92 protein-coding genes (1 of these 92 running past the window's edge) are annotated in these 115343 nt (G+C 71.7%); 40 read left to right on the top strand and 52 right to left on the bottom strand.

Annotated features, from left to right (window positions below):
* The 4 genes in view from ABD213_RS00460 to pgl are tightly spaced (each overlapping or abutting the next) and all read left to right on the top strand, a layout consistent with a single transcriptional unit that may run on beyond the window.
* Nucleotides 1-299 carry the 3' end of a glucose-6-phosphate isomerase gene (locus ABD213_RS00460; RefSeq protein ID WP_344323006.1) on the top strand. It extends 1294 nt beyond the left edge of the window, so the window shows 299 of its 1593 coding nt (coding positions 1295-1593); its start codon lies off the left edge, out of view; it ends in the stop codon at nucleotides 297-299.
* On the top strand, nucleotides 296-1816 hold the full coding sequence (gene zwf, locus ABD213_RS00455; RefSeq protein ID WP_344323004.1) for a glucose-6-phosphate dehydrogenase: 1521 nt from the start codon (nucleotides 296-298) through the stop codon (nucleotides 1814-1816). Before ABD213_RS00460 ends, zwf begins: the two co-directional genes overlap by 4 nt.
* Nucleotides 1816-2718, top strand: a complete 903-nt coding sequence (locus ABD213_RS00450) for a glucose-6-phosphate dehydrogenase assembly protein OpcA (RefSeq protein WP_344323002.1) — start codon at nucleotides 1816-1818, stop codon at nucleotides 2716-2718. Before zwf ends, ABD213_RS00450 begins: the two co-directional genes overlap by 1 nt.
* The gene (gene pgl / locus ABD213_RS00445; RefSeq protein ID WP_344323000.1) at nucleotides 2715-3461 is read left to right on the top strand and encodes a 6-phosphogluconolactonase; all 747 of its coding nucleotides are present in this window, start codon (nucleotides 2715-2717) and stop codon (nucleotides 3459-3461) included. The genes ABD213_RS00450 and pgl overlap by 4 nt, the downstream gene beginning before the upstream one ends.
* Nucleotides 3462-3483: 22 nt before the next feature.
* On the opposite strand, the gene ABD213_RS00440 is transcribed toward pgl, so the two are convergent.
* From ABD213_RS00440 to uvrC, 9 genes are all read right to left on the bottom strand, one after another.
* Entirely contained in the window at nucleotides 3484-3840 is a 357-nt protein-coding gene (locus ABD213_RS00440; protein WP_425546014.1) for an RNA polymerase-binding protein RbpA, read from the bottom strand.
* Nucleotides 3837-4073 (bottom strand): preprotein translocase subunit SecG, encoded by a 237-nt coding sequence (gene secG / locus ABD213_RS00435; protein WP_344322994.1) that lies wholly within the window; start codon nucleotides 4071-4073, stop codon nucleotides 3837-3839. The genes ABD213_RS00440 and secG overlap by 4 nt, the downstream gene beginning before the upstream one ends.
* A 10-nt stretch (nucleotides 4074-4083) precedes the next feature.
* Nucleotides 4084-4878, bottom strand: coding sequence for a triose-phosphate isomerase (gene tpiA, locus ABD213_RS00430; RefSeq protein ID WP_344322992.1), 795 nt, complete (start codon nucleotides 4876-4878; stop codon nucleotides 4084-4086).
* Complete coding sequence (locus ABD213_RS00425) at nucleotides 4878-6095, bottom strand: phosphoglycerate kinase (RefSeq protein ID WP_344322990.1); 1218 nt, start codon at nucleotides 6093-6095, stop codon at nucleotides 4878-4880. Before ABD213_RS00425 ends, tpiA begins: the two co-directional genes overlap by 1 nt.
* A gap of 7 nt (nucleotides 6096-6102) precedes the next feature.
* Nucleotides 6103-7107 carry a type I glyceraldehyde-3-phosphate dehydrogenase gene (gene gap, locus ABD213_RS00420; RefSeq protein WP_344322988.1) on the bottom strand — a complete coding sequence of 335 codons (1005 nt, stop codon included), beginning with the start codon at nucleotides 7105-7107 and terminating at the stop codon, nucleotides 6103-6105.
* 105 nt (nucleotides 7108-7212) lie between these two features.
* Nucleotides 7213-8196 (bottom strand): DNA-binding protein WhiA, encoded by a 984-nt coding sequence (gene whiA, locus ABD213_RS00415; RefSeq protein ID WP_344322985.1) that lies wholly within the window; start codon nucleotides 8194-8196, stop codon nucleotides 7213-7215.
* Nucleotides 8197-8230: 34 nt separating this feature from the next.
* Nucleotides 8231-9175, bottom strand: coding sequence for a gluconeogenesis factor YvcK family protein (locus tag ABD213_RS00410; RefSeq protein ID WP_344322983.1), 945 nt, complete (start codon nucleotides 9173-9175; stop codon nucleotides 8231-8233).
* A complete protein-coding gene (rapZ, locus tag ABD213_RS00405) occupies nucleotides 9172-10032 on the bottom strand; it encodes an RNase adapter RapZ (protein ID WP_344322981.1) in 861 nt (286 codons plus the stop codon). The genes ABD213_RS00410 and rapZ overlap by 4 nt, the downstream gene beginning before the upstream one ends.
* Nucleotides 10029-11996: an excinuclease ABC subunit UvrC gene (gene uvrC, locus ABD213_RS00400; protein ID WP_344322979.1), complete on the bottom strand. Its 1968-nt coding sequence runs from the start codon at nucleotides 11994-11996 to the stop codon at nucleotides 10029-10031. Before uvrC ends, rapZ begins: the two co-directional genes overlap by 4 nt.
* A 409-nt stretch (nucleotides 11997-12405) precedes the next feature.
* Here uvrC and ABD213_RS00395 point away from each other — a divergent pair, with 409 nt between their 5' ends.
* Nucleotides 12406-13239, top strand: a complete 834-nt coding sequence (locus ABD213_RS00395) for a hypothetical protein (RefSeq protein WP_344322977.1) — start codon at nucleotides 12406-12408, stop codon at nucleotides 13237-13239.
* Between the two features lie 124 nt (nucleotides 13240-13363).
* On the opposite strand, the gene uvrA is transcribed toward ABD213_RS00395, so the two are convergent.
* Both uvrA and ABD213_RS00385 read right to left on the bottom strand, forming a co-directional pair.
* A complete protein-coding gene (uvrA, locus tag ABD213_RS00390) occupies nucleotides 13364-16258 on the bottom strand; it encodes an excinuclease ABC subunit UvrA (protein WP_344322974.1) in 2895 nt (964 codons plus the stop codon).
* 147 nt (nucleotides 16259-16405) lie between these two features.
* The gene (locus tag ABD213_RS00385; protein WP_344322972.1) at nucleotides 16406-16609 is read right to left on the bottom strand and encodes a hypothetical protein; all 204 of its coding nucleotides are present in this window, start codon (nucleotides 16607-16609) and stop codon (nucleotides 16406-16408) included.
* A 41-nt stretch (nucleotides 16610-16650) separates the two neighbouring features.
* On the opposite strand from ABD213_RS00385, the gene ABD213_RS00380 reads away from it, so the two are divergent.
* The gene (locus tag ABD213_RS00380; RefSeq protein ID WP_344322970.1) at nucleotides 16651-17304 is read left to right on the top strand and encodes an MBL fold metallo-hydrolase; all 654 of its coding nucleotides are present in this window, start codon (nucleotides 16651-16653) and stop codon (nucleotides 17302-17304) included.
* Between the two features lie 204 nt (nucleotides 17305-17508).
* Nucleotides 17509-18522 (top strand): TerC family protein, encoded by a 1014-nt coding sequence (locus tag ABD213_RS00375; protein WP_344322968.1) that lies wholly within the window; start codon nucleotides 17509-17511, stop codon nucleotides 18520-18522.
* A gap of 57 nt (nucleotides 18523-18579) precedes the next feature.
* On the opposite strand, the gene ABD213_RS00370 is transcribed toward ABD213_RS00375, so the two are convergent.
* Both ABD213_RS00370 and uvrB read right to left on the bottom strand, forming a co-directional pair.
* Nucleotides 18580-19359 carry an aldose 1-epimerase gene (locus ABD213_RS00370; RefSeq protein ID WP_344322965.1) on the bottom strand — a complete coding sequence of 260 codons (780 nt, stop codon included), beginning with the start codon at nucleotides 19357-19359 and terminating at the stop codon, nucleotides 18580-18582.
* Nucleotides 19356-21440 (bottom strand): excinuclease ABC subunit UvrB, encoded by a 2085-nt coding sequence (gene uvrB / locus ABD213_RS00365; protein WP_344322962.1) that lies wholly within the window; start codon nucleotides 21438-21440, stop codon nucleotides 19356-19358. Before uvrB ends, ABD213_RS00370 begins: the two co-directional genes overlap by 4 nt.
* A 115-nt stretch (nucleotides 21441-21555) precedes the next feature.
* Here uvrB and ABD213_RS00360 point away from each other — a divergent pair, with 115 nt between their 5' ends.
* Nucleotides 21556-22230 carry a TetR/AcrR family transcriptional regulator gene (locus ABD213_RS00360; RefSeq protein WP_344322960.1) on the top strand — a complete coding sequence of 225 codons (675 nt, stop codon included), beginning with the start codon at nucleotides 21556-21558 and terminating at the stop codon, nucleotides 22228-22230.
* A 117-nt stretch (nucleotides 22231-22347) separates the two neighbouring features.
* Here ABD213_RS00360 and ABD213_RS00355 read toward each other — a convergent pair whose 3' ends face one another.
* The gene (locus ABD213_RS00355; RefSeq protein ID WP_344322958.1) at nucleotides 22348-23844 is read right to left on the bottom strand and encodes an acetyl-CoA C-acetyltransferase; all 1497 of its coding nucleotides are present in this window, start codon (nucleotides 23842-23844) and stop codon (nucleotides 22348-22350) included.
* 206 nt (nucleotides 23845-24050) lie between these two features.
* Here ABD213_RS00355 and ABD213_RS00350 point away from each other — a divergent pair, with 206 nt between their 5' ends.
* From ABD213_RS00350 to ABD213_RS00340, 3 genes are all read left to right on the top strand, one after another.
* Nucleotides 24051-25397, top strand: a complete 1347-nt coding sequence (locus ABD213_RS00350) for a 3-oxoacyl-ACP reductase (protein ID WP_344322956.1) — start codon at nucleotides 24051-24053, stop codon at nucleotides 25395-25397.
* The gene (locus ABD213_RS00345; protein WP_344322954.1) at nucleotides 25394-26272 is read left to right on the top strand and encodes a MaoC family dehydratase; all 879 of its coding nucleotides are present in this window, start codon (nucleotides 25394-25396) and stop codon (nucleotides 26270-26272) included. The genes ABD213_RS00350 and ABD213_RS00345 overlap by 4 nt, the downstream gene beginning before the upstream one ends.
* A 124-nt stretch (nucleotides 26273-26396) precedes the next feature.
* Nucleotides 26397-28418 (top strand): CocE/NonD family hydrolase, encoded by a 2022-nt coding sequence (locus ABD213_RS00340; protein WP_344322951.1) that lies wholly within the window; start codon nucleotides 26397-26399, stop codon nucleotides 28416-28418.
* Nucleotides 28419-28424: 6 nt separating this feature from the next.
* Here the strand turns inward: ABD213_RS00340 and ABD213_RS00335 are convergent, their stop codons facing one another.
* The 4 genes from ABD213_RS00335 to ABD213_RS00320 all read right to left on the bottom strand — a co-directional run bounded on the left by ABD213_RS00335 (nucleotide 28425) and on the right by ABD213_RS00320 (nucleotide 32751).
* Complete coding sequence (locus ABD213_RS00335) at nucleotides 28425-29300, bottom strand: acyl-CoA thioesterase (RefSeq protein WP_344322949.1); 876 nt, start codon at nucleotides 29298-29300, stop codon at nucleotides 28425-28427.
* Between the two features lie 38 nt (nucleotides 29301-29338).
* A complete protein-coding gene (locus tag ABD213_RS00330; protein WP_344322946.1) occupies nucleotides 29339-30178 on the bottom strand; it encodes a PAC2 family protein in 840 nt (279 codons plus the stop codon).
* A 71-nt stretch (nucleotides 30179-30249) separates the two neighbouring features.
* A complete protein-coding gene (gene dxs / locus ABD213_RS00325; RefSeq protein ID WP_344322944.1) occupies nucleotides 30250-32157 on the bottom strand; it encodes a 1-deoxy-D-xylulose-5-phosphate synthase in 1908 nt (635 codons plus the stop codon).
* 90 nt (nucleotides 32158-32247) lie between these two features.
* Nucleotides 32248-32751, bottom strand: a complete 504-nt coding sequence (locus tag ABD213_RS00320) for a flavin reductase family protein (RefSeq protein ID WP_344322941.1) — start codon at nucleotides 32749-32751, stop codon at nucleotides 32248-32250.
* A gap of 89 nt (nucleotides 32752-32840) precedes the next feature.
* Between ABD213_RS00320 and xylB the strand changes: the two genes are divergently transcribed.
* Genes xylB through ABD213_RS00305 form a run of 3 tightly spaced genes read left to right on the top strand, consistent with a single transcriptional unit; the run spans nucleotide 32841 to nucleotide 36585 of the window.
* Entirely contained in the window at nucleotides 32841-34226 is a 1386-nt protein-coding gene (gene xylB, locus ABD213_RS00315) for a xylulokinase (RefSeq protein ID WP_344322939.1), read from the top strand.
* 14 nt (nucleotides 34227-34240) lie between these two features.
* Entirely contained in the window at nucleotides 34241-35401 is a 1161-nt protein-coding gene (gene xylA, locus ABD213_RS00310) for a xylose isomerase (protein ID WP_344322937.1), read from the top strand.
* A complete protein-coding gene (locus tag ABD213_RS00305; RefSeq protein ID WP_344322935.1) occupies nucleotides 35398-36585 on the top strand; it encodes an ROK family protein in 1188 nt (395 codons plus the stop codon). Before xylA ends, ABD213_RS00305 begins: the two co-directional genes overlap by 4 nt.
* 25 nt (nucleotides 36586-36610) lie before the next feature.
* Here ABD213_RS00305 and ABD213_RS00300 read toward each other — a convergent pair whose 3' ends face one another.
* The 11 genes from ABD213_RS00300 to dut form a co-directional block, all read right to left on the bottom strand.
* Entirely contained in the window at nucleotides 36611-37828 is a 1218-nt protein-coding gene (locus ABD213_RS00300) for an ROK family transcriptional regulator (RefSeq protein WP_344322933.1), read from the bottom strand.
* 5 nt (nucleotides 37829-37833) lie between these two features.
* Nucleotides 37834-39108, bottom strand: a complete 1275-nt coding sequence (locus tag ABD213_RS00295; RefSeq protein WP_344322931.1) for a sugar ABC transporter permease — start codon at nucleotides 39106-39108, stop codon at nucleotides 37834-37836.
* Nucleotides 39109-39121: 13 nt separating this feature from the next.
* Nucleotides 39122-39907, bottom strand: coding sequence for an ATP-binding cassette domain-containing protein (locus ABD213_RS00290; protein ID WP_344322929.1), 786 nt, complete (start codon nucleotides 39905-39907; stop codon nucleotides 39122-39124).
* A gap of 83 nt (nucleotides 39908-39990) precedes the next feature.
* Entirely contained in the window at nucleotides 39991-41070 is a 1080-nt protein-coding gene (locus ABD213_RS00285; RefSeq protein WP_344322927.1) for a sugar ABC transporter substrate-binding protein, read from the bottom strand.
* 239 nt (nucleotides 41071-41309) lie between these two features.
* Entirely contained in the window at nucleotides 41310-44117 is a 2808-nt protein-coding gene (locus ABD213_RS00280) for an aconitate hydratase (RefSeq protein WP_344322925.1), read from the bottom strand.
* 143 nt (nucleotides 44118-44260) lie between these two features.
* Nucleotides 44261-44971 carry a hypothetical protein gene (locus tag ABD213_RS00275; protein WP_344322923.1) on the bottom strand — a complete coding sequence of 237 codons (711 nt, stop codon included), beginning with the start codon at nucleotides 44969-44971 and terminating at the stop codon, nucleotides 44261-44263.
* Nucleotides 44968-49104 (bottom strand): SCO7613 C-terminal domain-containing membrane protein, encoded by a 4137-nt coding sequence (locus ABD213_RS00270; protein WP_344322920.1) that lies wholly within the window; start codon nucleotides 49102-49104, stop codon nucleotides 44968-44970. Before ABD213_RS00270 ends, ABD213_RS00275 begins: the two co-directional genes overlap by 4 nt.
* Before the next feature lie 69 nt (nucleotides 49105-49173).
* Nucleotides 49174-50367: a class I SAM-dependent RNA methyltransferase gene (locus tag ABD213_RS00265; protein WP_344322918.1), complete on the bottom strand. Its 1194-nt coding sequence runs from the start codon at nucleotides 50365-50367 to the stop codon at nucleotides 49174-49176.
* A gap of 72 nt (nucleotides 50368-50439) precedes the next feature.
* Nucleotides 50440-51159: a DUF3159 domain-containing protein gene (locus tag ABD213_RS00260; RefSeq protein WP_344322916.1), complete on the bottom strand. Its 720-nt coding sequence runs from the start codon at nucleotides 51157-51159 to the stop codon at nucleotides 50440-50442.
* Nucleotides 51156-51833 (bottom strand): DUF3710 domain-containing protein, encoded by a 678-nt coding sequence (locus ABD213_RS00255; protein WP_344322914.1) that lies wholly within the window; start codon nucleotides 51831-51833, stop codon nucleotides 51156-51158. The genes ABD213_RS00260 and ABD213_RS00255 overlap by 4 nt, the downstream gene beginning before the upstream one ends.
* 1 nt (nucleotide 51834) lies before the next feature.
* On the bottom strand, nucleotides 51835-52293 hold the full coding sequence (gene dut, locus ABD213_RS00250) for a dUTP diphosphatase (RefSeq protein WP_344322912.1): 459 nt from the start codon (nucleotides 52291-52293) through the stop codon (nucleotides 51835-51837).
* Nucleotides 52294-52344: 51 nt separating this feature from the next.
* Between dut and ABD213_RS00245 the strand changes: the two genes are divergently transcribed.
* Complete coding sequence (locus tag ABD213_RS00245) at nucleotides 52345-52836, top strand: DUF3093 domain-containing protein (protein ID WP_344322909.1); 492 nt, start codon at nucleotides 52345-52347, stop codon at nucleotides 52834-52836.
* Nucleotides 52823-53251: a DUF4235 domain-containing protein gene (locus ABD213_RS00240; RefSeq protein WP_344322907.1), complete on the top strand. Its 429-nt coding sequence runs from the start codon at nucleotides 52823-52825 to the stop codon at nucleotides 53249-53251. The genes ABD213_RS00245 and ABD213_RS00240 overlap by 14 nt, the downstream gene beginning before the upstream one ends.
* A 49-nt stretch (nucleotides 53252-53300) precedes the next feature.
* Here ABD213_RS00240 and ABD213_RS00235 read toward each other — a convergent pair whose 3' ends face one another.
* The 3 genes from ABD213_RS00235 to ABD213_RS00225 all read right to left on the bottom strand — a co-directional run bounded on the left by ABD213_RS00235 (nucleotide 53301) and on the right by ABD213_RS00225 (nucleotide 55535).
* Nucleotides 53301-53600, bottom strand: a complete 300-nt coding sequence (locus ABD213_RS00235) for a DUF4193 domain-containing protein (protein WP_344322905.1) — start codon at nucleotides 53598-53600, stop codon at nucleotides 53301-53303.
* A 61-nt stretch (nucleotides 53601-53661) separates the two neighbouring features.
* Nucleotides 53662-54498, bottom strand: a complete 837-nt coding sequence (locus ABD213_RS00230) for an inositol monophosphatase family protein (protein ID WP_344322903.1) — start codon at nucleotides 54496-54498, stop codon at nucleotides 53662-53664.
* Nucleotides 54495-55535, bottom strand: a complete 1041-nt coding sequence (locus ABD213_RS00225; protein WP_344322901.1) for a ferrochelatase — start codon at nucleotides 55533-55535, stop codon at nucleotides 54495-54497. Before ABD213_RS00225 ends, ABD213_RS00230 begins: the two co-directional genes overlap by 4 nt.
* Nucleotides 55536-55623: 88 nt before the next feature.
* Here ABD213_RS00225 and ABD213_RS00220 point away from each other — a divergent pair, with 88 nt between their 5' ends.
* Both ABD213_RS00220 and ABD213_RS00215 read left to right on the top strand, forming a co-directional pair.
* Nucleotides 55624-56832 carry an MFS transporter gene (locus ABD213_RS00220; RefSeq protein WP_344322898.1) on the top strand — a complete coding sequence of 403 codons (1209 nt, stop codon included), beginning with the start codon at nucleotides 55624-55626 and terminating at the stop codon, nucleotides 56830-56832.
* A gap of 12 nt (nucleotides 56833-56844) precedes the next feature.
* Nucleotides 56845-60237 (top strand): bifunctional proline dehydrogenase/L-glutamate gamma-semialdehyde dehydrogenase, encoded by a 3393-nt coding sequence (locus ABD213_RS00215; RefSeq protein ID WP_344322896.1) that lies wholly within the window; start codon nucleotides 56845-56847, stop codon nucleotides 60235-60237.
* A 44-nt stretch (nucleotides 60238-60281) separates the two neighbouring features.
* Here the strand turns inward: ABD213_RS00215 and ABD213_RS00210 are convergent, their stop codons facing one another.
* The gene (locus ABD213_RS00210) at nucleotides 60282-60902 is read right to left on the bottom strand and encodes a trimeric intracellular cation channel family protein (protein WP_344322894.1); all 621 of its coding nucleotides are present in this window, start codon (nucleotides 60900-60902) and stop codon (nucleotides 60282-60284) included.
* Between the two features lie 110 nt (nucleotides 60903-61012).
* Between ABD213_RS00210 and sepH the strand changes: the two genes are divergently transcribed.
* Entirely contained in the window at nucleotides 61013-61954 is a 942-nt protein-coding gene (gene sepH, locus ABD213_RS00205) for a septation protein SepH (RefSeq protein WP_344322892.1), read from the top strand.
* Nucleotides 61955-61972: 18 nt separating this feature from the next.
* Here the strand turns inward: sepH and ABD213_RS00200 are convergent, their stop codons facing one another.
* The 4 genes from ABD213_RS00200 to ABD213_RS00185 all read right to left on the bottom strand — a co-directional run bounded on the left by ABD213_RS00200 (nucleotide 61973) and on the right by ABD213_RS00185 (nucleotide 67070).
* Nucleotides 61973-62626 (bottom strand): thymidine kinase, encoded by a 654-nt coding sequence (locus tag ABD213_RS00200; protein WP_344322888.1) that lies wholly within the window; start codon nucleotides 62624-62626, stop codon nucleotides 61973-61975.
* Nucleotides 62627-62698: 72 nt separating this feature from the next.
* Nucleotides 62699-63778, bottom strand: a complete 1080-nt coding sequence (locus tag ABD213_RS00195) for an alkaline phosphatase family protein (protein ID WP_344322886.1) — start codon at nucleotides 63776-63778, stop codon at nucleotides 62699-62701.
* Complete coding sequence (locus tag ABD213_RS00190; RefSeq protein ID WP_344322884.1) at nucleotides 63778-64368, bottom strand: DUF5998 family protein; 591 nt, start codon at nucleotides 64366-64368, stop codon at nucleotides 63778-63780. The genes ABD213_RS00195 and ABD213_RS00190 overlap by 1 nt, the downstream gene beginning before the upstream one ends.
* Entirely contained in the window at nucleotides 64368-67070 is a 2703-nt protein-coding gene (locus ABD213_RS00185; protein ID WP_344322882.1) for a bifunctional acetate--CoA ligase family protein/GNAT family N-acetyltransferase, read from the bottom strand. The genes ABD213_RS00190 and ABD213_RS00185 overlap by 1 nt, the downstream gene beginning before the upstream one ends.
* 107 nt (nucleotides 67071-67177) lie before the next feature.
* Between ABD213_RS00185 and ABD213_RS00180 the strand changes: the two genes are divergently transcribed.
* Genes ABD213_RS00180 through ABD213_RS00165 form a run of 4 tightly spaced genes read left to right on the top strand, consistent with a single transcriptional unit; the run spans nucleotide 67178 to nucleotide 72680 of the window.
* A complete protein-coding gene (locus ABD213_RS00180; protein WP_344322880.1) occupies nucleotides 67178-69667 on the top strand; it encodes a DNA gyrase/topoisomerase IV subunit A in 2490 nt (829 codons plus the stop codon).
* A gap of 41 nt (nucleotides 69668-69708) precedes the next feature.
* Complete coding sequence (locus ABD213_RS00175; protein ID WP_344322877.1) at nucleotides 69709-70416, top strand: LppX_LprAFG lipoprotein; 708 nt, start codon at nucleotides 69709-69711, stop codon at nucleotides 70414-70416.
* Nucleotides 70417-70418: 2 nt separating this feature from the next.
* The gene (locus tag ABD213_RS00170) at nucleotides 70419-72170 is read left to right on the top strand and encodes an MFS transporter (protein WP_344322874.1); all 1752 of its coding nucleotides are present in this window, start codon (nucleotides 70419-70421) and stop codon (nucleotides 72168-72170) included.
* A gap of 9 nt (nucleotides 72171-72179) precedes the next feature.
* Complete coding sequence (locus ABD213_RS00165; RefSeq protein WP_344322872.1) at nucleotides 72180-72680, top strand: beta-class carbonic anhydrase; 501 nt, start codon at nucleotides 72180-72182, stop codon at nucleotides 72678-72680.
* Nucleotides 72681-72696: 16 nt separating this feature from the next.
* On the opposite strand, the gene ABD213_RS00160 is transcribed toward ABD213_RS00165, so the two are convergent.
* Nucleotides 72697-74751 (bottom strand): DNA gyrase/topoisomerase IV subunit B, encoded by a 2055-nt coding sequence (locus ABD213_RS00160; protein WP_344322870.1) that lies wholly within the window; start codon nucleotides 74749-74751, stop codon nucleotides 72697-72699.
* Nucleotides 74752-74976: 225 nt separating this feature from the next.
* Between ABD213_RS00160 and ABD213_RS00155 the strand changes: the two genes are divergently transcribed.
* Nucleotides 74977-75183 carry a DUF7455 domain-containing protein gene (locus tag ABD213_RS00155; RefSeq protein ID WP_344322868.1) on the top strand — a complete coding sequence of 69 codons (207 nt, stop codon included), beginning with the start codon at nucleotides 74977-74979 and terminating at the stop codon, nucleotides 75181-75183.
* Nucleotides 75184-75274: 91 nt separating this feature from the next.
* Here the strand turns inward: ABD213_RS00155 and ABD213_RS00150 are convergent, their stop codons facing one another.
* From ABD213_RS00150 to ABD213_RS00130, 5 genes are all read right to left on the bottom strand, one after another.
* Complete coding sequence (locus ABD213_RS00150; RefSeq protein WP_344322865.1) at nucleotides 75275-76228, bottom strand: GmrSD restriction endonuclease domain-containing protein; 954 nt, start codon at nucleotides 76226-76228, stop codon at nucleotides 75275-75277.
* A 381-nt stretch (nucleotides 76229-76609) separates the two neighbouring features.
* A complete protein-coding gene (locus ABD213_RS00145; protein ID WP_344322863.1) occupies nucleotides 76610-76828 on the bottom strand; it encodes a hypothetical protein in 219 nt (72 codons plus the stop codon).
* Nucleotides 76829-76867: 39 nt separating this feature from the next.
* Complete coding sequence (locus ABD213_RS00140) at nucleotides 76868-78157, bottom strand: RNA polymerase sigma factor (protein WP_425546002.1); 1290 nt, start codon at nucleotides 78155-78157, stop codon at nucleotides 76868-76870.
* Between the two features lie 307 nt (nucleotides 78158-78464).
* Nucleotides 78465-79940 carry a glutamate-cysteine ligase family protein gene (locus ABD213_RS00135; RefSeq protein ID WP_344322861.1) on the bottom strand — a complete coding sequence of 492 codons (1476 nt, stop codon included), beginning with the start codon at nucleotides 79938-79940 and terminating at the stop codon, nucleotides 78465-78467.
* An 88-nt stretch (nucleotides 79941-80028) separates the two neighbouring features.
* On the bottom strand, nucleotides 80029-81003 hold the full coding sequence (locus tag ABD213_RS00130; protein ID WP_344322859.1) for a DUF4192 domain-containing protein: 975 nt from the start codon (nucleotides 81001-81003) through the stop codon (nucleotides 80029-80031).
* Nucleotides 81004-81136: 133 nt separating this feature from the next.
* On the opposite strand from ABD213_RS00130, the gene ABD213_RS00125 reads away from it, so the two are divergent.
* The 4 genes from ABD213_RS00125 (at nucleotide 81137) to ABD213_RS00110 (ending at nucleotide 85765) form a co-directional block, all read left to right on the top strand.
* Entirely contained in the window at nucleotides 81137-82528 is a 1392-nt protein-coding gene (locus ABD213_RS00125) for a DNA polymerase IV (protein ID WP_344322856.1), read from the top strand.
* A complete protein-coding gene (locus ABD213_RS00120; protein WP_344322853.1) occupies nucleotides 82525-84642 on the top strand; it encodes a S9 family peptidase in 2118 nt (705 codons plus the stop codon). Before ABD213_RS00125 ends, ABD213_RS00120 begins: the two co-directional genes overlap by 4 nt.
* 29 nt (nucleotides 84643-84671) lie before the next feature.
* A complete protein-coding gene (locus ABD213_RS00115) occupies nucleotides 84672-85469 on the top strand; it encodes an exodeoxyribonuclease III (protein WP_344322851.1) in 798 nt (265 codons plus the stop codon).
* 122 nt (nucleotides 85470-85591) lie between these two features.
* On the top strand, nucleotides 85592-85765 hold the full coding sequence (locus ABD213_RS00110) for a CsbD family protein (protein ID WP_344322849.1): 174 nt from the start codon (nucleotides 85592-85594) through the stop codon (nucleotides 85763-85765).
* A gap of 108 nt (nucleotides 85766-85873) precedes the next feature.
* On the opposite strand, the gene ABD213_RS00105 is transcribed toward ABD213_RS00110, so the two are convergent.
* Nucleotides 85874-86038: a hypothetical protein gene (locus ABD213_RS00105; protein WP_344322847.1), complete on the bottom strand. Its 165-nt coding sequence runs from the start codon at nucleotides 86036-86038 to the stop codon at nucleotides 85874-85876.
* 174 nt (nucleotides 86039-86212) lie between these two features.
* Here ABD213_RS00105 and trxA point away from each other — a divergent pair, with 174 nt between their 5' ends.
* Genes trxA through ABD213_RS00090 form a run of 3 tightly spaced genes read left to right on the top strand, consistent with a single transcriptional unit; the run spans nucleotide 86213 to nucleotide 89660 of the window.
* Nucleotides 86213-86599, top strand: coding sequence for a thioredoxin (gene trxA / locus ABD213_RS00100; RefSeq protein ID WP_344322845.1), 387 nt, complete (start codon nucleotides 86213-86215; stop codon nucleotides 86597-86599).
* A 51-nt stretch (nucleotides 86600-86650) separates the two neighbouring features.
* Nucleotides 86651-86971 (top strand): putative quinol monooxygenase, encoded by a 321-nt coding sequence (locus tag ABD213_RS00095; protein ID WP_344322842.1) that lies wholly within the window; start codon nucleotides 86651-86653, stop codon nucleotides 86969-86971.
* Nucleotides 86972-87014: 43 nt separating this feature from the next.
* Nucleotides 87015-89660, top strand: coding sequence for a DEAD/DEAH box helicase (locus tag ABD213_RS00090; RefSeq protein WP_344322840.1), 2646 nt, complete (start codon nucleotides 87015-87017; stop codon nucleotides 89658-89660).
* Between the two features lie 21 nt (nucleotides 89661-89681).
* Here ABD213_RS00090 and ABD213_RS00085 read toward each other — a convergent pair whose 3' ends face one another.
* A complete protein-coding gene (locus ABD213_RS00085; protein WP_344322838.1) occupies nucleotides 89682-90119 on the bottom strand; it encodes a hypothetical protein in 438 nt (145 codons plus the stop codon).
* 129 nt (nucleotides 90120-90248) lie between these two features.
* Here ABD213_RS00085 and ABD213_RS00080 point away from each other — a divergent pair, with 129 nt between their 5' ends.
* From ABD213_RS00080 to ABD213_RS00045, 8 genes are all read left to right on the top strand, one after another.
* A complete protein-coding gene (locus ABD213_RS00080; RefSeq protein WP_344322836.1) occupies nucleotides 90249-91649 on the top strand; it encodes a GntP family permease in 1401 nt (466 codons plus the stop codon).
* Between the two features lie 26 nt (nucleotides 91650-91675).
* Nucleotides 91676-92218: a gluconokinase gene (locus tag ABD213_RS00075; RefSeq protein WP_344322834.1), complete on the top strand. Its 543-nt coding sequence runs from the start codon at nucleotides 91676-91678 to the stop codon at nucleotides 92216-92218.
* 95 nt (nucleotides 92219-92313) lie between these two features.
* Complete coding sequence (locus ABD213_RS00070) at nucleotides 92314-93831, top strand: aldehyde dehydrogenase family protein (RefSeq protein WP_344322831.1); 1518 nt, start codon at nucleotides 92314-92316, stop codon at nucleotides 93829-93831.
* 55 nt (nucleotides 93832-93886) lie between these two features.
* On the top strand, nucleotides 93887-95593 hold the full coding sequence (betA, locus tag ABD213_RS00065) for a choline dehydrogenase (protein WP_344322829.1): 1707 nt from the start codon (nucleotides 93887-93889) through the stop codon (nucleotides 95591-95593).
* Nucleotides 95593-96822: a hypothetical protein gene (locus tag ABD213_RS00060; protein ID WP_344322827.1), complete on the top strand. Its 1230-nt coding sequence runs from the start codon at nucleotides 95593-95595 to the stop codon at nucleotides 96820-96822. The genes betA and ABD213_RS00060 overlap by 1 nt, the downstream gene beginning before the upstream one ends.
* Before the next feature lie 103 nt (nucleotides 96823-96925).
* Complete coding sequence (betT, locus tag ABD213_RS00055) at nucleotides 96926-98983, top strand: choline BCCT transporter BetT (RefSeq protein WP_344322825.1); 2058 nt, start codon at nucleotides 96926-96928, stop codon at nucleotides 98981-98983.
* Nucleotides 98984-99068: 85 nt separating this feature from the next.
* A complete protein-coding gene (locus tag ABD213_RS00050) occupies nucleotides 99069-100628 on the top strand; it encodes an alkaline phosphatase D family protein (RefSeq protein WP_344322823.1) in 1560 nt (519 codons plus the stop codon).
* Nucleotides 100625-101875, top strand: a complete 1251-nt coding sequence (locus ABD213_RS00045; protein ID WP_344322820.1) for an alkaline phosphatase family protein — start codon at nucleotides 100625-100627, stop codon at nucleotides 101873-101875. Before ABD213_RS00050 ends, ABD213_RS00045 begins: the two co-directional genes overlap by 4 nt.
* A 3-nt stretch (nucleotides 101876-101878) precedes the next feature.
* On the opposite strand, the gene ABD213_RS00040 is transcribed toward ABD213_RS00045, so the two are convergent.
* Together ABD213_RS00040 and ABD213_RS00035 are read right to left on the bottom strand one after the other, a co-directional pair.
* Complete coding sequence (locus ABD213_RS00040; protein WP_344322818.1) at nucleotides 101879-103594, bottom strand: serine/threonine-protein kinase; 1716 nt, start codon at nucleotides 103592-103594, stop codon at nucleotides 101879-101881.
* A 64-nt stretch (nucleotides 103595-103658) separates the two neighbouring features.
* Nucleotides 103659-104732 (bottom strand): FhaA domain-containing protein, encoded by a 1074-nt coding sequence (locus ABD213_RS00035; protein WP_344322816.1) that lies wholly within the window; start codon nucleotides 104730-104732, stop codon nucleotides 103659-103661.
* 67 nt (nucleotides 104733-104799) lie between these two features.
* On the opposite strand from ABD213_RS00035, the gene ABD213_RS00030 reads away from it, so the two are divergent.
* Nucleotides 104800-105543 carry a hypothetical protein gene (locus ABD213_RS00030; RefSeq protein WP_344322814.1) on the top strand — a complete coding sequence of 248 codons (744 nt, stop codon included), beginning with the start codon at nucleotides 104800-104802 and terminating at the stop codon, nucleotides 105541-105543.
* A gap of 89 nt (nucleotides 105544-105632) precedes the next feature.
* On the opposite strand, the gene ABD213_RS00025 is transcribed toward ABD213_RS00030, so the two are convergent.
* The 5 genes from ABD213_RS00025 to recC form a co-directional block, all read right to left on the bottom strand.
* Nucleotides 105633-106055, bottom strand: coding sequence for an organic hydroperoxide resistance protein (locus ABD213_RS00025; protein ID WP_344322812.1), 423 nt, complete (start codon nucleotides 106053-106055; stop codon nucleotides 105633-105635).
* A 59-nt stretch (nucleotides 106056-106114) separates the two neighbouring features.
* Nucleotides 106115-106549, bottom strand: coding sequence for a MarR family winged helix-turn-helix transcriptional regulator (locus tag ABD213_RS00020; RefSeq protein ID WP_344322809.1), 435 nt, complete (start codon nucleotides 106547-106549; stop codon nucleotides 106115-106117).
* Nucleotides 106550-106624: 75 nt separating this feature from the next.
* The gene (gene recD, locus ABD213_RS00015; protein WP_344322807.1) at nucleotides 106625-108445 is read right to left on the bottom strand and encodes an exodeoxyribonuclease V subunit alpha; all 1821 of its coding nucleotides are present in this window, start codon (nucleotides 108443-108445) and stop codon (nucleotides 106625-106627) included.
* The gene (locus tag ABD213_RS00010) at nucleotides 108442-111837 is read right to left on the bottom strand and encodes a UvrD-helicase domain-containing protein (protein WP_344322805.1); all 3396 of its coding nucleotides are present in this window, start codon (nucleotides 111835-111837) and stop codon (nucleotides 108442-108444) included. The genes recD and ABD213_RS00010 overlap by 4 nt, the downstream gene beginning before the upstream one ends.
* Nucleotides 111834-115214: an exodeoxyribonuclease V subunit gamma gene (recC, locus tag ABD213_RS00005; protein WP_344322804.1), complete on the bottom strand. Its 3381-nt coding sequence runs from the start codon at nucleotides 115212-115214 to the stop codon at nucleotides 111834-111836. The genes ABD213_RS00010 and recC overlap by 4 nt, the downstream gene beginning before the upstream one ends.
* Between the last annotated feature and the right edge of the window lie 129 nt (nucleotides 115215-115343).

Here is a 115343-nt window from a genome sequence, read left to right as displayed (position 1 = left end):
GCGAGCTCCTCGCGGAGCGGACCGGTCGACCGGTCACCTTCGGCTGGGGTCCTCGGTTCCTGCACTCCACGGGTCAGTACCACAAGGGCGGACCCGCTACGGGCTTGTTCCTGCAGCTCACCTCCGAACCCGCGCAGGACCTCGCGATCCCCGGTCGGGAGTTCACCTTCGGGGAGTTCATCGGCTCCCAGGCCGCGGGCGACGCCCAGGTACTGCGCGACAAGGGCCGCCCGGTGCTGCGCCTGCACCTGCACGACGTGCCGAGCGACCTCACCCGCTTGGCCGAGCTTCTCGCGTGAGTCGTCGCAACCCGCTGCGCGACCCCCGCGACCGCAGGCTGCCGCGGATCGCCGGCCCGTGCAGCATCGTGCTGTTCGGCATCACCGGTGATCTCGCACGCAAGAAGCTGATCCCGGCGATCTACGACCTCGCCAACCGCGGTCTGCTCCCCCCGGGCTTCGCCCTCGTCGGCTTCGCCCGCGAGGACCCGGGCGGCCGGTCCTTCGACGACCTCGTCGAGCAGGCGGCGCGTGACGGTGCCCGCACGCCGTGGCGCGAGACCGTCTGGCGCCGGCTGTCCGCAGGGATCCGGTTCGTCCCCGGCGACTTCGACGACGACGCCGCCTGGCACCGGCTCACCGCGACGCTCGCCGAGCTGGACCGGACACAGGGCACCGGCGGAAACCACGCCTTCTACCTCTCGATCCCGCCGGGCCTCTTCCCGGTGGTCGTCGACCAGATCCAGCGGCACGGTCTTGCCTCGGAGGACGAGGGATGGCGCCGCGTCGTCATCGAGAAGCCGTTCGGCCACGACCTCGCCTCGGCGCGCGCCCTGAACGCCGCCGTCGAGCCGGTCTTCGACCGGCACAACGTCTTCCGGATCGACCACTACCTCGGCAAGGAGACCGTCCAGAACATCCTGGCCTTTCGGTTCGCGAACCAGCTGTTCGAGCCGATGTGGAACAGCCACTACGTCGACCACGTGCAGATCACGATGGCCGAGGACATCGGGATCGGCACCCGCGCGGGCTACTACGACCAGATCGGTGCGGCCCGCGACGTCATCCAGAACCACCTGCTCCAGCTCATGGCCCTCGTCGCCATGGAGGAACCCGTCTCCTTCAACGCCGAGAGCCTCAGGATCGAGAAGCAGAAGATCCTGGCCAACGCCCGGCCTGCGCCCCGCCTCGACCTGCACACGGCCCGTGGACAGTACGTCGGCGGGTGGGCCGGCGGCACCCAGGTCCGCGGGTACCTCCAGGAGGAGGGCATCGCCTCCACGTCGACGACCGAGACGTACGCGGCCGTGCGCATCGACGTCGCCACGCGCCGCTGGGCCGGCGTGCCCTTCTACCTGCGGGCCGGCAAGCGACTGGGTCGTCGGGTGACGGAGGTCGCCGTGGTCTTCAAGCGTGCACCCCATCAGCCGTTCAGCAGCCACGACGTGGAGGAGCTCGGGCAGAACGTCGTCGTCATGCGGATCCAGCCGGACGAGGGACTGACCCTGCGCCTCGGCAGCAAGGTCCCGGGCAGCGCGATGGAGATCCGCGACGTGTCGATGGACTTCGCCTACGGCGGCGCGTTCGTGGAGAGCAGTCCCGAGGCCTACGAGCGGCTCATCCTCGACGTCCTCCTCGGTGACCCTCCCCTCTTCCCGCAGGTCGAGGAGGTCGAGCTCTCCTGGAAGATCCTCGACCCCGTCATCGCCCACTGGACCAAGCAGAAGACGATCGACACCTACACCGCAGGCACGTGGGGCCCGGCCTCGGCCGACGCGATGCTGCGGCGTGACGGTCGTTCCTGGAGGCGGCCCTGATGCGCCTGTCCCTGCCTGCCACCACGTCCTCGGAGATCGCCAAGGCGATGGTCCGCGCCCGGATCGGGGCCGGCTCGCCCGCGATGGACATGGCCCTGACGCTCGTGGTCGTCACCGACGACGAGAGCGTGGGCGAGGCGCTCAAGACCGCCGCGGTCCTCTCGCGCGAGCACCCCTCGCGCATCATCGGCGTCGTGCTCGGCGACGGACGTCGCTCGCCACGGCTGGACGCCACCGTGCGGGTCGGCGAGGACACCGCCGGCGAGTCGATCCTGCTCAGGCTCTCCGGTCCGCTCACGCGTCACGCCGAGACCGTGCTGCTGCCGCTGCTGCTGCCGGACTCCCCCGTGGTCGTGTGGTGGCCGGGCAAGCCTCCCACCCACCCGTCGGAGGATCCCATCGGCCGCCTCGGGCTGCGCCGGCTGACCGACGCCGAGGCCACGGACTCGCCCGTCCGGACGCTCAAGGCGATCGGCCGCCGCTACGCCCCCGGTGACACGGACCTCTCGTGGACCCGGCTCACGCCGTGGCGGGCCCTGCTGGCCGCTGCGCTCGACCAGGCGGGCGGCCGCGTCACCGGCGGGTTCGTCGAGGCGGGGGCAGGCAACCCCGCCGCGACGTTGCTCGTCGCCTGGCTCGAGGACCGACTCGCGGTCCCCATCGCTCGACGCCGCAGCGAGACCGACCAGATCGGGGAGGTCGTGCTGCACACCGACGACGGCGACGTGCGCATCGTGCGCCGCGACGCCTCGTCCTGCGAGTTCAGCGTCCCCGGTGCCGCGGCCCGCACCGTCCCGCTGGGCGCGCGAACGCTCGCCGAGCTGCTCGCCGAAGATCTTCGCCGGCTCGACGCCGACGACATCTACGCCGCCACCTTGACCCATCTCCTGGAGGACTCGTGACCGCCAACGGACCGAACCCCGCCGGATCGACCCCGCCCCCCACCGTGGAGCGCCTCGCGGACGAGGACGAGCTCGCGAGCACCGTCGCCGCCCGCCTGGGCGAGCGCATCGCCCAGGTGCAGGCCGAGGGCCGCCGCCCGAGGGTGGTGCTGACCGGCGGCAGCATCGCCATCGCCATCTACGAGCGGCTCGAGGCCTCCGCCGCCGACTGGACCGACGTCGAGCTCTGGTTCGGTGACGAACGCTTCGTCCCCGCGGGTCACGAGGACCGCAACGACCGGCAGGCCGACGACGCGTTCCTGACGCGCCTCTCCGTGCCCGCCGAGAACGTCCACCGGATGCCTGCGCACGGCTGCGACCTCGCCATGGCCGCCGCGGCCGACGCCTACGCCGAGACCCTGCCCGACGGTCCGTTCGACGTCGTGCTGCTGGGGCTCGGCCCCGACGGGCACATCGCGTCCTTGTTCCCCGGACTCCCCCAGGTGCACGAGAGCGAGCGTGACTGCGTCGAGGTGTTCGGCTCCCCCAAGCCACCGCCGGAGCGACTGAGCCTCACGGTGCCGGTGCTGCGGCGCGGCGAGGCCGTCTGGTTCCTGGTCAGCGGCGAGGGCAAGGCCGACGCCGTCTCCCGATCCCTCGCGGACGAGGGTTCGATCGACGAGACCCCGGCCCGTTCCGTGCAGGGTCGCAGCGAGACCACGTGGTTCGTCGACGAGGCCGCCGCGTCGGGTCTTCCGGGCTGAGCACCCGGAAGACCCGACGGGGTCAGAAGATGACCTCGCCGGACTTGCGCTTCGAGCGCAGCGACTCCAGCGCCTCGGTGAGGATCGTCGCGGCCTCGTCGTCGGAACGGCGTTCCTTCACGTAGGCCAGGTGCGTCTTGTACGGCTCGGTCTTGGGCGCGTCGGGACGGTTGCCCTCGTCGTTGCTGGCCGGCAGGCCGCAGCGCGGGCAGTCCCACGACGCCGGGGCCTCGGCCTCGACCGAGAAGTTCAGGACCGTCTGGTGGTCCTTCGCGCAGTAGTAGGTGACGGCACGGCGGGGCGCGGCCTCGCCACGCTCGGCCTCGCCCATCGGGCCCGAGCCGATGCGGCTGCCACGGATGGCGCCGGCGGCCATCAGGCGCTCACCTTCATGAGCAGGCCCAGGGCCACGACGCTGACCGCCCAGACCGCTGCGACACCGACGGTGATCCGGTCGAGGTTGCGCTCGGCCACCGAGGACCCACCGAGGGAGCTCGAGACGCCACCGCCGAACATGTCGGACAGTCCGCCGCCACGGCCCTTGTGCATGAGGATGAGGACGATCATCATCACGCTCGCGAGCGTGAGGATGACGGAGAAGAAGAGGATCACGGGTTTCCTTTCACACCGACAGGTTCGGCATGTCGTAGAACCGGGCGATGGCGGCGAACTCCTCCGCCTGGAGGCTGGCGCCTCCGACCAGGGCGCCGTCCACGTCGGGCTTCGCCATGATCGCGGCGATGTTGGCCGCCTTGACCGATCCGCCGTACAGGATACGCGTCGAGGCCGCAGCCTCGGACGAGAACCGGTCGGCGAGCTCGCCGCGGATGGCCGCGCAGACCTCCTGGGCGTCCTCGGGCGTGGCGACCTCGCCCGTCCCGATCGCCCAGACCGGTTCGTACGCGACGACGACGTCGGCCACCTGCTCGGCCGTCAGTCCGTCCAGCGAGCCGCGCAGCTGCTCCAGGGTGTAGGTGACGTGGTCACCGGCCTGACGCACCTCGAGACCCTCACCGACACAGACGATCGGCGACATGTCCGCCGCGAGGGTGGCGTGCGCCTTGGCGTTCACGATCGCGTCGCTCTCCGCGTGGTACTCGCGGCGCTCGGAGTGCCCGACCACCACGTAGGAGCAGCCGAGCTTCGCGAGCATCGCTGCGGAGATCTCGCCGGTGTAGGCGCCGCCGTCGTGCTGGGAGACGTCCTGCGCGCCGTAGCGCAGGTCGAGGCGGTCGCCGTCGACGAGCGTCTGGACGCTGCGGATGTCGGTGAACGGCGGGATGACGACGACCTCTGCCTTGGCGGGGTCGTGCTTCTTGTCCTGCAGCGTCCAGGCCAGCTTCTGGACCAGGACGACCGCCTCCTGGTGGTTCAGGTTGGACTTCCAGTTGCCCGCCATCAACGGGGTGCGGCTCATCAGCTCTCCTCCAGCACGGCCAGCCCGGGCAGGGTGGCACCTTCCAGGTACTCCAGGCTCGCCCCACCGCCGGTGGAGATGTGCCCGAACGCGTCGTCGTCGAACCCGAGGGCCCGCACGGCAGCGGCGGAGTCCCCACCGCCGACGACCGAGAGGCCGTCGCCGCCGCCGACCTGTGTGAGGGCCTCGGCCACGGTCGTGGTGCCTGCGGCGAAGGCGTCGAACTCGAAGACCCCCATCGGACCGTTCCAGAAGACCGTCTGCGCGCCGCGGACGACCTCGGCGAACCGCTCGGCCGAGTCCGGACCGATGTCCAGACCCATCTGGTCGTCCGGGATGGCGTCGGCGGACACGGTGGTGGCCGGGGCGTCGGCGGAGAACTCGGGGGCGACCACGATGTCCGTGGGGAGCACGATCTCGACGCCCTTGGCCTCGGCCTGCTCGATGTAGCGGGCCGCGACCTCGACCTGGTCCTGCTCGAGCAGGGACGAGCCGACCGAGTGACCCTGCGCGGCGAGGAACGTGAAGACCATGCCGCCGCCGATCAGCAGGCTGTCGGCCTTGTCGATCAGGTGGTCGATGACGCCGAGCTTGTCGGAGACCTTCGAACCGCCCAGCACGACGGCGTACGGACGGGCCGGGTCCTCGGTCAGGCGTCGAAGCACCTCGACCTCCGCCTCGACCAGGCCGCCGACGTACGCCGGCAGGCGGGTGGCGACGTCGTAGACCGACGCCTGCTTGCGGTGCACGACCCCGAACCCGTCGGAGACGAAGACGTCGGCCAGGGCGGCCAGGCGGTCCGCGAACGCGCCACGCTCCTCGTCGTCCTTGCTCGTCTCGCCGGCCTCGAACCGGACGTTCTCCAGCAGCGCCACCTGACCGGGCTCGAGGGCCGACGCGATGCGCGAGGCCTCGTCGCCGACCGTGTCGCCCGCGAAGAGCACGGGCGTGCCGAGCAGCTCGCCCAGTCGCTCGGCCACCGGGAGCAGGGTGAAGGAGGGGTCGGGGACGCCCTTGGGGCGACCCAGGTGCGCGGTGACGAGCACCCGGGCGCCCGCGCTCGCGAGCCGCTCGATGGTGGGCACACTCGCGCGCACCCGACCGTCGTCGGTGATCGTCCGACCGTCGAGCGGGACGTTGAGGTCGCTGCGCACCAGCACGCGCACGCCGTCGAGCGAGCCGTCGTGCTTGGACAGCAGGTCGTCGATCGTCTTCACGCGGACCTCAGAGCGAGGCGCCGACGTGGGTGACCAGGTCGACCAGCCGGTTGGAGTAGCCCCACTCGTTGTCGTACCAGGAGACGACCTTGACCTGGTCGCCGATGACCTTGGTCAGTCCGGAGTCGAAGATGCTCGACGCGGGGTCGGTGACGATGTCGGTGGAGACGATGGGGTCCTCGGTGTACGTGAGGTAGCCCTTGAGCGCGCCCTCGGAGGCGTCCTTGACGATCTGGTTGATCTCGTCGACGCTCGTCTCGCGACCGGCGGTGAAGGTCAGGTCGGTGGCCGAACCGGTGGGCACGGGCACACGCAGCGCGTAGCCGTCGAGCTTGCCCTTGAGCTCGGGCAGGACGAGCGAGACCGCCTTGGCGGCGCCGGTCGAGGTGGGGACGATGTTGAGCGCAGCAGCACGGGCGCGACGCAGGTCGCCGTGCGGGGCGTCCTGGAGGTTCTGGTCCTGGGTGTAGGCGTGGATCGTCGTCATGAGACCGCGCTGGATGCCGATGGAGTCGTTGAGCGCCTTGGCCAGCGGGGCGAGGCAGTTCGTGGTGCACGAGGCGTTCGAGATGACGGTGTGCTTCTCACCGTCGTAGAGGTCGTGGTTGACGCCCATGACGATCGTGATGTCCTCGTTCTTCGCCGGAGCGGAGATGATCACCTTCTTGGCACCGCCGTCGACGTGCGCCTTCGCCTTGGTCGCGTCGGTGAAGAATCCGGTGGACTCCACGACGACGTCGACGCCGACGGAGGCCCAGTCCAGCTGGGCCGGGTCGCGCTCTGCGAACGCGGCGATGCGCGAGCCACCCACGGTGATCGACTCCTCGTCGAAGGTGACGTCGGCGTCGAGGCGGCCGAGGATCGAGTCGTACTTCAGGAGGGTCGCGAGCGTCTTGTTGTCGGTGAGGTCGTTGACGGCGACGATCTCGATGTCGGCGCCGGCGGCGCGCACCGCGCGGAAGAAGTTGCGGCCGATGCGGCCAAAGCCATTGATGCCAACGCGAACGGTCACGGCAGGGTGCTCCTGAGTCTGGGGTGCTGGTCGCCACCAGCCTATCGACTCCGCGTCCCGGCTCCTATTCGCGGTCGACCACGGGCCCGGCCCGCACGCACCGGGTCACTCCTCGGGCAGCAGGTCCTCGGAGATGCTGGCCTCGGTGTCGGGGACGCCGAGCTCCTCGGCACGCTTGTCGGCCATCGCCAGGAGCCGTCGGATGCGTCCGGCGATGGCGTCCTTGGTCAGCGGCGGTTCGTGCAGCTGGCCGAGCTCCTCGAGGCTGGCCTGGCGGTGGGTGACCCGCAGGTCGCCGGCCAGCCTGAGGTGGTCGGGCACCTCGTCACCGAGGATGTCCAGGGCCCGTTCGGCGCGCGCCCCGGCCGCCACCGCGGCACGAGCGGAGCGGCGCAGGTTGGCGTCGTCGAAGTTCGCGAGCCGGTTGGCGGTGGCCCGGACCTCACGGCGCATGCGCCGCTCCTCCCACGCCAGCAGCGACTCGTGCGCGCCGAGGCGGGTCAGGAGTGCCCCGATCGCCTCACCGTCGCGGATGACGACGCGGTCGCCCCCGCGCACCTCGCGGGCCTTGGCCTGGATGCCGAGACGCCGGGCGGCGCCGACGAGGGCCAGCGCGGCCTCCGGTCCCGGGCAGCTGACCTCCAGCGACGAGGAACGGCCCGGCTCGGTGAGCGACCCGTGGGCCAGGAACGTGCCGCGCCACGCGGCGACGGCGTCGCACGTCGTGCCGGAGACGACCTGCGGCGGCAGGCCACGAACGGGTCGGCCTCCGGAGTCGACGAGACCTGTCTGGCGGGCCAGGGAGTCGCCGTCGCGAGCGACCCGCACGACGTAGTGGGTGCCCTTGCGCAGGTTGGTGCCCTGGACGACCATGACCTCGCTCTGGTGGTTGTAGATCTCGAGCAGGTTGGTCCGCAGGCGGCGAGCGGCCGCGCCGGTGTCGAGTTCGGCCTCGACCACGATCGAGCCGGCGACGATGTGCAGGCCGCCGGCGAAGCGCAGCATGGAGGCGACCTCCGCCTTGCGGCAGCAGGCCTTCGAGACCACCGTGCTGGAGAGCTCGGACTTGACCTGTGCCGTCATGGCCATTCGTGCATCCTCCCGCTGGTGCGACCGATCAGCGTCACTCTATGCCCGGGCCCACAACGCTGGCGAACGCCGTGGCGAGCCGGGCCGGGTCGTGCTGGTCGCGGGCCTCGTCGCGCGCGACGGGACCCGTGTGCAGGCTCGCGCCGAACCGGGCCGCGGCGGAGCGGAGGACCTGCTCGTCGCCCATCATCGAGTCGTCGACGAGGACCGCGTCGAGGCGCAGCTCGGGGGCGTGCGCCGCCAGCACCTCGAGATGGTCGGCAGGCGAGAGTCCCTCGGTCTCGCCGGGCTGCTCCTGCAGGTTCAGCACGAGGATGCGTCGAGCCGACGTCTCGACCAGCGCGCGCCGCAGCTGCGGTACCAGCAGGGTCGGCATGACGCTCGTGAACCAGGACCCCGGCCCGACGACGACCCAGTCGGCGTCCTGCACGGCCTGCACCGCCTGGGGGCACGCCGGGGGGTCGTGCGGGTCGAGGCGGACGCTGACCACCTGACCCTCGACCGTCGCCACCTCGGCCTGGCCACGCACCACCGTGAGCTGGTCGGGGCTGTCGTCGAGGTGGACGTCGGCCTCGATGTCGAGCGGCACCGCGGACATCGGCAGGACCCTCCCCCGTGCGCCGAGGAGCTGGCCGACGAGGTCGAGACCGTCGACGGGGTCGCCGAGGATCTCCCAGATCCCGGCGATCAGCAGGTTGCCGACCGCGTGACCGTGGAGCGCGCCGTCGCCCTCGAAGCGGTGCTGCAGGACGTCGGCCCACCGGCGCCCCCACTCGTCGTCGCCGCACAGCGCCGACAACGCCATGCGCAGATCGCCCGGTGGGAGGATGCCGAGCTCCTCGCGCAGGCGTCCCGACGAGCCTCCGTTGTCGGCGACGGTGACGATCCCCGTGATGCGGGTCTCGAGCAGTCGCAACGCCGACAGCGTCGCCGCCAGACCGTGCCCGCCTCCGAGGGCGACGACGCGTACGGGGCTCACTCGCGCCCCAGGTCGCGATGGACGACGAGGGTGCGGACCCCGTGCGAGCGCAGCCGGACCGCGAAGGCTTCCGACATCGCGACGCTGCGGTGCCGTCCACCGGTGCAGCCGATCGCGATCGTCAGGAACCGCTTGTCCTCGTGCAGGAAGCCGTCGGTCAGCAGGGAGACGAGCGCCTCGTAGGTGTCGAGGAACTCCTCGGCCCGCGGCTGGCTGCGCACGTACTCCGCGACCGGTGCGTCGAGTCCGCTCATGGGCTTGAGCTCGGGCACCCAGAAGGGATTCGGCAGGAACCTCATGTCGGCGACCATGTCGGCGTCGATCGGGATGCCGTACTTGAACCCGAACGAGACGACCGAGGCGCGCAGACCGTCCTCGCCCTCCTCGAAGGCCGCGCGGATGCGCTGGGCGAGCTGGTGGACGTTGAGACGGGAGGTGTCGACGACGAGGTCGGCCCGCCCGCGCAGCCTGCGCAGCAGCTCGCGCTCCCGGTCGAACCCGTCGAGCAGGCGACCCTCGATGCTCAACGGGTGCGGGCGCCGGGCCGCCTCCTGGCGTCGGACCAGGACCTCGTCGGCCGCCTCGAGGTAGAGGATCTTGGCGCGCAGTCCCCGCTCGCGCAGCTGCTCCAACGCGTCGATGGTGCCGTTGAAGAAGGTGCCGGAACGGGAGTCGATGACCACGGCGAGACGGGAGATCTCCCCTCCCTGCTCGACCGTGGAGACCGCGTCGTGCAACAGCTGGGCCGGCAGGTTGTCGATGACGTAGTAGCCGAGCTTCTCCAGCGCCTTCGCCGCGGTCCCACGTCCGGCTCCCGTCATGCCGGTGACGAGCACGAACGACGAGAGCTGGGTCATCGGTCCTCCACGATCTCCCCCGTCGCGGTGTCGACGGTCGGTGCACTGGGTTCGGCAGCGAGCGCCGCCACGATGGATTCTGCCGTAGACCGGCCGATCCCGGGCACCTGCGCCACCTCGTCGACCGACGCGGCGCGGACCGCCCGCACGGAGCCGAAGTGCTTCATGAGCGCCTTGCGCCGGCCGGGGCCGAGACCCTCGATGTCGTCGAGCGCGCTGCCGGTCATCGCCTTGGCACGGCGCTGGCGGTGGTGGGCGATGGCGAAGCGGTGCGCCTCGTCGCGGACCCGCTGCAGCAGGTACAGCCCCTCGCTGGTGCGCGGGAGGATGACGGGGTCGTCGTCCCCCGGCACCCAGACCTCCTCCAACCGCTTGGCGAGCCCGCACAGGGCGACGTCGGTGATGCCGAGTCGGTCCATGGCGGCCCGGGCGGCGGCGACCTGGGGCGGACCACCGTCGACCACCACGAGGGAGGGGGCGTAGGCGAACTTGCGGGGTCGCCCGGTGTCGGGATCGATGGCCTCTTCGACACCGGAGGACTCACCGGCGCCATCGGCCTGCTCCTGCTCGCGCGCCTTGAGCAGGCGTCGGAAGCGGCGGGTGATGACCTCGTCCATCGCGGCGACGTCGCTCTGGCCCTCGTGGCGGATCGTGAAGCGTCGGTACTCGCTCTTGCGCGGGAGGCCGTCCTCGAAGACGACCATGGAGGCGACGATCTCGCTGCCCTGGAGGTTGGAGATGTCGTAGCACTCGATCCGCAGCGGCACCTCGGGCAGCTCGAGGGCGTCGTGCAGCTCCTCCAGGGCGATGCTGCGGGCGGTGAGGTCACCGGCGCGCTTGAGCTTGTGCCTGGCCATGGACTGCTGCGCGTTCTGCTGGACGGTCTCCATGAGGCGCTTCTTGTCACCGCGCTGCGGGACGCGGATGGTGACGGGTCCGCCGCGCAGCTCGCGCAGCAGCTCACCGACCACCTCGGGGTCGCTCGGCAGGGCGGGGACGAGCACCTGGCGCGGCACTGCCTCGGCGGAGGCGTCCTCGTAGAGGGTGACGATGGCACGCTGCACGAGCTCGGCGAAGGGCGCCTCGTCGGCCTTGTCGGCGATCCACCCCCGCTGGCCGCGGATCCGTCCGCCGCGGACGGAGAAGATCTGCACTGCGACCTCGAGGGGGTCGTCGACGAACCCGAGCACGTCGGCGTCCGTGCCGTCGCCCAGGACGACCGTCTGCTTCTCCAGGGCGCGCTTGAGCGCGCCGAGGTCGTCGCGGTACTTGGCGGCGAGCTCGTACTCCTGCTCCGCCGCGGCAGCGGCCATCTTCTGCTCCAGCGACTTGGTGAACCCGCTGGTGCTGCCGGCCATGAAGGCCATGAAGTCGTCGACGATCTCGCGGTGCTCGTCGGGGGTGACCCGTCCGACGCACGGTGCGGCACACTTGCCGATGTCGCCGAGCAGGCAGGGGCGTCCGATGGCCGCGGCCCGCCGGTAGACGCCGGCCGAGCACGAGCGCATGGGAAAGACGCGCAGGAGCGTGTCGACGGTGTCGCGGATGGCCCAGGCGTGGCCGTAGGGGCCGAAGTACCGCACGCCCTTGCGCTGCTTGCCGCGCATGACCTGGACCCTCGGGACCTCCTCGCCCACGGTGACCGCGAGCCACGGGTAGCTCTTGTCGTCGCGGTACTTGACGTTGAAGCGCGGGTCGAACTCCTTGATCCAGGTGTACTCCAGCTGCAGCGCCTCGACCTCGGTGTCGACGACCGTCCAGTCGACCGACGCCGCGGACGTGACCATGCGGGCGGTGCGCTCGTGCAGGCCCGCGACATCCTGGAAGTAGGAGTTCAGCCGCGCCCGCAGCGACTTGGCCTTGCCGACGTAGATCACCCGGCCCCGCTCGTCGCGGAAGCGGTAGACACCCGGCGCGGTGGGGATCTCCCCCGGCCTCGGTCGGTACGTCGCGGGATCGGCCACGTCCCCACTCTACGAGCGCCTCCCGACATCCCCTCCTCCGATCGATGATTCCCAAGAATTCATGGGAATCGTCGACTAGGTCTTGGCTTCCCGCGCCTTGCACGGATCGCATCACCCACGAAGTGGGAGGAATCCATGCAGAGCTCGACACGACATGCGGGAGGCGTCGTCCACAGTCACGTTGTCAGCGGACGGCTGTGCACAGGGGCGAATACCTCGCCTGGAGCGAGGCTCTGCACACGACCATCCTGCCTGCATGGACGAGCATCTTCTGCTGATGGCCGAGCACAATGGGGGTTACCTCCACAGGGCTGACATCCTCGACAACGCAGGGACCGACCGACAGATCCGCGGACTCGTACGCGCCGGTCTGATCCGACGCATCAGGGTGGGCACCTACGCGCCGTCGGTGACCTGGGACGTCCTCGACCCGACCGAACGCCACATCGTGCTGGCACGGTCGGTGATCGACAAGTTCCCGTCGGGGGCAGTGGCGCTCTCGCACCACAGCGCCCTGGCCTGCCACGGAGTGGCACTGCACGGCGTCGACCTGTCGACGGTCCATGTCGTCAGACTCGATGCGGGCGGCGGACGTCAGGAATCCGGGGTGGTGCATCACCGAGCGGAACCCAGCCCGGAGTCGGTGACGGTCGTCGACGGGCGTCACTGCGTCGACGCTCCGCGGGCGGTCTGGGAGCTCGCCAGCATCTCCTCCCGGCGGACCGGTCTGGTCTCGATGGACTCGGCCGTGAATCTCGCAATGGCCACGCAGGAACAGATCATCGCGGAGGGCGAACACTGCCGACGATGGCCGGGTTCGCGCGTCGCCCGGATGACGGCACGACTCGTCGACGGCGGTGCTGAGAGTGCCGGAGAGACCTTGGCTCGACTCACCTGCCTCGATGCGCGCCTGCCGCGACCGCAGACCCAGGTGGAGATCCGCGACGCCGATGGCGCCTTCATCGCTCGTAACGATCTCGGATGGATCGAGTTGTGCCACCTTGGCGAGTTCGACGGGTTCCGCAAGTATCTTCGCGACCTGCGTCCCAACGAGGACCCGAGCGGCGTCCTCGTACGCGAGAAGCTGCGAGAGGATCGTCTGCGTTCGCTGGGCTATGGGGTGAGCCGCATGGTGTGGTCGGAGGTGCAGGTAGACACCTCCGCCGCCACCGGAAGGCGGCTGGCCCATGAACTCGCAGTCTCGGCGGACCGTCTCACGCGCGGACGGCGTCATGTCGTGTGATGGACAGCCAACTCGTGACTCGGCACGGCTTTCGTGCACTCGGCACACGGTGCAACGCCACACAGGTCCGTGGAAGCCATGACCAGACGCTGATTCCCAGGAATTCTTGGGAATCAGCGCGACGTCAGGAGAGCAAGGGGGCGAGGAAGCGGCCGGTGTGGCTGGTGGGGTGCTGGGCGAGGTCCTCGGGCGTTCCCTCGGCGATGAGCTGACCGCCGCCGCTGCCGCCCTCGGGACCCATGTCGAGGACCCAGTCGGCGGTCTTGATGACGTCGAGGTTGTGCTCGATCACGATGACGGTGTTGCCGGCGTCGACGAGACGGCCGAGGACCGCGAGGAGCTTGCGGATGTCCTCGAAGTGCAGGCCGGTCGTCGGCTCGTCGAGGACGTACAGCGCCCGGCCCGAGGTGCGCTTCTGCAGCTCGGCGGCCAGCTTGACGCGCTGGGCCTCGCCGCCGGAGAGCGTCGTGGCCGGCTGCCCCAGCCGGACGTAGCCGAGGCCCACCTCCACGAGCGTGCGCAGGTGCCGGGCGATGACCGGGATGGCCTCGAAGAACTCGACGGCCTCCTCGATCGGCATGTCCAGCACCTCGGCGATGCTCTTGCCCTTGTAGTGCACCTCGAGCGTCTCGCGGTTGTAGCGGGCGCCGTGACAGACCTCGCACGGGACGTAGACGTCCGGCAGGAAGTTCATCTCGATCTTGATCGTCCCGTCACCCGAGCAGGCCTCGCAGCGCCCCCCCTTGACGTTGAAGGAGAAGCGCCCCTGCAGGTAGCCGCGCATCTTGGCCTCGGGGGTCTGCGCGAACAGCTTGCGGACGTGGTCGAAGACCCCGGTGTAGGTAGCCGGGTTGGAGCGTGGGGTCCGCCCGATGGGTGACTGGTCGACGTGGATCACCTTGTCGATGTTCTCCACGCCGGTGACGGTGCGGTGCCGGCCTGGGATCGTGCGCGCGCCGTGCAGCTGGCGTGCCAGCGACGTGTAGAGGATGTCGTTGACGACCGTGGACTTTCCCGAGCCCGAGACGCCGGTGACGGCGACGAACTGGCCCAGCGGGAAGGTGACGTCGACGTCGCGCAGGTTGTTCTCGCGAGCGCCCAGGACGGTGATCTCCCTCTCCGGGTCGCGGGGCCTGCGCACCGCCGGCACCTCGATGCGCTCGCGCCCGGACAGGAACCGGCCCGTGGCCGAGTCCTTGCTCGCGAGGAGCTCCTCGACGGGACCGGAGACCATGACCTGACCCCCGTGCTCCCCCGCCCCGGGCCCGATGTCGACGGCCCAGTCGGCGGCGCGGATGGTGTCCTCGTCGTGCTCGACGACGATCAGCGTGTTGCCGAGGTCGCGTAGACGCTCCAGCGTCTCGATGAGGCGGTGGTTGTCGCGCTGGTGCAGTCCGATGGACGGCTCGTCGAGGACGTAGAGGACGCCGACGAGACCTGCGCCGATCTGCGTCGCGAGCCGGATGCGCTGCGCCTCGCCACCGGAGAGCGAACCGGCGGCTCGGTCGAGGCTGAGGTAGTCGAGCCCCACGTCGAGCAGGAACCGCAGACGTTCGTGGATCTCCTTCAGGACGCGCTCGCCGATGTGGCGCTCACGCTCGGTCATGGCGAGGTCGGAGAGGTAGTCCGCCGCCTCGGCGATCGACATGGCCGAGACCTCGGCGATGTTCTTGGACCCGTGCTCGACGCTCTCGATGAAGACCGAGCGGATCACCGGCTTGAGGCGCGTGCCGTCGCACTCACCACACGGCACCTGACGCATGAAGCCCTCGAGGCGCTCGCGATTGGTCTCGGACTCGGTCTCCTCGTGGCGACGCTCGATGAACGAGACCGCTCCCTCGAACGCCGTGTAGTAGGAGCGTTGCCGGCCGTAGCGGTTCTTGTAGCGGACGTGCACCTTGTCGGGGTGGCCGTGCAGCAGCACCTTCTGCACGTCCGAGCCCAGCTCCTCGAACGGGGTGGCGGTGGAGAAGCCGAGCTCCTCGGCGAGGGACTGGGTGATGCGCTGGAAGTACTCCGAGACCTGGTTGTAGCTCCACGGTGCGATGGCACCCTCGTCGAGGGACTTCGACGGATCGGGCACGACGAGCTCGGGGTCGACCTCCATGCGGGTCCCGAGTCCGTGGCACTCCGGGCACGCGCCGAAGGGGGCGTTGAAGGAGAAGGACCGCGGCTCGAGCTCGTCGATCGCGAGGGGGTGGTCGTTGGGGCACGCGAGCTTCTCGGAGAAGCGGCGCAGCCGCTGCGGGTCGTCCTCGGGCAGGTCGACGAAGTCGGCCAGCACCAGGCCGTCGGCCAGGCCGAGAGCGGTCTCGATGGACTCCGTCAGCCGCTGCTGCATGGACGTCTTGACCTGCAGGCGGTCGACGACGACGTCGATCGTGTGCTTCTTCTGCTTGGCGAGCTTGGGTGGCTCGTCGGCGAGGTTGTGCATCGAGCCGTCGACGACCGTGCGGCTGAACCCCTGCTGCTGGAGCTGGCGGAAGAGCTCGGCGTACTCGCCCTTGCGTCCGCGGATGACCGGCGCGAGCACCTGGAAGCGCGAGCCCTCGGGCATCTCGAGGATGCGGTCGACGATCTGCTGGGGCGTCTGGCGGGTGATGGGCTCGCCGCACTCGGGGCAGTGCGGGCGCCCGGCGCGGGCGTACAGCAGGCGGAGGTAGTCGTGGACCTCGGTGATGGTGCCGACGGTGGAGCGGGGGTTGCGCGACGTGGACTTCTGGTCGATCGAGACCGCCGGGGACAAGCCCTCGATGAAGTCGACGTCGGGCTTGTCCATCTGCCCGAGGAACTGGCGGGCGTATGCCGACAACGACTCGACGTACCGTCGCTGTCCCTCCGCGAAGATGGTGTCGAACGCCAGGGAGGACTTGCCCGAGCCGGACAGTCCCGTGAACACGATGAGCGCGTCCCTCGGCAGGTCGAGGGAGATGTCCTTGAGGTTGTGCTCACGGGCACCGCGCACGACGATCGTGTCGGTGCTTCCGCGACCGGTGGGGCGGGTGACCTGCTTGCTCACTGGACTCCTGTCGGATGGCTCCTACGGGCACCGCAGACGACCCGAGGACGGCCCCGCACACGGCACTTCCAGCCTAGTGGAGCGCACCGACACAAACATCTCGGCGAGCGACCGGGCACCTCGTCCGGCCCGCCTGAAGGGACCGGCTCAGCCGCCGGCGCCCAGCCGGGCCAGGTTGCCGAGCGCCCCGAGCGTGAACAGGACGGTCAGGACCGCCCCCACCACGACGAGCACCGTGCCGCCCCGGCCCGCACGCCGGCGCCGCAGGCCCAGGACGAGCACGAGCACGCCCACTCCGACGATCAGGAGGGTGCCCACCACGGCACCGAGTGCAGCTGCCGGCTCGTTCACGCTCGACTCCTTGGATCGGTTCGGTGCCCTAGCATCGCACCATGAGCTACTCGGGAGCGGTCGAGGTCGGTGGACCCGTGGACGTCCAGGACGCCGGTGACCTGCGCATCACGAAGGTCGCCCTCGGTCCGATGAGCAACAACGCCTACCTGCTGCGGTGCGGGCTCACCGGGGAGCAGGTCCTCGTCGACGCCGCGAACGAGGCCGATCGCCTGCTCGAGCTCGTCGGCGACGACGGGTTGGCGCGCGTGGTCACCACCCACCGGCACGGCGACCACTGGCAGGCGCTCGAGGAGGTCGTCGCCGCGACCGGCGCGCGCACCGTCGCCGGCGAGCTCGATGCCGACGAGCTGCCTCTCACCGTCGACGAGCGGGTCGAGGCCGGCTCCCGGGTGCGCGTCGGCTCGTGCGAGCTGGAGGTCGTCCACCTGCGCGGCCACACCCCGGGCTCCATCGCCCTGGCCTACGACGACCCCGACGGCGTCGTCCACCTCTTCACCGGCGACTCGTTGTTTCCCGGCGGCGTCGGGAAGACGTGGTCCGAGGCGGACTTCGCCCAGCTGATCGACGACGTCGAGCAGCGGATCTTCGACCGGTTCCCCGACGACACCCACGTCTACCCGGGCCATGGCGACGACACGACGCTCGGCGCCGAGCGACCTCACCTGCAGGAGTGGCGCGAGCGCGGGTGGTGATCATCGCGACACGGCGCGGGTGATGCCATCTCGCGGCGTGCGTGGTTGAATGGCCGAGCCCTGGAGGGGAGTATCCCCGCCCCGTTGCCGCCTCGTCATCACGTACATCCCCGTTCCGGGACGGCAGTCCGACCGCACAGCGATCGGACGGGAGAGACCTCCGGCGAGTGTCGCCGTACCTACTCGTTCCGGAGGAACCCCTGCATGGACGTCACCCTGACCACCTGGCTGATCACGATCGCCGTCATCGCCGGGTTCTTCGTCTTCGACTTCTACGCCCACGTGCGCACGCCGCACGCGCCGAGCCTGAAGGAGTCGGGATTCTGGTCGGCCTTCTACATCGCGATCTCGATCGTCTTCGGCTTCATCGTGTGGTGGATATGGGGGCAGACGTTCAGCGGCGAGTTCTTCGCCGGCTACGTCACCGAGAAGGCGCTGTCGGTCGACAACCTCTTCATCTTCGTCATCATCATGGCCAGCTTCCAGGTGCCGAAGGAGTTCCAGCAGAAGGTGCTCCTGATCGGCATCGCCATGGCCCTCGTCATGCGCGGCCTGTTCATCTGGGCCGGAGCCGCAGCGATCAACAACTTCAGCTGGGTCTTCTACCTGTTCGGCATCTTCCTGCTGTACACCGCGACCAAGCTGATCATCGATCACGCCAGGAGCAGCGACCACGAGGACGAGGACCGCAGCGACAGCTTCATCATCCGTCAGGTGAAGCGCGTGCTGCCGACCACCGACGAGTACGACGGTGACAAGCTGATCACCAAGATCGACGGCAAGCGGTTCGCGACGCCGATGCTGCTGACTCTCGTGGCGATCGGCCTCACGGACCTGCTGTTCGCGCTGGACTCGATCCCGGCGATCTACGGCCTGACCCAGGAGCCGTACCTGGTCTTCACGGCGAACGCCTTCGCCCTGCTCGGGCTTCGCCAGCTCTTCTTCCTCATCGGCGGCCTGCTGGAGCGACTGGTGTTCCTTTCCTACGGACTCTCGCTCATCCTGGCCTTCATCGGCGTGAAGCTCGTCTTCCACGCCCTGCACGAGAACGAGCTGGCGTTCATCAACGGCGGCGAGCACGTCGAGTCGGTGCCCGACATCAGCACGGGCTTCTCGTTGACCGTCATCCTCGGGGTCCTGGTCGTGACCACTGTCGCCAGCCTGGTGAAGACCCGGGGTCAGCGCACGAGCGACGAGGCGCGGCACGACGCCTTGTGAGTCCAGACGTGATCTGAGTCCGCTCTCGGCGGTCGGCGGCCCGGCGTCGCCCGCCGATCAGCGCAGTGACTCCGCGACGATCGTGAACCGCAGCTCGCGCGCGTGCAGGGATGACTGCCATCGCGGGTGGGAGAAGGCGTCCGGCGGCGCCGTCTGCGGCTCGACGCACAGCGCGTGGTCGGGCTCGGTGAAGATCACCCAGAAGTCGGTGTCGGCGTAGAGCGTCAGCGCGAGCACGTCGGGCCAGACGATGCGCGGTGGCGACGCGAGGGTGAAGCAGTCGTCCCACGGCGGCGCCGACGGCGGGACGACACGTCCCGTGGGCAGACCGTCGGACCCACGCTGGAGCTGGTCGAGCGGCTCGACCTCGAGTCGCGCCCGGGCTCCGTCGATCTCACGGCGGAACCAGGGGTGGAAGCCGAGCGATGCGCCCGGTCCCCCGGCGTCCCAGCGCAGCCGAGCGTGGAGCCGGTCCTCGCCGAGGGCGTAGTCCAGCCGCGCGGTGCCACTGACCGGCCACGGCTCACCGATGTCGACGCTGAACGCGAGCGGCCCGTCCTGGGCCCAGACACGGTCGCGACCCAGGCCGTGCATCGCGTGGCCGTCGAGCTCGGTGGGCAGCTCCCACACCCGACCGTTGCGCTCCAGTCGGCCGTGCCCGATGCGACCGGCCCACGGCACCATCGGGTAGCTGCCGCGCGTGATCGACTCCGGGACGTCGTCGAGCGACTCGGTGCTCAGCACCTCGTGCCCGAAGAATCGCAACGACGTGAGCCGGGCACCGGCGTCGGGATCGACCTCGACCGCGACGTCACCGTCACCGGCGGGGACCGTCACACCCCTGCCTCGAGCATGCCGCGCAGCTCCTTCTTGAGCTCGCCGATCTCGTCGCGCAGACGCGCGGCGACCTCGAACTGCAGGTCGGCGGCGGCGGCGTGCATCTGGTCGCTGAGCTGCTGGATCAGGGCCGCGAGGTCGCCGGAGGGCATGTCCGCCAGCGACGCCGTGTGCTGGCCGAGCGGGACGGGCGCACCCTTGCGCTTGCCGTCCCCGGTCGCGGCCAGCAGCCTCGTGGTGTCGGCGTCCTCGCGCGCGAGCATGTCGGTGATGTCGCCGATCTTCTTGCGCAGGGGCTGGGGGTCGACGCCCTTCTCCAGGTTGTAGGCGATCTGCTTCTCACGGCGACGGTTGGTCTCCTCGATCGCCTGCTCCATGGAGTCGGTGATGCGGTCGGCGTACATGATCACCTGGCCGGAGACGTTGCGCGCCGCGCGTCCGATGGTCTGGATGAGCGAGCGGCCCGAGCGCAGGAACCCCTCCTTGTCGGCGTCGAGGATCGCCACGAGGCTGACCTCCGGCAGGTCGAGTCCCTCGCGCAGGAGGTTGATGCCGACCAGGACGTCGTACTCGCCCATGCGCAGCTCGCGCAGCAGCTCGACGCGCCGCAGGGTGTCGACCTCACTGTGCAGGTACCGCGTGCGGATGCCGTTCTCGAGCAGGTAGTCGGTGAGGTCCTCGGACATCTTCTTGGTCAGCGTCGTCACGAGGACCCGGTCGCCGCGCTCGGTGCGGTCGCGGATCTGCGCGATGAGGTCGTCGACCTGGCCCTTGGTCGGCTTGACGAGGACCTCGGGATCGACGAGACCGGTGGGGCGGATGATCTGCTCGACCACCTCGCCGCCGGTCTTCTCCATCTCGTAGGAGCCCGGCGTGGCCGAGAGGTAGACGGTCTGGCCGATGCGGTCGAGGAACTCCCCCCACATCAGCGGTCGGTTGTCCATCGCGCTCGGCAGACGGAAGCCGTGCTCGACCAAGGTCCGCTTGCGGCTCATGTCGCCCTCGTACATGGCACCGATCTGCGGGATCGTGACGTGCGACTCGTCGACCACCAGGACGAAGTCCTCAGGGAAGTAGTCGAGCAGGCAGTTGGGCGCAGAGCCCGGTGGGCGACCGTCCATGTGGACGGAGTAGTTCTCGATGCCCGAGCAGGTGCCGACCTGCTGCATCATCTCGATGTCGTAGGTGGTGCGCATGCGCAGCCGCTGGGCCTCGAGGAGCTTGTTCTGGGACTCCAGTTCGGCGAGCCGGTCCTTGAGCTCGACCTCGATGCGCTCGATTGCCTTGGTCATGACGTCCGGGCCCACGGCGTAGTGGGTGGCCGCGCCGACGGACAGCTCGGTGTCCTCGCTGAGCACCTCTCCGGTGAGCGGGTGCAACGTCATGAGCCGTTCGATCTCGTCGCCGAAGAACTCCACCCGGACCGCCATCTCCTGGTAGACCGGGAAGATCTCCAGGGTGTCGCCCTTGACGCGGAAGGTGCCGCGCGTGGACGTGACGTCGTTGCGCACGTACTGGGCCTGCACCAGGGTGCGGAGGATCTCCTCGCGTGGCCTCTCCTCTCCCACGCGGAAGGTGATCATGCGCTCGAGGTACTCCTGGGCCGAACCGAGACCGTAGATGCAGGAGACGGTGGCCACCACGATGGTGTCCCGCCGTGAGAGGAGCGACCACGTGGCGGAGTGGCGCAGCCGCTCGACCTCCTCGTTGATGGAGGAGTCCTTCTCGATGTAGGTGTCGGACTGCGGGACGTACGCCTCCGGCTGGTAGTAGTCGTAGTAGGAGACGAAGTACTCGATGGCGTTGTGCGGCATGAGCTCGCGCAGCTCGTTGGCGAACTGGGCAGCGAGGGTCTTGTTGGGCAGCATCACCAGCATGGGCCGCTGCAGCCGCTCGGCCAACCAGGCGGTGGTGGCGGTCTTGCCGGTGCCGGTGGCACCCATGAGCACGACGTCCTGGGTGCCGCCGGAGATGCGGCGCTCGATCTCGGCGATCGCGGCCGGCTGGTCACCGGCCGGTTCGTACTCCGAGACGACCTCGAAGGGCGCGACCTGACGCTGGAGCTCCGACCGTGGTCTCATGCGATCCAGCCTACGACCGTCCTCCGACAGCGTGGTCCCCGAGCGGTCGGCGGACCCGAGGAGAGCGGTGCACCACCGGGACGGTGCACCCGGCTCCAGGACTAGACTCTCGGGCATGTCCGCGTCCGAGCGTCGGGCGGCGAGGACTCGCGAGATCCTGGCCGCCACCCGTGCCCTGTTCGACGCGCGCGGTGTGCGCGACGCCCAGATCGAGGACATCGCCCGTGCCGTGGGCATCAACCGGGCCATCATCTACCGGCACTTCAACGGCAAGGAGGAGCTCTTCGCGCTGACCCTCGTGGGATACCTCGAGGAGCTGGCCGAGGAGCTGCGGTCCCACGACAGCCCCGAGGCGGCGCCGGAACGTCGCCTCGAGGCCATCACGGAGGCCTTCTTCGACTTCGGCGAGCGCTACCCGGCGTTCGTGGACTGCGCCCAGACGCTGCTGCGTCGAAGCGGCGACGAGCTCATGGAGGAGGTCAGCGCGGACGCCATGGTCGCGCTCGGGCGCGGCATGAACGCCGCGCTGGGCCGTCTGGTCGCCATCCTCCAGGCCGGCCGCGAGAGCGGCGCGTTCACCGTCCAGGACCCCGTCCTGCTGGCCAACATCTTCTACGCGCAGGCGCTCGGCCTGCTCAACCTGCTCACCCTGCAGCTCGCGGTCCACGGGCACGAGTCCGGCATGCCGATGGTCGACACCGTCTCTCGCGACGAGGTGCGTCGGTACGCACGGCTGCTGAGCGTCTCGATGGCCCGCGGCGACCTCCCGGCATCGCCCGCGGAGTCCTGACGGCCCACACCGGGGCGCCCGCGCAGGAGCGCTGACAAGCTCTCGGAACGACGAGGCCCCGGTGGCGACGTCCGTGGGGACGTCGCCGACCGGGGCCGAGTCGTGGCCGTCCCTGGGTCAGGGCGCTTCGAGGATCGCGACGACACCCTGGCCGCCGGCGGCGCACACCGAGATCAGGCCACGCCCCGAGCCCTTCTCGTGCAGCAGCTTGGCGAGGTTCGCGACGATGCGCGCACCCGTGGCCGCGAACGGGTGGGCCGCTGCCAGAGAGGACCCCTTCACATTGAGCTTGCTGCGGTCGATCGAACCGAGGGGGACGTCGAGGCCGAGACGCTCGGAGCAGAACTCCGGGCTCTCCCATGCGGCGAGCGTCGAGAGCACCTGGCCGGCGAACGCCTCGTGGATTTCGTAGAAGTCGAAGTCCTGCAGCGTCAGGCCGTTGCGGGCGAGCATGCGCGGCACGGCGTAGGCCGGCGCGAGCAGCAGGCCCTCGTTGCCGCTGACGTAGTCCACCGCAGCCGTCTCGTAGTCGGTGAAGTAGGCCTGGACCTCCCAGCCGCGACGCACTGCCTCCTCCTCGGAGGCGAGCAACGCCACCGAGGCGCCGTCGGACAGCGGCGTCGAGTTGCCGGCCGTCATGGTCGCCTCGTCGCCGAGCTGCTTGCCGAATACCGGCTTGAGGCGCGCCAGCTTCTCGACCGTGGAGTCGGGCCGCAGGTGGGTGTCCCTCTCGACGCCGTTGAACGGTGTGACCAGGTCGTCCTGCCAGCCCTCGTCCCAGGCGGCGGCGAGGTTCTGGTGGCTCGCGGCGGCGAGCTCGTCCTGGGCCTCGCGGGTGATGCCCCACTGGTGGGTGGTGATCGCCTGGTGGTCGCCCATGGACAGACCCGTGCGCGGCTCGGCGTTGCGGGGCTGGTCGGGGGCGAGGTAGGACGGACGCACCTTGGTGAGCAGCTTGACGAGGCCCTTGCGGTCGCCCTTGGCCATCATCTGGTTGGCCTCGATGAGGATGGCGCGCAGCTTGTCGTTGACGGCCAGGGGCGCGTCGGAGGTCGTGTCCGTGCCGCCGGCGATGCCCGTCTCGATCTTGCCGAGGGCGATCTTGTTGGCCACCTGGATCGCGGCCTGCAGGCCGGTGCCGCACGCCTGCTGGATGTCGGTGGCCGGGGTCTCCGGCGACAGCGCCGACCCGAGCACCGCCTCGCGGGCGAGGTTGAAGTCACGGCTGTGCTTGAGCACGGCTCCGGCGACGAACTCGCCGGCACGCTCGCCCTCGAGTCCGTACCGCTGGACCAGCCCGTCGAGCGCGGCGGTCAGCATGTCCTGGTTGGAGACCCCGGTGTAGACGGTGTTGGACCGCGCGAAGGGGATGCGGTTGCCGCCGATGACGGCGACGCGACGGACGGACGGCTGCTGCGCACCACCCTCGACGGGGTCCTTGGTCGCGGCGGTCCTCGCCGCGGGTGCCTTCTTGGCGGGCGAGGTCTTCTTGGCCGCGGTCTTCTTGGCCGGGCTCTTCTTCGCGGCGCCCTTCTTCGCCGGCGCCTTCGGGGCCGCCGCGGCCGTCTCGGCCGACGCGGCGGTCTGGTTCTCGGGGGGCGTGGTGTCCGCCATGAGGAGCTCCTCGGTCCTGGGGTGTCGAGCACGGGGATCGTGCGCGACGATGGTGCCAGCCCATCATGTCCGGTGTCGGCGCTGCTCGCGACCGGGTCGTGACCCACGCCTCGTCGGTCGTGATGGACTCGAACTGTCACACCAAGTTACAGTTTCGCGAAAGCCTCAGATACCAGCGGTATACGAGAGATAGGACACATTCGGCGATGAGCGACCGTTACCAGGACCTGGCCCACAACCCCATCGGCAAGTTCGTGGTGAAGAACCTCGGCCTGCCGAACCCGCCCTACCTCGAGCGTTACGAGGGCGGTCCACTCGTCTCCGGGACGGTCCTGACCGGCTCCGCCACGAACGGTCCGGTCGCCAAGGCCGTCACGGCCGCCCTGAAGTCCGCCAAGATCGACGCGACCGGGGTCCGCGCCGACGGGAAGCGCTACAAGGGCCTCGTCTTCGACGCCACGGGCATCTCCGGCGCCGCCGGGCTCGTCGCGCTCCAGGAGTTCTTCACCCCCGTCCTGCGCCAGCTGCAGTCGAGCGGACGCGTCGTCGTCATCGGGCTCGCGCCGGAGTCTCTGTCGAGCGAGGACGACGTCATCGCCCAGCGGGCGCTGGAGGGCTTCACCCGCTCCCTGGCCAAGGAGGTCGGTGGCGGCTCGAGCGTCAACCTGGTCTACCTCGTCAAGGGCGCCGAGAAGGCGATCGGGTCCACCCTCGGCTTCTTCCTGTCCCCCAAGTCGGCCTACGTCTCCGGCCAGGTCGTACGCATCGGCAGCACCGGCATCACCAAGGCGCCCGCGGTCTCGAGCATCGACAAGCCGCTGGCCGGCAAGGTCGCTCTGGTCACCGGCGCCTCCCGCGGCCTCGGCGAGGCCGACATGCGGACCCTCGCCCGCGACGGCGCCACCGTGATCGGGCTCGACGTCCCGCCGCTCGAGGCCGACCTCAAGGCGCTCGCCGAGGAGCTCGGCGGCGGCTACATCGTGGGCGACATCACGGCGCCCGAGGCCCCCGCGACGATCGCCGAGTACGTCAGGACCCACCACGGGGGTGTCGACGTCGTCGTGCACAACGCCGGCATCACCCGCGACAAGCGCCTGCGCAACATGACGGCGGAGAACTGGCAGCTGGTGGTCGACATCAGCGTCGGCGCTCCGCAGCGCATCACCGACGAGCTGCTGGCCCAGAACCTGATCAACGAGGGCGGCACGGTGATCGGCATCGCCTCCATCGCCGGGATCGCCGGCAACAACGGCCAGACCAACTACGCCTCGGCCAAGGCCGGCGTCATCGGCTGGATCCAGTCCCTCGCCCAGCGGGTGGCCGAGGACGGCATCACCGCCAACGTGGTCGCTCCGGGATTCATGGAGACCGAGATGGTCAAGACCATACCGCTCGGCATCCGTGAGGCCGGTCGGCGCATGAACTCCATGTCGCAGGGCGGCCAGCCCGTCGACGTCGCCGAGGCCATCGCCTGGTTCGCGAACCCGGGCTCGGCCGGCGTCAGCGGCAACGTGCTCGGCGTCAACGGCCAGATGCTGCTGGGTGCCTCGTGACCACGAAGACCTTCGACGGCGCGCCGTCGACCCTCCCGCTGATGCTCAAGGCGGCGCTGCCCGCCGTCCCCGTGGTCGGGTCGTTGCCCGGCGTCCGGCACGCGTCCGCGAGCGTCCCGGACCTCACGCTCGAGCGGCGCGGTGTCGCGACCGATCGCGAGCACCTGGAGTCCTACCTCGAGGTCTGCGGATTCGGCCGCGCGGACCACCTGCCGGCGACGTACCCGCACATGGCGGCGTTCGGGCTGCACATGGCGCTCATGACGGACACGTCGTTCCCGTTCGCGCCGATGGGCCTGGTGCACCTGCGCAACAGCATCACGCAGCACCGGCCGATCGGCCTCGAGGAGACCTTCGACGTGTCGGTGCGGGCCGCGGACCTGCGTCCGCACCCCAAGGGCCGGCTCGTCGACCTCCTGACGACCGTCACCGTGGATGGAACGACCGTCTGGGAGGAGGTCACGACGCTGTTCTCCCGCGGCTCCGGTCGTGGGGAGGAGACCACCCCGGCGCCGCTGGCCGACGTCGACGCCCCGCACGGCGTGGTGCACTGGCGCCTCGGCGGCGACCTCGGTCGGCGCTACGGCGCGGTGTCCGGAGATCGCAACCCGATCCACCTGCACCCCCTCACGGCCAAGGCGTTCGGCTTCCCGCGCAACATCGCCCACGGCATGTGGACCAAGGCCCGCAGCCTCGCCGCCCTGCAGAACCGGCTGCCGGACTCCTTCGTCGTCGACGTCGAGTTCATGAAGCCCATCCTGCTGCCCGGCACCGTGGTGTTCGGGTACGACCGCAGCGGCGACGGCACGACCTTCGGCGTCCGCGCGCAGAAGAAGCCGTCGGTCCACCTGGTGGGTCGCGTCAGCGCACTCTGACAGGAACCGGGGGTGTCCCGGCGGTCCGTCCGGCGCGATACCGGCGAGTAACCTTCTGCGTCCCGTGTCGTTGGTCACAGCGAGCGAGGGAGCGTGCAAGAGGGTCGTCGTTGTTCGTCTTGCCGTGGTCGTCCTGGTGGCCGCCGGACTGCTGGTGCCCGCCGGTGCGGTCGCCGAGGAGGCACCGACCGGTACCGGCTGGCAACCGAGGGGTGAGGACTTCCCCGGCGTCGTCACGACCTCGGACCTTCGCGTGCCGGTCTCCGACGGCCTCGAGCTGCTCGCCGACGTCCGTCGTCCCGTCGACGCCGAGGGACGCGTGGTCGAGGAGCCGCTGCCCGTCCTGCTGACGATCACGGCGTACAACAAGTCGATCCTCACGACGCCGTTCGGGTCGGTCCTGGCCGGTTCGGACCCCGACTACCTGGTCAAGCGCGGCTACGTGCAGGTCACCGTCGACGCTCGCGGCACCGGCACCTCGCCCGGCGTCTGGGACGTGTTCGGGGCCCGGGAGCAGCTCGATGCCAAGGAGATCGTCGAGTGGGCGGCGCAGCAGCCCTGGAGCGACGGCCGCGTGGGCATGCGCGGTCCGTCGTACATGGGCATCAGCCAGCTCTTCGCCGCGGGACAGCGGCCCGAGGGCCTCCGGGCGATCTTCCCGCAGGTCCCGACCGCCGAGGTCTACCGCGACGTCGTGGCCTCCGGAGGACAGCTCGACGCCGGCTTCATGCCGCTGTGGCTGGGTCTGGTCAACCTCACCGGCCTCTACCCGGCCACGAGCGGCGCAGTGACCCCCGAGGAGATGTTCCGCACCTTCACGAGCCGCCTCACCGAGGGCGCTCCCGGGTCGCTGTCGCTGCTCGCGTCGGCGGTCACGGGCGGGGAGAACGCCTACGACGGGCCGTTCTACGAGGAGCGCTCCCCCATGCTGCGGTCGGTGCCGACGATCGACGTGCCCACCTTCCTCGTCGGCGGTCACGACGACCTCTTCCAGCGCGGCACGCCCGAGGTCTTCCAGGCCCTCGACGACCGAGGCGTCGACGTCAAGATGATCCTGGGTCCGTGGAACCACCTCCAGGCCTCCGCCGGCGAGGGCATCGAGGCGGCCGGCTACGGCTCGCTGGGTGAGCTGCAGCTGCGCTGGTTCGACAAGCACGTGAAGCAGCTGCCCGATCCCGCCCTGGACGCCGACATCGCCGACTTCACCCTGATCGAGCTCGGCAGCGAGCAGGTCGTCCGTCGAGAGACCTACCTCGGCGGGCAGCGGGCGCGGTCCTTCTCCCTGTCCGGCACGTCGTTGCCCGTCCTCGGTGGCGGTCGCCTCACGGAGAGTCCGGCCGGCACCGGCAGCTCGACCATCCTCCCGGTGCCGGTCGCCGGGTTGTGCTCACGCTCGACCTCGCAGTGGACCGCCGGCCTGCCGGCGGCACTGCCGATCACGAACCCGTGCGACGTCGACAACCGCGTCAACGACCTGACCGGCGCCGTCTACGACAGCGATCCTCTGACCGAGGAGCTCGCGGTCCTCGGGCCGATCAACGCACGACTGCACGTCTCCAGCACCACCGGGGACGGTCTGCTGTCGGTGCACGTCTCCCGGGTCACGCCCGACGGTCGGGTCCGGCGCCTCACCGGCGGGTGGCAGGTCATCAGCCTCGCCGATCTCGACGAGAGTCGCTCGATCACCGTCGACGGCGAGATCGTCCGGCCGTGGCACCCCTTCACCCAGGAGTCGCGACGCGTCCGCGCCCCCGGGGAGATCACCCCCGTCGACGTCGAGGTCTTCCCGACCGGCGCGAGGCTCTTCCCCGGGGACCGGCTCCGGATCTCGGTGCAGTCCTTCGACATCCCCCACCTCCTGCCCCCGTTGCCGCAGGCCCTCGGCTCCCTGGGCGTGACGACCATCCACCACGGACCGGAGCACGACTCGCGTCTGATCCTGCCGGTCGTCGGCAGCGGCAGCGACGACGCGATCGTCGACGCCGTGCGCGACGCGCTGGGGGGCGAGGTCCCCGACCAGGGCGAGCAGACCTCGGCCGAACCGACCGGGACGACGCCGCCGGCACCTCCGGCGACCGCGGTGCCCAACTCCCCGCTCGCGTCGTTGCTGCGGCTCCTCGGGCTCGGCTCGTTGCTGCGGCTCTGAGGCAGGTCAGTCCTCGCGCGGCGCGACGGGGCGGATGAGTCCCTCCTGGGCGACGGTCGCGACGAGCGTGCCGTCCTCGGCGAACACCCGTGCCGTCGACAGCCCGCGCGCCCCGGACGCGGACGGCGAGGTCTGGTCGTACAGCAGCCACTGGTCTGCCTTGATCGGGCGGTGGAACCAGATCACGTGGTCCAGCGAGGCGGGCTGGACCTTCGGGCTGCCGATGATGATGCCGTGCGGCAGCAGCGAGACACCGAGGAGGCTGAAGTCGGAGATGTAGGTGAACGCGGCGTTGTGCACGTCCTGGTCGTCGGGCAGCGTGCCGTCGGCGCGGAACCACAGCCGTTGCACCGCCGGCACCGCACCGCGGGTCGTGTCACCCTCGGGACGGTTGTCGCCGACGTAGCGCAGGTCGAAGGAGGACCACTCACGCTTCCAGTCCGGCAGCCGCTCGGGACTCACCGACTCGACGATCTTCAGCAGCGGCATCGTCTCGTCCGGAGGCGTCACCTCCGGCATCGCGTCCTGGTGGTCCCAGCCGTCCTCGTGCTTCTGGAACGAGGCCGTCATGTAGAAGATGATCTGACCGTGCTGGCGGGCGGCGACACGCCGCGTCGTGAACGAACCTCCGTCGCGGACGTTCTCGACGTCGTACACGATGGGGATGGACGGGTCGCCACCCAGGATGAAGTAGACGTGCAACGAGTGGATCTGCCGGCCCTCCGGCACCGTGCGCTGCGCGGCCATCACGGCCTGGGCCGCCACCTGACCCCCGAACACGCGCGTGAGCGACGACTCGGCGGGTTGGCGACCGCGGAACAGACCGACCTCCAGCTCCTCGAGGTCCAGCAGGTCGACGACTTCGTCCAGGGATGCGGGCACGGACCGATGCTATCGGTCCGCGGCCGCGGACCGATGGGTCAGTCCCCGTCGTCCTTGCGCTCCCGGGCGAGGAACTGCTCGAACTCCTGCGCGAGCTCCTCGCCGCTCGGGATCTCGGAGTCGTCGGCCAGCAGCGACTGCGCAGCACCGCGGGTGAAGGCGTCATACTGCGCCTCGAGGCCGTTCAGGACGTCCTCGCCGTCCTGGGCCGCGATCTGCTCCTCGATCTGCGCGATCGCCTCCGCCTGCAGGGCCCGGAGCTCCTCCAGGTCGAGCCGGAGCCCGAGCCGGTCGGTGACGGCCTCGAGCAGAGCCAAGGCCGCCTGCGGGAACTCCATCTGCGCCAGGTAGTGCGGCACGTGCACCACGTAGCCCGCTCCGTCGAGACCCTGCTCGGCGAGCCGCCACTCCAGCAGCGACTGCATCGACGACGGGACGCGGACCTCGGCCTTCCAGAGGTTGGTGCGGTCGACCAGCTCCGGTCGGGTGCCGTGGGCGGTGATCATGGGCGGGCGGGTGTGCGGCACACCCATGGGCACGGCGCCGAGGCCCAGCGTGAGCGAGACGTCCTGGTCCTCCACGACCTCCAGCAGCTCCTCGACGAACGCCTCCCAGCGGAAGTCGGGCTCCGGACCGGACAGCAGGAGATAGTCCTGTCCGTCGAGGTCGGTGTGACGGACGACCTCGAGGCGGGGGTCCTCGTAGTCGGTGTAGTGATCCTCGCGGAACGTGATGAACGGTCGTCGCGCACGGTAGTCGTAGAAGTCGTCGAGCTCGAAGCGGTGCACGACCTCGCCGGTGCCCTGCGCCAGCTGGTCCGCCGCGATGCGCGGGGCGCCTCCGGCGTTCAGGAAGCCGTCGAGGGCGTGGATGAGCACCGGACCCGTCCGGGGCCGGTCAACGGGGTCAGGGCGACTGTTTCGTGAAGGCCACACGCAGCGTCAGCGCCTCACGTGCCGCTAGTATTCCGGGCCCAGGCCGCGAGCGTGTCCTGGGCGATCGCGTCCGGGGTCAGGCCGAGTCGTTCGAGGATCACGGGTCGCTTGGCGTGGTCGAGGAACTCCTGCTCGATGCCGTGCACGCGCACCGGCACGTCGCTCTCGACGTCGCGCAGCGCCTGGGTGAACGCCGCCCCGACGCCTCCAGCGCGGCCGTTGTCCTCGATCGACACGACGAGCCGGTGCTCGGCCGCGAGGGCGACCACGGCAGGGTCGAACGGCTTGACCCAGCGGGGGTCGACGACGGTGGCGTGCACCCCGTGGACGGCGAGCCTCTCGGCGAGCAGGAGACCGCACCCGGCCATCGAGCCGACGGCGAGGACGAGGACGTCGTCACGCTCGCCCCGCGCCAGGACGTCGGCCGTGCCGACGGCCCCGACCGCGGGGATGTCGGCTGGGACGGCCCCCTTGGCGAACCGCACCACCGTGGGCGCGTCGTCGACCTCGACGGCCTCGCGCAGGAGCTCGCGCAGCCGGCTGCCGTCGCGTGGCGCGGCGAGCCGCAGCCGAGGCACGAGCTGCAGCATCGACATGTCCCACATGCCGTTGTGGCTGGCGCCGTCGTCGCCGGTGACGCCGGCCCGGTCGAGCACGAAGGTGACGCCGCACTCGTGCAGGGCGACGTCGAGCAGGACCTGGTCGAACGCGCGGTTGAGGAAGGTGGCGTAGACCGCCACGACGGGATGGAGTCCGGCCATCGCCATGCCGGCGGCGCTGGTGACGGCGTGCTGCTCGGCGATGCCGACGTCGATGACGCGGTCGGGGAACTTCTCGGCCATCGCGTCGAGTCCGACGGGGTAGAGCATGGCGGCGGTGATGCCGACCACGTCCTCGCGCGCATCGGCGATCCGGACGATCTCGTCGCGGAAGACCGACGTCCAGCCGGCCGGCGCCACACTCACGGCGTCGCCGGTAGCACGGTCGAAGACCGGGGCCTGGTGCATCTGGTCGAACTCGTTCTCGACCGCGATGTCGTACCCCTGGCCCTTGGTGGTGAGGGCGTGGACCAGCACCGGTCCGCCGAAGCGCTTGGCGGCGGTCAGGGCCTGCTCGAGCGCCTCGAGGTCGTGACCGTCGACCGGACCGATGTACTTGATGCCGAGGTCCTCGAACATCCCCTGCGGCGCGAGCACGTCCTTGAGGCCCTTCTTGATGGCGTGCAGAGCGTCGTACGCGGCCGGTCCCACGGCGCGGGTCCGGTTGAGGCGGTCGCGGATGGCGTTGAGGGTGGGTTCGTACCTCGGGCTCGTGCGGATCTCGGTGAGCCGGTTCGCCAGGCCGCCGACGGTCGGCTGGTAGGAGCGTCCGTTGTCGTTGACGACCACGACGAGCGGACGGTCCTGGCCGGCGGCGATGTTGTTGAGGGCCTCCCAGGCCATGCCACCGGTGAGGGCGCCGTCACCGATGACGGCCACGACGTGGTCGTCACGTCCCAGGGTCTGGTTGGCCCGGGCCATGCCGTCGGCGTAGGACAGGCTGGTGGAGGCGTGGGAGTTCTCGACCCAGTCGTGCTCGGACTCGGCGCGGCACGGGTAGCCCGACAGGCCACCCTCCTGACGCAGCCGGTCGAACGCGGTGGCGCGGCCGGTGACCATCTTGTGGACGTAGGCCTGGTGCCCGGTGTCCCAGACGATGCGGTCACGCGGGGAGTCGAAGACGCGGTGGATGGCCAGCGTGAGCTCGACGACGCCGAGGTTCGGTCCGAGGTGGCCGGCGTTCGCTGCCACCGCGTCGATCGTGCGCTCGCGGATCTCGTGCGCGAGAACCTCCAGCTGCTCGGCGTCGAGACCCTTGAGGTCGGCGGGACCCTTCAGGGAGTCCAGGACTCCGGTCAGGTCTCGTTCGCTGCGTCCGGCCATTGGGTCAGTCTAGCGAGCAGGAGCGAGGAGCGACGGGGACCTACCGACCTGCCGTCCGCGTCGGGCGCACGAGCGAAGCGGTGGTCGCGCCTAGTGCTGGAAGCGCCCCCGGACGTGGGCGAGTGCGTCGCCGCCACCGACGTGGACGTGCTCCACGTCCCCGGCCAGCACGGGGAACCACCCGGCGCGCGCGGGGGCCGCGTCGACGACGCGGATCCCGATCCAGCCTGCGGCGTCCGCGAGCACCGGGCCCCATCGGGAATCCGTCCACTCCCCCTGCGTGAAGGGGCCGCCGGGCGCAGGAGCCGTTCCCGCGAAGACCTCGGCCAACCAGGCGTGCGTGGGTCCGAGCACGTTCACGACGATCCGCTCCGGTTCCGCGGCCCAGACCTCGGACTCCTCGTCCAGCAGCGCGAGCACCTGGGCCGGCTCTCCCTCGGCCAGGAGCACCGAGGAGACGGTGTGGCCGACCCGACCGCGTCCGCTCCCGGCGGTGAGCACGGTGACGGGAGCCGCCATCCTGCCGCGCAGGCGGCGCAACGGGTCCCGCTCGTCGTCCGCATGCCAGAAGGGGTGCTCGGAGTGGATGGTCACGCCGTCCAGCCTAGACACCGGGCGATGCCGTCGGCACTCTCGACGATGCGATCCTTGACTTCATTCAGATCTCGTATTAAATACATCACATGCCCCTCGTCCTCGGAGTCGACTCCTCCACCCAGTCGACGAAGGCGGTCCTCGTCGACGCCGACGACGGGACCGTCGTCGACCAGGCGACCGCCCGCCACCCCGAGGGCACCTCGGTCGACCCCCGGGCCTGGCTCGCCGCCTTCGACGAGGCAGCCGGCCCGCTGCTGCCGCGCGCGTCCGCCGTCTCGGTCGCCGGTCAGCAGCACGGCATGGTCGCCCTCGACGAGGCGGGCCATCCGGTCCACGACGCACTGCTCTGGAACGACACGCGATCGGCCGACGCCGCGACGCAGCTCGTCGAGGAGATGGGCGGTGCGGCCGCGTGCGCGAAGGACGTCGGGAGCGTCCTCGTCGCCTCGTTCACCGTGACCAAGCTGCGGTGGCTCCGCGACCACCAGCCGCGGGCCGCTCACGCGGTGCGCAGGGTCCTCCTGCCGCACGACTACGTGTCGTGGCACCTCACGGGTCGACCCGCCGAGCCGTTCACCGACCACGGCGACGCGTCCGGCACCGGCTACTACTCGCCCGCGGCCCGCAGCTGGCGCCCCGACCTCGCGGCCGCCGCCCTGGGGCACGACGTCGGCCTCCCGCGCATCGTCGAGCCGGGCGAGGAGGCAGGACGGACCCCCGACGGCGTGCTCGTCGCCGCGGGCACGGGCGACAACATGGCCGCTGCGCTCGGACTCGGTCTCGCCGATGGCGACCTCGCGCTCTCGATCGGGACCTCCGGTGTCGCCTCCGGCGTGAGCGTCGCCGCGCCGAACGACGCCACGGGAGCGGTCACCGGCTTCGCCGACGCCACCGGGAACTTCCTGCCGATGGCCACGACGCTCAACGCGGCGCGCATCCTCGACCTGCAGTGCCGCCTGCTCGACGTCGACCACGCCGAGCTGGCCCGCCTCGCCCTGAGCGCCGACCCCGGTGCCGGTGGTCTCACCCTGCTGCCGTACTACGGCGGTGAGCGGACGCCCAACCGGCCCGGTGCCAGCGGCACCTGGCACGGGCTGCGTCCGGAGACCACACGGGCCGACCTCGCCCGGGCCGCCGTCGAGGCCCTGCTGTGCTCGCTCGCCGACGCCCTCGACGCCGTCGTCGCACAGACCGGCAGTGCCGTCGAGCGTGTCCTGCTGACCGGCGGCGGCGCCCGCAGCGACGCCGTCCGTGCCCTGGCGGCGAGCATCGTCGGCCACCCGCTGACCCGGCTGGGCGACGGCGAGTACGTCGCGCTCGGCGCCGCGCGCCAGGCCGCCTGGACGCTCGCCGGCAGCGCCTCGCCCCCCGTCTGGCCCCTCGACGTCCGCGAGACCCTCACGGACTCCCCCGACACCTCCGTGCGTGAGGCCTACGCACAGCTGCGCGACCGCACCCGGTCGTGGTCATGACGAAAGGCAGTGCCATGGGTGTGCCCACCCGCTCCCCCGCCGACAAGTTCTCCTTCGGTCTGTGGACCGTCGCCTACGCCGGTCGCGACCCCTTCGGCGACCCGACCCGCCAGCCGATGGACCCGGTCCACGCGCTGGAGAAGCTCGCCGAGATCGGCGCCTACGGCGTCAACTTCCACGACGACGACCTCATCCCGTTCGGCAGCTCGCCCGCCGAGCGCGACGCGATCGTCGAGCGCTGGCGCAAGGGCCTGGCCGACACTGGTCTCGTGGTGACCACCGCCACGACGAACCTCTTCGGTCACCCCGTCTTCAAGGACGGCGGCTTCACCTCCAACGACCGCGACGTGCGCCGCTTCGCCCTGCGCAAGGTGATGCGCAACCTCGACCTCGCCGCCGAGCTGGGCGCGGAGACCTACGTCTGCTGGGGCGGGCGCGAAGGTGCCGAGTCCGGTGCCGCCAAGGACGTCCAGGCCGCCCTCGACCGCTACAAGGAGGGCTTCGACCTGCTGACGCAGTACGTCGTCGACCAGGGCTACGACATCCGCTTCGCGATCGAGCCGAAGCCCAACGAGCCGCGCGGCGACATCCTCCTGCCGACGATCGGCCATGCGCTCGCCTTCATCGAGACGCTGGAGCGCCCCGACCTCGTCGGCGTCAACCCCGAGGTCGGTCACGAGGAGATGGCAGGTATCAACGCCGCTCACGGCTACGCCCAGGCCATGTGGCAGGGCAAGCTGTTCCACATCGACCTCAACGGACAGACCGGGCCGCGCTACGACCAGGACTTCCGCTTCGGCGCGGGCAACGCGCGCGGTGCCTTCTGGGTCGTCGACACCCTGGAGCAGGGCGGCTACGACGGACCGGTGCACTTCGACTTCAAGACCCCCCGCACCGAGGACGAGGACGGCGTGTGGGTCAGCGCGGCCGCCTGCATGACGAACTACCTCGTCCTGCGGGACAAGTCCCGCGCGTTCCGTGCCGACCCCGAGGTCGTCGAGGCGCTCGCCGCGGCACGTCTGGACGAGCTGGCCCGACCGACCCTCGCCGACGGCGAGACGTGGCGCGAGCTGCTGGCCGAGAGCGACCCCGACGTCGAGGCCCTCGGCGCCCGGGGAGCGGCCTTCGAGCACCTCGACCAGCTCGCCCTGGAGCACCTCTACGGCGTGCGATGAGCCTGGCTCCCGTCGGCACCGAGACCCTCCGCCGTCAGAACACCGCCCGGGTGCTCCGGTCGCTGCGCGAGGAGGGTCCCGCCGGGCGTGCCCGGTTGGCGGAGCTGACGGGACTGTCCAGGGCGACGGTGGGGGCCATCGTGGCCGACCTGACCGAACGCACCATCGCGACCGAGGGCAGCTCGCGGGCGCAGGGACGGGGGCGACCGGTGCGTCCGGTCGCCCTGCGGCCCGGCGCCGTGCTGGGTCTCGGGATGGAGGTCAACGTCGACTACGTCGCGGCGGCGGCCGTCGATCTCGCAGGACGGGTGGTCGCCACCCGGACTCGCCCGTCGGATGTCGACGGCGCCGTGGACGGGGTCGGTCGCCTGGGAGCCGAGCTCGTCGAGGAGCTCGGGGAGGACCGCTTCGTCGGCGCATGCCTCGCGGTGCCGGGCCTCATCGAGCGGGACCACCGCACCGTCGCCTGGGCGCCGAACCTGCGGTGGGAGGGCGTCCGGCCGAGCGAGTCCCTCCGCCGCCACCTCGGTCCGGACCTCGGGCAGGACGTCGTGGTCGAGAACGACGCGAACCTCGCCGCGCTCGCCGAGGCCCACCACGGTGCAGCGCTGGACCACCAGCACGCGCTGTACCTCACCGGCACGATCGGTCTGGGTGGTGGGATCCTGGAGAGCGGCCGGCTCGTCCGCGGCGGTGGAGGGTTCGCCGGGGAGATCGGGCACCTGCCCTTCGGCGACCGCGACGCCGAGTGCGGGTGCGGCCGCCGTGGCTGCTGGGAGGCGTCGGTCGGTCTGGAGGCCATGCTCGAGCTGACCGGCGAGCCGGCCCACGACGACCCGGTCGCGGCCGCGGCGAGCGTCGCGGCCCGTTCCGACGAGGCGTCGGTGCGAAGGGCCCTCGAGGAGCTGGGTCGTCGAGTCGGTCTCGGCATCGCCTCGCTGGCCTCGATCCTCGACCCGGACGTGGTCGTCCTCGGCGGCTACTTCGCCCCGCTGTCCCCCTGGCTGCTGCCGTCAGCGGACGCCGCCCTCCTCGAGCGTCTTCCCACGGCCGGGCGACGACGTCCGACCCTGCGGGCCGGTGCCCTCGGGATCGACGCCGCCGCCCTCGGCGCGGCCGAGCACGCCCTCGGAGCCGTGCTCGACGGCACGGCGGCACTGCCCGACCCGTCCGTCGTCGCCTGAGCCACGCCGGTCGTCGCCGGCACGCTCAGGCGACGAGGGCCGCCTCGACGTCGCGCAGCGACCGCGCCAGACCCGCCACCGGGTCGGCGAGCAACCCCGCGAACGCCACCTCCGCCGCGCCGACGAGGACACTGTCCGCGCCGAGGGACGGCAGGGCGAGCCGCACGTGCTCGTTCGGCGCCACGAGGGCGCGCGACCGCACGGTCTCGTCGACCTCCGCACGCACGAGCGGGTAGAGGGACCGGAAGTACCCCCCGAGCACGACGACCTGCGGGTTCAACAGGTTGACGGCACTGGCGATGCCCGCGCCGAGGTCACGGCCGACTGCGCGCAGCGCGTCACCGGCGTCCTGCTGGGTGTCCAGCACCTCCCCCAACGCGGCGACCCGGTCGTCGGGGCACCCGATCGCCTCGGCGATGGCCGGTGCGCCGACCTGCGTCTCCCAGCACCCGCGGTTGCCGCAGTGGCACAGTCGACCGGCGGGGTCCATCTGCAGGTGACCGATCTCGCCGGCGTAGCCGCCTCCCCCACCGACCGGCCGGCCGTCGACCACCAGCCCGGCACCGACGCCGACCTCCCCCGAGAGGTAGATCAGGTCGGCGTCGTCCGTGCCGGCACCACGCAGGTGCTCCGCGAGGGCCCCGAGGTCGGCGTCGTTGCCGACGGTCACGTCGACGTCGAGACCGAGCCGTCCGGCGAGGATGGTGCCGATCGGGACGTCGACCCATCCGAGGTTCGGGGCGAGCCGCACGAGGTGGTCGGCACTGCGCACGAGGCCCGGCACGGAGATCCCGAGCCCGACCAGTGGTGAGCCCGACGGTGACTCCCTCACGACCAGGCGCAGCAGCTCGACCACGGCCTCGCACGTGCTCTCGGGTGTCCGCGAGGTCGGGATGGACGCCGTCGCGCGCGACAGCACCCTGCCGGCGAGACCGACGCGTGCCACCGCCAGACCGGCGACACCGATGTCGACGGCCAGGACGTAGGCACCGTCGGTGGCAGGGACCACGTCGGGGGACGGACGACCGGCCCCGGTCCTCGCCCCGGTCGGAGCAGCCTGCTCGGTCAGCCCGAGCACCTCGAGCTCGGCGACCAGGCCGCCGATCGTGCTGCGGTTCAGACCCATGGCGCTCGTCAGCTCGGCTCGTGAGATCCGTCCGGCCCGGTGCACGTGGGCGAGCACCGTGCCGAGGTTGTGCCGCCGGACCGCCTCCTGGTTGGTGCCGGCGCCTGCCCTGACCACGGGGGTCAGCCCAGCCCGGAGGCGGAGCGACGACGTCGCGAGACCGCGTCGACGCCGGCCGCGAGCAGGAGCACCGCACCCGTCACGAGGAAGTTGATGTAGCTGGCCTGGTTGAGCAGTCCGAGCCCGTTGGCGATGGTCGCGATGACGACGCCGCCGATGACGGCGTCCCGTGCCTGGCCCTTGCCGCCGAAGAGGCTGGTTCCGCCGATGACGGCAGCGCCGACGGCGTAGAGCAGGGTGTTGCCGGCGCCCGAGGACGGCGAGACGCTGCCGGCGTTGGACGCGGCGATGATGCCGCTGATGGCGGCCATCGAGGAGCCGATCACGAAGACCGAGATGCGGATCCGGTCGACGTTGATGCCGGCACGTCGGGCCGCCTCGCGGTTCCCACCCACGGCGTAGACGTGACGTCCGTAGCGGGTCCGCGTCAGGACGAAGGTCCAGAAGATCAGCAGCAGGGCGACGAGCGGGAGGACGTACGGGACGCCCTCGATCGGGAAGTTGGGGTTGCGGCTGCGGTTGACGCTCAGCACCGCGGTGACGCCGAGGACGATCACGGCCATGCCGGCGATCTTCAGCGCGATGACGCCGAGGGGTTGGTGCTGGAGGTCGCGGGCGACCTGGCTGCGGTAGCGCAGCAGCGTGAGCGCGGCGAACCCGACGACGATCACCACGGCGACGACCCACCCGGCGAGGACGGGGACGTTGGTGATCGTCAGGCCACGGATCACCGGGTCGTCGACGCGCACCGACCCACCCTGGCCGATAAGTCGCAGGGTGACGCCCTGCAGCGCGAGGAAGAACGCCAGGGTCACGACGAAGGACGGGATGCCGACCTTGGCCACGAGCAGGCCGATGGCCAAGCCGATGACCATCCCAGCGACGACGGCCGCGAGCACGGCCACGTACCAGGGCAGGCCCTGGTCCCTGATGGCGAGCGCCGCGATGGCGGCGGCGACGGCACCGGCGACCCCGGCCGAGAGGTCGATGTCGCCCATGAGGAGCACGGGGACCAGGCCCATGGCGAGGACGCAGATGGCGCCCGCCTGGGTGATGAGGTTGGCCATGTTGAGCGCGGTGAGGAAGGAGCTGCTCGCCAGGCTGAAGACGACGAAGAGGACGATGAGTCCGAGGACGGCCGGCAGTGCGCCCATGTCGCCGCCGCGGATCCGGTTGCCGTAGGCGGTGAACGCCTGGCCGACGGTCGCGACCTGACGCGAGTCGACGGCGAAGTCGGTCTCGGCGAGGGAGCTGCTGGAGGTTTCCGTGGAGGTCATGTGGCTGCTCCGATCAGGCGGTCGTGCCGCTGGTGGTGAGGCCGAGGTCGCCCGAGCGACCGGCCGTGATGAGCTCGACGACCTGGCTGTGGGTCACGTCGGCCGTGGCGACGTCGGCAGCGACCCGGCCGAGGTAGAGCGCGGTGATGCGGTCGGCGACCTCGAAGACGTCGACCATGTTGTGGGAGATCAGCACGACGCCGAGACCCTGGTCGGCGAGGCGTCGCACGAGATCGAGCACCTGGCGGGTCTGGGCGACGCCGAGAGCCGCGGTGGGCTCGTCGAGCAGGACGACCTTGGAGTTCCAGAGGACCGACTTGGCGATGGCGACCGTCTGGCGCTGACCACCGGACAGGCTCGAGACGCTCTGGCGCACGGACTTCACGGTGCGGACCGACAGCGACGCGAGGGTCTCGCGGGCACGCGCCTCCATGGTGTTCTCATCGAGCACGACGCCGCGCATCTGCTCACGGCCGAGGAACATGTTCTGGACGATGTCGAGGTTGTCGCACAGCGCGAGGTCCTGGTAGACGACCTCGATGCCGAGGTCCGCGGCGTCGCGGGGACCGTTGATGGTGACCGGCAACCCGGCGAAGTACCGCTCGCCGGACTCGGCGGAGTAGATGCCCGCGATCGTCTTGACCAGGGTGGACTTGCCGGCGCCGTTGTCGCCGACGAGTGCCGTGACCTGGCCGGGGTACACGGCGAAGTCGACGTCGTGCAGGACGTGCACGGCACCGAAGCTCTTGTTGATGCCGCTGAGCCGCAGCAGTGGTTCGGGCAGGCCGGTGGTGGTCATCGTCGGTGCTCCTGGTCGGCGGGTGTGGAGAAGGGGGCCCGGGAGCAGCGGCCACGGTGTGCCACTGCTCCCGGGACGGGACCTCAGGAGATCCCGGCGTCCTCGCACAGGGCGGCGAAGTCGCCCTGGCACAGGTCGTCGGCGCTCACGCCGCCGTCGTCGACGACGTCCTTGACGTTGTCGGCGGTGATCGACTGCGGGTCCAGGAGGATGGACGGGACCTCGCGGCCACCGTCGGCGTCCTCCGTCGTGCCGTTGGTCTCGGCGTCGTCACCGTTGACCAGCGCGATGGCCGTCTCGGCGAGGGCGCCGGCCTCGAGCTTGGCGGACTTGTAGACCGTCATGCACTGGTCGCCCGCGAGGATCCGCTGCAGGCCCTCGACCGTGGCGTCCTGACCGGTGACCGGCACCTCCCCGGCGCGACCGTTCTTCTCCAGGATGGAGACGACCGACCCGGCGAGACCGTCGTTGGCCGCGTACACGCCGTCGACCTCGCCGTCGGCCTGGGTGTAGAGCTGCTCGAAGATCGTCACGGCCTGCTCGTTGTCCCAGTCCGGGACGGCCTGCTCGCCGACGTTGGTGTAGGTGTCGACGGCGTCCAGCACGCTGTGTGCGCCCTCGGAGAAGAGGGTGGCGTTGTTGTCGGTCGGCGAGCCGTTGAGGAAGATCAGGTTCGCCTCCTCGTCACCGAGGCACTGCGCGAGGCCCTCGCCCTGCAGCTCGCCGACGCGCGTGTTGTCGAAGGAGACGTAGTAGTCCGCCGAGCCACCGAGGGTCAGCCGGTCGTAGTCGATGGTGCGCACGCCCTGCTGAGCTGCCTTCTCCTGGATGGCGGCACCGGAGTCCGAGTCGAGGTTGACGATCGCCAGGACGGTCACGCCGTCGGCGATCATGCCGTCGGCGATGGTGGCCATCGTGTCGGCGTTGCCCTCGGCGTTCTGGATCTCGTACTCGACGCCGGCGTCCTCGAACGCCTGCTGCAGAGCGGGACGGTCCGCCGCTTCCCATCGGACGGAGGACTTGGTGTCGGGCAGGATCACACCGATCTTGCCCTCGGCACCGTCGCCGCTTCCGCCGTCGTTCCCCGAGTCGCTGCCACATCCGGTCAGGATGAGGGCGGTGCTCGTCGCTGCTGCCAGCACCAGATTGCGCGTCCGCTTCACGCGAACCGCCTCCTTCTCCTCGTGCGACGCGCTGGCGAAGGGATCCGCCGGTCGTGACGCAGAAATTGTTGTTTGAGCGAACGTATAGCGTGACTGGAGTCACGTCCAGCATTTCGCGCATGTTTCTCGTCGCAAACAACAAATACATCGAAACGTCACCGAGCACGGGGAGCGCGCGGCCGTGGGCAGCATGACGACGGCCCCGGACCGAGGGGGTCCGGGGCCGTTCTCCACGCTGGTCAGTCGAGCAGGCTGCGCAGCACGTACGGCATGATGCCGCCGTTGCGGTAGTAGCTCGCCTCGCCCGGGGTGTCGATGCGGACGACCGCCTCGAACTCGACGCCATCGGCCGTGACCGTGACCGTGCGCGGGATGTCGCCGTCGTTCAGGGCCGTCACGCCGGTGACCTCGAACGTCTCCTCACCGGAGAGGCCCAGGGACTCGGCGTTCTCACCCTCGGGGAACTGCAGCGGCAGCACGCCCATGCCGATGAGGTTGGAGCGGTGGATGCGCTCGTAGGACTCGGCGATGACGACCTTCACGCCCAGCAGCGCCGTGCCCTTGGCCGCCCAGTCGCGCGAGGAGCCCGAGCCGTACTCCTTGCCCGCCAGCACCACGAGGGGCACGCCGGCCTCGGCGTACGCCTCGGACGCCTCGAAGACCGTCGCGACCTCCCCGTCACCGAGCAGGTCGCGGGTGAAGCCGCCCTCCGTGCCCGGAGCCAGCTGGTTGCGCAGCCGGATGTTGGCGAAGGTGCCGCGGATCATGACCTCGTGGTTGCCGCGCCGCGATCCGTAGGAGTTGAAGTCGCGGGGGTTCACGCCGTGCTCGGAGAGGTACCGACCGGCCGGGCTGTCCTTCTTGATGGCGCCGGCCGGGGAGATGTGGTCGGTCGTGACGGAGTCGCCCAGCTTCAGCAGCACGCGTGCGCCGGAGATGTCGGTGACGGGCTCGGGCTCCAGGCCCATGCCGTCGAAGTACGGCGCCTTGCGGACGTAGGTAGAGTCCTCGTCCCACTCGAAGACGTCGCCCTCGGGGGTGGGCAGGTTCTGCCAGCGCTCGTCGCCGGCGAAGACGTCGGCGTACTCGGAGCTGAACGTGTCGGCGTCGATGGAGGAGGCGATGACGCGCTCGACCTCGCTCGGCGACGGCCAGATGTCACGCATGTAGACGTCGTTGCCGTCGGAGTCCTGGCCCAGCGGGTCGTTGAACAGGTCGACGTCCATCGAGCCGGCCAGCGCGTAGGCGATGACCAGGGGCGGGGACGCCAGGTAGTTCATCTTGACGTCGGGGTTGATCCGACCCTCGAAGTTACGGTTGCCCGAGAGCACCGACGTCACCGCGAGGTCGGCCTCGTTGACCGCTGCGCTGACCTCGGGGATGAGCGGGCCGGAGTTGCCGATGCACGTCGTGCAGCCATAGCCGACGAGGTAGAAGCCCAGCTTCTCCAGATACGGCGTCAGGCCGGACTTCTCGTAGTAGTCGGTGACGACCTTCGAGCCGGGGGCGAGCGTCGTCTTGACCCACGGCTTGCGCTCCAGGCCCTTCTCGACGGCGTTCTTGGCGAGCAGCGCCGCGCCGATCATCACCGACGGGTTCGAGGTGTTGGTGCACGAGGTGATCGCCGCGATCGTGACCGCACCGTGGTCGATCTCGAACTCCGTGCCGTCCTCCAGCCGGACGCGCTGCGGGTTCGACGGGCGACCGCCGTCCGCGGGGGCGCAGCTGAGGTAGTCGCGCGCGGGCGTCTGGCCGTGGGCGTCGGTGTTGGCCGGCGGGTCCGAGGCGGGGAAGGACTCCTCCAGCGACTCGTCCCACTCGCCGTTGACCGTCTCGGCGCCGTCGGTGACGTACGCCGACAGGGCTCCGCGGAAGCCGGTCTTGGCGTCGGCGAGCGCGACGCGGTCCTGCGGACGCTTGGGCCCGGCGATCGAGGGCACGACCGTGGAGAGGTCGAGCTCGAGGTACTCGGAGTAGCGCGGCTCGGCCTCGGGGTCGTGCCACAGGCCCTGGGCCTTGGCGTAGGCCTCGACGAGCGCGATCTGCTCGGGGCTGCGGCCGGTCAGCTCCATGTACGTGGTGGTCTCCTCGTCGATCGGGAAGACCGCGATCGTGGAGCCATACTCGGGGCTCATGTTGCCGATGGTGGCGCGGTTGGCCAGCGGGACCGCGCCCACGCCGGAGCCGTAGAACTCCACGAACTTGCCCACGACGCCGTGCTCGCGCAGCATCTCGGTGATCGTGAGGACGAGGTCGGTCGCGGTCGCGCCCTCGGGAAGCTCGCCGGACAGCTTGAAGCCGACGACACGCGGGATCAGCATGCTGATCGGCTGACCGAGCATCGCGGCCTCGGCCTCGATGCCGCCGACGCCCCAGCCGACGACGCCGAGCCCGTTGACCATCGTCGTGTGCGAGTCGGTGCCGACGCAGGAGTCCGGGTAGGCGACGGTGGAGCCGTCGGCGTCCTTGGTGAAGACGACGCGCGCCAGGTGCTCGATGTTGACCTGGTGGACGATGCCGGTGCCCGGGGGCACCACCTTGAAGTCGTCGAACGCGCCCTGACCCCAGCGCAGGAACTTGTAGCGCTCGCCGTTGCGCTCGTACTCGATCTCGACGTTGCGCTCGAAGGCGTCGGGGGTGCCGAAGACGTCGGCGATGACGGAGTGGTCGATGACCATCTCGGCCGGGGCGAGGGGGTTGATCCGGCTCGGGTCTCCCCCGAGGTCGGCCATGGCCTCGCGCATGGTGGCGAGGTCTACGACACAGGGAACGCCGGTGAAGTCCTGCATGATCACGCGGGCCGGCGTGAACTGGATCTCCTTGCTGGGATCGGCGGAGGCGTCCCAGCCGGCGAGTGCCTCGATGTCGGCCTTGGTGATGTTGGCCCCGTCCTCGGTGCGCAGCAGCGCCTCGAGCAGGACCTTCAGGCTGAACGGCAGGGAGGCGACGTCGAGACCGTCGCCCGTCACCTGGTCGAGGCGGTAGATCTCGTAGGAGTCGTCACCCACCTTCAGTGACTGCTTGGACTGGAAGCTGTCGACGCTCATGATGTCTCCTTCGCGCGGGTCAGGATCCATCCTGCCCAGACACCGCGGTCGGCGCCACGTCAGGTGATCCTAAGTCGGTCGAGACGAAAGTCTCTTGATGTCAAGATACATGACGTCGAGAGTCCTGACGAGCGACGCGCGACCTACCTCAGCGACGGCAGCTGCCAGATGAGCGGCCAGAAGAAGGCTACGTATGCCAGGCACACCGCGAGCACGCCGACGACCCCGACGACGTCGAGCACCGCGAGCGCACGACGGCGGCGCGGGCTCGTGCGGTCGTGGCTGCGCACCACACGGGTGCGCAGCAGCAGGTCGGGGACCGTGCGGGCGAACGGCAGCAGGGACACCACGACGAGCACGACCGCGACGTAGGCCGCTCCCCCGACGTGCCACTCCTCCGGGGTCAGACGGCGCAGCACCGTCGGCAGACCGACGGGCACGGCCGCGAGGGCGAGGTCGAAGAGCCCCACGACGACCAGGCCCCGGGCCAGACCACGGACGACCCCGACGGGCCGTCCCGATCCGACCGCGACCACGCGCAGGCCCGAACGGTGCTTGCCGACGCTGTGCCCGCGAACCCCCTGGCGCAGACCGTTGTTCCAGAGGACGAAGAGCTCGCCGGCGACCAGGCCGCTGAGCAGCAGGTCGTCGCTGAGACCGGCCTCCCACCCGAGCGGGTCGGCGGCCAGCAGCAGGTGACCCACCAGGTAGAGCACGGCGCCGCCGCTGAAGGCCACGCAGAACAGCAGCACGTCCTGAGCGGCGGCGGAACGCCGGAGGTCGCTGACGCTGCGCGTCGGCTCGACCTCGTCGACGTCCTCGCCCACGGTCGGGTCGCCGGCCGTCTCGCTCATCGCATCGCTCCCACCCAGCGCACCGCAGCACGCCCGTCCTGGACACGTCGTTCCCACGTCACGCCGGTCACCAGCATGGCAGCACCGGCCACGGCGATCAGCACCCACCGCGGCAGGCCCCAGGCGTAGGGGCCGACATTCGTCAGCACGATCGCCGCGACGACGAGGGACCCGGCCACGAACGGCGCCTGCCAGCGGGCGACGATCCCGGCGGCCATCACCGCGAGGGCAGCCAGGCCGAGCAGCAGGGCTCGCAGGCTGGTCGGGTCCGCGAGTGCCAGCGGCAGGCTCGGGGCGAGGCACAGCAGCAGACCGGGGCCCAGGGTCACGACGGTCCGCCCCGTCGGGCCGGGGCGGTCGTCGGGCCGACGGGTCGCGACCACGCCCGCGGCGAGGAGCAGGACGCCGAACGGCAGGGTGTAGGCCTCGACGATCCCGACGTCGCTGGCGACGAGCCTCAGCACGTAGGCCACCGCGAGCGCCACGGCACCGATCCATCGGTACCAGCCGCGGTCGCGATCGAGCAGGGAGAGCGTCGCCGTCGCGGCACCCACGACGGTCAGCAGCAGCGCGACGTGGGCGGGCCCGGTCGACTCCGCACCCAGGAGGACGCCGGCGGAGGCCAGCAGCGCGGCACCGACCTCGACGCCCGGTCCGCCGCGCGGGGTGCGCAGCACGACGACGGCGAGGGCCGCGAGGACGGCGGCGACACCCACCAGCGAGAGGGTCGTCACCGTGACGTCCCACTCGGCGGAGTCCGCGACGGGGGCGACGCAGGCACCGGCGAGGACGGCGGCGAGTCCGGCGAGGACCTGGCGCCACCACCCCGGGACGCGCGCGGCACCGACGGCGACGACGGCCGCCGAGGCCGGCCACGCCCACAGGGCGGTGCTCGTCTCCCCCACGCTGCACACCACCGACAGGCCGGCGGCGGCCGCCCCGACGAGGGCGTACCACCAGCGGCGCCGCACGAGCCAGGCGAGCGTCGTCGCGAGTGCCGCGAGCAGCACCGCCACCACCGCGAACGTCACCGGGGCGAGGGCACCGGACGCGGCGACCACGGCCACGAGGGCGGCCAGACCCCCGCCGACCTCGACACCGGACCCACCTCGGGCCGGCCCGAGGACGCGGTGGGCCACGGCGACCGCGACGGCGGCCGTGACGAGCGACGCGCACGAGACCAGCAGGTCGTCGGCCTCCACGAGCCGCAGGAGCGGCAGGACACTCATCGCGAGCACGAAGGCCGCCGAGCCGGCGACACCGTCGCGCCACCACCCTGCGAGGGGACGCGCAGCCGCCACGAGCAGCAGACCGGCCGCGGGCCAGGCCCAGGACGCGACGTCCTCGGAGCCGAGCGTCGCCCCGACAAGGGACCACGCCAGGGCCGCAGCGAGGAGGGCGTACCAGGGGCGGCGCGGCACGCGCCACGCCAGCGCGACGACGAGCAGGCCGGTCGCGACCGCCACGGCGACCCCGTGGGGCAACGGCAGCTCGGCGACCGCCACCGACAGGCCCCAGGCCGCGAGCACTCCGGCAGCGACCTCGGCGCCGACGGACCCGGACCGCCCCACCGCCCGGGTGAGGACGACCCACGCCAAGGCGGCGGCCGCCACGACCAGCGCCGCCGCCTCGACCACCACCGGGAGACCGAGCAGCACGACCGGGGGAAGGACCGAGGCCCCGGCGAGGAGGGCCCCGGTCCCGGCGAGGACCTCGCGCAGGACGCTCGCGGGCGCCCTGCGCGACGCGACGAGCACGACCGCGGCGGCCACCGGCCAGAGACCGGCGGCCCACTCCCAGAGGACCGGACCCGTCCCGCCACCCACCAGGACGGCCGCGGTGACGGCCGCGATCGAGCCGACGACGGCGTACCACCAGCGCTCGGCCGTGCGGTGGCTCAGCGCGACCAGGACGGCACCGGCCGCGAGCAGCACGACGGACTGCTCGGCCACTCCGAGGGTCGCCGAGAGACGGTCGAGCGCGACGAGTGCACCCGCCGCCGCCGCGACCTCCACCCCGGCCCGGCCGGTGCGGGCACCGAGTGCCAGGACCGCCACGACGAGCAGGGCGAGCACGGACGTCGTGAGCACGTAGGTCGCGACCGCCGGCTCGACCCCACCGGCGGCGAGGGCGGCGAGGAGGCCCGACAGTGCCCAACCGGCGGCGCCCCCGCCGCTGACGTCGCGCCAGCGCGCCACCGGGACCCGCGCGGCGAGCAGCGCCAGGCCGCCGGCCGTCACGACCGACACGATCGCCGTGGCCCACCAGGAGCCAAGTGCGGCGAGAGGGCCGGCAGCGGCCAACGTCGCGCCGAGCACGAGGCGCACGGTGAGGGTCCGTCCGCCGAGGAGGCCGACCACCAGACCACCGGCGACCAGGACCGCGGACATCGCGAGCGCCGTCGGACCGAGCAGCGCCGTCGTCGTGCCCGCCCCGCCCAGGGCGAGCAGCAGGGCGACGGTCAGGGCGTGGGTCCGGTCGACCGTGCGGGTCGTCGCGGCGAGCCGGAGCGTCGTCGCGGCCAGCAGGAGCCCGACCACGCAGGCACGCCACGCGTCGCTCGTGAGGGCGAGGCCCGGCTCGATGCGTTCGTCGAGCGCGAGGCGGCCGGCTCCCTCGACGGAGGTGCCGGCGACGACGAGCACCGCCACCGCGTCGACGACGAGCCCGACGAGGGCGATGCCGACCGGCACGGCGGCCGCCCAGCGGACGCCGTGCCGCACGGGCCCGGATCCGGCCGTGGCGAGCACCAGCAGGAGTCCGAGCGTGGCGTGCAGGACGAGGACGCCGGTCGCGAGCCACTGCTCCCCCACAGGCAGCGTCACGAGCACGACCGCGCTGACGGTGCCGGCGGCGGCGAGCACACCGGCGACGGCCGCACGGCTGCGCACCACGAAGGACCCGGCGAACAGACCCAGCGCGACGAGTGCCAGCGGGAGTCCCTCGGCACGCAGCACCAGGTCGTCGAACGCCGGGTTCGTCACCGCCGTCCCGTAGGCGACCACGACGCCGACCGCCCCGAGCACGCAGGCGGTCACGGTCACGATGACGGCTCCGAGGCGCAGGCCGACCCTGCGGAGCAGGAGCGCCGCGGCGAGCGAGACCGCAGCGACGAGAGCGAGCGCCCAGAAGGCCCGCAGGCCGACGTCCGCGAGGTCGGAGAGCCGTCGGGGCAGGGCGAAGGCGACGGCGAGCCCGGCGAGGACGGAGGGGGCGACCAGCTCGACCGGCCGCCGGACGGCGCTCGTGAGGTCGACGTCGCGGTCCTCCACCGGCGGCTCGTCCTCCACGACCGCGTCGTCCTGCGGGTCCGGGCCGGGGTGCGTCGTCGCAGCGCCGGTGGAGCCGACTGCCGGCAGGTGCCGCCGACCCAGACCGACGACGAGGGCGCCGAGGACCACCATGACCGCCGCCCAGGTGAGCTCCACCGGTGCGGCCGGTGCCGTGTCGAGCCCGAACAGGCCCTGGTCGCGCGACAGCAGCCAGTCCAGGGACAAGAAGGCCAGGAAGACCGACCACAGGGCCTCGGCCGACCCACGGAGGCCTCGTCGGGTCACGACGACCCCGAACCCGCCGATCAGCGCGGTGACGGCGAGCAGGACCGCGGCCCGTCCGAGGATGCCCATGGGCCCCCAGTAGACGGCGATGAAGATGATCGCCGCGACGACGAGGGAGAGCGCGCCGAGCGTGAGGAGCACCGTCCCGACCGACAGTCGACGCCGAGGGGTCCGGGAGGCGGACGCCGCGGGCGCACTCGTGCCCGCACCGCCGGACGACGCCTCCCGCTGGGGAACTCCCACCGCGGGAGCAGGCGGTGCCGCTGCCTCGACGAGCCCCTCGCCGCCGGTCGGGGCCGGGGGGTCGTCGTGACCGACGGGGGGTGTGGCGCTCGCGGCGGCCTGCGGAGCGAGGTCGGGGACCTCGACCACGTCGACCGGCTCCGCCGGGGCGGGAGACGGCACGGGGACCCGGTGCCGCCGGGCCTCGTCCAGCCACGCGTCGGCCGACCGGAGAGCGGCCCAGAGCTGACGGGCCGCATCGCTCGTGAGGTCGAGGCGGCAGTTCGGGCACGACGACCCGCCGTCGAGGACGGAGGCGCAGTCCGGGCACGCCGACGGGTCCGCGAAGGTCATGGCCGTCACCCTGCCGGGCCGCGCGGGCGCTGACAAGCGCCCACACCGTGCCTGCGGGCGCGGGTCCGCTCAGGCGCGGTCGAGCGTGGCGACGCACTCGACGTGGTGCGTCATCGGGAACAGCGCGAAGGCCTGCAGGCCGCTGAGCTCGTAGCCGCGGGCGCGCAGCGACGACACGTCCCGCGCGAGAGCGGCGGGGTCGCAGGCGACGTACACGATCCGGCGGGGTTCGAGGGCGGCGATCGCGGGGATCGCCCGCTTGGCACCGGTGCGGGGCGGGTCCAGCACGACCACGTCGGCCGTCGCGACCCGGCCCGAGTGCAGGGCGCGCTCGGTGGTCCCCGGGACGACGTCGACCTGGGAGAGGTCGGCCAGGTCGTCGTGGGCGAGCCTCGAGGCGGTGCGGTCGGCCTCGACGCTCACGACCGAGCCGTCCGGTCCCACGGCCTCGGCGAGGAACCGCGTGAACAGCCCGACCCCGGCGTAGAGGTCGGCGACGACGTCGCCGGGGCGGACCTCGGCGCTCGCGAGGACGGCGTCGACGAGCGTCGTGGCGGCCGCGGGGTGCACCTGCCAGAAGCCGGTCCCGGCCACGCGGAACGGTCGGTCGTGGACCAGCTCGTCGAGGGTCGCGACGCCGTCCGTCGTCCGCCCGTCGGCGTCCGCGACGACGTCCACCTCCAGATCGTGCGGTACGGGGGCGTCGGCGGCGACGAGCCGTTGCCCGACGGAGGTCACGACGGCGTCGACGCCCTGCCCCGTCCAGCGGTGCCCGAGGACCGCGGGGAGGTCGGGGTGGGCGATGGGGCACTGCTCCAGTGGGACGACCTCGTGGGAGCGGTGTCGGCGAAGCCCGGGGCGGCCGTCGGGGTCGACGGCCCATGACATGCGGGTGCGCCAGCCCAGCACGGGGAGGACCTCCTCGACGACGACCTCGCGGTCGATGCCCGCCAGGCGCCGCAGCTGTTCCTGGACGACGTCGCCGAGCAGGCGTCGCTGGACGGCGGGGTCGACGTGCTGGAAGTCGCAGCCGCCGCAGGTGCCGGCGACCGGGCACGGTGGCGTGACGCGTCCGTCGGCGGCGCGCAGGACCTCGACGGCGTCGGCGCGCAGGTAGCGGCCGGCGTCCTCGGTGACGCGGATCCTCACCTGCTCGCCGGGGAGGGTGTGCCGGACGAAGACGACCTGCCCGTCGAGCCGCGCCACGCAGTGGCCCCCATGAGCGACGGGACCGACCTCGACCACGGGCAGGACCTCATCCACGGCGGGCCCCGTCGATCATGCGTGCGCGCAGCGCACCATCGGCACGTCGGGTGGCCGGGCGGGCACCGGTCCTCACGGCGCGGGCGGGGTGTCACGACGCCGCTGGAGGGGCGTCTTGTCCCGGCTGAGCACCCAGGCCATGGCGGCGAAGGTGGCGACCTGCACGGGCCAGCCCAGGCCGATGCGCACGATGCCGAGCGCGACGACCTGGTCGGTCGCCCAGAGGGGGTACTGGATGACGACGCGCAGGATGCAGGGCACGGCGAGGATCCAGGTCAGGGTCGAGCAGAGGGAGACGAGCCCCTTGTCGCGGCGCCACTGCGTGAGGTCGCCGGTGATGCTGCCGATGATGAGGCCGACGAGCGGCCAGCCGATGAGCACCGATGTGACGAGCACGACGGCGTAGGCGCTGTTGTAGAGGATGCCGGGCAGGAAGACGTCGCGCGCCTCGCCGCTGCGGGAGGCGAAGAGGGCGGCGATGGCGATGCCCATGAGCGCGGTGATCGCGAACTGGGGCGTGCTGCGTTGGACCAGACGGACGAGCAGCAGCACCACCGTGAGCCCGATGCTGATCGTGAGCGACAGCCGCAGGTCCCTGGTGCTGATCCAGCCGATGGTGAACGCCACGGTCGGCACGGCGCTCTCGAGGACGCCGCGGCCGCCTCCGAGCGCCGTGGACAGCTGGCGACGCACGAGCTGCTCGACGGTCTCGACGGCGTCGAGATCGTCGGGGTCACCTCCCTGGGCCGGTCGTGGTCCGCGCTCGTCGTCCGGGGCGGCGGGCTGGTTCACGTCCCGGCCTCGGTGGGCCCCTCGGGCTTCGCCTTGCCGACGAGCCCGTTCGGGACGAGCGACAGCGGTTCCCTGGAGGTCCGAGGCTCCGGGCCCCGGTTGACGATGGTGTCACGCAGCGACTCAGCGAGGACGCCGTCGTCGCTCGGCTCGAGACCGGCCTGGCCGAGGAAGGTGGCGCGCAGCATCCAACGGGGTCCCTCGACGGCGAGGATCCTGCTCGGCTGGACGCCGGGCTCTCCGTCGGGCGTCGTGGCGGGGAGCCGCACGAGCAGCTCGGTGCCGTACGGGCCTTCGCGCTCCTGGACCTCTCCCCCACGCTCACGGGCGTTGTCGGCGAGCTCGGGGCGGATCTCCTCCCACAGGCCGCCGCTGCGCGGTGCGGCGAAGGCGCGCAGCTCGAGCCCGGCGTCCGAGGTCAGGAGGATCACCGCGTTCGACGGGCGGTCGCCGTCCTTCGGCAGGCGCAGGTCGATGCCGAGCCGGGCACGGACGAGCAGCGACCCCAGGTCGACGTGGCGGTCCGAGGGCTCGCGCTCGGAACGGTCCCAGGGGCCGTCGGGTCGACCCGCCGGGCCGGCGGGTGCGCCGTCGTCGGGGGTCGCGCTCGCGTCGTCCGGCGAGCCGGGGGCCTCGGACCGGGCGTCCTGGCCCTGGCGGCGGCGTCCGAACATGTCACTCCTCCTCGTGGGTCACCGACGTGACTCCCGTGGAACCGTAGCCGCCGGCCCCTCGGGCGGATCCGGGCAGGGCGTCGACCTCGACGAGGCGGACGTGGTCGACCGGCTGGACGACGAGCTGGGCGATGCGGTCGCCTCGGGCGACCCTGACGGAGTACTCGAGGTCGTGGTTGATGAGCAGCACCTTGATCTCGCCGCGGTAGCCGGCGTCGATCGTGCCGGGGGTGTTGACGACCGAGAGTCCGTGGCGCAGCGCCAGGCCCGACCGCGGATGGACGAAGCCTGCGTGCCCGGGTGGCAGCGCGATCGCGATGCCGGTGGCGACGAGCCGACGTTCCCCCGGGGCGAGCTCGACGCCCTCGGCGGCGTGCAGGTCGAGCCCGGCGTCGTCGTGGCGTGCGTAGGTCGGCAGGGGCAGGCCGGGGTCCAGGCGGGTGATCTCGACGTCCAGCACACCACGACCCTACGTCGGTCGGACCGGTCGCGTGCGGCAGGCTTGGTGCTCGTGACCGGTCACCGTGAGCGTCTTCTGCCCCCGCCGTCGTGGTGGGTCGGTGGCCTCGCCTTCGCCCTGGTGTGGGGCTGGCTCGTGCTGGTCCTCTCCGGACCGTCGGCCGCAGTGCTCACGACGGCCGGTGTGGGCGCAGGCGTGGCTCTCGCGCTGTGGAGGTACGGCGCCGTGACCCTCGTGGTCGAGGACGGCGCGCTGCGAGCCGGGCGGGCCCGCATCGACGTCGAGCACCTGGACGGCGTGGAGGTGCTGGACCGCGACGCCATGAGACGCTGGCACGGCCCCGACGCGGATGCTCGAGCCTGGCTCGTGCACCGGACGTACGTCGCCGGCGGGGTGCGGGCCACGGTGTCCGACCCCACCGACCCGACGCCGTACTGGCTGCTCAGCAGTCGCCGACCGGACGATCTCGCGAGAGCCTTGACCTCGCAGGGAGTTCCGACAACGACATCCCCGGACGAAGGAGACCCCGATGGCGCGACGTAGGACCACGCACGGCACGGGTCCGTCGACGACCACCGCGACGACCTCGAGTCGGCGCAGCCGTCGGTCCGGCCGCGGGACGTGGAAGGTCCTGGACCGGACTTCCACGGTGGCCGCCGGCCTGCTGGCACGCGAGGTGGCACAGCGCGTGTGGCGCATCACGACGGGTCGCAAGGCGCCGGCGTCGGGCCGTCACCCGGAGGTCGAGACCAAGGAGGCGGTGGCCTGGGCGATCGTGGGTGGGGCCGTCGTCGAGCTGGTGAAGATGCTCGTGAGCCGTTGGGTCACCGGCTACTGGGTCCGCTCGACCGGCAAGCTCCCGCCCGGCGTCAAGCCGCTCAAGACGACGAAGGAGCCGGTCCCCGGAGGGGATCCGACTCCTGCGAGCTCACGACGCTCCTCGCGCCGCGGGCGGTGAGGCCCTGGGGGTCACGGACGACGTCGGTCGGTCCGGGCGCCCGTCGTGCTCAGTAGGCGCAGTCGTGGCAGACCAGCTGCCCGTTCTTCTCGCTGGCGAGCTGCGAGCGGTGGTGCACCAGGAAGCAGGACGAGCAGGTGAACTCGTCGGACTTCTTGGGCACGACCTGCACCGCCAGCTCCTCGTGGGAGAGGTCGGCGCCGGGCAGCTCGAAGGACTCCGCCGCCTCGACCTCGTCCTCGTCGACCTTGCCCGAGTTCTTCTCGTGGCGACGCGCCTTCAGTTCCTCGATGCTGTCCTCGGACTGCTCGTCGTCGGTCTTGCGAGGCGCGTCGTAATCGGTAGCCATGAACCCTCCGTGTCTGGATGAACCGGCGTGATTGTGCCACATCCGGGCACCGGTTTCGCCGTCAGAACCCGCAAGTCCGAACGAGAGAGAAATATTCCTCGCTGACGGCCGGGTGCGCAGCCATGACCAGTCTCACACCAGCGGGCCCGTCGAGCCCCGCGAGGGCCATCCCGGCCTCTGTCGCGACGAGCCCGCCGGCGGCCAGGTCCCACGGGTGCAGGCCCTGCTCGACGTAGGCGTCCAGACGGCCGCTCGCGACGGCGCACAGGTCCAGCGCCGCGGCACCCAGACGACGGATGTCGCGGACGTGCGGCAGCATCGCGGCGACGGCGCGTGCCTGTGCGGCGCGGACGTCGGGCTCGTAGCTGAAGCCGGTCCCGACGAGCATCTGCGACAGCGGTGGTGGCTCCGGTGCCACGACAGGTCGACGCTCGTCCCCGTGCCAGGTCCAGGCTCCGCCACCGCGGACCGCACCCCACTGCTCGCCCGTGGCGATGTTCACGACCACCCCGGCGGCGGCGACACCGTCGACCGCGGCGGCGATCGAGACCGCGTACGAGGGGATGCCGTAGACGAAGTTCACCGTGCCGTCGATCGGGTCGACGATCCACGCGACCCCGCTGCCACCCTCGTGGTCGTCGCCCTCCTCACCGATGATCGTGTCGTCCGGCCTGGCCGCCAGCAGGCGCGAACGGACGAGCTCCTCGCACGCACGGTCCAGCTCGGTGACCACGTCGGTCGGGCTGGACTTCGTGGCGGCCACGTCGACCCGCCCCTCGGGTCGACGACCCGCGACGAAGACCGCCGCCTCCACCGCGACCGCTCGGGCGAGCTCGACGAGCTCCTCCGGTGGCGTCGGACCGAGGTCGACCGGTCCGTCGGGGAAGAGGTCCGTCACCGCACGGCCGGGATCTCGCCGCGCGGGTTGGCGCAGCAGTCGATCGGGCAGGTCTGCGGGTTGGGGGCGCACCGCCCGACGGTCGGACGCTCGACGTCGGGGTCCTCGTCCATGGCCATGCGTTCGGTCAGCAGCTCACGGACCATGGCGACGAAGTCCGGGTGGCGGTCGGGAGTCTCCACGCGCACGAACCGCAGCCCGAGACGCTCGGCCGTCTCCTTGGCCTCCGTGTCGAGGTCGTAGAGCACCTCCATGTGGTCCGAGACGAACCCGATCGGCACGACCGCCACGGAGGTGATCCCACGACCGGCGAGCTCCTCGAGGTGGTCGTTGACGTCGGGCTCGAGCCACGGCGTGCGCGGCGAGCCCGATCGGGAGCAGTAGACGAGCGAGTACTCGCCGGCCCCGGCCCCCTCGGCGACCAGCCGAGCGACCTCCTCGTGCTGCGTGCGGTAGGCGCCGACCCCTGGGCCCCCGCTCGCGTCGTTCATCGTGTCCGGGATCGAGTGGGTCACGAACACCGTGTGCGTGCCCTCGGGCGCCTCGGCCAGGGCCGCGCGCGTCGCCTCGGTGAAGGGCCCGACGAAACCGGGGTGGTTGAAGTAGAGGCGCAGTCGCACGAGGTCGAGGTCGAGCCCGTTGACGGCCTCGGCGAGGTTCTCCCGGTACTGCCGACAGCCCGAGTACGACGAGTAGGCACTCGTCAGGAAGAACGCCGGTCGACGGATGCCGTCGGCGACCATCTGCTCCATCGCGTCACGCAGGTACGGGTCCCAGTTCCGGTTGCCCCAGTACACGGGCAGGTCGACGCCGTGGTCCGCGAGGTCCTTGCGGATCGCGGCGAGGAGCTCGCGGTTGAGGTCGTTGATCGGGGACTTGCCGCCGAACAGGTAGTAGTGCTCCCCCACCTCCTCCAGGCGTTCGCGGGGGATCCCGCGCCCAGCCGTGACGTTCTCCAGGAACGGCACGACGTCCTCGGGCTTCTCGGGACCTCCGAAGGAGACCAGCAGCAGGGCATCGATCGGACGCTCGTTCATGGGCACCATGGTCCCATCCCGGCGCCGGGACGCACGACACCTAGGGTGGCCCTCGGCGCCACGGTGGCGCCGAGCGGGAGGAGCGTCGATGAGGTCCTACGTCGCCGTCCTCCGCCTGCCCGGGGCCGCTCGCTTCAGCGCGACGGCGCTGGTCGCCCGGCTGCCCAGCTCGATGGCGGCGCTCGGCATCGTGCTGCTCGTCCAGGAACGCACCGGCTCCTACGGGCGGGCCGGCCTCGTGTCGGCGGCCTACGTCCTCGCGCTCGCCCTGTTCGCCCCTGTCCAGGGCCGGTTGGCCGACCGGTGGGGCCAGGGTCGAGTGCTGACGGTGGCCGGCGGCGTGTTCGCGGCCGGGATCGTCCTGCTGCTCGGTGCCGTCGAGTCCGGGCTGGGCGGGCCCTGGACGCATGCGGCCGCGGCGCTCGCCGGCGCGTCGACGCCGCAGGTCGGCGCGATGGTCCGCAGCCGCTGGGCTCACGTCCTGCGCGACGACCGCGACCGGCTCCCCACGGCCTTCGCCCTCGAGGCCGTCCTCGACGAGGTGGTCTTCATCGTCGGCCCGGTCCTCGTGACCTTCCTCACCCTCAGCCTGCACCCGCTCTCCGGACTGGCCGCCGCAGGAGCGGCCGGGACGCTGGGCGGTCTCGCACTGGCGGTGCAGCGGCGGACCGAGCCGACCACCAGCGGCGCCCCGATCGATCGCAGCGTGCCCATGGGCTGGTCGGTCCTCGCGCCCGTCATGGTGGCCGCCGTCGGCATCGGGACGATGTTCGGCTCGACGGAGGTCGTCGTCGTGGCGTTCATGACCGACCTGGACCTGCGCGGCTGGTCCGGCGCCGTGCTCGCGGTGTGGGCCGCCGGCAGCCTCGTCGCCGGCGTCCTCACCGGTGCTCTGCCACCGCCCACCGAGCCGGTGGTGAGGCTGCGCTGGACGACCCTCGTCCTGGCCGCGTTCTTCGTCCCGACCTTCGTCGTGCCGGGAGCAGGGTGGTTCACCGCCGTGATGTTCGCGGCAGGCTTCATGATCGCGCCGACGCTCATCGCGGCGATGACCGTCATCGAGCACCACGTGAACCCGGTCCGCCTCACCGAGGCCATGGCGTGGACCATCACCGCCCTGTCGGCCGGGGTCGCCCTCGGCGCCTCCGTGGTCGGCATGGTCGTCGACGAGATGGGACCCCGCGCCGGGTTCACCGTGCCGCTCGTCGCCGCCTCCCTCGCGGCCGCGGTCGCGTGGACCTTCCATCCCCGCCCGAGGGTCGACCGCGCCCTCGTCCCCGACCCGTCGACGCACTAGCCTGTAGGGGCCATGACCGAACCTGAGCTCGCTGACCGCAGCATCGCCCTCGTCCGCTCCTGGATCGGTCCGCACGGCGCCTCGCGCCGTCGCACCGACCGCGCCGCCCGTCAGCTCGCGGAGCTCCTCAAGGACCCCGACGGGCTCGACTTCACGATCGGGTTCGTCGACCGCGTCGTCCGGCCCGAGGACCCTGCCGTCGCCGCGGCCAACCTGCGGCGACTCGCGGCGCGCACCCCGCGGTTCCTGCCATGGTCCCAGCGACTGCTCATCAAGCTCGGCGCGCTCGTCTCCCTCGTGATGCCGGCGCTGGTGGTCGGCACGGCTCGGGCCACGTTGCGCCGACTCGTGGGCCACCTGATCGCCGACGCCCGGCCGGAGAAGCTCGGGCCCACCATCTCCCGGCTGCGCAAGAAGGGCGACCGGCTGAACATCAACCTCCTCGGCGAGGCCGTGCTCGGCGAGGCCGAGGCCACCCGTCGGCGCGACAACACCCTGGAGCTGCTGAGGCGGCCGGACGTCGACTACGTCTCGGTCAAGGTCTCCGCCGTCGTCAGCCAGCTGTCCCTGTGGGCCTTCGACGAGACCGTCGAGAGGGTCGTGGACCGCCTGCTGCCGCTCTACGAGCAGGCCGCCGAGGACGGCTCGTTCATCAACCTCGACATGGAGGAGTACCGCGACCTCGACCTCACGCTGGCGGTCTTCTTCGACGTCCTCGACCGCTTCCCCGACCTCGAGGCCGGCATCGTGCTGCAGGCGTACCTGCCCGACGCCCTCGGAGCGATGCAGCGCATCCAGGAGTGGGCTGCCGCCCGACGCGCCGCGGGCGGGGCGCGGGTCAAGGTGCGGGTCGTCAAGGGAGCGAACCTCGCCATGGAGCGGGTCGACGCCATCATGCACGGCTGGCCGCTGGCCACGTGGGGATCCAAGCGGGAGACCGACACCCACTACAAGCGCGTCCTCGCCTGGGCCCTGACGCCCGAGCGGGTCGACGCCGTGCGCATCGGGGTCGCCGGGCAGAACCTGTTCGACCTCGCCTACGCGTGGGAGCTGGCCGGCGATCGCGGCGTCCGCGACGCGATCGACTTCGAGATGCTGCTGGGCATGGACTCCGGCCCCACCGCCGGCGTGCGCGACACGGTCGGTCCCCTGCTGCTCTACACGCCCGTCGTCCACCCCGGCGAGTTCGACGTCGCCATCTCCTACCTGGTGCGTCGGCTCGAGGAGAACGCCAGCGACGAGAACTTCATGTCCGCGGCCTTCGACCTCGCTGCCGACGAGAGCGCCTTCGACCGCGAGGCCGAGCGCTTCCTCGCCTCCCTCGAGGAGCTGGACGTGCAGGTGCCGGCCCGCCACCGCGTGCAGGACCGTCACCGCGAGCACGTCTCGGAGGTCTCGCGCGGGTTCACCAACGTCGCCGACACCGACCCGTCACTTCCGGCGAACCGGGAGTGGGGGCGCCAGATGCTGCACCGCTCCACCTACACCCAGCTCGGCACGCGGACCATCGAGACGAGCACCGTGCACGGACCTGCGTCGCTGGAGACCCTCGTGCGCCAGACCCGCCGCGCAGGTCAGGCGTGGGCCGAGCGTGGCGCCGAGGTCCGGTCCTGGATCCTGCACCAGGCCGCCGGGGCGCTCGCGGCGCGTCGGGGCGACCTCGTCGCCGTGATGGCGGCCGAGACCGGCAAGACCATCGCCGAGGCCGACACCGAGGTCAGCGAGGCGATCGACTTCGCGCACTACTACGCCGAGTCGGCTCGGCGCCTGGAGGTCGTCGACGGCGCCCGGTTCCGGCCCGCCGCACTGACGGTCGTCACTCCCCCGTGGAACTTCCCGGTCGCCATCCCGGCCGGGTCCATGCTGTCGGCGCTCGCCGTCGGCAGCGGGGTCATCGTCAAGCCGGCGCCCCAGAGCCCGCGGTGCGCGGCCGTCGTCGTCGAGGCCCTCTGGCAGGGCGGTGTCCCCCGCGACGTCCTGCGCTACGTCGCGATGGACGAGGGCGATCTCAGCCGTTCGCTCATCGCCCACCAGGACGTCGACCGGGTCATCCTGACCGGCGCGTGGGAGACCGCTGCGCTCTTCCGTTCCTGGCGCTCGGACCTCCCGCTGCTGGCCGAGACCAGCGGCAAGAACGCCCTCGTCGTGACCCCGAGCGCCGATCTCGACCTCGCCGCGGCCCACCTGGTCCAGAGTGCGTTCGGCCACGCGGGTCAGAAGTGCTCCGCGGCGAGCCTCGGGATCCTCGTGGGCTCGGTCGCCACGTCGGAGCGGTTCAGGCGCCAGCTCGTCGACGCGGTGGAGTCGCTCGTGGTCGGGTGGCCGGAGGATCCCTGCTCGATCATGGGACCGGTCGTCGAGGAGCCGCGCGGCAAGCTGCGCGGGGCGCTCACCGAGCTCGCCGAGGGTGAGGAGTGGCTCGTCGAGCCGCGTCCGCTCGACGACTCAGGTCGGCTCTGGTCCCCCGGTGTCCGCACCGGTGTCGCTCCCGGCAGCGAGTTCCACACCACCGAGTACTTCGGACCGGTGCTCGGGCTGATGGCCGCCGAGGACCTCGACCAGGCCATCACCTGGCAGAACGCCACCGACTTCGGTCTGACGGCCGGCATCCACTCCCTGGACCCCGACGAGGTCTCCACGTGGATCGACCGGGTCGAGGCAGGCAACCTCTACGTCAACCGCGGGATCACCGGAGCGATCGTGCAACGCCAGCCGTTCGGCGGCTGGAAGCGGTCGTCGGTGGGGGCCACCTGCAAGGCTGGCGGTCCGAACTACCTCGCCCACCTGGGCCACTGGCACGCCAAGGACCCGCGCACGAGCGACCACGGGGTCGAGCTCAGCGACGGCGTCCGCGAGGTCGTCGCGACCGTCGAGGGCTCGCTCGACGAGCACCAGCGCCGCCTGCTGCGCGCGGCCCTCGGCTCCGACGAGGTCGCCTGGCAGCGAGAGTTCGGCATCGAGAAGGACGTCTCCGGGCTCGGCGTGGAGCGCAACGTCTTCCGCTACCGGCCCACCGACGTCCACGTGCGGGTCGGTACCGACCTGCTGCGCACCGCCCGGGTCATCGCCGCGGCGCGCCGTGCCGGGGCGACGATCACGACGTCGGGCCCGGTCGAGCTCCCGGCGGCCCTGGCGCCGACGCACATCGTCGAGACCGCCGCCGACTGGGTGCGTCGGATGGTCGAGGCGCGACCGGCCCGGATCCGACTGCTCGAGCCCCTGGCCGCCGAGGTCGCCGACGCCGTCGGTGGCGACCCCGACGTCGCGATCCACGCCGACGACGTCACCTGGTCCGGCCGGGTCGAGCTGCTGCCGTTCCTGCGCGAGCAGTCCGTCACGATCACCACGCACCGCTTCGGCAACCACGACGCCGCGTTCGACGCCGTCCTGCCGCGGCACGCCTGACCGGTCACGCGCACGTCGCCGGACGGCCTCGACGCGGCAGGACGTCAGCCACGGTCGATGCCCGGCGGCAGGGGCGCCTTCCACCCCCGCCACAGCGCCAGCAGCCGCCACACCAGGCAGACGCCGGCTGCGACGCCGTAGGCCCACGCGCCGAGGTCGAGCTCGACGGCCGCGACCGCGAGCAGAGCACCGGCGAAGGCCGGGGTCGCGTACAGCTCCTCGCGAAAGATGACCGGCACCCGGCCGGCAAGGACGTCGCGCATCATGCCGCCCCCGATCGCCGTCAGCAGGCCGCACAGGGCCGCCGGGAGGACACCGAGACCGAACTCGAGCGCCTTGACCGCACCGGTGACGCAGAACAGGGCGACGCCGACGGCGTCGAGCACGCCGATCTGCTTCTCCATGCGTCCGATCGTCGGGTGGAAGACGAAGACGAGGATCGCCGCGACGAGCGGCGCGACGAGGTAGGTCCACTCCACGAGGGCGGCCGGCGGCACGGCGCCGATGAGCAGGTCGCGCACCACGCCCCCGCCGAGCCCGGTGATCGCGCCGAGGACGATGGCCCCGAAGACGTCGAGCTCCTTGCGCACGGCCACCAGCGCCCCGGTCGCGGCGAACACGGCGATCCCGAGCAGGTCGAGGACCACGAGGACGACGTCAGGCACCCGACGACGCTAGTCGATGGGCCCGTCGCCCCTCGCGGTGGCTCCGCGCGTGTCGGCCGGGATCACGGGTCGGTAGTCCCTACGATGGAGGGAACGACGTGGGAGGCGACATGCGCGATCTCGGTCCTGACCGACTGAGCGAGGACGGGCGCTACCTCCTGCTGCGCGACGACGACGGCCGCGGGACGTATCGCGTCCCGATCGACCGACGCCTGCGAAGCCTGATCGAGGCCGCCGCCAGCACGCGGTCCCGCACGCCCGGCCAGATGGAGTTGACCATGCAGAGCACGCTCAGTCCCCGCGACATCCAGACGAGGGTCCGACGTGGGGAGACCGTCGCGCAGGTGGCCGAGGCCGCCGGCGTGCCCACCGAGCAGATCGAGGGCTTCGCCGGGCCGGTCCTGGCCGAGCGCGCCTACATGAGCGAGCAGGCTCGGTCCTCCGCCGTACGACGCAAGCACGTCGACGGCTCGGCCATGGCCCTCGGCGTGCTCGTCGAGCAGGCCGCCGCGGACGACGGCGCCAGTCCCGACGACGTCGGCTGGGACGCGTGGCGTCGCGAGGACGGCCGGTGGAGCATCAGCGTCGTCGTGCCCGGCCGCGACCGCGCCATGTTCCTGTTCGACCACAAGTCGCGCTTCGCGGTGCCCGCCGACGAGGCCGCGCACGAGCTCGTGCGCGACGTGCCGACGGCCGACGCCTCGGCGCAGATGGCCATCGCCGACGCTCTCCAGGCGCAGGAGCCGGTACCGGCCGCCGAGCCGGAGGTGACGGCCTCGCCGGAGGCGGTGGCCGCGTCGATCTCCTCGTTGAAGGAGGCACGTGATCGTCGCGCCCAGGAACAGCAGCTCTCGTTGCAGGACGTCGACGAGGACGCCGAGGTCGAGCACGACGACGTCGCCCACGACGTCGCGCTCGAGGAGGACGACAGCGTCCGCGAGCACGGGCGCATCGCCGTGCCGGACACCGGCGTCACCCAGCGCCGCAAGAAGGCCGAGCGCCGGCGCGTACCGAGCTGGGACGAGATCATGTTCGGCGGTCGCGAGGACTGAGGCCCCGGCCCGCCTCGTTCACTCGAAGGGCAGGACGTCCGGCGAGAGGGCGGCGGCCGCTGCCGTCGCCGCCGTGCGTCGACGTCGGTGGTGACGACGGCACAGCACCTCGTACCCCACGGTGGGAGCCGGTCGGCCCTGCTGCTCGACGTCACCCACGACGATCACCTCGCCCTCGGTGACCATCTCGCCGTCCTCGGTGCGGGCGTTGTGCGTCGCGCGTTCTCCGCACCAGCACAGCGCCTCGACCTGGAGGGTGTGGACGCGGTCGGCGAGCTCGATGAGTCGCGCCGAACCCTCGAACAGGCGCGTGCGGAAGTCGGTGAGGATGCCGAAGCAGAAGACGTCGATCCGCAGCTCGTCGGTGACCTTTGCGAGCGCCTCGACCTGGCGCCGCGTGTAGAACTGGGCTTCGTCGCACACGAGGTAGTCGATCCGGCCACCCTGGGTCAGCTCGCCCACGACGTAGTCCCAGAAGTCGAACCCGTCGCTCACCTCGAGCGCGTCGACCGCGAGTCCGAGCCGGCTCGACAACCGCGACTCACCGGCCCGGTCGTGGCTGGTGAAGACGCGACCGACGCGGCCGCGGGAGCGGTGGTTGTGGTCCACCTGCAGGGCCAGCGTGCTCTTTCCGCAGTCCATCGTGCCCGTGTAGAAGTCCAGAGAAGCCACGGCGACATCCTCTCAGGCCCCGGGGGCTCACTCCGGCCCCAGGTGGCCCGTCCGGAGGGGTCCTGGCCGCCTTCAGGGCGCGATCAGCAGCGGGACCGACCGCTCGACGTCGGTGACGGAACCGTGGAAGCCGACCATGTGCAGCTCGATGGCGAAGTCCCGCGAGGAGAACACGGCGAAGTCGCCGAGCGCAGCCACCACGACGTCGCCGATCCGTGGGCGGACCCGGTCCTCGATCGGTCCGAACCAGTCCTCGAGTCCGTCCTGCGTGCGCACGAGGGCCCGCTCCCCCAGCACGGCGCGCCAGCGCTCGGCCACGTCCTGCTCGGCGCCGGCGCGCGTGTAGAGGTGGCGGAAGCGCGCCTCCCCCGCGACCAGGGTGACGTCGTCGCGCAGCGCTGGCAGCTCCTCGAGGTCGAAGCGACCCTCGAGGGGCAGGTCGACCATCCCGTGGTCGGCGGTCACGACCAGCGTCGTGCCCGCGGGGAGCTCGGCGTGCAGGTCGGCGAGGTCGGCGTCGATGGTGGCGAGGGTCTCGCGCCACTGCGCGGAGCCGCAGCCGTACCGATGACCCGTGTGATCCAGGCGGGACTCGTAGGCGTAGACGACGCCGGACGCCATGGCCTCGACGACGTCGAGGACCGTGTCGGTACGGGCCCACAGGCTCTCGATGCCGTGGAACGCTGCACCGCGCTGGCCGCAGAGCGTCAGCCCGCTGTTCTCGAAGGCGGCGTCGTTCACGACGGCGGCCTCGACGCCGGCGTCGGCAACCTGGCCGAGCACCGTCGGGTGGGGCTGCCACTGCAGCGGGTCCACGTCGTCGGACCAGGCGAGGGAGTTCAGACGTCGGCCCGACGCCGGCTCGCGGCACGTGTAGCCGACCACGCCGTGGCTGCCCGCCTCGCGTCCGGTCCCGAGGGACGTCAGGCTCGTCGCCGTCGTGGACGGGACGGGACTGCGGACGCCGTCGCGGCGCTCGAGCCCGGACAGGAACGGTGCGAGCTCGGCATGGGTGTCCAGGAGGTCGGCTCCCAGGCCGTCGACGACGAACAGGACGTACCGCGGCGACCGTGGCAGGGCGAGGACGTCCTCGAAGCCGGTGACGCCGAGACTCGCGGCGACGGACGGCAGGACGTCGTGGAGACCGGGCATCAGGTCCGGGCCCGCGCGCCGGACGCGGAGGGCCCGTGGGTGGTGGCGGCCGAGAGTCGTCGGGCGAACTCCAGCAGACGCTCGAGCGCGGCACCACCGTCGGCGGCTGCACTGAGTCGCAGGGAGAAGTCGTCGCCGGTCAGGTTGCCGGTGTAGCCGTGATCGGCCTCGCAGTCCGGGTCGCTGCAGCGGGCCGGCTCGAGGTCCAGGTGCGAGACCGCACCCCAGCTGACCGTCAGGACGGCCTCCTGCAGGGACTCGTCCTCGGCGGAGACCATGCGCGTGACGACCACCGAGCGCACCTGGTCGACGGCGACGGCCTCGCTCGTCGTCGAGGTGTACGGACGCGGGAGGAGGTCGTCCGGGGGGTGCTCGTCGGTGTGGACGAGCACGACGCGCGAGTCGGTGAGGACGAGCACCGTCATGTGCCGGCGGATCTCGTCGCGGTCGAACGTCGGCTCGTGGTGCAGGACGTAGGCCCTGACCTCCTCGCCGGCGAGGGCGTCGCGCAGGCCCTCGGAGACGATCTGGGGGTAGTAGCCGCTGCGCGAGATCTCCTCGAAGACCCCTCCGGACCGTTCGCGTCGCATCACGCGAGCGTATCGCCCGAGGCGGCACGGCTCAGACGCCGCACGTACCAGTCGCCGCGCCGGTCGGCCGTGGGGACGACCTTCGCGCGGGCGCTGAGCACCGTCATGCTCGTGTCGCTGACCAGGACGGGCTCGAGGTCGAGCTCGGCGATCTCGGGCAGGTCGTCCTTCATGGCCGCGAGGCGGAGGATGAGGTCCTGGATGGCGGCGACGTCGACGGGGTCGCTGCCCCGGTAGCCGTAGAGCAGGGGCGCCGACCGCAGGCCGGAGACCATGGCGGCGGCGTCGGTGTCGGTCAGCGGGGGGATGCCGTAGGAACGGTCCCCGAGCAGCTCGCTGGGCGCGCCGGTGAGACCGAAGGAGACGAGCGGACCGAACAGGGCGTCCTCGGTGACGCTGAAGGACAGCGGGATGCCGTCGGTGGCGTTGCGCTGGACGAAGAACCGTGTGTCGGCCCGCATCCCCGCCCACCCGGTGAGGTTGTCCCACGCCTCGGCCATGTCGTCGGGGCCGAGGATGCCGCGCCAGATGTGCGCGAGGTCGGGACGGGCGCGCAGATGCTCGCTGCCGGCCTTGAGGACGACGTCCCAACCGAGCTTCTCGCCCGCCGCGATCGCCTCCTCCTTGGTGTGGACGTTGATCCACGTCCACATGTCGATGCCGTAGCACTCGAGGATCGCCTGCGTCTGCTCGGTGGAGAGCACCGCACCACGGGGCGCGAGGCGCAGCACGTCGCGGACGATCGCGCGGGCGTCGCCGGTGCGCAGGTCGGGGAAGGTGACGAACTCCCCCGCGTCGCTGGCGACCCACTCGGCGTAGTTGACGACCCGGGCCAGCGCCCGGACCGCCGACTCCGGCGCAGGGTAGGACGGCACGGACCCGCGGCCTGCCGAACCGCCGAGCACGTCGGTGACCCGCAGCAGCTCCGGGACGCCCTCGGTGCCGAGGAACGTGGAGGCGATCGGCTTGTCGGACTGCTCCCCGATCGAGGCGAGGACGTCGGCGACCTCCTCACCGCTGGTGTTCAGCGGCGGCACGTAGACGACGACGAGCGCGTCGATGCCGGGGTTGGCGAGCGCCTGCTCGACCGCGACCTCGAAGTCGTCGGCTCCGGCGTCGGCGCCCAGCGAGACAGGGTCGGCGACCTGCAGGCCCGACGCCGCGGCGGCGTCGGCGATCAGCAGGCCCATCGCGTCGGAGTTGCCGACGACGCCCATCCGGTTGCCGGCCGGCAGCGGCTGGTGGGCCAGGATCTGCGCGACGTCGAACATCTCCTCGAGCGTGTCGACCTGGATCACGCCGGCCTGGCGGAACATGGCGTCGACCGCCGCCTGCGGGGCCGTCGAGCGCTTGACGGCGTGTCCCATGGGGACGCCCTGGGTGGAGCGGCCCGACTTGACCGCGACGACCGGCTTGACGCGCGAGACGCGTCGGGCGATGCGCGAGAACTTGCGCGGGTTGCCGATGGACTCCAGGTACAGCAGCACGACCTCGGTGGCGTCGTCCTCCTGCCAGTACTGCAGGAGGTCGTTGCCGGAGACGTCGGCGCGGTTGCCCGCCGAGACGAAGGTGGACAGGCCGAGCCCCCGACGGCCGACCGAGTCGAGGATCGCGGTGCCGAGCGCGCCGGACTGGCAGAAGAAGCCGACGCGACCCTGGGGCGGCATCGCCGGCGCCAGGGAGGCGTTGAGCTGGACGCTCTGGGTGGTGTTGATGATGCCGAGACAGTTCGGACCGATGAGGCGCAGGCCGTAGGAGCGGCAGAGGTTGAGCAGCTCGCGCTGCCGGCGTCGGCCGGCGGGCCCCTCCTCGGCGAAGCCGGCGGAGATGACGACCAGGCCGTGCACGCCCTTGGCGGCGCAGTCCAGCACGACCTCGTTCACCGACTCCGCCGGGACGGCGACGATCGCGAGATCGACCTCGCCGGGGATGTCGGTGACGCTCTTGTGCGCCGGGAGCCCCGAGACGGACTCGGCCTGGGAGTTGACCGCGTGCACCGCACCCTTGTAGTCACCCAGGACGAGTCCGCGGACCAGCGCGAGGCCGATCGAGTCGGCGCGCCGGCTCGCGCCGACCACCGCGATGCTGCGAGCACTGAAGATCCGCTCGATGGACGCCGCCTCCGCTCGCTGCTCTCGCGAGCGCATGACCCCCACGGCCGACTCGGTGGGGTCGATGCGGAAGGCGAGCGTCTGGACGCCGTCCTCGACCGAACCCTCGACCTCGTACCCCATCTCCCGGAAGACCTGGAGCATGCGGGTGTTCGACGGCAGGACGTCGGCGGTGAAGCGCTGGATGCCGCGCTCGCGACCGGCCTGGGCGAGGTGCTCGAGCAGGAGCTGGCCCACGCCGCGCCCCTGGTGGGCGTCCTCGACGAGGAAGGCGACCTCCGCCGCGGTGTCCGAGACGGCGTCGTAGCGGCCGATGCCGATCATCTCGTCGTGCAAGGTGACGACGAAGGCGACCCGTCGGTCGAGGTCGACCGTCGTGAACCGCTCGATGTCGCGCGGCGACAGCTCCGGGTACGGCGCGAAGAAGCGGTAGTACTTGGACTCGTCGGAGACGCGGCTGTAGAAGGCCACCAGCTTGTCGGCGTCCTCGGGCTGGATGGGACGCAGCTGGGCCACGCGGCCGTCCTTGAGCAGGACGTCGGCCTCCCAGGCACCGTCGAGGGTCGGCGTTGCCGAGGGATCGGAGTCCACGCGACCAATCTACCGAACCGGCCCGCCGTTCGACCCGGCGTGGCGGCGGTGACCCGCACGACACCGCGGGAGAGAATGGACCACCGCCTGACCCAGGAGAGGACCGCATGGCCCGCAGCAGCACCCCGAGCCCCCCCGAGGAGTTCGACGAGCACATCATCGACACCGACATCACGGACGAGATGAGTGCCAGCTACATCGAGTACGCCTACTCCGTCATCTACTCGCGCGCCATCCCCGACGCGCGCGACGGCCTCAAGCCGGTGCAGCGCCGCACGCTCTACACGATGGACGACCTCAACCTGCGGTCCGACCGGGGGCACGTCAAGAGCGCCCGCGTCGTCGGCGAGGTCATGGGCCGGTTGCACCCGCACGGTGACTCCGCGATCTACGACGCCCTGGTGCGGCTCGTGCAGCCGTGGTCGATGCGGCTGCCCCTGGTCGACGGGCACGGCAACTTCGGCTCGCCCGACGACCCGCCCGCCGCCATGCGCTACACCGAGTGCCGCATGGCCACCTCCGCGGAGGCGATGACCGCCTCCATCGAGGAGGACACGGTCGACTTCCGCGCCAACTACGACGGCCGGGAGCTGGAGCCGTCGGTCCTGCCGGCCGCGCTGCCCAACCTGCTCGTCAACGGCGCCTCCGGCATCGCCGTCGGCATGGCGACGAACATCGCCCCGCACAACCTCGTGGAGGTCGTGCAGGCCTTGCGGCACCTCCTGGACCACCCGACGGCCGACCTCGACGACATCATGCGCTTCGTCCCCGGTCCGGACCTGCCCACGGGCGGCAAGATCGTCGGCCTGGAAGGCATCCGCGACGCCTACGCCACCGGCAACGGCTCCTTCCGCATGCGCGCCACGGCCCGGATCGAGAACGTCACGGCGCGCCGCAAGGGCATCGTCGTCACCGAGCTGCCCTACAACGTGGGCCCGGAGAAGGTCATCGAGGCCATCAAGAAGCTCGTGCAGGCCAAGAAGCTGCAGGGCATCTCCGACATCAAGAACCTCACCGACCGTCACAAGGGTTTGCACCTGGTCATCGAGGTCAAGTCCGGCATCGTGCCCGAGGCACTGCTGGAGCAGCTCTACAAGGCCACCCCGATGGAGACGTCGTTCGGCGTCAACGCCGTCGCCCTCGTCGACGGCCAGCCGCGGACCCTCGGGCTCCTGGAGCTCCTGCAGGTCTTCCTCGACCACCGTCTGCAGGTCGTGCGCCGGCGCAGCGCCTACCGCCGCAGCAAGGCCGCCGACCGGCTGCACCTCGTCGAGGGCCTGCTGGTCGCCATCCTCGACATCGACGAGGTCATCCAGCTCATCCGCAGCAGCGACGACCGCGCCGAGGCACGCAGCCGGCTGACCTCCGTCTTCGACCTCACGGAGGTCCAGGCCGACTTCATCCTCGACCGCACGCTCGGCAGCCTGACCAAGTTCTCCCGCATCGAGCTCGAGCGCGAGGCCGACGAGCTGCGCGCCACGATCGAGCGGCTCGAGGAGATCCTGGGTGACGACGCCGTGCTCCGTGCGGTCGTCGGCGAGGAGCTGGAAGAGGTCGCCCGCACCTTCGGCACGCCCCGTCGCACGGTCCTCCTGGAGTCGGCCGGCCGCCAGGTGAGCGCCGCGGTCCCCTTGGAGGTGGCGGACGACCCCTGCTGGGTGCTGCTGTCCGGCACGGGCCTGCTGGCGCGCACGAGCGACGCCGAGCCGCTCGGCCCGCCGCAGCGCCGCGCCAAGCACGACGTCGTCGTCTCGACCGTCCGCACGACCGCCCGGGGCGAGGTCGGGCTCGTGACGGCCGACGGTCTCGTGCGCCGGGTCAGCGTCCTGGAGATCCCGGCACTACCGCCGACGGCCGGCTCGCCCCACCTGCAGGGGGGCGTGCCACTGCGCGAGCTCCTGGACGTCTCGGCCGAGCCCGTGGGTCTGATGTCGCTCGACGACACCGGTCCCGGCATCGCCCTCGGCACCCGGCAGGGCGTCGTCAAGCGGGTCAGGCCCGATCACCTCACGCGGGACTCCTGGGAGGTCGTCAAGCTGGCCGACAATGACGCCGTGGTCGCCGTCGCCACGCTCGAGACCGGCGAGGAGGAGCTGGCGTTCGTCACCTCCGACGCCCAGCTGTTGCACTTCAGTGCCTCCCTCGTCCGTCCGCAGGGTCGCACGGGAGGTGGCGTCGCGGGCATCAAGCTGGCCGCGGGGGCCACCGTGGTCGGCTTCGGCGCGGTCCGCGACGTCGGCTCCGCGCACGTGCTCGGCATCGCCGGGTCGGCCGACGCCCTCCCGGGCACCGAGGCCGGCTCGGCCAAGGTCACTCCGCTCTCGCTCTACCCGGCCAAGGGGCGTGCCACCGGCGGGGTGCGGTGCCAGCGTCTGCTCAAGGGCGAGGTGGGGCTCGTGCTCGGGTGGGTCGGTGACGGCCTGCCGATGGCGTGCGCTCGCAGTGGGTCGGCGGTCGACCTCCCGGACCCCGTGGACCGTCGTGACGGGTCGGGCACGCCGCTCGCGCAGCCGGTCGCGGCGGTGGCGTCCGCGCCCGCGGCGCAGACGCTCGGCGCCGGTGCGAGCGTCACGGATGACACCGCCGACGAGGCCTGAGCACCCCGATGCGACGACCCGATGCGTGTCACACTGTGCGCGTGCGCCTCCGTGTCCTCGCCCTCGCCGCCGCCGCTGCCCTGCTGTCCTCGGCCTGCACGGGAGGTGACGACGAGCCCGCCGCCGACCCGGCCGCACTCGCCGAACGTCTCAGCGCCGCCAAGGCCGTCATCGACGCGGCCGAGAGCCTCGACGTCGCTCTTGCCACCAACGAGCTGCCCCGGGGCGTCACCGGCCTCTTGTCGGCCGAGGGGCGCGGCAACGCCGACCCGGCGTTCGAGGGCGACGTCTCGGTCGTCGCCGGCGGCACCAGCCTGGCCGCCGAGGTCGTCTCCGTCGACGACGAGCTGTTCGTCAAGACCGGGTTCTCGCCCGTCTTCGTGCGCTTCGACCCCGAGTCGCTCGGCGCCCCGGACCCGGCAGGTCTCCTCGACCCGGACACCGGCGTCGCGACCATCCTGGAGCGCACCGACGACCTCGCCGAGGACGGCCAGTCCCGCGACGGCGACGACGTCCTCACGACGATCACCGGCACCCTCGCGGGCGAGGTCGTGGCCGAGTTCCTCCCCACCGCCGACGCCACCGGCACCTTCCAGGTGCGGTACCGGCTCACCGAGGACGACGAGCTGCGTGACGCCACGATCGCCGGCCCGTTCTACGAGGGCGCCGACGACGTCACGTACCGGCTGCAGCTGACCGCGTCCGACGAGCCGGTGACCATCACGGCTCCGGAGCGCACCGGCGGCTGAGCATGACCCCCTCGGCCGGGACCCGGGCAGCGCCTCGTCTCCTGCTCGCCCTGGCGGCCACCGCGATCGGGTTCGCCGCGATCGACACGTACGTCGTCGTCCTCGCACTGCCGGACATGATGACGTCGGCCGGTCTGTCGATCGACGAGCTGCAGCGTGCCGCGCCCATCGTCTCGGGGTTCCTGCTCGGGTACGTCGGCATCCTGCCCCTCATCGGGCGGATCTCGGACCTGCGCGGGCGGGTACCGGTGCTGCTCGGCTCCCTCATGGTGTTCGTCGTCGGCTCGCTCGTCACGGCCGCCGCCTACGACCTGAACAGCGTCGTCGTCGGTCGGTTCCTGCAGGGCGTCGGGGGTGGCGGCCTGATCCCGCCGACGCTCGCCCTGGTCGCCGACCGCTGGCCGCCGGAGCGGCGAGGCCTCCCGCTCGGGATCGTCGGTGCCGTGCAGGAGCTGGGCAGCGTCCTCGGACCGCTCTACGGTGCCGCCGTCCTGGCGTTCGGGTCGTGGCGTGACATCTTCTGGCTCAACGTCGGCGGCGGGCTGCTGATCGCCGCCGCGATCTGGCCGCAGCGGCGGCAGGAGCGCCCCCCGGTGCGTCGCGACGGTCCTCTCGACGTCGTCGGCGGCCTGCTCGTGGCGGTCGCTCTCGTGCTGGTGACGCTCGTGATGCTCGAACCCGCGCGGCTCGCGAGCGGTGTCACGTCGGGGCTGGCGTTCCTCCCGGTCGTCGGCTCGAGCCGGTGGCTCACCCCGCTGGCCCTCGGGCTGTACGTCGTGGTCGTGCTGCTGGTGCTGCGCCTGGCCACGGCCCGCCGTCCGCTGCTCGCGTGGCGAGGCTGGGGTGAGCTGGCGCGAGAGACCGACCTCGTCGGCGCGGGCCTGTTGACCGCGAGCCTGGCCGCCGTCATCGTCACGTTCGCCTCCGCGGAGCCGGAGTCCGCCGCCCTCTCCCCCGCGGCGCCGGCGCTGATCCCTCTCGCGCTGCTCACCGTCGCCGGCTTCGTGTGGCGTCAGCGCACCGCTGCGCGTCCGCTCGTCCCGCGCGGGGCGCTCGGCGACCGGGTCGCGTGGGGTGCACTCCTCGTCTCCTTCTTCATCGGGGCGAGCCTGATCGCCGCGCTCGTCGACATCCCCTTCTTCGCCCGACTCACCATCGCGCCGAGCTCCCAGCTGGACGCCGCCCTCGTGCTCGTACGGTTCCTCGTCGCACTGCCGGTCGGCGCCCTCCTCGGCGGCTGGCTCCTGCGCTTCGTCCCCGCGTCCTGGCTCACCGCGGGTGCGATGCTCATGAGTGCCGCCGCGTTCGCGCACATGGCGACGTGGGACGCGCAGTCGCTGGAGAGCGGGTGGGAGACCCTCTCGCTCGTCGCGGGCGGCCTGGGATTCGGTCTGGCGATCGCGCCGGTCAACGCCGCGCTGCTGGCCCACACCGCGTCGGCCGTCCACGGGCTGGCGAGTGCGCTGCTGGTGGTGGCACGGATGGTCGGCATGCTCATCGGCATCTCTGCCCTGACGACGATCGGGCTCCGTGCGTTCTATGCCGCGGCGGAGCGTCTTCCCGACGCCGCCGACCTCTGCGACGGGGTCGCCACGGCCTGTCCGGCCTACCGGGACGCGGTGCGCGACGCGGGCATCGCGCAGCTGCACGCGGTCTTCGTCGGGGCTGCCGTCTGTGCGGTGATCGCGGCCGTCCTTGCGCTCGTGCTCCTGCGTGAGGGACGTCGCGGGGCCGAGATGCCCCACGCCCGATAATCTGCCCCCATGTCTGAGAACGCCTTCGACGATCTGCTCGCCGCGAACCGTGACTTCGCCGACCGCTTCGACCTCCACGGCTTCGACGGCGTCGCCCGTGCCGGCGTCGCGATGGTCACGTGCATGGACTCGCGCATCGACCCACTCGGCATGATCGGCCTCTCGCCCGGTGATGCGAAGATCCTCCGCAACCCCGGCGGCCGCGTGACCGATGCCGCGCTCGTCGCTCTCGTCCTCGGCGTCAACCTCCTCAGGGTGACGCGGGTCCTGGTGGTCGAGCACACCCGCTGCTCCATGGCCTCGTCCTCCGAGGAGCAGCTCCGCGCGAAGCTCAGCGACGCCTCGGGCGTCGACGCCTCCTGGATGAGCCTGGGTGCCGTCGTCGACCAGAAGACCACCATCCGCACCGACGTCCAGCGCGTCCACGCCCACCCGCTCATCGACTCCTCGGTCGAGGTGGGCGGGTTCATCTACGACGTCGACACCGGCCTGCTCGAGCAGGTCATCTGAGGGTCCTCGGACCTGATCAGGCGTCGATGGTCTCGGCGTCGACCTCGTACGCGCTCTGCACGATGAACTCTTTGCGGGGGGCGACCTCGTTGCCCATCAGCAGCTCGAACATGTGCGTGGCGCGCTCGGCGTCGTCGACCGTCAGACGTCGCAGCGTGCGCTGACGGGGGTCCATGGTGGTCTCCGCCAGCTGGTCGGCGTCCATCTCGCCGAGGCCCTTGTACCGCTGGATGGGGTCCTTCCAGCGCAGGTTGCGGCGCTTGAGGTCGGCGAGCATGCGCTGCAGCTCGGCGTCGGAGTAGGTGTAGACGTACTTGTCCATGCCCTTGCGCGGGTTGGTGAGCTCGATCCGGTGCAGCGGCGGCACGGCGGTGAAGACCCGACCCTGCTCGACGAGCGGACGCATGTAGCGGAAGAACAGCGTGGCCAGCAGGCAGCGGATGTGCGCGCCGTCGGAGTCGGCGTCGGCCATGAAGATGATCCGGCCGTAGCGGGTGGCGTCGACGTCGAACGTGCGGCCCGAGCCCGCCCCCACGACCTGGATGATCGAGGAGCACTCGGCGTTCTTGAGCATGTCGCCGACGCTGGCCTTCTGGACGTTCAGGATCTTGCCCCGGATGGGCAGCAGTGCCTGGAACTCCGAGTCGCGCGCGGACTTGGCGGTGCCGAGCGCGGAGTCGCCCTCGACGATGAACAGCTCGCTGCGGTCGACGTCGTTGGATCGGCAGTCGGCAAGCTTGGCCGGCAGGGCGCTGGACTCCAGCGCGTTCTTGCGGCGCTGGTTGTCGCGCTGCTGACGGGCCATGAGCCGGGTGCGGGACGCGCCCACGACCTTCTCCATGAGCAGGCGCGCCTTGGCCTTCTGCGCCGTCTTGGTGGACGTGAGGAAGGTCTTCAGCTCGGCGGCGACGACGCGCGAGACGATGCGGGTGACCGCCGGTGTGCCGAGGACCTCCTTGGTCTGACCCTCGAACTGCGGCTCGGCCAGGCGCACCGTCACGACGGCCGTCATGCCCTCGAGGACGTCGTCCTTGATGACGTCGGGGTCGCCGGACTTCAGCAGGCGGGTGGTGCGCAGCGTGTCGTTGAACGTCCTGGTCAGGGCCCGCTCGAAACCCTGCACGTGGGTGCCGCCCTTGGGTGTGGCGATGATGTTGACGAAGGAGCGCACGGACGTCTCGTAGCCCGTGCCCCACCGCAGCGCGATATCGACGCCGAGCTCGCGCTCGACCTCCTGCGGACTCATGTGGCCCTTGGAGTCGAGCACGGGGACGGTCTCGGTGAAGGTGCCCTCACCCTGCAGCCGCAGTACGTCGGTGACGGGCTCGTCGGGACTGAGGTAGTCGCAGAACTCGGTGATGCCGCCCTCGTGCAGGAACGACTCCTCGCGGGGCTCCTCGCCGCGCAGGTCGGTCAGGACGATCTTCAGGCCCGGGACGAGGAAGGAGGTCTGCCGGGCGCGGGCGACCAGCTCGTCGTAGGCGAAGGTGGCGGTCTTGATGAAGATCTGGGGGTCGGCCCAGTAGCGGACGCGGGTGCCGGTCTGGGTCTTCTTGACCCGGCGCCGCTTGTGCAGCGTGTTGTCGGCGGTGAAGCCGGCCTCCGGCTCGTCACCGTCGAAGACGCCCGGCTCCCCGCGTCGGAAGGACATCGCCCACGTGGCACCGGCCTTGTCGACCTCGACATCGAGGCGGGCCGACAGGGCGTTGACCACGGAGGCGCCGACACCGTGCAGACCGCCGGTGGCGGTGTAGGAGCCGCCGCCGAACTTGCCGCCGGCGTGCAGCTTGGTGAAGACCACCTCGACGCCGGACAGGCCGGTGCGCGGCTCGATGTCGACGGGGATGCCCCGGCCGTCGTCGGCGACCTCGACGGAGCCGTCGGGGTGCAGGGTGACGTCGATGCGGCTGCAGAAGCCGCCGAGGGCCTCGTCGACGGCGTTGTCGATGATCTCCCAGAGGCAGTGCATGAGTCCGCGGGTGTCGGTGGAGCCGATGTACATGCCCGGCCGCTTGCGGACCGCCTCGAGCCCCTCGAGGACGAGCAGGTTGCGCGCGTCGTACGTCGACACCGAGGGGACCTCCGAAGGTTCGATGGGCAGGCGAAACGCCTGTGCGTCCAGCCTAGACGCGCGGCCCCCGGAGCCGTCGGCGGACACGCTCGTGCCCGCGCGGCGCCGCCGGTTTGGCACCGCCGGGGAGTATCCATGACGTAAGTCACCCAACCCAGCACGGAACACCACACCGTGGTTGGATGTTGTCACTGACGACACCCGCTCCGAGGAAAAGAGGTCACCATGGCAGCCACAGCCGAGCTGCGCGGTCTCAACGCGACCGATCGCTGCGACCGTTGCGGAGCACAGGCGTACGTACGCGTCGAGCTCGACGGCGGAGCAGAGCTCTTGTTCTGCGCCCACCACGCCCGCGAGCACGAGGACAAGCTGCGTGCTGTCGCCGTCGCCATCCACGACGAGACCGGACGTCTGGGCACCACCGACGTCTGAGTCACCCCCGATCCCTACGACCTGACGAGGGGCCGACCGGTTCGACCGGTCGGCCCCTCGTCACGTCCGGGCCCCTCCTCCCGAGGGCGGCTCACTCACAGCCGACGCCGTCGCCGTCGCGGTCCAGGCGACGGGAGTAGCCGGGATCGGCGGCGGTGATCGGTGCTGCCCCGGCGGCGCGGACGGCGTCGCAGCTCGCGTACTCGACGGGAGCGGAGCCCCGGCTCCCGCGGGTCGCCTCCGTGGTCGGCGTCGCGCGGGAGCGAGGGAGCGCCGCCTCCGTGGGGGCGGGGCCGGGCTCCACCCGCGGTTGCGCGGGGCACGAGGTCAGGACGCGGCTCATGGCGTCGCGCTCGGCGGGCGTCACGGCGATCGCGTACTTGGCCTTGACCGCCACCTGGCGCGCGACGAAGGCACACCGGTAGGAACGATCCGGCGGCAGCCAGGTGGCAGCGTCACCGTCGCTCTTGGCCCGGTTGGCACCGGCATCGACGGCGAGCAGGTTGACGGGGTCGTTGGCGAAGGCGAGCCGCTTCTGCGGCGTCCAGGACGCCGCCCCCTTCTGCCACGCGTCGCTGAGGGCCACGACGTGGTCGATGTCGATCTCGCTGGCCCCGCCGACCTCGAACCGCACCGGTGCCCCGGTGTAGGGATCGGGCTCGAGCGACCCGGCCAGCACCTTGCACGCGTTCTTCATCGTCGTGCCGACGAGGTCACGGCGAAGGATGTCGTTGCGGGTGTCGCAGCCGTTGCGGTCGGCGTCGAACCAGCCGGGTCCGAACGCGTCGCGCGAGTACCCGGTCTTCGGTCCCCGGCCCTTGACGACCAGCTCGTCCAGCGCTGCGAGGGCCGTCGCGGTGTCAGGGGACGGTGTGGGCGTGACGGGGGTTGCCACCGGGGACGGAGTCGGCGCCGGCGTGACCGGCGCGGTGGCCTCGGTGACGACCGGCACGGTCTCGGCGACCGGAGCCGGCGCCGCGCATGCAGACGACAGCAGCAGCCCACCGGCGACGACGGTGACGGCGGCACGGCGCGCGACGAGCATGGAACCCCCTGGGGACGACCGCGTCAGCCTAGGGCGCGAGGTCGCTCGTCGTCCGGAGAATCGCAGGGTTGCGCCGCACCGACCGACGAGCCGACGTCGTCGCGGAGCACGGACGCGAAGCGCTGTCGCCCAACACGTGGAATCGAACCTGTGATCTACTGTCGCCATGGTGCTCCGGCCTCGACACGTCTGGGTCTTCCCGGCACGGGCGAACGGGGACAGCCGGCCCGATCCCGGGCTGCTCATCGAGTGGCAGAAGCGTCATGGACAGTGGTGGGCCCACGTCGCGATCGTGACGGCCGATGGTCACATGGTTCTCACCTGGCGGCACGCGAGCTCGCTCCGCCCGCTTCGGAGCTGACCGGCCTGCGCCGCCGGCCCTCACTCGTTCGCGGACGCCCTCGTCCGTCGAGTCGCTCGCCGCCAGAGGAGCTCACCGCAAGCGATCATGATCCAGAGTCCGATGGCGAAGGCGATCCAGCCGCCGACGTGCTCCCACGTCCGCGGCCATCCGAGACCGCTGTAGTGCGTGAGGCCGAAGGCATGGATCAGCATCCCCGCCGGGAGGAGCAGGGCCGCGACGACCGTCGACACGCGCACACGACCAGGATAGTTCCGAGCCGGCAACCGCGTCCGGAATCAGTCCAGGTAGTCGCGCAGGACCTGCGAGCGGGACGGGTGGCGCAGCTTGCTCATCGTCTTGGACTCGATCTGGCGGATCCGCTCGCGGGTGACGCCGTAGACCTTGCCGATCTCGTCGAGCGTCTTGGGCTGGCCGTCGGTGAGGCCGAACCGCATCGAGACGACGCCGGACTCGCGCTCGCTGAGCGTGTCGAGCACCGCGTGCAGCTGCTCCTGGAGCAGCGTGAAGGAGACCGCGTCGGCCGGGACGATGGCCTCGGAGTCCTCGATCAGGTCGCCGAACTCGCTGTCGCCGTCCTCGCCCAGGGGTGTGTGGAGGCTGATCGGCTCACGACCGTACTTCTGGACCTCGACGACCTTTTCCGGCGTCATGTCCAGCTCCAACGCCAGCTCCTCCGGGGTGGGCTCGCGGCCCAGGTCCTGCAGCATCTGACGCTGCACTCGGGCGAGCTTGTTGATGACCTCGACCATGTGCACCGGGATGCGGATGGTGCGGGCCTGGTCGGCCATGGCGCGGGTGATGGCCTGGCGGATCCACCACGTCGCGTAGGTGGAGAACTTGAAGCCCTTGGTGTAGTCGAACTTCTCGACCGCGCGGATCAGACCGAGGTTGCCCTCCTGGATGAGGTCCAGGAAGAGCATGCCGCGACCGGTGTAGCGCTTGGCCAGCGAGACGACAAGACGCAGGTTGGCCTCGAGCAGGTGGTTCTTGGCGCGTCGCCCGTCGACGATGATCCAGCGGAGCTCCTCGCGGGTCTTCTCCGAGATGCGGCCACCCTTGCCGACCTTCTCCTCGGCGAACAGACCGGCCTCGATGCGCTTGGCCAGCTCGACCTCCTCGCCGGCGGTGAGCAGCGAGACCTTGCCGATCTGCTTGAGGTAGTCCTTGACCGGGTCGGCCGTGGCGCCGGCGACCAGCACCTGCTGGACGGGCTCGTCGGACTCGTCGGCGGCCGACAGGGTGAACGCCGCCGACTCGTCCTCCTTGATGGTGGGGTCGGTCTTGACGTCCTTCTCGAAGACCTCGTCGCTGATGTCGGGAAGGATCTTCTTGCCCTGCGCGTCACGCGCGGTGCCGTCACCGGCGGGAACGTCCAGCGCCTCGGCGATGTCGACGGGCGCGGCAGGCTTGCCGGCGTCGACCGCCTTCTTGGCTGCCGTCTTCTTGGCAGCGGTCTTCTTGGCCGCAGGAGCCGCCTTCTTCGCAGCGGTCTTCTTGGCCGCCGTCGTCTTGGCGGGGACCTTCTTGGCGGAGGCCTTCTTGGCGCTCGGAGGAGTCTTCGTCACAGTCTCTTCAGATCTCACGGAGGGGGTGGACAGGAACGCATCGTGCGGGGCGGACCGGGATCAACCGGTGCACCGTGCTGCGGGTGGTTCGGCGACGACCGGGCGGCGAACGAGCGGCGTCAGGGATGTTCCGGAACCGCAGTCCCGACCTTCACCAGCGACGCAACTCACCGTGTCGTCCACCTCTCGGTCGGGTATCTGGGCGCAACAAAGAGGCCTGTGGTCAACCTCTGTCGATCATTGTGCCACGGCCCCCAAGACCGTCAGGCGGTCCCCCGCACGTGGCGGTCCAGCCGACCTGACAGGGTCAGCCGCGCGGCCACTCGTGGACGGGGAGGTTGGCGTGCATGTTCTCCTCGTACGCCAGAGTCGCGGCCCGCAGCGCCTCCACCCGGTCGGCTCCCGCGTCGCGACGTCGGGTCACCTCGTCGATCAGCCAGGAAGCGCCGTTGACGCCGGTGACGCACCGGCGCTCGATCACGTCGAGCAGACGACCCGAGACCTCGCCGTCCATGCCCATCTGCTCCAGACCCGCCGCCGCCAGGGGCAGGAGGTGGCGCAGCACGAGCTCACGCGCCGGCACCGTCCCGACCGAGGGCCAGTACAGGTCGGTCTCGATGCCGGTGCGCGCCGCGGCGTGGAAGTTCTCCTCGGCGGCCCGGAACGAGAGCTGGGACCACAGGGGCCGCTCGCTCTTGCCGATGACGGTCGTCAGTCCGTAGAACAGGGCGGCGTTGGCGAGGGTGTCGACGACCGACGGACCGGCCGGGAGCAACCGGTTCTCCACCCGCAGGTGCGGACGACCGTCGGCGATGTCGTAGATGGGACGGTTCCAGCGGTAGACCGTGCCGTTGTGCAGCCGCAGCTCCTCCAGCTCGGGGACACGTCCGGCCTCGAACGCCTCGAGCGGGTCCTCCTCGCTGACGATGGGCAACAGCGCCGGGAAGTACCGGACGTTCTCCTCGAACAGGTCGAAGACCGACGTGATCCAGCGCTCGCCGAAGAACACCCGCGGACGCACGCCCTGGGTCTTGAGCTCCTCACTGCGGGTGTCGGTGGCCTGCTCGAACAGCGGGATGCGGGTCTCGTGCCACAGCTGCCTGCCGAGCAGGAAGGGCGAGTTGGCACCGACGGCGACCTGCACGCCCGCGATGGCCTGGGCGGCGTTCCACATCGGGGCGAACTCGTCGGGCTCGACCTGCAGGTGCAGCTGGGTGCTCGTGCACGCGGCCTCGGGGATGATCGTGTCGGCCGTCGTCTCCAGGCGGTCGACGCCGTCGATGACGATCGCGATGTCCTCGCCGCGCGCGTCGAGGATCTGCTCCGACAACAGGTGGTAGCGAGGGTTGGGCGACAGCGACTCGGCGGCGAAGTGCTCGTCGCGCAGGGTGGGCAGGATGCCGATCATCACCAGCTTGGCGCCGACGGTGGCCGCCTTCTCCTGGGCGTGGTTGAGGTCGGCGCGCAGCGTCTCCTCCATCACGGTCAGGCCGTCGTCGGCAGCACGACTGGGTGGGACGTTGATCTCGACGTTGAAGAGCCCGAGCTCGGTCTGGAAGTCGTCGTCGGCGATGACGTCGAGCGCCTCGGCGTTCTTCATGGCCGGGTCGCCCGCGTCGTCGATGAGGTTGAACTCGATCTCCACGCCGACCTGCGGGTGCTCGACGGAGAAGTCGTGCTCGCCGAGCATGCGCGCGAACACGTCGAGACAACGCCTGACCTTGGCCCGGTAGGCCGTGCGGTCCTCGCGGGTGAACTCACGGCGGTCGACGTCCTGGCCCATGCGGGGAGCCTAGTCCAGCACGGGCGTCGCAGCGCGTTGCCGGACGAGCGCGCACCGTCCCTCGCGGTGGAAGACTCACCGCCCCGGGCTACCGGTCGACGCCACCCTGGAGGACGCCCGCGAACACGCTCGGTGGCACACCGTCCTGCAGCAGTCGAAGGACGATGTTCGCGAGCTCGTCGCGCGGCTCGGTCGTGAGCGCTCGCTCCAGCGCGACGAGGGCCTGTGCACCGTCACCGCGCAGGTAGGCCGAGCAGGCCGCCAGCGTCAGCGGCGCGACCGCGAGCTCGGGCGGGGCCAGGCGGGCCACGTGCGCCCACAGCTCGAGCAGCGAGGCCGCCGTCTCCGTGTTGACGAGGCTCAACGCGAACCCTCGGACCGGCTCGCAGGAGGTCCAGACGATCAGCTGGGCGAGGTCCCCGGTCGAGGGCGTCCGACCGATCAGCGCCGCCTGGAGGATCGGCCCGACGACGCCACGGCCGACCTCCCCGGGATCGTTCGCGCGGTGGACGATCCCGGCCACCTGTAGCGCGACGGCGTCGACCGCTGCGCCGACCCAGCGGGCGCGTTCGGTCCGCTCGGGCTGGTAGCGCCGCTCGAGGGCGGCTCGGTCGGGCAGGATCTCCTGTCCGGCGAGGACTGCCTGCACCACGGCCCGGTGGTGCGGGGAGATCGTGTAGGCGTAGCCGTCGGGGTCGCAGTCGTCGAAGGTCGTCCAGTAGCGGTCCTTCGTGGCCCACGCCGAGACCACGGGCCGGATCTCGCCCAGGGCCAGCTCGGTGGCCCAGACCGCCTTCCCCGCGAGCTCGGGCCGCTCGGACACGCCCAGCACGATCGCTCCGTCGCAGTCCTGGCGTTCCAGGTGAGCGACGACGAACCTGCTCAGTGCGTCGATGTTCTCCTCCTCGGGCAGGTCGACCCGCATGCTGAAGCTGAAGCGGTGGCGGGGTCCGCGCGTCCCGATGACGCACAGTGACTCCTGCGGCACGAAGCCGAGCTGGCCCGGCAGGGCGGCGAAGAGGTCGGGGATGTCGTGGGCGGTGTACACCGAGTCGGTCGTCATTCCTCGAGCATCGGGTGGATGGCTCGGCGACGACACCGCCTCGACGACGGCCTGTGGACACCCTGGTCCGGACCGTCGAGCCTGTGGACGCGGCGCGACCGTCGGGGGCGGGCGCCCGGTCTAGGCTCGACGCATGCGGTCCACGGCGTCGGTCATGCACCTCGACCTCGACGCCTTCTTCGCCTCCGTCGAGCAGCGCGACAAGCCGTCGTTGCGCGGCCGACCCGTCATCGTCGGCGGTCTCGGCTCCCGGGGCGTGGTGTCGACGGCGTCCTACGAGGCGCGCACGCACGGCGTCCGCTCGGCCATGCGGATGGCCGAGGCACGGGCCCGGTGCCCGCACGCGGCCTTCCTGTCGGGTCGGTTCGAGGCGTACCGCGAGGCGAGCGCCGTGGTCATGGGGCACCTGCGGGAGATCTCGCCGCTGGTGGAGCCGCTCTCCCTCGACGAGGCGTTCGTCGACCTCGCCGTGGCCGACGTCGACGTCACCGACCTCGACGCCGTGCGCGATCTCGTCGCCTCGATCCGGCGCGAGATCACCGCCCGCACGCACGGCCTGACCGCATCGGTGGGCGTGGCGTCGTCCAAGCTCATGGCGAAGATCGCCAGCGAGATAGACAAGCCCGACGGCGCCCACGTCGTCGCCCCCGGCACCGAGGCCGACGTGCTCGGTCCCATGCAGGTGACAGCCATCCCCGGTGTCGGACCCGCGACGGCCGAGCGCTTGCGACGCGTCGGCATCACGACCGTCGAGGACCTGCGCGAACCGAGCGAGGACGAGCTGGTGCGCCTGCTCGGTCAGGCCTCGGGCCGCTCCCTGCACCGGCTCTCGCGCGCCCAGGACGACCGCGCCGTGGAGGCCGAGCGCGAGACCAAGTCCGTCAGCGTCGAGGACACGTTCACCACCGACGTCACCGACCGGCACCGCCTCGGCGCCGAGATCGAGACGATGGCCCGTGCGGTGGCGGCCCGCCTCGCCTCCGCCGGCCTGTCCGGACGCACCGTCACCCTCAAGCTGCGGCACCACGACTTCGAGACCCACACCCGCTCGTCCACCCTTCCAGGACCCACGGACTCCCCCACGACGATCGCCGCGACCGCGCGCCGCCTGCTCGACGACGCCGACCTGGGCGGCGGACTCCGCCTGATCGGCGTCGGTGTCAGCGCCCTGGCCGACTGGGTGCAGGACGACCTCTTCACCACCGAGACCGCACCGCTGGACCCTGCCGACGAGCAGCCTCGCGACGACGTGCCGACTCCCGCCACCGATTGGAGTCCCGGGATGGACGTCCACCACGCCACCCACGGCGACGGCTGGGTGTGGGGGGCCGGTCTGGAACGCGTGACCGTGCGCTTCGAGACCCGGACCACGCCCGCGGGCCCGGTCATGACCTTCCCCGCGAGCGACCCGCTGCTTCGTCCCGGGCACGCGCGCGACGCCGAGGACCTCACCGACGACCGCACGGGGACCGCCGTCCGGGGCACGGTCGAGCAGGAGGGGTCGGGCGCTACGGTCGAGCCATGACGACCCCTCCCGTCGCCCCCCGGCGGTCCCACCTGCGCACCCACCACGGCGACGAGGTCGACGACCCGTACGAGTGGCTGCGCGACGTCGACGACCCCGAGACGAGGGCCTACCTGGAGGCGGAGAACGCGTGGACGCAGGAGCGGACGGCCCACCTGGCCGACCTGCGCTCGACCATCGTCGAGGAGATCCGCTCCCGGACCCAGGAGACCGACCTCTCCCTGCCCACCCGTCGCGGCGACTGGTGGTACTACAGCCGGACCGTGGAGGGTCAGCAGTACGCGATTCGTTGCCGGTGCGCCGTCGACGACCCCGACGACTGGACACCTCCGACGCTCGAGCCCGGCGTCGACGTCCCGGGCGAGCAGGTGCTGCTGGACTCCAACGCCGAGGCAGAGGGTCACGAGTTCTACTCCCTCGGAGCCTTCAGCATCAGCGACGACGAGCGCTACCTCGCGTGGTCCGTCGACACCGTCGGCGACGAGCGGTACACCCTGCGCGTCAAGGACCTGCAGGACGACGTCGTCCTCCCCGACGTCGTCGAGGGGATCGGCCACGGCGCCACGTGGTCGGCCGGCGCGACCCACCTCTTCTACTCCCGCGTCGACGACGCGTGGCGCCCGCACGAGGTCTGGCGCCACGCGCTCGGCACCGATGCCGGCGACGACGTCCTCGTGCACACCGAGACCGACGAGCGGTTCTTCACCGGCGTCGGGCGCACGTCGTCCGAGGCGTACCTCGTCATCGCCGCGTCGTCGAAGATCACCAGCGAGTACCGCGTCCTGGAGGCCGACGACCCCACCGGGGAGTTCCGTGTCGTGATGCCCCGACGCACCGGCGTCGAGTACTCCCTCGACCACGCCCGGCTCGGCGAGCGCGACGTGTTCACCGTGCTGCACAACGACGGCGCCGAGGACTTCGAGCTCGCCGTGGTGCCGGCCGAGGGTCCGTACGACGCGCCCGAGACCGTGATCGAGCACCGCCGGGGCACCCGCCTGGAGGACGTCGACGCGTTCGCGCACCACCTCCTGCTGTCCTACCGGGAGGGTGCGATGGCCCGCGTCGCGGTGCTCCCGCTGTCCTCCGACGGCGTCGGCGCGCCGGTCGAGATCGACTTCGGCGAGGAGCTCTTCACCGCCGGCGTCGGCGCCAACGCCGAGTGGGACCCGCCCGTCGTGCGGGTCGGGGTGAGCTCGCTGGTCTCCCCCACCACGGTGTACGACTACGTGCTCGCCACCGGCGAGCTCGTCGAGCGCAAGCGTCAGACGGTGCTCGGAGGCTACGACCCGTCGGACTACGAGCAGCACCGCACGTGGGCCACCGCCGAGGACGGCACCCGCGTCCCGGTCTCGATCGTCTGCCGGGCCGGCACGCCTCGCGACGGATCCGCACCGGGCCTGCTGTACGGCTACGGGTCGTACGAGGCCAGCATGGACCCGGGCCTGTCGATCCCACGTCTCTCCCTGCTCGACCGGGGCTTCGTGTACGCCATCGCCCACGTGCGTGGCGGCGGAGAGCTCGGCCGGCACTGGTACGAGGACGGCAAGCTGCTGGCGAAGAAGAACACCTTCACCGACTTCGTCGCGGTCGCACGTCACCTGGTCGACGAGGGGTGGACCTCTCCCGACCGGCTCGTCGCCGAGGGCGGCAGTGCCGGCGGCCTGCTGATGGGGGCCGTGGCCAACCTCGCCCCCGACGCGTTCGCCGGGATCCTCGCGGCCGTCCCGTTCGTCGACAACCTGACGACGATCCTCGACCCCAGCCTTCCCTTGACCGTGATCGAGTGGGACGAGTGGGGCAACCCGCTGGAGGACCCCGAGGTGTACGCCTACATGAAGTCCTACTCCCCCTACGAGAACGTCGCTGCGGTCCGGTACCCGTCGATCCTCGCCGTGACCAGCCTCAACGACACCCGGGTCTCCTACACCGAGCCCGCCAAGTGGGTCGCACGGCTGCGGGCCACGGCCACCGGTGGGGACGTCCTGCTCAAGACCGAGATGCACGCCGGGCACGGTGGCGTCAGCGGTCGCTACAAGGCCTGGGAGGAACGCGCCTTCGAGCTCGCCTGGATCATCGACGTGGCCGGCGCGGACCGCGGTCCCCACCCGTCCTGACGTCGCGGGCCGGCACCTAGGGTGGCCGGGTGATTCGCCTCGCCACCGTCAACGTCAACGGGATCCGCGCCGCGCTGCGCAAGGGCATGGTTCCCTGGTTGGAGCAGAGCGCTCCCGACGTGCTCACGCTGCAGGAGGTGCGAGCACCCGACACACTCGTGCACGAGCTGCTCGAGCCGTACGGCTACCACGTCGTGCACACCGAGGCCGAGGCGAAGGGGCGGGCCGGGGTGGCCGTGCTCAGCCGCGTCGAGCCCACGGGTGCGCGGGTCGGGGGCGACGACGACTACTTCGCGGCCGCAGGCCGATGGATCGAGGCAGACGTCCCGCTGGCGGACGGCGGGACCCTGAGCGTCGTGTCCGCCTACGTGCACTCAGGGGAGCTCGGCACGCCGAAGCAGGAGGACAAGTACCGCTTCCTGGAGATGGCGGCCCGGCGACTGGCAGCGCTGCGCAGCCACGCCGACCACGCGGTCCTGACCGGCGACCTGAACATCGGGCACACCGAGCGCGACATCAGGAACTGGAAGGGCAACCTCAAGAAGGCGGGGTTCCTGCCCGAGGAGCGCGCCTACCTCGACCGGTTCACCGGCGAGCTCGGGTGGGTCGACGTCCACCGCTCGCTCAGCGGGGACGTCGACGGCCCGTACACGTGGTGGTCGATGCGCGGCCAGGCGTTCGACAACGACACCGGCTGGCGCATCGACTACCAGATCGCCACGCCGGAGCTGGCCGGGCGAGCGACGCAGGCCACCGTCGACCGCGCTCCCAGCTGGAGCGAGCGGTGGTCCGACCACGCGCCTCTGGTCATCGACTACGACGTGTGAGCGTTCCTCGCTGGTCACGATGAGGTGCGCCACATCGTCCGCGCCCGAGTTGCGACGGAGCGCCGGTGCCCTTGACTGGAACCACGCCGCATCAGTGCGGACATCGATCACAGGAGGTTTCCATGGGACTCGACGACAAGATCAAGAACACTGCCGACAAGATCACCGGCGGCGCCAAGGAGAAGTACGGCGACGCGACGGGTGATGACGAGAAGAAGGCCGAGGGCAAGAAGGATCAGTCCAAGGCCAACCTGAAGGACGCCGGCGAGAACGTGAAGGACGCGTTCAAGAGCTGACGTCCCCGCACGACCTCGGCGATGCCGTCCCCGGACCGGGGGCGGCATCGCTGCGTCCGGACAGCTACCGCGGTCGCCGTCCGTGCGAGTCCCGCCTTCCCGACACCCTCAGAGGTGGCCGCTCTCGTCCCAGACGTGGCGGGCGAACGAGCCGGACGGCGTGTGCACCGGTCGGACGTCGGCGGCCGGTCGATGGGTGACGGGCCGGTGCGGGAAGCGTCGGCATCCCTCGGCGAGCTGTCGCGGGTCGATGTCGAAGGCGTTCTCGTCCATGAACATGACGCTAGCCTCATGTTCGTCGTGGTTCCACCCCTACGCATCGGTAGTCTTCGCTCGCCCGTCCGGTCCGCCCCGCGACGCCCGACGGGGAAGGTCCCGATGGAATGCACGGGTGCGCTCGGTGGTTGTGCACCACGACACCCGATTCCTATCTAGGACGTGATCTTCGTGAGCACCGTCGAGCTGACCACCGAGAACTTCGAGAGCACCGTCACCGGTGAGGGCATCACCCTGGTGGACTGGTGGGCCGGCTGGTGCGGCCCGTGCAAGCAGTTCGCGCCGGTCTTCGAAGCCGCTAGCGACCAGCACGCGGACATCACGTTCGGCAAGATCGACACCGAGGCGCAGCAGCAGCTCGCCGCGATGGCGCAGATCTCCTCGATCCCCACGCTGATGGCGTTCCGCGACGGCGTGCTCGTCTTCAACCAGCCGGGCGCCCTGCCCAAGGAGGCACTGGACGAGGTCATCACGGCCGTCCGTGACCTCGACATGGACGAGGTGCACCGCCAGGTCGAGCAGGCGCGCGCCGCCGAGGGCGAGAACCCCACCGCCTGATCCGATCCACCACCGTCCGAGCACCTACCTGAACCAGGAGCACACCCACACATGATCTTCATCGTCGCGAAGTTCGAGACCAAGCCCGAGTGGACCGATCGCTGGATCGAGCACGTCCGGCCGTTCACCGAGGCCACCCGCGCCGAGCCCGGCAACCGGTGGTTCGAGTGGTCACGATCGGTCGAGGAGGAGAACACGTGGGTCCTCGTCGAGGCGTTCGACGACGACGCGGCCGAGGCACACGTCACGAGCGACCACTTCCGCCAGGCGCAGCAGGACCTGCCCCAGGCGCTCGTGCGGACGCCGCGCGTCATCAGCGAGAAGATCGCTGCCGAGGACTGGGCCGAGCTGGGCGAGATGAGCGTCGACTGAAGGCCGTCGGGCATCGGCAGAGCCGTCGGGGGACAATGCTCTGATGACCATCTCGACGGAGCTGCGCCTGCTGCTGCGCCATCCGGTCGACTTCGAGGTGGCCGACGAGCCCACCGAGTCCCGCTTCGTCTTCGCCACGCCCGAGGGCGAGCGGCGTGCTCGGGCGAGCGAGGCAGTAGGCGCCCTGAGCCAGGGCATCCGCACGACCCGCGCCGACCCAAGCGTCCGGGCCTGGGCCACCCCGGCCATCCTGGCGCTGCGGCTGATGGCCCGTGGCGAGCTGACGACTCCTGGCGTCACCGAGCGCAACCAGCTCCAGGACGCCGCCCGTGCGGTCGACCCCGACCCGGTGGCGGCCCGCGAGAAGGTCGAGGGCTTCCTCGCCGCCCTGGCGCAGGAGTCACCGGCCGTGGCCACCACGCCGCAGAACGGCATCTCCCGGCCGGGCGACGCCCCGCCCGTCGTGCCACGGGCCCGTCCTCGTCAACGCACCGTCGCCGCCCGGCTGGACGTGCGCTTCCTCCCGCACGAGCCGGCGTCCGACGACCGCGTCGACGAGGCGGAGGACCCGCCGGTCGCCGAGGTCACCCTGCGCGTCAAGCCCACCGACACCGGCTGGGGCTGGGCCGACGCTGCCGACCTGTGGCGACGCGAGGACCACCACTTCGGTGCCGGGTCGCGCGAGTCGGTGCAGCTGTTGCTGGGCCGCGTCTCGGACGCCTGGGCACCCCTGGCAACACTCCCCCGGCTGCTGGCCGCGCAGGCCCCCTTGCAGGTCACGGCCGACGAGCTCGCCGAGCTCGGCTCGTCGCGGACCACCGCTCGGCTGCAGGCGGAGCGGATCGAGGTGGACTGGCCGGCCGAGCTCGTCCGCGAGCTCGAGACGCACGCGACGGTGCGTGCCGACACCGCGCGCGACTCCGGACGTCCACGCTTCTTCGACGCCCAGACGCTGTTCCGCTTCGACTGGGAGGTCGCCGTCGGCGGCGACGCCCTCACCGCCGCGGAGCTCGACGAGCTGGCCACGTCACAGCACGGTCTCCTGCGACTGCGCGACCAGTGGGTCTTCGTCGACCCGAACCGGTTGCGGCGGGTGCTCGACGAGCGCTCCCGAACGATCACTGCCGTCGAGGCGCTGCGCGCCGCCGCCACCGGCACCCTGGAGGTCGACGGGCTCACCACCGAGGTCACGACGGTGGGTTGGCTGGAGGAGATCCGCCAGCGACTGGCCGCGCGCGGCGAGCAGCAGCCCGTGGAGCAGCCAAACGACCTGCACGGCGAGCTGCGGGACTACCAGCTGCTCGGGCTGCGCTGGATGGTGCAGCTCGTCGAGCTCGGGCTCGGCGGCATCCTCGCCGACGACATGGGACTGGGCAAGACCGTCATGCTCATCGCACTGCACCTGCACCGCACCGAGCAGGCCCACCGGCAGGGGCACGCGTCGGCTCCCACCCTCGTCGTGTGCCCCGCGTCGGTCCTCGGCAACTGGGAGCGCGAGATCGGGCGCTTCGCTCCCGATGTGCCGGTCAGGCGGCTGCACGGCTCCGGGCGCACGCTCGAGGGCGCGGACCAGGGCTTCGTGCTCACCACCTACGCGACGATGCGTCGCGACGTCGAGTCGTTGCGTGAGCACCCGCCCGGATGGGGGCTGGTCGTCGCCGACGAGGCACAGAACGTGAAGAACCCCGCCTCGGGGACGGCCCGTGCCCTGCGCACGATCGGATCGGAGGTCAACCTGGCGCTCACCGGCACGCCGGTGGAGAACAACCTCGACGAGCTCTGGGCGCTGCTGGACTGGACGACTCCGGGACTTCTCGGCGGGCAGCAGGAGTTCCGCTCGCGCTGGTCGCGCCGCGTCGAGGCCGGCGACGCCGATCGCGCGGCGCGGCTGGCCGGACTCATCTCCCCCTTCGTGCTGCGGCGTCGCAAGAGCGACCCGGGGATCGCGCCGGAGCTGCCGCCGAAGACCGAGACCGACTACCGCGTCAGCCTGACGCGCGAGCAGGTCGGGCTCTACGAGGCGGTGGTGCGTCGCACGATGCGCGAGGTCGAGGCGGCCACGGGAATGGCGCGACGCGGACTCGTCGTCAAGCTCCTGACCCAGCTCAAGCAGATCTGCAACCACCCGGCCCAGTTCCTGCGCCAGCCCGACGCCCCACTGCGCGGACGCTCGGGCAAGCTCGTCGTGCTCGACGAGCTGCTCGACGACATCGTGCCGAGCGGCAGCGCCGCGCTGCTGTTCACCCAGTACGCCCGGATGGGCGACCTCCTGCAGCGTCACCTGCAGGAGCGGAGCATCGGCTCTCAGTTCCTGCACGGCGGCGTGCCGCTGCGCCAGCGCGAGCAGATGGTCCGCCGCTTCCAGGACGGGGAGGTGCCCGTCTTCGTGCTCTCGCTACGCGCTGCCGGGACGGGCCTCAACCTCACCCGTGCCGACCACGTGATCCACGTCGACCGCTGGTGGAACCCTGCCGTGGAGGACCAGGCCACGGACCGCGCCCACCGCATCGGCCAGACCCAGCGCGTGCAGGTCCACCGGCTGATCAGCGAGGGGACGATCGAGGAGTCCGTCGCCGAGCTCATCACCGCCAAGCGCACGTTGGCCGATGCCGTCGTCAACGCCGGTGAAGGGGCGTTGACCGAGCTCAGCGACGCCGAGCTGGCCGACCTCGTCCGTCTGCGCTCCTGAGCAGGGCCCGGCGAGATGGCGTCAGGTCGAGCGGGCGTTCTGCACCGCGAGCCTGACCCGCGCGAGCAGTGCACGTCGGCTGCCGACCGGCAGCGACCGGGAGAGCTCGCGGCTCACGTAGTCGATGAACGCGAGCTGCGTGCGGCGCTCGGGAGCGGCCGTGGCGAGCCAGCGAGGTCCGGCGAACTCCGGGAGGCACTGTAGGAGCTCCCGGGGGCCCAGCACCCGCTCGAACGCGCCCTCGGGGCGGTGGTCCCGCTCGACCTGCAGGGTCGCCGCAGCCGCCGGGTCGAGCAGCCCGTCGAGGTCGGCGACGTCGAGGAAGACGCGCAGGTGGGCGAGCACACGACGGTGCCGGCTCTCGGTGACCGCCGACCGGCCGAGCGTGGCATCCTCGACCAAGCGTTCCAGCACGTCCGTCAGCGTCTCGGACGGTTCGCTGACGAGCAGGGTGAACATGTCGACTCCTCGGTCGTTGCCCTGAACCTAGATCGGACCGGACCGACGCGCACCTCGAGACGACCCCGTGTACGTCGCGCGGTCGTCGTGAGACGGTGAGGGCTCACCCGCCGACCGTCGTGAGGGCCCATGGACACCATCGAACCGGTTCACGGCACCGCCGTCCTGCTGCTGATCGCCGCAGTCGCCGTCGCCGTGCTGCTGACCCTGATCATCGTCGTCAAGCTGCACGCCTTCATCTCGCTGGTCCTCGTGAGCCTCGGGACCGCTCTCGCCGCCGGGATCCCGGTCGCCGACGTGCCCGACGCCCTCACGAGCGCCTTCGGCTCCACGCTGGCATCGGTGGCGCTGCTGGTCGCGTTCGGCGTCATGATCGGACGGCTCCTGGAGGTCACCGGCGGGGCGCAGGTCCTCGCCGACACCCTCGTCTCGAGGTTCGGCGAGCAGCGGGCTCCGCTGGCCCTCGGTGTCGCAGCGCTCATCTTCGGGTTCCCGATCTTCTTCGACGCCGGCCTCGTCGTCTTCCTGCCGATCATCCTCACCGTCGCGCGTCGCTTCGGCGGGTCGGTCCTCGCCTATGCGCTGCCCGCCGCCGGCGCCTTCGCCGCGATGCACGCCCTGGTACCGCCCCACCCGGGCCCGGTGGCGGCCGGTTCGGTGCTCGGTGGCGACATCGGCATCGTGCTCCTGGTGAATCTGCCGATCGCCGTCGTCTCCTGGTACGTCGGCGTCATGCTCGTCTCGCGTGTCCTGGCCGCGCGGATCATGGTGCCGGTGCCGGACCTGCTCTTCGGTCCCAAGAACGGCGGGCGGTCCGAGGGGTCGGGGCACGACGACCGACCGCCGCCGTCCTTCGGGCTGGTCCTGTCGATCCTGCTGCTCCCGCTCGTGCTGATCTCCTTCAACACCGTGCTCACCACGCTGCGGACCGACGGCCTCGTCGCCGAGGAGGGCCTCGTCGTCGACCTGCTCGTGCTGCTCGGCAACACCCCCGTCGCCCTGCTCATCACGCTGCTCGTGACGATCGGCGTCCTCGGGACCCGCGGCCGGACGCTCGCGGAGACGACGAGCCTGCTCGACGAGGCGCTCGCCCCCATCTGCTCGATCATCCTCATCACCGCCGCGGGCGGCATGTTCGGCGGCGTGCTTCGCACCAGCGGCATCGGCGAGGCGCTCACCTCCTCCCTCGAGGGCGTCGGCATCCCGCTGCTGCTGCAGGCCTTCCTGATCGCCACGGCGCTGCGTGTCGCGCAGGGGTCGGCCACGGTCGCTCTCACCACGGCGTCGGGGCTCGTGGCCGGGCAGGCGGCCGACCTCGGCGACCTCCAGATCGCCCTGCTCGTGACGGCCATCGCGGCCGGCTCGACCGTCCTGAGCCACGTCAACGACTCCGGGTTCTGGCTGGTCAGCCGGTTCTTCGGGATGGATGAGAAGACGACGCTGAAGACCTGGACGGTGCAGGAGACGACGCTCGGTCTCGCGGCCTTCGCCGTCGCGGCGATCGCCTGGCCCCTGGCTGGTGCCTTGTGACGGCCGAGCAGACAGTACCCGGCGACATGCCGCGCAGCAGCCCGTCGGGGCCACCGCTGCAGGTGGTCGTCATGGGGGTCTCCGGCACGGGCAAGACGTCCGTCGCCTCCGCCGTCGCCGAGGCCGGTGACTACGACTTCGTCGAGGGCGACGTGCACCACCCGCGCGCCAACGTCGAGAAGATGTCCGCCGGCATCCCCCTCACCGACGAGGACAGGAAACCGTGGCTGGAGATCCTCGCCGGACTCCTCGCCGAGCACCGCGAGCAGGGTCGCGCCGCCGTCCTGGCCTGCTCGGCGCTGAAACGCTCCTACCGCGACATCCTGCGCGGCGACGCACCGGTCGACGCCACCTTCTTCCTGCACATCGACCTGCCGTACGACGTCCTGCTCGACCGGATGGAGAAGCGCGAGCACTTCATGCCAGCGTCGCTGCTGCAGTCGCAGTTCGACACGCTCGAGCGCCTCGACGACGACGAGCACGGCGCGGTCCTGGACGCCGACGAGCCGCTGGTCGACGTCGTCGAGCGTGCGATCGCGGCCGTCCGCGCGGCAGGCCACACGGACTGAGGCGTACCGCCGCACGGTCACCGCGGGACGAATTGACGAGGGCTCGCGAGTCCAGCAGAGTCGTCATGCTCCATCCGCCGTCTCGAGGAGTTCCCATGACCGACCCGTCACCCGACGTCCGCCCCGACGAGGGCGACCCCGGCCGGACACAGCTCATCGACGGTGCCTGGCGCGGCGCCTCCGACGGGGCGACCCGCGAGATCCGCTGCCCGGCTGACGAGTCGCTGGTCGCCACCGTCGCCGAGGGCACGGTCGACGACGCGATCGACGCCGTCCGCGCCGCACGTCGGGCCTTCGACGACGGACCCTGGCCGCGCACCCCCGCGCCGGAACGTGCCGCCCTCCTGCACCGCGTCGCGGACCGGCTCACGGCCGAGAAGGAGCGGGTCGCCCGGCTCGAGGCCCTCGACACCGGCAAGCGGATCGTCGAGGCACGGATCGACATGGACGACATCATCGGGGTGTTCCGTCACTTCGCCTCGCTCGCGCAGGCCGACGCCGGACGCGTCGTGGATCCGGGCATGCCGGACGTCCGCAGCCGGATCGTGCACGAACCGGTGGGGGTGTGCACCCTCATCACGCCGTGGAACTTCCCGCTGCTGCAGACGTCGTGGAAGGTGGCACCGGCGCTCGCCGCAGGGTGCACGTTCGTGCTCAAGCCGAGCGAGCTCACGCCGTCGACCGCGATCTGGCTGGTGCGCACGCTCGCCGAGGAGGGTCTGCCCGACGGCGCCGCGAACCTCGTCCTCGGCGCGGGAGACCGCGTCGGTGCGCCGCTCACGGAGGCACCCGAGGTCGACCTCGTCTCCTTCACCGGGGGTCTCGTGACCGGACGTCGCATCATGGCTGCAGCCGCGCCGACGGTGAAGAAGATCGCCCTCGAGCTCGGCGGCAAGAACCCGAACATCGTGTTCGCCGACGCCGACCGCGAGGCGGCCCTCGACAACGCGCTGACGGCGATCTTCCTCGACTCCGGCCAGGTGTGCTCCGCGGGCGCGAGGCTCGTCGTCGAGGACTCCATCCACGACGAGTTCGTCGAGGAGCTCGTCCGACGGGCCGCGTCGATCCGTCTCGGCGGGCCCGACGACCCGCAGGCCCAGACCGGACCGCTGATCAGCGCCGCGCACCGGGAGAAGGTCGAGGCCTACGTCGCCGCCGGCGTCGCCGAGGGTGCCGTCTTGCGCGTCGGCGGCGAGCGCCCGGACGGCCCCGGCTACTTCTACCCGCCCACGATCCTCGACGGGTGCAGCGCAGACATGTCGTGCGTGCAGGACGAGTCGTTCGGTCCCGTGCTGACCGTCGAGACGTTCACCGGCGCCGACGGCGACGCGCTCGAGGAGGCGGCCGTCTCGATCGCGAACGACACCGTCTACGGTCTCGCCGGCGCCGTCTGGACCCAGGACGCGGGCCGCGCCGAACGCGTCGCGTCGCGGCTGCGGCACGGCACGATCTGGATCAACGACTACCACCCGTACGTGCCCCAGGCCGAGTGGGGCGGGTTCAAGCAGAGCGGCATCGGTCGCGAGCTCGGGCTCGCCGGTCTCGAGGAGTACCGCGAGGCCAAGCACGTCTGGCACAACACCCGTCCCGCTCCCTCCGGCTGGTGGGACTGAACCCGCTGCCCGCCGCCGTCATGTCCTCCACCGTCACGCAGACAGGAAGTTCCACGTGAAGAAGTACGACTACGTCATCGTCGGCGGCGGCTCGGCCGGTTCGGCGCTCGCCAACCGACTGAGCGACGACCCCGGCACCTCCGTGCTGGTCCTGGAGGCCGGGCGCAGCGACTTCCGCATGGACCCGTTCATCCACATGCCGGCGGCGCTGCCGTTCCCGATCGGCAGCCGCTTCTACGACTGGAAGTACGAGTCCGACCCCGAGCCGTACATGAACGGACGCCGCGTCTACCACGCACGCGGCAAGGTCCTCGGAGGGTCCAGCTCCATCAACGGCATGATCTTCCAGCGCGGCAACCCGCTCGACTACGAGCGCTGGGCCGCCGACCCCGGCATGGAGCAGTGGGACTACGCGCACGTCCTGCCGTACTTCAAGCGCATGGAGACCTGCCTCGCCGGGGCCGACGCCTGGCGCGGCGGCTCCGGACCGTTGGCCCTGACCCGCGGACCGGCGACGTCGCCACTGTTCGGGGCGTTCCTCGAGGCGACCGAGCAGGCCGGGCACCCCCGCACCGACGACGTCAACGGCTACCGCCAGGAGGGCTTCGCGCCGTTCGACCGCAACGTCTACCGCGGCCGACGGCTCAGCGCCGCCCGCGCCTACCTGCACCCGGTGCGCAAGCGGCCGAACCTCACCATCCACACCCTGTCGACGGTGACGGGCCTGCGGATGGACGGCACGCGAGCCGTGGGCGTCGACTACCTGCGAGGCGGCCGGCAGCCCCGCTCGGTCGGCGCCGGCGAGGTGATCCTGTGCGGCGGAGCGTTCAACTCCCCCCAGCTGCTGCAGCTCGCAGGCATCGGCAACCCCGAGCTGCTCTCGTCGGTCGGGGTGCGGCCGCTGGTCGACCTGCCCGGCGTCGGGGAGAACATGCAGGACCACCTCGAGGTCTACATCCAGCACGAGTGCAAGCAGCCGGTGTCGATCGGTCCGTGGTTCGACTACTGGAAGGCCCCCCGCATCGGTGCGGAGTGGCTCTTCGCACGCTCCGGCGTCGGCGCGTCCAACCACTTCGAGGCCGGTGGGTTCATCCGCAGCAACGACGACGTCGCCTACCCGAACCTGATGTTCCACTTCCTGCCGATCGCCGTGCGCTACGACGGCTCGCAGACCGCCGCCGAGCACGGCTACCAGGTGCACATCGGACCGATGTACTCCGACGTCCGCGGCCACCTGCGGATCCGCTCGCGCGACCCCCTGCAGCACCCCAGCCTGCAGTTCAACTACCTCTCCACCGAGAACGACCGCCGCGAGTGGGTCGAGATGATCCGCGCCGCGCGCGACATCCTCTCCCAGCCGGCCTTCGACGCCTTCGACGCGGGCGAGCTGTCGCCCGGGCCCGGGGTGGAGACCGACGAGGAGATCCTCGACTGGGTGGCCAAGGACGCCGAGACCGCCCTGCACCCCTCGTGCACCGCAGCGATGGGCACCGGCGACATGAGCGTCGTCGACCCGGCCACCATGCGCGTGCACGGCACGCAGGGCCTGCGCGTGGTCGACGCCTCCGTCTTCCCGTACGTCACCAACGGCAACATCTACGCCCCGGTCATGATGGTGGCGGAGAAGGCCGCCGACCTCATCGCGGGCAACACTCCCCTGGCGCCGCTCGACGTGCCGTTCTACCGGCACGGGACCGGCATGCCGCTGTGGCCCGAGGGCGACCCGCGCAACGACGCGGCGCCGGGCACCGTCCACGCCTGATGGCGCACCTCACCGCCGAGGCAGCGGTCCGGTGGCCGTCCACCGAGGAACGCGCCATCCACTGGGCCACCGCGCTCGCCGAGCTCGAGCAGGAGCTGCCCATCGACGAGGACGGCTACGTCGTGCTCCACGACGATCCGTCCCAGGCGACGCCCGACGACCCTCGGGTGCGCCTGGTCGCCGGGCACCGCCTCGACATGGGCGCCCGGTACGTCCTGGAGTGGCCCGGCATCACGATGCTCTCCTGCGCCATCGGCATCGGTGGGGTGGCCGGTCGACGTCTCGTCCACCTGAGCCTGCGCAACCACCACCACTCCGGCAGCCTGCGCGTCGACCTGGACTCGATGGACACCTTCACCGAGCTGCGCGCCGTCAGCGACATCGACCACGCCAAGGGCGAGGTGGTCGTGCGTCCGGACGCCCCCACCCCGTTCGAGTGCGACGTCAGGCTGGACTGGTTGCGCTGCGAGCTGACCGCCGAGGTGGTCGGTGCCGGTGACGCCCAGCGACTCGTCGTCTCCGCGCAGGTACGCGGCCGCTGGCGATGGCGGCCGGTGCTGGCGCCGCTGCTCACGATCGGTCGCCCCCTGCTGAGGAGGGCGCTGCAGCAGGCGGTCGACGCGGCTGCCCGCACGCTCACCGAGATCTCCGACGACCCGGTCACCGGTCCGCTGGACGAGGCTGCCCGCCGCCGACGCGACGTCGAGCACGCGGCGGCGTTGATGCGTCAACGCGCGACGCTCGTGGCCTCGCAGATCGCCGGGCGGCCGTGGTGGCAGCGTCGCCGTCCGCGTCACTGGCTGGCGGTCCTCACCGAGCTCGGCCCTGCGCCCTGGCCTCCGCACGAGATGTTCGAGAGCTGGCCGCGACGCGAGCGCGGCCTGCTGCGCGAGTACGTCGGGCACCACCGCCGCGAGGATCCGTCGTGGGTCGGCGACGAGCTGGTCAGACAGGAGCAGGCTCGAGTCGTGACACGGGCGGGTGGCGCAGACGCGGACGGCGCCTCCTCGGGACTCGGGCCCACCCCGGTCACCACGACGGGGCCGGGGGGCGCGGTGCCACCCCCGCCGACGTACGAGCCGATCCGCGACGAGGACCTCGACCTCAGCTTCCTCTCGAGTCCGTGGACCCTCTACCGCAAGCTCGTCGGCGACCCGACCGGCACCGACGCCGAGGTGGCCGCGCAGGTCGCCGAGCGGCTCGAGGACGCCGCACGCCGCGATCCCTGAGCACTGTCCCCGACGTGCCCCGCGACGGTCCCCGAGACCGCAGGATCGTCGCCGTGCCGCAGGCGTCGTACTACCGTCAGGCCACCCCCACCAGGAGAACATCGTGAGCGCACCAGCCGCCGAACGTCCCACCGAGGACACCTCGTCCGAGCCCGCGTCGCGGGTCAACCTGACCGTCCTGATCGGCTCGAGCACGATCATCCTGGCCATCACGGCCTGGGCCCTGTTCGCGCCCGTCGACGCCTCCGAGGCTCTCGGGACCCTCGTCGGCTTCGCCACCGACTGGTTCGGCTGGTTCTACGTCCTGCTCACCACCAGCGTGCTCGTCTTCGTGGTCGTCATCGCCGTGTCGCGCTTCGGACGCACCAAGCTCGGGCCCGACCACTCAGAGCCGGAGTTCAGCACCTTCGCGTGGGCGTCGATGCTGTTCGCCGCCGGCATCGGCACGGACCTGATGTTCTTCGCCGTGGCCGAGCCGGTCACGCAGTACCTCGCGCCGCCGAGCGTCGAGCCGGAGTCGGTCGAGGCCGCGCGCGAGGCCACCGTGTGGACGCTGTTCCACTACGGCATCAGCGGATGGGGCATGTACGCCCTCATGGGCATGGCGCTGGGGTACTTCGCCTACCGCCTCGGGCTGCCGCTGGCGGTCCGCTCGGCGCTGACGCCCGTCATCGGCAAGCGCACCGAGGGTCCGGTCGGCGACGCGGTCGACCTCGCGGCGGTCCTCGGCACCATCTTCGGCGTGGCCACCACGCTCGGGATCGCCGTCGTGCAGCTCAACTTCGGTCTGAACATGCTCTTCGACGTCCCGATGGGGCTCACGGCGCAGATCGCGCTGATCGTCCTCGGCGTCGCGATGGCCACCTTGTCGGCCGTCTCCGGCGTCGACAAGGGCATCAAGTGGCTCTCGCAGGCCAACGTGGTCCTCGCGCTCTTCCTCGCGTTCTGGATCCTCGTCACCGGACGCACCACCTACCTGCTCGACGCGCTCGTCCTCAACGTCGGCGACTTCGCCCGACGCTTCCCCGACATGACGATGCAGACCTTCGCCTTCGAGGACACCGGCACCTGGATGGCCGACTGGACGCTCTTCTTCTGGGCCTGGTGGATCGCGTGGGCGTCCTTCGTCGGGCTGTTCCTCGCGCGCATCTCGCGGGGGCGCACGATCCGCCAGTTCGTGGCCGGGACGCTGATCATCCCGTTCATGTACATCCTCATGTGGATCTCGATCTACGGGAACGCAGCGATCGACCTGATCCGCCAGGGCAACACCGACTTCGGCGAGCTCACCGTCAACGCCCCCGAGGAGGGGTTCTACTCGATGCTCGCCGAGTACCCCGGGTTCGTCTTCATCGCCTCCATCGCGACGTTCGTCGGCCTGCTGTTCTACGTCACGTCGGCCGACTCCGGGGCGCTCATCATGGCCAACCTCTCCTCGCGCATGCGCGACGTCCACGCCGACGCCGGGCGCCGCCTGCGCATCTTCTGGGCGGTGGTGACCGGTGCGCTGACCATCGCGCTGCTGTCCATCGACACCGAGGGCAGCGGCATCGCGACGCTCCAGTCGGCCACGATCATCATGGGCATCCCGTTCGCGATCGTCATGGTGCTCGTCATGATCGGTCTGTGGCGGGCCTTGCAGGTCGAGGGCCACCTCGAGCGGGCGAGGTCCGGCGTCCAGCACGGGGTGCTCTCCAGCCGCAGCAGCACCGAGCGCGGCAGCGGCCACTGGCGCGCGCGCCTGCGCCGCGTGACGAGCTTCCCGAGCCGGGAGAAGGTCGACGAGTACCTGTCGACGGTCATCGACCCGACGCTGCGCGAGCTGGCCGAGGAGCTGACCGCCACCGGGGCGCAGGCCGACGTCCGCGAGTGCACCGACGACGAGGGTCGTCCGTGCGTCGAGCTGACCGTCGCCGTCGCGGAGTCCACCGAGTTCGTCTACCGCGTGAGCCGACGCGAGGTCCCCATCCCGGTCTACAGCGGCAGCCTGATGCCGACCTCCCGCGACTACTACTCGCGCCTGGAGGTGCACCTGCAGCACGAAGGCGGTCAGGGCTACGACGTCATGGGCTACTCCCCCGCCCAGGTCATCGACGACGTCCTCGACGCCTACGAGCACCACCTGGAGTTCCTGCGCATCGAGCAGACCGGACCCGTGTGATCGGCGACCGTCCCGCAGCGTTCACCCGCTGGCCACCTACGGGATCGGAACCTCGGACCGACTTCCTCGTTGACGATGCGTGAGCATGTTCCAGCACGGGATCGCCTCGGGCGATCCGCTACCCACCGCCGTCGTGCTGTGGACGCGCGTCAGCCCGACCAAGGAGGCCACGCCGGGCTCCGGTAGGGGTCCGCGGACGACGGTCCGGTGGACCGTGGCGACCGATGCGCGCATGCGGTCGGTGGTGTCGAGCGGCACCACGACCACCACGGCGGCCCTCGACCACACGGTCAAGGTGGACGTCCGAGGGTTGCGCCCTGCCACCACGTACCACTACCGCTTCAGTGTCGGTAAGGTCACGTCGGCGGTAGGCACCACGCGCACCGCGCCGGCGCCGACCGCGAGGCCCGCGCGACTGCGCTTCGGGGTCGTGTCCTGCGCGAACTACGAGGCCGGCTTCTTCAGCGCCTACCGACACCTCGCCGGCCATCGTCTGGACGCCGTCCTGCACCTCGGCGACTACCTCTACGAGTACGCCACCGGCACCTACGCGATGGGCCAGGCGAACGCCGTCGTGCGCAAGAACGATCCGCCGCACGAGATCGTGACCCTGTCCGACTACCGCCGTCGCCACGCCCTCTACAAGCGGGACCCCGACCTCCAGGCGCTCCATCGGCGGGTGCCGTTCATCTGCACCTGGGACGACCACGAGAGCGCCAATGACGCCTTCTCCACCGGAGCGGAGAACCACGACCCCGCCACGCAGGGATCCTGGTCGGCACGTCGCCGGGCCGCCTACCGGGCCTACGACGAGTGGATGCCGGTTCGACTGTCCGGCACGGCGAAGGTCGGCGACGGCTCGCAGATCTACCGCCGCTTCACCTTCGGTCGCCTCGCCGAGCTCTCGATGCTCGACCTCCGCACGTACCGCAACGCGCCCGGCGGGACGTTCACCCAGGTACCCAACCGCGATGCCGCGTCACGCTCGATCGCCGGTCCGGAGCAGCTCGGATGGCTGGAGAAGGGGCTCGCCACCACGGAGTCGCAGTGGAAGCTGGTCGGCAACCCGGTGATGATCGCTCCGGTGCGGGTGCCGCCGCTGCCGAACAGGATCCGAGACGCCATCGAGGACACCGAGGGGCTGCTCCCGGCCGAGGGGGTCGCGTACAACACCGACCAGTGGGACGGCTACACCGCCGAGCGCCGCCGCGTCCTGGAGTTCCTCGCCGACCACAACGTGACCGACACGGTCTTCCTCACCGGCGACATCCACTCCGGCTGGGCCTGTGACCTCCCGACCAACGCGGGGCTCTACCCGCTGAGCACGACCGTCGCGACCGAGCTCGTGTGCACGTCGGTCACCAGCAACAACCTCAAGGACATCCTCGGCGTCCCACCCCGGACGCTGTCGACCCTCGTCGAGACCGCGATCTTCGGCGCGAACCGGCACGTCCGCTACCTCGACTTCGACAGCCATGGCTACTCGATCCTCGACGTCACGCCCGCGCGGATCCAGATGGATTGGTACGCGATCTCCGACCGTGCCCGCAAGGACGCCACGTCGCAGTGGGTCCAGTCGTGGGAGGTACCGGCGTCCTCCCAGCGGGTCCGGCAGGCTCAGCGTCCTTCGGAGGGTGCGGCATGAGCGGCCAGGAGGTCTCGCGCGTCACCCGGCGGACGTTGCTGAAGGGGGCCGCCGCCGGCGGTGCCGTCGTGCTGTCCGGGGTGGCGGGGGCACCCTGGGCGCAGGGCGCCTCCGTCTCGGACCGACGCGTCTACGTGCTGGTCATCGACGGTTGCCGACCCGACGAGATCACCCCGGAGTCCACCCCCAACCTCCACCGGCTCCGGACGGCGGGTCGTTGGTTCCCGAACGCCCGCGCCATGCCGATCGCGGAGACCCTGCCCAACCACGTCATGATGATGACGGGCGTGCGACCCGACCGCGGTGGCGTCCCGGCCAACAGCGTCTACGACCGCGCCACCGGCGCCGTCCGCGAGGTCGGCGAGTCCACCGACATCACCTTCCCCACGATCCTCGAGCGGCTGCGCGAGCGGAAGCTCACGACGGGAACGGTCCTGAGCAAGGACTACCTGTTCTCCGTCTTCGGCACGAGAGCGACCTACCGGTGGGAGCCGTTCCCGCTGCTCCCCGTCACCGACCACGCTCTCGACCAGTTCACGATGAGTGCGCTTCGCGCCATGATCATGAGGGCCGACCCCCACATGGTGTTCGCGAACTTCGGCGACATCGACCGGTTCGGCCACAGCGACCTGACCGGGCCGAACGTCCAGGTCCTGCGACGTACCGCCCTGGCGTCGACGGATGCGCACATCGGGCAGTTCGTCACGTGGCTCAGCACCCGACCACGATGGTCCTCGACGACCGTCATGGTGCTCGCCGACCACTCGATGGACTGGAGCCAGCCCGACCGCTTCATCTCGCTGACCAAGGCGTTCGCGGGCAACCCGGTGCTCTCGGGTGCGTTCGCGATCGCCGACAACGGTGGAGCCGACGTCCTCACGTACATCGGTCCCGCGGCCCGGCGCGACGCAGCGATCGCCGAGGCGCGGCGGGTCGCCGCGGGTGTCCCTGGCGTCCTGTCCACGCGGACCACCGCGGAGCTGCGCCTGGGGGCGAAGGCCGGGGACCTCGTGGTCTTCTGCAAGTCCGGCTATCGCTTCTCGGACCCGCAGGTCTTCTCCAACCCGATCCCCGGCAACCACGGCCATCCCGCGACCGAGGCCATCCCATTCTTCCTCACGGGCGGAGCCGTACGACCCGCCGTGCTCAGCGACCGCGCGGCGACCCTCGACGTCGCACCCAGCGTCGGCGCGATCTTCGGGTTGCCGGCCCCACGAGGCGGGTACGACGGCGTCTCGCGGGTCTGAGCGTCACCAGGTCCCGACGACGGTCGGGTAGGCCACGAACAGCACGCCCGCGAGCGCTGCCCCGGCCAGCAGGACGGTCGAGGAGAGGATCCGTCCGACGCGCAGCCGGAACCGGGTGAGCGCCCACCAGGTCATGAGCGCCGCCGCCGCCGGCATCAGCACCCAGGCGAGGGTCCACCCGTCGTCGAGGCTGCCACCCGGGGTGGCCAGACCGAGCTCACCGGAGAGTGCCACCACCGCGAAGGCGTACCAGGGGAACAGCATCGGCACGGAACCGACGAACGCCGCGAACGCCACCGTCCGCACCGACCGTCGCAGGTCACGGTCGACGGTCGAGGGACGCGGCTCGCCGACGTCGGGCCCCAGGATGCCGTCGATGACGGCACGACGCCTCCGGCCGAGCACGAGGACGGCCGCCACGGCCACGGCCACCGCCCACCAGAGGTCGAACGTCCCCATGGAGACCGGTGCGGTGGTCCAGACGGGGACGAGCTCGACGCTGCCCCACACGAGGCTCGGCACGACCGTCAGCACGAAGGCGACGAGCGCGAGGCCCGCACCGATTCGCTTGGCGCGGCTCCAGCGCGTGACACCGGGTCCGGGGGGCCGTGTCGCGAGCGGGTGGACCGCGCTCGGTTGCGGGTCCGGACGCCGCGGCTGCTGCGCAGGCCCGGGCCCCGGGACGACGGCCTGCGTCGGTGCCGTCGGCGGACCCTGGCTCCCGCCGCCGTGCTCGGTGTCGACCCGGGCGAGGGCGGCCTGCATCGACGCGACGTCGGGGTAGCGGTCGTCGGGGTCGATGGCCATGGACCGGCGCACGATCGTCGACAGGGCCGGATCGAGGTGGGGGGCGTGGGCACGCGGGTCGGGGCGCTCGCGCGTGCGGTGTGCCATGAGCTGCTCGGCCATCGACCCCTCGAACGGGGGCCGGCCGGTGAGGCACTCGAACAGCAGGCAGCCGACCGAGTACACGTCGCTGCGCTGGTCGGCGCGTCCGTCGTACTGCTCCGGAGCCATGTAGTGCGGCGTCCCCGCGACGGTCGCCGTGGCGTCCGAGGCGGCACGCGCGATGCCGAAGTCCACGATCTTGACGCCCCCAGAGCGGGTCACGAGGACGTTCGCCGGCTTGATGTCGAGGTGCAGGATGTCGGCGCGGTGGCAGGCGGCGAGACCGTCCAGCACTCCTCGCACGGCGACGACGGACCGCGGGCTCGGACCGTGACGTGCGAGCAGGTCACGCAACGACGTCCCCTCGACGAGCTCCATGACGAGGTGCGGGGTGATCTCGCCGTCGCCGTCGGGCAGGTGGACGAGGTCGTGCACGGTGACGACGTTGGGGTGGCTCACGCGGGCGAGCGACGCGACCTCGCGGGAGATGCGGCGCATGGCTCGTGGGTCGTCGGCCAGGTAGTGCGAGAAGCGCTTGATGGCGACGTCGCGGTCGAGCTGCAGGTCGCGCGCGCGAAAGACGACGCCGTGGTTGCCGGCCCCGATGCGCCCCCTCAGCTCGAAGCGACCGTAGGGGTCGAGCGGTGCCGGCGGCACGACGTGCGGACGCTGCGGGGGCGCGTCGCGGCGGATGGTCCCGCCAGGCACCTCGCCCGTCCGGTCGGGGCGGTTGGCGGGATCGACGCGGACGGTCCGGTCGTCGCGCTGCGGCACCGACGGGGGCGGGTCCGCGCGCTCGACCCGCTCGGTGGGACGGTCGTCGGAGGCCACGCGGAGCCTCCTGTCGGGTCGTCGGTCCCGGACCGCTGCGCCGGGGGTGCCGACCCCATTGTCCCTACGAGGCCCGAAGATCGTCACGACACTCCGTCCTCGGCCCGTCGTCGAGCACGTCGACCCGCACGCCGGCGAGCTCGAGCACCGAGCCCGGTCGCACGGTCGTCCACTCCCGGGCCGCGACGGCCACCCCGTCGAGGTTCGTGCCGTTGGTGCTGTCAAGGTCGCGCACCTGCCAGCGTCCGGCCCGCCAGCAGAGGGCGGCATGACGGGAGGAGACCTCCCCGTGCTCGAGGGCGAGCGGACTCTCCGCGTGCCGGCCGAGCACGACCTCCGAGCGGCCGTCGAGCGTGACCGTCGTGCCGCCCGAGCACAGCCGCAGCGGCGGGACCTGCGGCCGGATCGACGTGGGGCGCCGCGTCGAGCCGTCTGGACCGAGCGCGACCGTGCCCGTGTCGCGGGCCGGCCCGTGCAGGAAGTCGGGCAGGACGCTCACGGTCGGTCGGTCGTCGACGACGGCGAGCATCGGCTGCTGACGGGCCGGGCTCGAGGGACCGGCGGTCGAGGTGGGGGCCGTCGTCCCCGCGCGCCCGGAGACCCGGTCCCAGTCGAGGTCGGCGGAGGTGGGGGCACTGCGGTGCGGTGCCGATGAGGGCGTGCCCAGGAGGCCGACCGGTTCGCGGCGCCGGGTCCCACGGGCCGGTGGCACCCAGCCCGAGCGGAGAGCGGGGTCGACCTCGACCGTCACGGTGACCTCCTCGGGCAGCGCCCAGCCCTCGCGCTCGGCGTGCGTCCGGTACAAGCGTGCCGCGTCCTCCCCGAGCCGGTCGAGGTCGCCGTCGGGGTCGAGACGCTCGAGGTCCTCCGGCGCGACGCGTACCGTCAGCTCGCTCAGCGCGAGCCGCTCACCGCTCGGCATGACCACGTGCTGTCCGACGAGCGCGCGGACGAACCGTCGACGCAGGACCCCGGACGAGCCCGTCGGCAAGGTGACGAGCTTGGCGGCCGCCTCGGTGGCCGTGGCCCGGGGCCCGCTGGTCCCGAAGATCCCCTGCGCCACCCGCAGGGCGATCGCGATGACCGCAGCGGTGACGAGCAGGCCGAGCAGACTGGAGACGAGGGCGGTGGGACTCATGGCATCATCGTCGGCGACCACCAGGTGAGCCGTCGAGACGACGCGGAACACGTTCCAGGAGGCCGACTTGCTGCGCATCGAGTGGTCCGTCCGGACCGGCCCGGAAGGCGGCACGTCGGCCGGGACCGAGCAGGTCGCGCCCGGTGGCAAGCTCGTCGTCGCACGTCGGATGACCTTGCCGCCGGCTCGTCCGGTGCTGGTCGAACGGCTGGACGGGTCGGTCTACGTGTTCGTCGCCCTGCCCTACGTGAGCGACCCGGCGCTCGTCATCACCGCGACCGACGGTCAGCCCGTGCTCTACCGCGGCCAGCGCGCCAACGGCGCGGTGGTCGAGCTCGTCGCCCCCCGCGGGCCGGCGTCGAGCCCGGAACCCGGGCAGCGCGTCTCGGTCACCCAGCCGGGCACCCGCGTCGACCTGCGGTTCCCCGACCTCACGGTGAGCGTCACGATCGACTTCGACCGACCGCAGGCAGCACCGGCCGGATCGGGCACGGAGCAGCTCGGCGTCACGGCACTGGAGGGCGACGACCTGTGGCTCGTCGGCGCGCTGGCCGTGGCGCTCTCGCCCGAGCACGGGGTCGTCGCGCACGGTGACCTCAAGGCAGCGTTCGCCCGGTGGCGAGGCGTGCCCGAGCCGAGCGCGGGGACCTTCGACCGGACGATTATGCGGCCGGCGCTGGAGCAGCGCGGCATCGAGCTCCCGGGACCGCGGCTGAACAAGATCGTCTACCTCGTGGAGTGGTCACGCCGGACGTCGGAGTTCCCGGAACGGATCCTCGACGACGTCCGGTCCCGGCTCCGGCGGTCCTGAGCGGAACGCCGGCGTCCGGACGCACGTCGCCCGCCCGGGTGCAGTCCACTCAGGGGGCACCGGGGCGGGCGACGAGGCTCGAGCGGCGGTCAGTCGTCGACGACCTGCACGGTGACGTCGATGTTGCCGCGCGTGGCGTTGGAGTACGGGCAGACCTGGTGCGCCTTGTCGGCGAGGGCCTGCGCCTCGTCGTGCGGGAGGTCGGGGATGACGACCTCGAGCGTGACGGCGAGCTCGAACCCGCCCTTGCCGTCCGAACCGATGCCGACGTGGGCGCCGACGCTGGAGTCGCCGAGGTCGGCCTTCTCCTGGCGCGCGACGGCCTGCAGCGCGCCGTGGAAGCAGGCGGCGTAGCCGGCCGCGAAGAGCAGCTCGGGGTTGGCTGCGCCACCGGCGCCGCCCATCTCCTTCGGGACGGCGAGGTCGAGGTCGAGCTGCCCGTCGCCGGTGCGGACGTGGCCGTTGCGTCCGCCTCCGGTGGCGAGGGCTTCGGCGGTGTAGAGCGGATCCATGGTTCGCTCCTTGGTCGTCGTTCGGTGTGACGCGGTGTCACGCCGTCTCACGTGGGGGGTCAGGCAGGGGGTCGGTCGGGCAGGCCCGCGACGGTGCGGGCCAGCCGCCGCAGCTCGGCGGCCTCGGCCGGCTCGAGCTGTAGGTTCTCGTGGACGCAGCGCTGCACGTCGACGATCTCGGGGCCGAGTCGACGTCCGTCGTCGCTGAGCCGGACGTGGACGCGACGCTCGTCGACGGTCGAGGCAACCCGCTCGACGAGCCCGCGCACCTCCAGTCGTCGCACGAGCGGGGACAGGGTGCCGCTGTCGAGCCGCAGGCGGTCGCCGAGCTCGCTGATGGTCTGCTCGTCCTGCTCCCACAGCAGGAGCAGCACGAGGTACTGCGGGTAGGTGATCTCGAGACGGCGCAACGGCTCGCGGTAGGCGCCGGTCATGGCGCGCGACGCGGCGTGCAGCGCGAAGCACAGCTGCTCGTCGATGCGGATGATGCCCACACGCGAAGCATTGCACACAACTTGGTTGTGCACAATCCAATGCCGACGATCGGTACTCGCACCCCGAGCCCGGCCTCAGGACCCGCCGAGACGGGCCGAGAGCCTGCGGGCGATGCCGCTCGCCCGCGCCGTGCGCCGCTCGACCGCCCGACGGATCGTGTCCTCGTCGGCGACGACGGTGAGTCCGCCGCGGGTGCGGGTGATGGCGGTGTAGAGCAACTCGCGGGTCAGGATCGGCGAGTCGTCCTGCGGGAGCAGGACGGTGACGTGGGCGTACTCGCTGCCCTGGCTGCGGTGCACGGTGCTGGCGTAGGCGGTCTGCACCGCGGGCAGTCGCGACGCGGCGACGCTCCGACCGGTGTCGAGCTCGACCACGAGACGGCCGTCGCGCTCCACGGTCAGGCCGGTGTCGCCGTTGTGGACCCCCAGACCGGGGTCGTTGCGGGTGACCAGGACGGGCCGGCCGACGAACCACGGCCGGCTCGGGTCGGCGAAGCCGCGCACCTCGCGCTCCAACGCCTCGTTCCAGGGGCGCAGTCCCCAGGGTCCGTCCCGGTGGGCACACAGCAGGCGGTGGGATCCGAGGGCGACGAGCCCCGCGGCGGCGTCCCCGTCCGCGGCAGCGGCGGCCAGGGACCGCGCCTGCTGCACCGGCAGGCCCGCGACGACGTCCTGGACCGCGTCGTGGTCGACCAGGCGCGGAGCGCCGGGATCGTCGCTGCGCAGGAGGGCGAGCGTCGCCTCGGCGTCACCACCGACGACCGCCGAGGCCAGGGCTCCGACCGCACCGGTGAACCGGTGGCCCGTCCGCAACGTCGCGACGGCGGGGTGCGGTGCGGCCTGCAGGCCCTCGGCGACGTCACGCAGCACGGCGCCGGCCTCGACCGAGGCGAGCTGGTCGGCGTCGCCCACGAGGACGAGCCGCGTGTCGGCGGAGGTGGCCTGCACGAGGCGCTCCATCATCAGCAGCGAGACCATCGATGTCTCGTCGACGACGACGACGTCGTGGGCGAGCTTCTGTCCGGCGTGGTGGACGAACGAGGAGCGCGAGTCGGGGCGGGGGCCGAGCAGCCGGTGCAGGGTGACGGCGTCCAGCGTGGCGAGCCACTCCCGCTCGGCGGGCGTGAACACGTCGGCCTCGGCCGCCTGGGCCACGGCCTCGCGCATGCGGGCGGCCGCCTTGCCGGTGGGCGCGGCCAGCGCGACCGACAGCGGACGCTCCCTGCCCTCTCGATCGGTCCCGTGCTGGCCCGCGAGGGCCGCGAGCACACGGGCGATCGTCGTCGTCTTGCCGGTGCCGGGCCCGCCTGTGACGACCGACGTCGAGGATCGCGCCACGAGCTCGGCCGCGGCGCGCTGGTCGGCGAACGTCTCGGCCTCGAACAACCGGTCGAGGTCGGTCCCGAGGCGCTCGGTGTCCAGCTCCGGCACGGGCGCGACGGCTCGAGCGGCCAGCCGGTCTGACAGGGAGACCTCCAGGCGGTGGTAGCGCTGCAGGGTCAGCAGCGGCGCCTCGGCGACGAGGACGGCGTCGGGTGAGGTGACGAGTGCACTGGCGACGACGCGGTCCCACCAGCCGTCGGGCCACAGGTCGGCGGGCCACTGCTCGCGCGGGACGTGACGCTCGAGCTCGGGACCCAGCTCGGCTGCGACCGTCTCCAGCCGCAGGCACGAGGAGCCGAGCCGAGCGGCACGCACGGTCAGCGCGAGTGCGAGGACCGCGGCCTCGTCGCCGACGTCGAGCAGGGCGCTGACGCGTGTTGCGACGTGGACGTCGGCCGCGGCGAGGATGTCCGCGGCGTTCAGCAGCGCCAGGACGCCCGAGGCGCCGCGGACACGCTCGGCGCCGTGAGGGTCGGGCATGGGAAGGCCGGCCTCGACCGGTGTCTCGCTCATCGCTGCTCCCCTGGGTCTGCGGTTCGGTCGACTCCTCGGCCGTCGAGGAGGTTGCTGAGCCCGAGCACGAGGGTCGATGGCGGCCGCCAGGCGAAGACCCCGTGGGGCAGCCCGTCCTCGGTGGGCGCCCCGGGCCCGGCCATGCCGCGCAGGAAGAGGTAGAGCACGCCGTGCAGGTGCACGTCGGGGTCGTAGTCGGGCACCCGCCAGCGCAGGAACCGGTGCTGGGCCACCGTGTAGAGCAGCGCCTGCAGGGGGTAGGTGGTGGCGAGCATGGCGTCGGCGAGGCGGGACGGCGCGTATGCCTCGAGGCCCTGCCCGGGCGCCTCGAGGCGGTTGGTCTTGTGGTCGCACACGATGGTGCGACCGGCTCCGTCGCGCAGCAGGACGTCGATGGAGCCGGTGAGGTAGCCGTGCAGCGTGCGGCCCGCGAGCGTCGGGACGCGCAGCCGGGGGGCGAAGGCACGGAGCGGGTCGTCCGCTGCCAAGTGGGTCTCCATGAGGTCGGCGACGTCGGCGAGCGTGCCAGGACCGCCCGTGCGCCGTCCGTCGCCCACCGCGCTCGCCTGGTCCCCACCGGCCAGCGGCAGCTCGAAGTCGAGCTCGCGCAGGGGTCGGAGCCGCAGGGCGTCGGTGAGCGTCAGGCCGTCCATGAGGGGACCGAGCGGCGTGTCGAGGGACAGCAGCAGCGCCTCGACGAGGGCGTCGGAGGAGACGTCGAGCGGACGACGCTCGAGGTGGTGCGTGACCCGCTCCCGGACCTGTGACGGCAGGTCGGGCTGCTCGGTGTCGACCTCCTCCAGGACGGCGTGCACCAGCGTGCCGAAGGCCGCTCCGCCGGCGAGGTCGGCCCACGGGGACGGGACCGGTGAGGCGACAGGGGTCGCCGGTGGCACGGCTGCGACGGGGTCCTCGTCGTCGCGCACGCCGGCCGGTGGCTCGCTGCCGACGGAGGTCTGGTCGTCCTGGCGGACCAGGGCCGTGTACGAGGTGCGGCGCCAGGTGGGGTCGAGGTCGCGCGTGAGGGAGCGCGCTCGCAGGTCGTCGCCGGCCGGCGGCGGCGCCGACAGGTGGACGGGCGTGGTGGTCATCTGCTCCAGCCACGGACCGCCGCGGTCGGCCCACTGCCGCAGGCGTGCGACGACCTCCGCGTCCGGCGGACAGCCCACCCGGTCCGGGACGTGGGCGCCCTCGGGGTCGGGCCGGAACAGCAGGCGGTGCAGGCCGGCGTTCGCGGAGTCCTTGGTGGGAGCCCAGTGCAGGACGAGCCCGGACTGGGCACGCGTCAGCGCGACGTACAGCAGTCGCAACGACTCCCCGGCCCGCTCGCTGGCTGCGAGGCGCACGTGCTCCTCGTGCGAGGGGCCACCGCGACCGACGTCGAGGCTGCGCCGTCCTGCCGTGTGCAGGCGCAGGACCTCGCGCTCGGCGTCGTAGCGGTTGAACAGGAACGGTGCGTACACGACCGGGTACTGCAGCCCCTTGCTGACGAAGGTCGTGACGACCTGGACCGCCTCGGCGTCGGTGTCGAGGCGACGTGCGCGTTCGGCGGCCCGGGCGCCGTCGGCGCGTCGGTCGAGCAACCAGCGCAGCAGACCGGCACCGCCCAGTGCTTCCTCGCGCGCGACCTGCTGCAGCACGTGACCGACGTGCTCGAGGTCGGTGAGCAGGCGACGTCCGCCCTCGCGGCCGAGCACACGGGCGACGACGTCGGCGTCGGCGACGACTGCCTCGACGAGCCCCGCGGTGCCCCGGGCGCCATGGAGGTCGGCGAGGTCACGGAGCCTGGTGGAGACGGCGTCGGTGAGGCTCTCCCCCACGACGCCGTCGAGCTCCTCGGCCCGGTGCCCGAAGAACGGTCCGATGGCGGCCGCGCGCACGACGCCGGCTCGGTCAGGAGCCTCCAGGGCGCTGAGCAGCGTCAGCCAGTCCTCGGCAGCGCGGCTGCGCAGGACGTCGGCACCACCGCCGCGCACCGCCGGAACGCCGGCGGCGGTCAGCTCGGCGTGGACGAGCTCGGCCTCAGCGTGCCGCTCGACGAGCACGGCGACGTCTCCTGGGCGCACCGGACGTGGACCGCCGCCGTCGTCGAAGGTGGCGGATCCGGTGAGCAGGCGCGCGACGTCGGCCGCGACGTCGCGCGCGATGGCCGTGCGTGCCGCGGCGATCGCCAGCTGCCCGTCGGGAGCGACGCCCGCGTCGTGGCGCAGCACGGTGCGCAGACGGAACGGGTGGGGCCGGTCGGGATCGACCAGGCGGGAGCCCGTCTGGGCCGAGCGGGCGGCGCGCACGACGATCTGCTCGTGCCCGAGCGCCGTCCCCCGCAGCAGGACGTCGACGGCATCGACGAGGGAGGCGTCGCTGCGGTGGTTGAGCACGAGCGTCCGCCGGGTCTCGGCCTGGGCGGCGGCGTGCAGGTAGGTGGGGACGTCTCCTCCGCGGAAGCCGTAGATGGCCTGCTTGGGGTCGCCGACGAGGACCACGGTGGCGTGCCCGACGAAGGCGCGCTCGAGGATCTGCCACTGGACGGGGTCGGTGTCCTGGAACTCGTCGACCAGCACGATGCGCCACCGCTCGCGCATGAGCGCGCGGGCCGGTGCGTCGGGTGCCTCGAGCGCCTCGGCGAGCCGCTGGAGCAGGTCGTCGTAGGACAGGGTGCGCAGGCGCCGACGCCGCCGGCCGACCTCGTCGCGGACGGCGCCGGCGAACCGGCGTCGCAGGTCGGGTGCGGAGTCCGGCTCGGCGTCGACCGGCAGCAGCGTGGCCGCGGGGTCGCCGACGGCGCGCATCCCGAGCTCGCGGGCCTCCTTGGGATCGAACGGCAGCGTCCGTCCGCCGGCGGCGTAGCGCAGGTAGAGGTCGGAGGCCGCCTCGGCGACGAGGTCGGAGTCGTCCTCGACGAGGCTCGCGCCGGGCTCGACGTCGCCGGTGGTGCCGAGGCCGCGCAGGACGGTGTGGCAGAACCCGTGGGTGGTGGTGACGGTGGCCTCGTCGAATCGTGCGGCGGCCGTGCGCAGCCGGTCGCGACGCCGTCGCCGCTCGTCGGAATCGGCCACCAGCACGAGGGCGAGGAGCTCGTCGGCGGACCGGTGGTCGGAGGACGCGATGCGTTCGGCGTCCTCGTCGCTGCGCAGCGAGGCGTCGAGGACCCGCTCGACCTCCACGAGCCGCTCGCGCACGCGGTCCTTGAGCTCGGCACTGGCGGCTCGACCGAAGGTGACGACGAGGAGGTCGTCGACGGTCGCGATCCCCTCGGCGAGGTAGCGGGTGACGAGCGCGGCGATGGCCCACGTCTTGCCGGTGCCGGCGCTCGCCTCGAGCAGGGTCGTCCCCTCGGGCAGCGGATCGCTGATGCTGAACTCGCGAGCCTCGCTCGGCCGGGGTTCGCTCATGTCGACTCCCGGTGCTCGAGCAGGGGGGTCCAGAGCCGCAGCGCGTGCCGGTCGAGTCCGCGGCGCAGGAGGTCCTCGACGGTGCAGTCGGGCAGTGCGAGCCGGTGGTAGCCGTCGTCGGCCTCTCCGGCGATGTCGCGGTTGCGGTTGCCCTCCCACTCGCCGCGCGCCGCTCGCTCGGCGCGGGCGAGGTCCTGGGTGCGCAGCAGCGTGGTGGCGACCGGCTCGGAGGTCTTGATCGGCAGCGGGAGCGGTCGGCGCAGTCCCTCGGCGCGCAGGTCGAGCAGGTCGGTGAGGATCCGGTCGGCCTCGGTCGACGACGGGGCGCGCAGCGTGATGGTGCCGGGGTGCTTGCGATACCCGTTCGGCACCCGTCCGACGATGCGCGCCGGGGCGGTCCGGCCGGCCGCGCTCAGCGCGAGGAGGTCGACCCACGGTTCGGTCAGCTGGCGACCCTTGAGGGTCGACGCGGTGACGGTGAGCAGACCGGTCGACCGCACCCCGGTGACGGTGCCGACGACCCTGCGACCGTCGGGCAGGAGGTGGTCGACGTCGACCGCCGAGGCGGGTTCGTCGCGCCACGGCGCGGCGATGCCGAAGAGCGCGATGACGAGGTCGTGCGCCTGCTGCAGCGCAGGGCCCGACAGGGGCGCCGGGGGCAGCAGGCCGGAGCGTCGGGCGTCGGCGTCGGCCTGCTCCCCCGTGGCCCCGGCGAGCACCGACTGCAGGAGCTGCTCGTTGAGCTTCCACTGGGCGAGGCCGTCGAGCTGCAACGGGATGCCGGACTCCTGCGGGTCGCTCTCGTACGGCAGGCGGACACCGAGACGCTGGCGGACGAACGCGCGGACGGGGTGGGCCACGAAGTCGCGCAGGTCCTGCAGGGACACGACGTCCTCGTCGACGGGTGGCAGCGAGGACGCGACCAGCGGCGGGACGGGCGCCGGTGCGCTCCTGGCGGCCCGTGCTCCGGCGAGGGCGGCGGTGTCGAAGCTGAACGGCTCGTCCGTGACGATCGCCCCGGGTGTGAAGGCGCTCTCGTCGAAGGCCTGCAGGGGGTGGCGGGTGACGACGCGCTCGCGCAGGGTGCGACCGTCCTCGCTCGGGCGTCGCTCGAGGACGGACCGCTCGAGCTGGTCGAGCAGCTCGCCGACGGGGGTCGCCGGCGGAAGGGTGCGTCCGGAGTGCTCGCTGGCGCCGGTGTAGGTGATGACGAGGTGCTCGGTGGCCGACATGACGGCGTCCAGGAAGAGCTGGCGGTCCTCGCCGGCGACGTCGCGCTCGCCGACGCGAGGGGCGAGGGAAAGGACGTCGTCGCCGAGCGGGGTCGTGACGCGAGGGAAGGCATCGGCGTCGAGGCCGAGCAGGCAGACCACGCGATGGGGCACCGAGCGCATCGGCACCATGGTGCAGACCGTGACGGCCCCCGTGCGAAAGCTCGTGCGCGACGGTCGTGGGGCGAAGGCGCGGTCGAGGACGGCGACGACCTCCGACGGTCCGAGCGCGTCGGACGCTCCCCCGGTCGCTGCGGTGGCCTCGCCCGGCCCGAGCGCGGCGATGGTGCGCAGGACCTGCTCGCGTTGCCACGCGTCGTCGCCGGTGACGTCGGTGAGGGTCTCGACCGCCGTGGCGAGGGCGTCGCGCCACGTGCTCGTCTCCCCCGCGGCGAGCGCGTCGACCACGCCGTGGAGGCGCTCGAGCAGCTCGTGCAGGCGGCCGACGAGGCCGATGTCGGTGCTGGAGAGGTCGTCGAGCGGCAGGACGTCGCCGGGCCGGATGCCGTCAGCGGCGTCGCTGACGACGCTGACGGCCAGGCGGTCCAGGCCCGCGGCCCAGGTGTTCTGCGCGAGACCACCGAGCCCCCAGACCTGCCGGGCGTCGGCGTCGAAGCCCCAGCGGACCGCGGTGTCGGCGGCCCAGGTCTCGATCTGCTCGAGGTCGTCGGCGCTCAGCCCGAAGCGCCGTCGGACCGGGGCGAGGGCGAGGAGGTCGACGACGTCGACCACCCGGGCCCGGCCTTCGGCGGCGATCGCGGCGACGCGCTGCAGCACCTCCGCGACGGGGTTGACCGCGGTGGTCGCCCGGTCGGCGAGCCGGACGCGCAGGCGGTGACCGGGGTGATCGACGCCCTCGACGTCCTCGAGGCCGAAGGCGGCGTGGATCAGCGGTGCGAAGGTCTCCACGTCGGGGCACATGACGATGACGTCGCGCAGCTGCAGGCTGGCGTCGTCCTCCAGCAGACCCAGCAGGACCTCCCGCAGGACGTCGACCTGGCGGGCGGGACCGTGACAGGCGTGCACCTGCAGGGACCGGTCGGTCTCGGCGACGCGTCGCGCCGGGTCGGCGGGCGCCAGCTCACGGTCCTCGACGAGGTCGGTCTGCAGCAGCCCCAGCAGCGTGGCGGGTCGCTCCGGAGGCGCCAGGTGCTCGACCCGCAGCGACGTGGACCGCTGGTCGGTCACGGCCGACAGCGTGTGCTGCAGCTCGGCGGCGTCGCGGCCGCAGGAGGTGAGCAGCAGGTTGCCCTCGCCCGGCGCGTCGACGGCGCTGCGCGGGAGCGTCGTGCCCGTGTCGCCGGTGGACGCCGGGGTGGCTACGGCCGTCCGTTCCCACCGTCGCTGCGAGGGGTGCGGGAGCCACAGGTGGACGTCACGGTGCAGGCCGAGGGCGGCGACGACGTCGAGCTCCGCTCGTGGCATGCGGGTGTGGCCGACGAAGGAGAGGCGTCCGGCGAGGGCACTCGGGACCTGGCCGGCGCGGAGGAGTTCGGCGGTCTCGGCGAGGCGTCGGTCGGGCGAGGGGTGCGGCGCGAGCCGGGGCACGAGCCGTCGCCACAGCTCGGCCTGCCACCGGGCGGACTCGGGCAGCAGCTGACCGTGCCCGTCGGTGTCGTCCCCCGCCTGCCACGCCGCGACCATCTCGGGCCGCTGGACGGCGTAGGAGTGCAGCAGCGACGCGACGCGACGCGCGGTGCCGAAGCGGCGAGCGCGACGCAGCTCGGCCTCGTTCGTGGGGTGCCCGGCGCCGAGGTGGCGGGCGACGACCGCCAGCCACGGCTCGGCGAGGTGCGTCTCGAGGAGGTCGAGCACGGCCCAGGTGAGGCGGTCGGGCGCCCACGGGTCGTCGACGTCGCGCTCGGTGAGCTCGGAGACGAGGTGCGCGGGTCGACGGAAGTCGACGCCCGCGCAGATGCCGTCGTCGCGACCGTCCTGCGTGCCGAGCCGGTGCGACAGCCGTTGCGCCACCCACCGCTCCACGCCGGCCGCGGCGACCACGACGACGTCGAGCGCGAAGGGATCGTCCGGCGGCTCCTGGAGCAGACGCGCGAGCCCCTCGACGAGCACGTCGGCTCGGTCGGCGCGGTGGACGGTCAGGGGCACGAGTTTCTCCTATGTCAAGCCGCGGCCGGAAGGCAAGCCCGGGCGGCTGTGTGGTCGGTGGTGAGGTGGTTGAAGACGACACGTGCTAGACGGCGTTTGAGGCAGCGCAGGGCTTCGGGGGTGGACATG

It is taken from the genome of Aeromicrobium halocynthiae (assembly GCF_039531385.1).
Lineage (GTDB): Bacteria > Actinomycetota > Actinomycetes > Propionibacteriales > Nocardioidaceae > Aeromicrobium > Aeromicrobium halocynthiae.
Note: the sequence above shows the minus strand (reverse complement) of the source record. Positions and strands in the feature narration are given on the sequence as shown.

Excerpts from the sequence above, each read along its gene's own strand:
- ABD213_RS00450 (WP_344323002.1), top strand. The coding sequence starts at position 1,816 with ATGCGCCTGTCCCTGCCTGCCACCACGTCCTCGGAGATCGCCAAGGCG.
- tpiA (WP_344322992.1), bottom strand. The coding sequence starts at position 4,878 with ATGAGCCGCACCCCGTTGATGGCGGGCAACTGGAAGTCCAACCTGAAC.
- whiA (WP_344322985.1), bottom strand. The coding sequence starts at position 8,196 with ATGGCCATGACGGCACAGGTCAAGTCCGAGCTCTCCAGCACGGTGGTC.
- rapZ (WP_344322981.1), bottom strand. The coding sequence starts at position 10,032 with ATGACCCAGCTCTCGTCGTTCGTGCTCGTCACCGGCATGACGGGAGCC.
- ABD213_RS00380 (WP_344322970.1), top strand. The coding sequence starts at position 16,651 with ATGAGCTACTCGGGAGCGGTCGAGGTCGGTGGACCCGTGGACGTCCAG.
- ABD213_RS00375 (WP_344322968.1), top strand. The coding sequence starts at position 17,509 with ATGGACGTCACCCTGACCACCTGGCTGATCACGATCGCCGTCATCGCC.
- uvrB (WP_344322962.1), bottom strand. The coding sequence starts at position 21,440 with ATGAGACCACGGTCGGAGCTCCAGCGTCAGGTCGCGCCCTTCGAGGTC.
- ABD213_RS00360 (WP_344322960.1), top strand. The coding sequence starts at position 21,556 with ATGTCCGCGTCCGAGCGTCGGGCGGCGAGGACTCGCGAGATCCTGGCC.
- ABD213_RS00355 (WP_344322958.1), bottom strand. The coding sequence starts at position 23,844 with ATGGCGGACACCACGCCCCCCGAGAACCAGACCGCCGCGTCGGCCGAG.
- ABD213_RS00350 (WP_344322956.1), top strand. The coding sequence starts at position 24,051 with ATGAGCGACCGTTACCAGGACCTGGCCCACAACCCCATCGGCAAGTTC.
- dxs (WP_344322944.1), bottom strand. The coding sequence starts at position 32,157 with ATGGCCGGACGCAGCGAACGAGACCTGACCGGAGTCCTGGACTCCCTG.
- xylB (WP_344322939.1), top strand. The coding sequence starts at position 32,841 with ATGCCCCTCGTCCTCGGAGTCGACTCCTCCACCCAGTCGACGAAGGCG.
- xylA (WP_344322937.1), top strand. The coding sequence starts at position 34,241 with ATGGGTGTGCCCACCCGCTCCCCCGCCGACAAGTTCTCCTTCGGTCTG.
- ABD213_RS00305 (WP_344322935.1), top strand. The coding sequence starts at position 35,398 with ATGAGCCTGGCTCCCGTCGGCACCGAGACCCTCCGCCGTCAGAACACC.
- ABD213_RS00295 (WP_344322931.1), bottom strand. The coding sequence starts at position 39,108 with ATGACCTCCACGGAAACCTCCAGCAGCTCCCTCGCCGAGACCGACTTC.
- ABD213_RS00290 (WP_344322929.1), bottom strand. The coding sequence starts at position 39,907 with ATGACCACCACCGGCCTGCCCGAACCACTGCTGCGGCTCAGCGGCATC.
- ABD213_RS00280 (WP_344322925.1), bottom strand. The coding sequence starts at position 44,117 with ATGAGCGTCGACAGCTTCCAGTCCAAGCAGTCACTGAAGGTGGGTGAC.
- ABD213_RS00275 (WP_344322923.1), bottom strand. The coding sequence starts at position 44,971 with ATGAGCGAGACGGCCGGCGACCCGACCGTGGGCGAGGACGTCGACGAG.
- ABD213_RS00270 (WP_344322920.1), bottom strand. The coding sequence starts at position 49,104 with ATGACCTTCGCGGACCCGTCGGCGTGCCCGGACTGCGCCTCCGTCCTC.
- ABD213_RS00255 (WP_344322914.1), bottom strand. The coding sequence starts at position 51,833 with ATGTTCGGACGCCGCCGCCAGGGCCAGGACGCCCGGTCCGAGGCCCCC.
- ABD213_RS00240 (WP_344322907.1), top strand. The coding sequence starts at position 52,823 with ATGGCGCGACGTAGGACCACGCACGGCACGGGTCCGTCGACGACCACC.
- ABD213_RS00235 (WP_344322905.1), bottom strand. The coding sequence starts at position 53,600 with ATGGCTACCGATTACGACGCGCCTCGCAAGACCGACGACGAGCAGTCC.
- ABD213_RS00225 (WP_344322901.1), bottom strand. The coding sequence starts at position 55,535 with ATGAACGAGCGTCCGATCGATGCCCTGCTGCTGGTCTCCTTCGGAGGT.
- ABD213_RS00220 (WP_344322898.1), top strand. The coding sequence starts at position 55,624 with ATGAGGTCCTACGTCGCCGTCCTCCGCCTGCCCGGGGCCGCTCGCTTC.
- ABD213_RS00215 (WP_344322896.1), top strand. The coding sequence starts at position 56,845 with ATGACCGAACCTGAGCTCGCTGACCGCAGCATCGCCCTCGTCCGCTCC.
- sepH (WP_344322892.1), top strand. The coding sequence starts at position 61,013 with ATGCGCGATCTCGGTCCTGACCGACTGAGCGAGGACGGGCGCTACCTC.
- ABD213_RS00195 (WP_344322886.1), bottom strand. The coding sequence starts at position 63,778 with ATGCCCGGTCTCCACGACGTCCTGCCGTCCGTCGCCGCGAGTCTCGGC.
- ABD213_RS00190 (WP_344322884.1), bottom strand. The coding sequence starts at position 64,368 with ATGCGACGCGAACGGTCCGGAGGGGTCTTCGAGGAGATCTCGCGCAGC.
- ABD213_RS00180 (WP_344322880.1), top strand. The coding sequence starts at position 67,178 with ATGGCCCGCAGCAGCACCCCGAGCCCCCCCGAGGAGTTCGACGAGCAC.
- ABD213_RS00170 (WP_344322874.1), top strand. The coding sequence starts at position 70,419 with ATGACCCCCTCGGCCGGGACCCGGGCAGCGCCTCGTCTCCTGCTCGCC.
- ABD213_RS00165 (WP_344322872.1), top strand. The coding sequence starts at position 72,180 with ATGTCTGAGAACGCCTTCGACGATCTGCTCGCCGCGAACCGTGACTTC.
- ABD213_RS00155 (WP_344322868.1), top strand. The coding sequence starts at position 74,977 with ATGGCAGCCACAGCCGAGCTGCGCGGTCTCAACGCGACCGATCGCTGC.
- ABD213_RS00150 (WP_344322865.1), bottom strand. The coding sequence starts at position 76,228 with ATGCTCGTCGCGCGCCGTGCCGCCGTCACCGTCGTCGCCGGTGGGCTG.
- ABD213_RS00135 (WP_344322861.1), bottom strand. The coding sequence starts at position 79,940 with ATGGGCCAGGACGTCGACCGCCGTGAGTTCACCCGCGAGGACCGCACG.
- ABD213_RS00130 (WP_344322859.1), bottom strand. The coding sequence starts at position 81,003 with ATGACGACCGACTCGGTGTACACCGCCCACGACATCCCCGACCTCTTC.
- ABD213_RS00125 (WP_344322856.1), top strand. The coding sequence starts at position 81,137 with ATGCGGTCCACGGCGTCGGTCATGCACCTCGACCTCGACGCCTTCTTC.
- ABD213_RS00120 (WP_344322853.1), top strand. The coding sequence starts at position 82,525 with ATGACGACCCCTCCCGTCGCCCCCCGGCGGTCCCACCTGCGCACCCAC.
- ABD213_RS00110 (WP_344322849.1), top strand. The coding sequence starts at position 85,592 with ATGGGACTCGACGACAAGATCAAGAACACTGCCGACAAGATCACCGGC.
- ABD213_RS00105 (WP_344322847.1), bottom strand. The coding sequence starts at position 86,038 with ATGGACGAGAACGCCTTCGACATCGACCCGCGACAGCTCGCCGAGGGA.
- ABD213_RS00095 (WP_344322842.1), top strand. The coding sequence starts at position 86,651 with ATGATCTTCATCGTCGCGAAGTTCGAGACCAAGCCCGAGTGGACCGAT.
- ABD213_RS00090 (WP_344322840.1), top strand. The coding sequence starts at position 87,015 with ATGACCATCTCGACGGAGCTGCGCCTGCTGCTGCGCCATCCGGTCGAC.
- ABD213_RS00085 (WP_344322838.1), bottom strand. The coding sequence starts at position 90,119 with ATGTTCACCCTGCTCGTCAGCGAACCGTCCGAGACGCTGACGGACGTG.
- ABD213_RS00080 (WP_344322836.1), top strand. The coding sequence starts at position 90,249 with ATGGACACCATCGAACCGGTTCACGGCACCGCCGTCCTGCTGCTGATC.
- ABD213_RS00075 (WP_344322834.1), top strand. The coding sequence starts at position 91,676 with ATGCCGCGCAGCAGCCCGTCGGGGCCACCGCTGCAGGTGGTCGTCATG.
- ABD213_RS00070 (WP_344322831.1), top strand. The coding sequence starts at position 92,314 with ATGACCGACCCGTCACCCGACGTCCGCCCCGACGAGGGCGACCCCGGC.
- ABD213_RS00060 (WP_344322827.1), top strand. The coding sequence starts at position 95,593 with ATGGCGCACCTCACCGCCGAGGCAGCGGTCCGGTGGCCGTCCACCGAG.
- ABD213_RS00050 (WP_344322823.1), top strand. The coding sequence starts at position 99,069 with ATGTTCCAGCACGGGATCGCCTCGGGCGATCCGCTACCCACCGCCGTC.
- ABD213_RS00045 (WP_344322820.1), top strand. The coding sequence starts at position 100,625 with ATGAGCGGCCAGGAGGTCTCGCGCGTCACCCGGCGGACGTTGCTGAAG.
- ABD213_RS00035 (WP_344322816.1), bottom strand. The coding sequence starts at position 104,732 with ATGAGTCCCACCGCCCTCGTCTCCAGTCTGCTCGGCCTGCTCGTCACC.
- ABD213_RS00025 (WP_344322812.1), bottom strand. The coding sequence starts at position 106,055 with ATGGATCCGCTCTACACCGCCGAAGCCCTCGCCACCGGAGGCGGACGC.
- recD (WP_344322807.1), bottom strand. The coding sequence starts at position 108,445 with ATGAGCGAGACACCGGTCGAGGCCGGCCTTCCCATGCCCGACCCTCAC.
- ABD213_RS00010 (WP_344322805.1), bottom strand. The coding sequence starts at position 111,837 with ATGAGCGAACCCCGGCCGAGCGAGGCTCGCGAGTTCAGCATCAGCGAT.